This window comes from Pseudomonas sp. WAC2, assembly GCF_030403525.1.
GTDB lineage: Bacteria > Pseudomonadota > Gammaproteobacteria > Pseudomonadales > Pseudomonadaceae > Chryseomonas > Chryseomonas luteola.
On sequence record NZ_JAUEPD010000004.1, the window covers coordinates 286,989 to 402,331 of the forward strand.

Below are 115,343 nucleotides of genomic sequence, written 5' to 3' on the forward strand. Positions count from 1 at the left end.
ACTTCGCACCCCCCTCTCCCGGCTCGACTTCGGCCTGGCCCTGGCGTTGTCCGAAGATATTCCAGAAGCCTCTCGTACCCGCCTGCTGGACATGACCCGTCACGTTCGCGAGCTGGACGAACTGGTACTGGAGCTGTTGTCTTACAGTCGGCTGCACAGCGTGGCCGCTCAGTTGGAGCGGGTCGAACTCAATCTGGGGGAGTTTATCGATAGCATCGTGGGAGGGTTCGCTGAAGAACTGGAGCAGCGCGGAATCCTCTTGGAGGTGGACATGGCGATGGAGAAACAGCGGGTAAGTCTGGAGCCTCGTCTGACAGCCAGAGCATTACAGAACCTGATCCGAAATGCCATTCGCTACTGTAACCACCGCATCCGCCTGAGCGTAAGTGCTTTGGATCAGGATCATTATCAGATCACAGTTGAAGATGACGGCATTGGCATCCCGGAGGCAGAGCATGAAAAGATCTTCGAGCCCTTTTACCGGCTCGACCGCAGCCGCGACCGCACAACAGGCGGCTTCGGGCTTGGCCTTGCCATCAGCCGCAGAGCGATCGAGACTCAAAACGGGACATTAGCTGCAGACACCTCACCCTTGGGCGGCGCACGTTTCCGCCTGAACATGTCATTTCATACGTAGCAACCGAGAGACTCTATGTTCTTTTCTCTACTGGCCGCCACCTTTGTCGTTGCATTCATCACTTCCGCTATAGTCGTCGCCTTGTTCAACCATTCGACCAAGGCTGTCCTGGCCCGAATTATCAAGGATGACGTCAGTAGCGCCTGGCATCGATACATCACGTTCGCCAGCTTTGTGGTAGGTATTTCAGGTGGCGTGCGAATCTACGACCTTGAGCGCTATATCAGCGCGCCGACTACGGATGTTCAGGTACTGGTGCTTAATTCAGAACGCTGGACGCTCGAGATCTATCGCTCGTTGATTGAAACATTACAAAGCATCGCCTGGATGTATCTTGTCGTGTTTGTCGTTGCGTTGATTGCCTTTGTGATTGTTCGCGGAATCGAGGCCCGACATTCAAGATCCTGATGATGCCAATTCCACAACTAGCGTTTTGGAGGCATGCAAAGGTTATTAGGCTTATTTTGCTTGCGGATAGATGGCTACATTCGCCCACCGAGCATGCTCACGACAACCAAACCAAGTGGATATAAAGTCCATACAAGGGCCGCGCATGCCCAGTGACAACAGTAAGAGTCCGTGGAAGGTCTGAACCGGATATGCGGCTCGGGTAGACCAGATCCTTTAACCAACAATGGATACCTTTACCTGGGTCCTACGGTAAGAAACCGAGCCAAGCGTGGCGATAACGATAGAGGTCATGGTGCTACTCCTGCTCATTTACCGAATGTAAGGCTAACTCACGAACCAACGCGTCACGCTTGGCATGATGAAAGGCGCCGATGCAAAGGTAATCAGCAGGTTACTCCCAATAAAGCCACCCAATATGCGAACCTCAAAATAAGGTGGCATAGATGTGGAATGTTCATGACTAACGTACGGTTTAAGGGATCAATCAGGCCGTTTCCGGGGCAGCAATGGCGGTTGGCATGGTAGCTCTCCAGCTGCAATAAATGTACGACAACTTTTGTCGAAGTGCGCCGCGGGAGCTTGAACGGTTGTGCTGTGTTTGGAACGTATGTGCTATTGATTGCGCTTTTTAGGCCGTTCCTCTGCTTTCGAGTGCCTATCACTGCACACTGATTAACCGAGGTCAGGCAGCTTTAACCAACACGCAGGCTCTCGAGCGTTATTGTCCACCACAATGTTACTATTTTTCATTTTTCGCCTAGTTACTCATTTAATCAGGCGACATTAAGCTTTCTTCCATACCGCTTTGGTACCTCGGCGAAGCCCTTGAACCCCTTAATGGAAGAACTGAACATGACTACTCTGAACGCCTCCCAAGCCTATACCGCCACTGTTGGACGCCTGTTGCTAGGTACACTGTTTTTGTTCAGCGGTATTGGCAAGCTGGCCGCGCCTGCTGCAACCATGGGTTACATCGGGTCCGTCGGCATGCCGTTTCCACTTCTGGCCTATTTGGGGGCGATTGGCGTTGAGGTAGGGTTGGCCAGCCTGTTGCTTATGGGCTACAAGACCCGCTGGGTAGCAGCCATCATGGCAGGCTTTACCCTCATGACTGCGGTGGTCTTCCACAATAACCTTGCTGATCAGAACCAGCTGATCCACTTTCTGAAGAACATCGCCATTACCGGTGGCCTGTTGCAGGTCGTAGCCTTCGGTAGCGGCGCCTTCAGCTTGGACGGCGCTCTTAGCAAACGTCGTCTCGCTCTCGCCTGACTTGATACCGCACGGTACGCCGCCTAAAAGGCGTACCGCCCTGCCCCGCACGTCAAAGAGACCCGCCGCCATGCCGTCCGTAATGAGCGCCTTGCTGACTGGAAATGCCGTGTTGCTGTTCGTGAATGTCTTCGCCGAGCAGTTGGGCGCGCCGTTACCTTCCTATCCGCTTCTGGTCGCTTCTGGCGCCTCTGCCGACGCTCCCATGAGGCTGGTCGAGTTTCTGTTTCTCGCTTCGCTGGCTTGTGTTCTGGCAGATCTCGCCTGGTACTGGGCAGGGCGCCATCATGGCGAGCGCATTCTCACATGGTTAACAAAACTACCCTTCTCTCACCGCAAGAACGCCGGTACCTGCTCGGCTCGCTTCACCGAACGGGGCGCACGGTGGTTGCTGGTGTCCAAATTCGTACCCGGCATGGGAGCAGTCGCCACATTGACGGCAGGCGCACAACGAATGTCGCTGGCTCAATTTCTCGTGTACGACATTCTGGGTTCAATGTTGTGGGCTGGTTCAGCGCTGGCGTTAGGGCATGCCTTTCAGGCCCCGGTGCTCCTGGCGCTGGACATGGTTCAGGAATACTTACTCCCCGGGCTGGCTGCTGCCGGGCTGATGCTTGCCGCAGCCCTGCTGGCGGCACATCACCTGAAACACCGTGCCACAGACACCTTAATCAGCAAGCCGTCACCCATCCTCGATAACCGGCGAATCCGTCCTTTACAGAATCTTCGGTCGAAGCGTCTTTAATCCGCACGTTCAGCGTCACGGCATTGCCGGCTTTTCAACAGGTCAATCGGTTCCCCGTCTACATAGTGATAATGCCGAGGTCCTGCATGAGTCGCGCTGGCAGGTGGGGGCATTACCTTATTGGCCGGCTGGCTGGTGCAAACCGATATCGAAAGCGGTCGACTGACTCGGCTATTTCCGGATCATGACATCAATCTGAATCAGGCCAGTGCCGCCGTTTCGGCGCTGTATATGCCAATCGGCGCGGCTCAAGGCGGGGCAGCGCCTTTATCGAGTTTTGCGAGGGACGCCTCTTTACTCTGCGCACCCGCTAGGCATTGCGCCTGACGCAACGCTGCATTGTTCTGCAGTCCAACTCTCTCGCGCTGCCCCCCCTCTTTAAGGTGTGCCTCATCAAAGGCAGAATGAAGCACCCGCTATGCACCCGACTGATCGTAACATTATCCGGGCTGTTTTCTGCTCTAGGTGTGGGGCCGGTAGTAGTTGTGCAGATACAGAAGATAGAGTAGCACTTCGCCTGGAGCCCATCGGGAGTAAAGGCACCTCCGCACCTGAGGCGAAGAGATAAGAAAAGATGAGAGTCAAACCTTCTGACTTTATTGCCTTTCTGGTTACCTGAAACGCGACCTGACGGAGCATTACCCGTACAGGCAGACCACCAATAGACGTGTTCTCACACGCTTATATTGAACAAGCGGGCCTTGCTCCATTCTGTTTGTCGATTTTCTTGAAAAGACCTTGAACCGACTTGAATAACCGTTGCCTTGCCAAGAGACTTTAATGAGTACCGCATCGATGATCGAACATGAGCATTCTACTACTACACTATCAAAAGGGCTGGTATTACTTTTTGCCTTTTGCTGTGGCGCTATTGTGGCCAATCTCTATTACTCACAGCCCATCATCGAGCTGATCGCTCCCGCCGTCGGGCTTAGCGAGCACGATGCCAGCCTGATCGTCTCGCTGACTCAGATCGGATATGCCCTGGGGCTGCTTCTGCTGGTTCCGCTGGCCGATCTCCTGGAAAATCGTCGTCTGATGGTTATCACAGTCCTCGCCTCGGCCGTCATGCTGATGGCGGCAGGCCTTTCGACTCAACCCAGCGTCTTTTTAGTGGTCTCGCTATTAATCGGTATCAGCTCGGTGGCCGTACAGATACTGATTCCGTTGGCCGCCCATCTTGCTCCCGAACAGTCACGTGGACGCATCGTTGGCACCATCATGAGTGGACTGCTGCTGGGTATCTTGCTGGCCCGCCCGACCTCTAGCCTGATAGCCGATCACTTCGGCTGGCGTACCGTGTTTTTTACCAGCGCCCTGATTATGCTGGCGATTGCAGGCGTGGTCTTGAAAGTGATTCCCGCACGCCAACCGTCTCATCAAGCACACTACGGCCAGCTCCTGTTGTCACTGGTTCACCTCTTCACCCGTGAACCCGTACTACGCCAGCGCTCGCTGTATCAGGGGTTAATGTTTGCCGCATTCAGCCTGTTCTGGACGGCTGCTCCCCTTGAGCTGATCCGCCATTACGGTCTGTCGCAGACCCAGATTGCCATCTTTGCTCTGGTAGGTGCTGTCGGTGCGGTGTCTGCACCGATTGCAGGCCGCCTTGCCGATGCAGGCCATACTCATCATGCATCGGCAGTTGCGATGCTGCTTGCCGTTCTGAGCTTTTTGCCAGCGCTGGTTCACTCGCCCTATGGGGTCGTCAGCCTGGCAATAACCGGCATTCTGCTCGACTTTGCCGTGCAGATGAACATGGTTCTGGGTCAGCGTGCCGTCTATATGCTCGATGCCAAGAGCCGCGCCCGTTTGAACGGCCTGTACATGACCAGCATCTTTATTGGAGGTGCCACAGGGTCGGCGATAGCCAGCACTGTTTATGAACGAGGCGGCTGGTCAGCCATTGTTCTTGTGGGCAGTAGCCTACCGCTGCTGGCCCTGTTGTTCTTTGGCATCCGCCGTCTACGAGACGCCAACGTATGATTGGGCTTTGATCACCGAGGCGGTCTTTTCGAGCCGCCTTTTTTCGTATCGCGTCGGCTTATTAGCTACGAGGGGCTGCCACAAAATTCACCATCCACTGCGCGATCAGGGCACCCTGATGAGGCTGCTCCAACGAACTTACAGCCGTCTCGTACTGTTCGACGGAAAAGACTGATTGGCGCCTTACCAATAGCCGGTTCGCATACTCGGCTACAAACTCCGGATGCCCCTGAAAGCACAACACCTGATCGCCCATGACGAACGCTGCATTCGGGCAGTAATTGCTACTGGCCAGGCACTGCGCGGCAGGAGGCAGCGCCGTGACCTGGTCCTGGTGCGAGACGATCAGCGTGACATTCTCCAGCGGAGGCTGCTGCCAGGAAAAGCCCTGCGCGACCTCGAAACGCTGTACCCCAATTCCCCACCCTCCCTTGGCGCGTTCGGCCACCCCTCCTAGCGCCAGGGCCAGCAACTGATGACCAAAGCAGATGCCCAAGAGCTTGTCACCCTGCTCATAACGCTGTTGTACATAGGTCTTGAGACGCTGAATCCAGGGCTCTTCACCAAAGGAATCCGCTTTGCTGCCGGTAACCAGATATGCATCAAAGCGGGCGCCATCCGGTGGGTAGTGGCCTTCGACGACGTTATATACCGTGCATTCAACCTGCTCCGGCACCTGCTCGAACAGACGAACAAACATGGCGCCATAGCCGTCGTACAGCTCGGCCAATTCAGGGACAAGAATATCGGTTTCGAGAACACAGATCCGAACAGACATGGGACTCCGAGGCATTAGCAAGGGGAATGAAAGCCGCTGCGCGACAGCGCAGGCAGCAGAAATATGGTACGTCAGCTCAGGAGTGCGGTTCTACCTGGAGCCATCCTTCCCTGCGAATCCAACATTCCGAAGCGTCTTTCTTGGGCCTTGCAACGAACTTATGGACAACAATGCCATCAGTAAACTTTACAAAATGTGTATTCAGCGATAGCACTTTCGAGGCCAGGTGCACTCCACGTTTCATATAAATAGAAAAACACTATTTCACTCAAAGCACTCTTTTGGCCTACCACATCCGCTGTACATTTTATTCAATCAAAAGGAGCAGTACGTTCACGGAAGTCATGAGCAACTTTGACAGGATCAAGGAGAAAAAGGCGCATGGCTATAGTTTCGCACAAGCATCAGGATGAAGAGCTTTACTGTCCAGACCATACCCGAACGTTCGATTACTTCGAAGAATTGCTCGATCTTGCCGGAATCAAGGTCAACGGTTCCAACCCTTGGGACATCCGGCTACATAACAAGGGCGTTCCAGAGCAGGCATTAGCCCGAGGCAACCTGGGCTTGGGCGAGACGTACGTCAATGGAGATTGGGATGTCGACCGGGTGGATGAATTCATCTATCGCATCCTGAAGGCAGACTTGCCCTCGCGCATACAGCCGTCACGGCTGGTTCTCCACTACCTGAGAAGTCAACTGTTCAACCTTCAGACTCAGAGCCGAGCCTGGCAGGTTGGACAAGCGCATTATGATTTGGGCAATGACTTCTACGCCGCCATGCTGGATCCGCGGATGACGTATACCTGCGGTTACTGGAAAAATGCAACGGACCTTGCTTCTGCCCAGGAGGCCAAACTTGACCTCATCTGCCGAAAGCTCAGCCTGCGTCCTGGCATGAAAGTGCTGGATATCGGCTGCGGCTGGGGCAGCTTCATGGGCTACGCAGCCGAGCATTATGGTGTCACGTGTGTAGGGGTAACGATTTCAAGAGAGCAGGCCGAATTTGCCAAACGCAAATATGCGGGCCTGCCGCTCGAATTCAGGTTGCAGGATTATCGTGACCTGGACGATACCTTCGACCATATTGTCAGCATTGGTATGTTCGAGCACGTCGGGCGCAAGAATCACAGGACGTTTATGGAGGTCGCTCATCGCTGCCTGAAGGATGACGGGCTCTTTCTGCTTCACACTATTGGCAAGAATCAGCGGCATTCCGCTCCGGATCCCTGGATCGACAAATATATTTTCCCTAACGGAGACCTCCCCTCGATTGGTCAGATAGGCGATGCCCTTGATGAATTATTTGTGGCTGAAGACCTGCATAACTTCGGAGCGGATTACGACAAGACGCTAATGGCCTGGTTTAAGCACTTTGATGCTGCCTGGCCAAGCTTTGAGAAAAAACTCGGCACACGCTTCTATCGCATGTGGACGTATTACCTGCAGTCTTGCGCTGCCGCCTTTCGCGCCCGGAATATCCAGTTGTGGCAGTGGGTCTTATCCAAGCGGGGCGTGCCGGGCGGCTATAACCGGCTGAGCTGAGCCTTGTGCAATCGACCCAGGCACAAGAACCATGCCTGGGTCGTTTTACCTTCAGGGCTGCGAATGCGCGCCATGATTTTGAGACCCAGTGGGATCCTTGATTTGGATGATCCTTCCCTTTTGCCAGGCATCGGCACCGGGATCGATGGCCGGAGCGACGATGTCGGCCCGGGCAGCTTTTTTCGCCTTGCTGTCGATGCCCATACGACGATCACGCGCTTCGACCATCTGTGGATTAGCTTGGCCGTCGGTGGTAAATCCCATCATCAACTGTGGGACACCCAGCGGTAAGGTCTTGTCCTGGTCGGTGTGCCAGGTATGCCAGGTTTTTCCATAGGTATGAACAAGCTTTTCCATCAGCTTATGCTCCGCCGGTTCGGGTATCCCGGGTGCTACCAGCTGCCCCGATTTCACCTCGTGGACATGGCTGTGCCACAGGGCTTTCTCCGTGGCAGGCAGCTGCTTAAAGAGCGCCTCATCAATGATGTACTCCACGCCCATGATCTTGGCATCCCTGGTATTGCCGTCATAAATGACACACTGGATAACCTGTTCGTTAAGGACCGAGCAGTAGTGATGAGCCTCCATCTGCCCATGCGGGTGTCCGTTGTAGAAATGGAAACCGTCCAGGTAGGCATTGAGGGCGTCGATAGGCGGCTTGCTCTGCAACACGTTGGCACCGGTTTCCAGGGTCTTGGTCATCGCCTGCTTGGGCGCACCGAGCGCAGTGACATAGGACTCCGTATTACCGCCGTTGGAGCAGGCGGCCAATAGGCACACCAGGGAAAGGGGAATCGCTCTTGCATTGACGCTCATGAAACACCTGTAATGATTACGCGAAATCATTTTCAGCGTAATAGAGATCTCCAGGAGCGCAACGAAACGCTTTCATCCCTAAGCAGGGCACACACCTTGTAATTTATGCAACGTAACTGCCATACGTAGGTGTAACAATCCTGTTACGCCGTGGTGACAGTGCTGGGTCAATGCGTAACGAAATCAGGAACAGCATCGGAACACCAAAACAGGCCAAACCTTCAAGCCACTGATTAATAACGATTTTTTAAAGTTGGCACGGCACCTGCTTTATCCTTGGTATAACAAGAACAACAAATAAAACAGATCACTTCAAAACAACAAAAACAAGATTGAAAGTGGCGAAGCGAACTGATCATTTTAGAACTTGTGAAGTGTCTAAAGTAATCCGTTCACTTAAAGACAACATAATGCATCCGAAGCATCCAGGGGTTGCTTAGGGCCATACAAGAAAAACAAAAGGCATCGTGCAGCATGGTTGAAAGGGAGCTTAGGCTCCCTTTGTGCTATTTGCAGTATCGTTCAGTCAATGAATAGTTCCGAGCACGTTGCCGGTTATCCAGCGCTGGGCAACCTGATGGAACGAAATCAATCCAGGCGGGTATAGATGTAAAGTGCGGAAATTGTTAACGCAAAAAGCATCGTTACAACGCTGAGGGTGCCAGACAGTGTAAGCGCCGAAACCCTGCTTATCAGTCCCAGCCAGTCTGCTACTATCAATCCTGTGGCCATGCACACCAAAAGAGCAACTACTCGCGCCAGCATCACATCACCTGCGTTTTGCTATTTGACCATTAAGGAGCATTGCGAGATGGCACGCAATGCTGGCATATAAGTGTCAAATTGCCTTCACAAGTTCACCAAGTCACAGACCGCTTGTCGACCTGATTGCAGTTAAGTGCACACACCTGTGACGGACTTCTCTTTTGTTGAACAGGCTTATCGCTGATGCCGTCCTCGACGCCATGACTCACCCATCAGGATGACCAGATAAATCGCCCATGCACTCAGCAGGACGAATACGTCTCGAGAGGACCACTGAAGGGGATTGAAACCTTCTCGTACACCTTGAACCCCATAGAGAATCAACGCGACGACAACCGCGCTACGACAAAGCCGCGCAAACGTCATGACTGGCTCCTTAAAAATCCCTGAACACTGTGACTATAAAGTTTTCATCAGACCCCATACAGTACACGAGACGTTGAAAGCAGCGACTGGCCCTGTCACCCAGTCCCAGCCAGAGTACGCTACCCACACATTCAGGTAACCATTTTTGATTTAACGCCTGTCAATCCCTCCAGCGCCGTTTCGTCCTTACTTGCGAATCACTTGACGACCCACTGAAAAGGCGTACGGCTTGGGGTAAAATGACTACGTAATGTAAAAGCAGATCCTGATAATGATCACGGAGGATAACCGCAATGCTGTTTGCTCTGGGTACATTACTCTGCCTGAGCGGTGCAGGTTGCCTGGCATTCGACCCGCTGGACCCTATGCTTCAGCTTGAAGGATTAGCCTTGATAGGGTTGGCGCTATTGATTGCTCGTGAGGGCATACTCGAACTTAACTGAGGTATCGCCTGTAGTTGTCACGATACCTTGCCCGCCTCGCTCCGGCACATCTGATCCACCAGCTCCCGTGGATACTCGTTGAGTTCCAACTCATCACAAATGTAAGCCAATACGCTGAGACCATCATGCTCCAGCAATCGGACCGCTGGGAGTTCACCGCATCGATAGTCATAACAGGCCCAGCTGTCTGGGTGTTTCTGACAAAGCAGAAAAGCTCGCGAGCCATTTATCCCCTGCGAAACCAGCAGAGCCTGCAGCGCGGCAGTATCAACCTCACCTGCGGATTCAGGCGCTTCTGAGCCGGAACTGCGCACGACCATAATAGTGTCTTGCTCAAACCTGAAGACTTCGATGTCTGACTGAGTGGTTCGGCCGTAAAGCGTCGGCCGGTCCGGATTCTCGGACTTCAATGGCGCAGGCTGGATACTCATGGGTGGGCTCATATAAGGGATAGGCGTGTCATTACAGCGCTTTGGTCAAATGCACCTGGGTAGCCGCGTGGAAAAGGCTGATCCATATCAACGAACCCAGGCATTTCCGTATCCAGACTGTACGCCGTGCTTTGCAGCCAGCCAATAATATATTTACATTTTTTTCACGAAATTTTCACGATGTGATCATGTCTAGCGATAAGGTCTGCCTGTTGTATCAGGGAGCAGTTTGGGTTCGGGTGGTGAAGTGAACTGAAAGGGAGCAAACAAGGTATGAGTCACTTTATTAGCAATACGTACGAGCTTTTAAAGGAGCCGGCCGGCCGGCTGATACTGGAGTGCCTGCAAAGCGTTGAAAGCTATGGTCGCTCCTGGCGCCTCGATAAGGGCTCGGTGTATGGAAATCGCCTGTCGACCCTGTTTTCTGCAAGCAAACCAGACGGCCAGGGCCGTGATCGGTTGATGGTCGTTGCCGTGGAGACCCCGACGTGCGACTGGACGGTTAGCTACCAGCTCTTTTAACGCTATTTTGCCCGAACGTAGGCCGATTCCCTGATACGCGACGCGTACCACGCTTTTGGTCGCCTGTCTTGCCCTGTTTATTACCCAATAGGTGGCTGAAAAGGAAAGCTCTTTTATGGGCTGGTATTATTTAATAAATTACAATAAGGCTTGGAGATGTGTTTGCGTAGGAGGCCTAACGGCGACGTTTATTAAACGGCTTGCAGCTAACTAGATGGTGCCTGGCGTCTGAGCGGTTCTCCCAGCGCCTTTTGAAGGAACGGGCCGTAAGCCCCACGGGTGCGCGATATACGCATCGATTCGTCAGGACGATCCGTCTGCTGCGCTCTAGCCGTACACGCATGATGTACCTGCAGATACTCCCCCGCCCCCCTTTCGCCTGATCAAACCCGTATGGCTCAGCGTAAGCTATGCCTGCTTGGTATGGCGGCTCGGCAGTAAGACGCAAAACGGTACGTCACGCTGCGCATTAGTAGATGAGCCTACTGCACAACATCAGGCCGTTGCGGACGATTTGGACGCTGCTAATGTGGGTCGGCAGCGAGGATCAAGTCCCATGGCAGCCAGGAACAATTCTTGCCGCCCGAACGCTGCATTAATAGAGGCATGAGCCTGCTAGCGTGGCTCAACCGGTCACTTTTATCTTCGTTCGTCCAGGCAGTCCCATGATTACAATAGAAACGCCTACCTATTACACCGCTACCAAGAAATACAATCTGAGCTTCCCAACGCTTGATGCGGACATCGAAGCCGACGTCGTTGTGATCGGGGGCGGCTTTTCAGGAATCAATACCGCTCTTGAGCTAGCCGAGAAAGGCATCACCAATATCGTGGTGCTCGAAGGTCGTTACCTGGGCTTTGGCGGCACGGGCCGTAATGGCGGACAGATCATGGCGGGTATTGGTCATGACCTGGACAAGATCAAGAACCAGGTAGGTGAAGACGGCCTCAAGACTATTTTCGAGATCAGTGACAAAGGCGCTGACATCATCAAGGGCCGGATTCAGAAATACAATATCGATGCGGACTTCCATCATGGCTACGGCTACATGGGCTTTAACGCACGCCAGGAAAAGACACTACGCACCTGGGAGAAAGAGTTCAAATCACTGAACTCCGGCCATGAGATTGCCTTGCTGACAGGCTCGGAAGTCCGCCGCATCATTGGATCGGAAGCCTACACCAGCGCCCTGTTGCACATGGGCGGCGGTCATGTTCATTCACTTAACCTGCTATTGGGCGAGGCCAAGGCGCTAGCCAGCTATGGCGTCAAGATCTTCGAGCACAGCCCTGCCCTTGCCGTTGAGTATGGTGAGCGGATCACTGTGCGCACCGGGCAGGGCTCTGTCAGGGCAAGCAAGCTGCTTTGGGCATGCGACAGCTTCCTCAACAAGCTGGAGCCGGAACTCCATACCAAAACGATCAACACCTATGCGTTCCAGATCATGACCGAGCCGCTCTCGGATGAATTGATCGAACGCATCAGCCCGATCCGTGGGGCCTACAGCGATATCCGCCCGGTCATTGACTATTACCGCGTTACGGCCGAGAACCGGTTGCTATTTGGCGCTGCTACGCCTTATCTCGACTATATCCCCAAAGACCTGAAGGCCTGGAACCGCAACCTGATGCTCAAGATCTTCCCATACCTCAAGGACGTGAAGATCGATCTGGCCTGGGGTGGCCCGATGGCATGCGGTGCCAACTTGTTTCCACAGATCGGCACCTTGTCCGGCCGACCCAATGCGTTCTACGTACAGGGCTATTCAGGCTTCGGCGTAACGCCAAGCCACATTATCTGCAAGGTTCTGGCTGAGGGCATGAGCGAAGGCTCTGCCCGCTACGACCTGATCAGCTCGGTTCGCCATAGCAACATCATAGGCAAGGACCATTTCCGCCCGGTTATCTGCAGCCTGGGCAAGATCATGCATCAGAGCGCCGGCTACATGACAGGCCGCCGCTGATATTTTCCCTTAACAAGAGGACCGTTTCATGTCGTTATTCACTGTTAAACAAGGCACCGCACTGGCCGATCTTGAAGCCTGGGGCACCGTGGCGGATCTGGGTTCGGAAATCCTGGAAGGCGACGGCAAGTGCTTTGGCAAGATGACCTTTGGTGCGCCGACCGATCCGGTCAGCTCTGCTTATTTTGGTACCACTAAAAGCAAGTTCCGAATGGTGTACCCGTTCAATGAGCAGGCAACGGTTGTTTATGGTGAGGTCATCCTAACTGACGAATCCACAGGCAAAAGTACCCATTACAAGACCGGAGATAGCTGGTCTGTCACCAAGGGCACACCTGTCCTGTGGGAAGTCGTCAGTGATGGGTTTGTCAAACACTACCTCGCGGCTGCATAAATCAGAGCCCAGGCAGACCTTCGTCATGATGCCAGCCACTGAAGGCAAACAGCGATGCCTACAGGCGGTAACGCGAATCGTACCGGCTTCCTCTGCCGTGCTCTATCAGGTAAATCAGCAGCTTGAGGCTCACCACTACGAGCTGCTGACTATGACGCCTCAGGTACATCAGTGCTACCTGGACGTCTACCGCGAATTTGATCCGTTGCGGCCCATCTGCTGTCACGAACTGGGATTGGCAGTCGTTCCCCTCAGCGTGGCAGCGACTCGGCAAGAAGCACATCGCTCGCGCCGATACGCCACCTTTCTCGATACCTACTCCATTTGCGATGTCATCGAAATCCTGACCTATCAGGCCGGACGGCCGGCATTTGGTATCTCGCTTCTGCGCACACGGGCACTAGGCGCATTTACAGCCGAAGAGATAGAACGGCTGACAGGCCTGCAAAGTCTGCTGGAGCTTACGCTGCCGTGGGCCTTCATCCATGAACCTTGCGAGACAGCCCGCCTGACCGGCCTGACGCCTCGAGAGCAGGACATTGCGTTGGCACTCAAAGACGGCCTGAGCAACAAGGCGCTTGCGCGGCATCTGGATATGGGACTGCCGACCGTTAAAACGCACCTGAATAACCTGTATCGCAAGTTCAACGTCACGAACCGCACTGAATTGATCCGGCACCTGTTTCTGTGAGCTTTCTCCTGGCGACCTCAACCATCTGGTTGATACCGGGCGCCAGGCCGCTGGTAGATGATGACCTCAACTATCAAACGGAGTGTATGACATGACCCAACAACAGGACTGGATCACCGTAGGCGCACTGGCCGATGGCTTCAACCTCGATAACTACACGTTGCCTGTCTCGAACGACCTCAACGGCAGGACGCTAGTGCTCGACGGCCCGTCCGGCGAATCCATTACCTACCGCTTCAGCCAAAATGCGGTTGGCTGGTCCTCTGCAGACCACTCGACATCTCACGAGGCGGCCTCTCGTGTCACTTCCATCCGGGAAGGGATCTACCTGATCGACTTTCTTCAGCAGACCGACACGTCCACTGCCTCGATCAGCCTCGTGCTGGACGTGAAGCAAGGCGTTTTCACGCGGGTCTACGGGCAGCTCCCAACGCAGGATGATCAGCGCAGCGATCTGTTCAGGTGTGCCTTGTCGGGCCAGGATCTAACGCCAGTCTCGGCGCAGTTCACTCATGGGACGATACAGGGCCTTTATTCAGGTACATCACCGTCGGAAGCGAATCACCCACATCAGCCGACCCACGAACTGGTCGGCATCCGCAACTGCTACGCCTACAGTCCTCATGAGGTTTATGAACACATCTATCTCAACGAAAACCTCTACAGCTGGCATTGCCTGAGTGGCGTTGAACGTGGGCTGGCCGATACGGACCGCTGCCATTATTTCAAGCTGGAGAACGAGCTCTATCTGTTCGTATGGCGGGAAAAGATCATTCCTACGCTCGGGCTGGTGCTGATCGACCTGAAGCAACACCGCAGCGACGGAAAGATCTGCGGCCATACGGGTGATGATCTAGGGCAGTGGTCGAACTTCCCGGTTGGCTCATTCAGCAGAATCCTCAACACAACCGAGTACCCAGGCCATGAATGAGGTGAAAACCTACGTAATCACCGGGGCCGGTAGCGGTATCGGTGAGGCGTGCGCCTATCGCCTTGCCGATGAAGGCGCCCAGCTTGTACTCATTGGTCGCCGTCGGGAACCGCTGGAGGAGGTAGCCGCTCGTACAGATGGGCTGGTACTGACGGGTAATGCGGCCAGCAGTGCGGATTGGGAGACGTTCATCCCTCGGATCATCGAGCGCTTCGGCAGAATCGATGGCCTTGTGGCGTCAGCGGGCGGTCTGGGCCAGGGCACTGCACTCGAGACCAGCGATACCCGATGGCAGCAAGCAATGCAAAGCAATCTGGACACCGCTTTCTACAGCGTCAGGGCGTGCCTGCCCTCATTGATCGAGCAGCGGGGTGCAGTCGTGCTGCTAGGCTCAATCGCCTCGCTGGCTGCTGGGGCGGGAGTCTGCAGCTATACCACAGCCAAACATGCTTTGATCGGCCTGACCCGTTCGCTCGCCAAGGATTATGGCCCTGCCGGCGTCCGCGTGAATGCGGTCTGTCCAGGCTGGGTGAAAACGCCGATGGCCGATGAAGAGATGCAGCCACTGATGCAGCATTACGGCGAAAGCCTCGAGGCTGCCTATGACCGGGTAACCCGCGATGTCCCCCTTCGCCGTCCCGCCACAGCAGTGGAAATCGCTGAAGTCTGCCGATTTCTGCTTTCTTCTGAAGCCTCGATCATTACAGGAGCATCAATCGTGGCGGACGGCGGCTCCAGCATCGTCGATGTGCCCACGCTCGCCTACGAGCATTTGTAAAGACAGATAAGACGTCAGCAATAGGCGCAGTACAAGGCAGCGATCGGCCCGTACTGCGCTTCTATCTTCATTCGACATAACCGCAGGAGCAGGATGATGCAGGATCAGACATCAGCAGGATCGATACACGATTTTACCGGCAAGGTCGTTCTCGTCACCGGGGGCGGCCAAGGCATCGGGCGAGGAATTGTCGAGCACTTTGCCGGAGCTGGCGCACAGGTCGTCATTGCCGACCTCAATGCGGAGAACGCAGCAGCGGTCGCGCGGGGATTGCAAAAGGAGGGAAGACACGTGACCGCCCATCCGGTAGACCTGGCCGAGCGCGATCAGATCAGGACACTCATGGAAACCGTCAAACAAACCTGCGGCCGGCTGGATGTCCTGGTACATAACGCCGGCTACTTCCCACTAACTCCGTTTGCTGGTATTACACCTGAAGTGCTGGAACGTACCCTGGCCGTCAATCTGTCATCCCTGTTCTGGCTGACGCAGCAAGCATTGCCACTGTTCCGGCTACAGGGCAAGGGCTGCGTGCTGGTTACGTCCTCAGTGACAGGACCTCGAGTCGCTTATCCCGGGCTCTGCCATTACGCGGCGGCCAAGGCTGGCGTGAACGGATTCATTCGTAATGCCGCCCTGGAACTGGCACCTCATAACGTTCGGGTGAATGGCGTCGAGCCGGGGATGATCCAGACACCTGCCATGGACAACTTGGGCGACAGCGACGTCACCCGACAGATCAGGGCAGGCATCCCGCTCGGGCGGCTTGGTCAACCGTCCGACATTGCCAGTGCGATGCTGTTTCTGGCCTCAGAGGCCGCCTCGTTCATTACAGGGCAGACGCTGGTCGTTGACGGTGGCATGACGCTGCCTGAATCCAAGATGGCCCTGGTGTGAACGCGCTACCAAATAGCCATTTTTGGCACATCTACATCTGAATGGTACGTTGAGGAACAGAACTTGCCTCAGTACGCAGGAAAGGCCTTTAACGAGCAGAAAGGTTTCCAAAATGCACCAAGACATCAAGGCTGCGTTACCGGTAAAGGCTCGAATGCATCACACCCATACTCAGGACGTATCGGAGCACTCCCACGCCATGACAGGCTGGGCATTGCATTATGACCAGGTCTCGTCTGGACGCTTCGAGGGAGAACTGATCGATATCCAGCTGGACTGGATGCATCTGACCCGCGATCGGTGCAATCAGGCATTGCGCAAGAACGGCTCGGCATGGCCAGGTGCGATTGCATTCAGCCTGCCCCTCAACGAAGCGTGCGAGCTTCATTGCGCCGGACACTCGTTGAGAGAAGCCAGCCTGTTGGTCGCCCGCGGCGCTCACCTGCCAGAGTTGCAGACGCCTGCCAATCTCGACCTGCTATGCATCACCGTTGCAGAGGCCGAGCTGCTTCCCATACTAGAGCAGCAACAGAGCCCGTTCACACTTGACGACTTGCCGAAGTGTTACCGTCTCCGCCCCCATCAGCGCTACAGCGAGTTCGTCAGGTTGCTTGACGACATCGCAAATACGCAAAGCCAGAGTCAAGGCCTCTTGAAGCACGAGGCTATCCGAAACGGTATCCGGGAAACCGTTCTGTTGCACCTTCTGGATCTGCTCGATGCTGGCGAAGAGGTTCCGGCACTGACTCCCACAGCCCGCAAGCGGATGGTAGACCGAGCCCGCGAGTATGCGCTTTCGTGTCAGGAAACGCCGCCTTCGATTTTGGAACTCTGTAACCGCATCGGCGCCAGCCGACGCAAACTGCAGTACTGTTTTCAGGAGGCGTTGGGCGTCAACCCGACCACTTATCTGCGTACGCTGCGCCTGAATGCGGCGCACCGTGCGCTTTGTCACAGTGACGGCACGGTTTCAGTGCAGGACGTAGCAGCCCAATGGGGCTTTTGGCACCTGAGCCGCTTTGCCAACGACTACGCTAAATTGTTTGGCGAAAAACCATCCGCCACTTTACGCCGTGTTCGTGAAGACTATATGACCAGTTTTGCCAAATCCGGATAACAACCCTCGCTTGACCTCCCCCACCCTAAGAAAAAACAAAGGGAGAGGTTTCGATGTACGAAGCATACAAGATCACAACAATTAGCTCCGTATTTTTAGCCACTTTATTCCTGACTCATCCCGCCCAGGCGACTGAGGGCGGAGCCCCTACAACAGCCTTTGGTGTCTATGATTTTGGCGCCGGGTTCACACCGCCACCGTCGCCAACAGGCACCGTTGGCCTGCGTACCAACTACTACTGGGCCAATACTGTCAAAGACCGCCACGGCCGAGACAACGGGACTGATTTTTCCCTTGGCGTCCTCTCACTCGGCCTGGCTTATATCCGCATGACCGATACCGAACTGCTGGGTGCAAAATACGGGTTTGGTGTGATCGCGCCTTTTTTCGACATGGACGCTGATCTCAAGGTCAAGGTGGGCGGCACCACCGTCTTTTCGGACAGCACTCACGTATTCCGGCAGGCGGACCTGCAGGTGTTGCCACTGATTCTACAATGGACGCCCTCACGTAACCTTGGTATCAACGCGCAGTTCCAGATTCAGGCACCCACCGGCGATTACGACAAGAACCGTCTGGTCAGCCCCGGCCTCAACCACTGGACGTTTTCACCTATCGTCAACGCCACCTATATCAGTGATTCAGGATTCGAGGTGTCATCCAGCTTCGAGCTGGACGTGAACACCCGTAACCATTCTACGGATTACAAGAGCGGAACTGAGTACCGCCACGAGTTCGCAGTGGGCCAGCATTTCGGGCCTTGGACAGCCGGTATTGGCGGTTACTACTACCGCCAGCTCAGCGACGATGACGCACCCAACCTTACCTACGGTAACCGCGCCCGGGTACTGGCCATCGGACCTGCAGTGAGCTTTTTCCAGCCGGGGCTGCCACCTGTCTGGGTGCATGCTTACAAGGAATTCGACGCCCGTAACCGTACCGAGGGTTATGCCGTCGCCGTGCGTTTTTCCCACAGTTTCTGAGGAATTACCATGTCCCAGTCCTATCTAGAAGGCCGGCATACCGCTGGTCGCGCGCAGGGCGCTGTCCTCATGCTTGGTAGCAGCCTGACAATCATGGGCTCCGTGATGGTCGCGCCGGTTCTACCCAAGATTGCCGCAGAATTCGGGCCGGTAGAGCCCCAGACGAGCGTTCTCATACCACTGGCCATTACGGGGCCGGCACTGGCCATTGCGCTTTGCGCACCGCTGGCCGGTTGGCTGGCCGACCGGCTCGGACGCAAACGTCTGCTGATTCTGGCGACACTGGTCTATGCACTTTGCGGCGCCACACCTGCATTTTTGGACAGCCTGAAAGGAATTGTTGGTCTGCGACTGCTCTTTGGCTGTGCCGAGGCGGCAGTCATGACTTGCTGCGTCACGCTCATCGCCGATTACTGGCATGGCGAACAACGCATGCGCTACGTAAACGGGCAAGTCATCACGATTGGTCTGGTAGGCTCGATCTTCTTTGCCATCGGTGGCGCACTGGGGGAACACTCCTGGCGAACACCGTTTCTGCTGTACATGCTTCCCCTCCTGCTTGTCCCGGCCATGCTCAAGCTGCTCTGGGAGCCCGAGGTTCATCATGCCCGGGCAATGCATTCAACCGAGCCTGGGCAGTCCTCCCTTCCGCCGCTAATCATCAACTATCTATTGGTGTTCTTTGGCATGGTGCTGAGTTTCATCGTCCCAGTCCAAAGCCCCACCCTGCTGGTCGGGCTGGGGGTTACGTCCAGTACGCTGATCGGGCTGTGCGCAGGGCTGGGGCTTCTCACTTCACTGGGAGGCTCGCTGCTCTGGCCCTTCGTTCGTCGAAGTGTAGGGCTCGCGGGGTGCAATGTGCTACTGCTACTGCTCATGGCCAGCGGACTGTGGCTACTCATTACCGCCCACACCTATTACCAAGTTCTGCTCGCCGTGACGATTCACGGTCTGGGCGCCGGCATGCTGGTTCCCAATTCCATGGCACCGGTGATGAATGCCTTGAGCGCGACCGCCCGTGGCCGGGGACTCGGTATCTTCACCGCCTGCCTGTACCTGGGCCAGTTCTCAAGTCCACTGATCGTCATTGCTCTGCTTGGCCAAACCGGTGATCTGCACCATGCCATTGGCCTGCTTGCCGTCGCCAGCGCCATCACCGCGCTTGTGTGGGCGCTGCTCAGCTTCCTGCGCCGTGGAATCACCAGCCCGGCCCGCTCCACCCATCCCTGAATTCAGTTACAAGGAGCTCCATTTATGAATGACATCGACCACCTGCTGGACACCCTGGATGCCACAGCCCTGAGCCTGCTCGTACGGCAAGGTGAAGTGACGCCCACCGAATTGCTCGACGCGGCGATCCAGCGGCTCGACCGGGTGAACCCGCAACTCAACGCCATCAGCGAGCGGTGCTATGACGTGGCCCGGCAGATGGCACAACGACCGGAAGCCCGACAAGGCGTACTGGCCGGTGTTCCGACCCTCATCAAGGACCTCTTCTCCCCTGTCCAGGGCGCCCGCATGACACAGGGCTCGCGCGTCATGGGTGAGGCACGCGCTGATCTTGATTGTGAAGTGGTTGCCCGTCTGCGTCGCGCGGGCTGTGTGTTTGCAGGCACGACCACGTCACCGGAATTCGGAACCTCCTACACCACCGAGTCGACCCGTTTCGGCGCCACCCGAAATCCCTGGAATACGGAACGCAGTGCCGGCGGGTCCAGCGGTGGTGCTGCCGCCCTGGTCGCTGCCCGTGCCATCCCGTTTGCTCATGGTAACGATGGGGGCGGCTCACTGCGTGTCCCGGCATCCTGTTGCGGGGTCTTCGGTCTGAAACCCACCCGAGGCCGACTGCCTTCCGGTCCGCTGGTAGGCGAAGGGTGGGCCGGAATGGGGACGCCCCATGCCATTACGTTATCCGTACGCGACAGTGCCCTTCTGCTGGACGCCACCGCTGGGGCGGACCTGGGTGCGCCCTACGCAGCGCCGGCTCAAGCGATGCCGTTCGCCCAGGCCGTCTCGGCTGATCCTGCACCGCTTCGTATCGCGGTGATCGAGCAACTGGGGCCGTGGCCAACAAGTCCGGAGGCGTTGAAGGCGGTACGTCATACTGCACGGCTGTGCGAGCAGCTCGGCCATCATGTGGAGCTTGCCACGCTACCCGTCAATCTGCCGGGACTTCTGGACCACCTCTTCAATATCATTGGCCCAAGCACTCGAAACTTTCTGGATATGGTCGGCCAGCTGAGAGGGCAGCCCGTAGCAGACGAAGAGTTGGACCCCCGTACGCGCATCATTCTACGCGAGCGGGGTGATATTCCGGCCGCACGTTATGCCGCCGCGGTAGAAAGCATCCATGCGCTGGGCAGGCAGCTGGCCTACTTCCTGATTGACCATGATCTGATCCTGACGCCAACCCTGACTCGGGAACCACCCCTGATCGGTGACCTGGACGCCTTTGACCCCAGCCTCAGCCTGGCCGAAGTAATCGAAGCCTTCCATAGCTATTCACCCTTCACGGCGCTGTTCAATGCGTCCGGCCAACCGGCCATGTCCGTTCCGCTCTACTGGACAGAGAATGGGCTGCCACTCGGCTCGCATTTTGCGGCACGCTTTGGTGAAGAGCACACCCTGCTTGCGCTGGCGGCACAACTCGAACGCGTCCAACCTTGGGCGAACCGCAAGCCACTGGTCTGTGCATAAAGGTACGAGGCACAGGACGGAGCAGACTGTGTGCCTTATTTCCGTACTAACGTGCCTCAACCTACCAGGGTAGCGACTCGCCCTGGTAGCTGACAAAATCACACTGGCAGCGACCCGCCTGCTGCTCGATGACGGCAATCAGACCCTTAGCGCTTTCGGTTGTGGTCAGTGGTGCCGAGTGGCCGCCCATGTCGGTCTGAACCCACCCCGGGTGTAACGCCAGCACACTGAACGACAACGGGGTATGCGAGGATGCCCAGCTCCTGAGCAGGCTGTTCAGGGCCGCCTTGCTGGCTCCATACAACGGCATATCCGCGGCACGATCAAGCGTGACACTTCCCATCTGGGAACTCATACACGCCACCACTCCGCCGTCTGCGATGCAATGGCTTAACCCTTCGACAACACGCAGCGGCGCAACTGTATTTGTCGAGAACAACTCTGCAATCTCTTCGGTATTGATTGCCATGACATCCTGGTGATCAGGTCCATAAATCCCTGCGTTGACGATCAGACGATCCAGCGTTGTGTTCTGCAATTGCTTCTTGAGAGAAGGAATTAGTGTCGGGTCCGTCATATCGCCGGATAGCAGCACCAGCCGATCGCCGTAAGTCGCGCTCAATTGTTGCAAGGCTTCGTTATCAGACCGACGAACCAGCGCAAAGACTTGCGCACCGCGTTCCAGGTACTGCGTAACCAGCGCCAATCCGATACCCCGTGACGCACCCACGATCAATACATTCATTTCGTTCAGCTCCCCTGGCGAGATTCATCAGCCCGAAATGGCTGATGAAATCGCTCCATGAAAAGTACAAGCGGTTGTCTGGAAAAGCCATTCTTCCGCCGCGGCGGCAGGCTCATGATCTCTTCCAAGCGTTACGCATTACCTGCATAAGAACAATGATACGGAGACATGTCCTCATGATGCCCGAAGATTATCGTGCCGAGAAAAACCGTCCACTGACGGGCGAAGAATACTTGGCCAGCCTGCGTGATGATCGTGAAATCTACATCTATGGCGATCGCGTCAAGGATGTCACTACCCATCCGGCCTTCCGTAATGCCGCGGCCTCCATGGCCAAGCTGTACGACGCCCTCCATGATCCCGAAACCAGAGAAACGCTCTGCTGGGAAACCGACACGGGCAACGGCGGCTATACACACAAGTTCTTTCGCTTCGCCCGTAACGCTGATGAACTGCGCGAACAGCGTGATGCCATCGCCGAGTGGTCGCGTCTGACCTATGGCTGGATGGGCCGCACACCTGACTATAAGGCCGCCTTTGGCAGCGCACTGGGCGCCAACGCCGAGTTCTATGGCAAATTCGAGCAGAATGCCCGCACCTGGTACAAGCGTATCCAGGAAGCGTGCCTCTACCTCAACCATGCTATCGTCAACCCGCCCATCGATCGCGACAAGCCGGTCGATCAGGTAAAGGACGTATTCATCTCCGTGGATGAAGAAGTTGACGGTGGCATCATCGTCAGCGGCGCGAAAGTCGTGGCGACCAACTCGGCCCTGACACACTATAACTTCGTGGGGCAAGGCTCTGCGCAGCTGCTCGGAGACAACACAGATTTCGCCTTGATGTTTATCGCCCCGATGAATACCAAGGGCATGAAGCTGATCTGCCGTCCCTCCTATGAGCTGGTGGCCGGGATGACGGGTTCTCCATTTGACTATCCGTTGTCGAGCCGCTTCGACGAGAACGACGCCATCCTCATCATGGACCGGGTGTTCATCCCATGGGAAAACATTCTGATCTATCGAGATTTCGATCGCTGTAAGCAATGGTTTCCACAAGGCGGCTTTGGTCGACTGTTCCCCATGCAAGGCTGTACCCGTCTGGCCGTCAAACTGGACTTCATCACCGGTGCACTGTTCAAGGCATTGCAATGCACCGGCTCGCTGGAGTTCCGTGGCGTGCAGGCACAAATGGGCGAAGTGGTTGCATGGCGTAACCTTTTTTGGTCACTTACCGACGCCATGTACGGTAATGCTTCCGAGTGGAAAAACGGCGCCTGGCTACCCAGCGCTCAAGCCTTGCAAGCCTACCGTGTGCTGGCGCCACAAGCCTATCCGGAGATCAAGAAGATCATTGAGCAGGTCGTGGCCAGCGGCTTGATCTACCTGCCCACCGGATCGCGTGATCTCAAGGATCCGACGCTGAACAAATACCTGAGTACCTATTGTCGCGGGTCCGGCGGTATGGGCCATGAGGAACGTATCAAGATCCTGAAGCTACTTTGGGATGCCATCGGCACGGAATTTGGCGGACGCCATGAGCTGTACGAAATCAACTATGCCGGGAGCCAGGACGAGATCCGCATGCAGGCGCTGCGCCATGCACAAGGAACCGGTGCGATGAAGAGCATGACTGATATGGTAGAGCAGTGCCTGTCGGACTACGACCTAAACGGTTGGACCGTTCCGCACCTGACCAACCCGGACGATATCAACATGCTGGACCGTATTCGCCAGTAATCCTGCAATGCTGTCGCCGGATCGCTGATCCGGCGCCCCGTGGAGGTAAAGGTCATGACCCAACTCAGCCCAACCCAACAAGCCTTTCGCAATGCTATGGCGTCGCTGTCCGCCGCCGTGAATGTCCTGACCACCAATGGTCCTGGTGGACGCTGTGGCATTACGGCCACTGCCGTCTGCTCGGTCACGGACACGCCGCCCACCGTTATGGTGTGCATCAACCGCAACAGTGCCATGAATGGTGTCTTCAAGCAGAACGGGCGGCTGTGCGTGAATGTCCTGGCGGGCGAACATGAAGAAGTGGCCCGTCATTTTGCCGGGATGACCGGTATCGACATGGATGAGCGCTTCAAGCGTCACGCCTGGAAGGAGGGCCGCGAGGGCGTTCCGATTCTTGACGATGCCCTAGCCAGCCTGCAGGGAAGGATTACCGATACCCAGGAAGTCGGCACCCACTCGGTGCTTCTCGTAGAGCTCGATGAAATCTGTACCCGCGAGCGATGCGACAGCCTGGTGTATTTCAGCCGTAATTTTCATCGACTGCAACGCGAGCACAGCGCTGCCTGACCGGTCGCCCCTTTGTCGCGTCATACGTGGCGCGGCTTTTTTAGGGGTTACGACTCGGTTGCCAAAGTGCTGGCGCGACGGCTGAGCCGATAGTCGCTGGGCGTAATACCTGCCTGGCGCGTAAAGAAGCGACTGAAGTAGGCAGGATCCTTGAAGCCCAGGCGAAAGCATATTTCGTTGGCTGAGCTCCCTGTGAACACCAACAGCCGCTTGGCCTCTTGCATAAGGCGGTCATGGACGAGCCGTTTCGAGGGAATGTCTGCGGTACGTCGGCAGATGTCGTTCAGCCGCGATTCCGTCAGGCCCAACTGATCAGCGTATCGGGACAATGGCCAATGCTCGGTGTAGTGCGCTTCGATGAGTTCATTGAAGCGCCGAAACAACTGCAGGTCATCCTGCCGCGCAGGCTGTGCCGCGATTGATTTTGGAGAGAGACGAAGCATGCTGATAAAGATCAGGCGAGTCAGGGCTATCAGGCCACAGGCCTGGCCAGGACGAGATGTACCCGCCTCCAGCCTTAGCAACTCAAACAACGAGGCCAGCCGCTCGGCCTCTTCGCGAAACTCAGCCTCCAGGCTGGCCAGGCCTACACAGATCGGCAGGAATCCCGACGCGGTCCAGAGATCAGGCACCTCCTGCAATAGCGACCATACCAGCTGTTGGCGAATCGTCAGGACATGTCCGTCGCTGCCCTCCTCCGTCACAAAGGCATGGGGGACCGGAGGCGGTGTGATGAAGAACATAGGGCCCTGCTCCTGGTACTGCCGGTCATCCAGGTACACCCGAACCTTGCCGGTCTTCACGTAATGCACCTGAAAGAACCGGTCATGCCGGTGGGCACGCATGTTACGCCCGAAGAACTCCGCCAGTCTGCCTAGCGCATCGTAATGCACCTCGGCATCGGCATAACGCTGGTCGTAGACCTGACCGATGTTGATGTTGGGGATCGGCTGGATAGACACGGACGCAGGACTTTTCATGAACATCATTCTTTTTGTTGTTGAACCAAGCATACGCGAACTCAGGTAACACTTGACCTTAGTTAACATATTAAATATAAAGTTAACACATTAACTAATTACTCCCAAACAGGCATGCCCTGTTTCCACACCAATAACAAGGGAGAGCGCCATGTCGCGATCACTTAGCGAATCTGCCAATGGAACACTGTTCGGCGTCGCCCTGAATTTCCAAGGCCTTTTGCGCAGCCGACTTGAAGAGTTTCACGAACCGCCTTACCAACAGCCCCCACTGAAACCGGTCCTGTTCATCAAGACGCCCAACACCCGTAACGGGCACCAGCAGCCCGTCATCATGCCCCAGGGTGAGCGTCTGCAGGCAGGCCCAGCCCTGGGAGTAGTGATTGGCAAACGGGCCAGCCGGGTAACTGAAGACCAGGCCATGGCCTACGTGGCGGGGTATACCGTCATCAATGAATTCAGCCTGCCGGAAGAGAGCTACTATCGGCCTGCCGTGAAGGCCAAATGCCGGGACGGATTCTGTTCCATAGGTCCTGAGCTGGTGCCGGCAGAGGCCGTGAGCGACCCGAATCTGCTCACCCTCAAGCTCTATGTAAACGGCACGCTGCGCCAGGAAAACACGACGGCTAACTGGGTACGCACCCTCCCTCAGCTAATCGCCGAGCTGAGCGAGTTCATGACGTTGAACGAAGGCGACGTGCTGATCACCGGTACGCCTGAGGGCCGCGTCGATGTCACGCCGGGTGATCGCGTAGAGGTCGAGATCGACCGCATCGGCCGCCTCATCAATACCGTAGTTGCGGAATAAGGAGCACCCCATGAAACATGCACGTATTCGCTATCAGGGTGAGATCCATACCGTTACCGTCGACGATGACCATGCAGTACGTCTGCCCAGTGGCGAACGGCTATTGGAAGACCAGGTGGAATGGCTGCCGCCCGCCACAGGCAGCATGTTTGCCCTGGGCCTCAATTATGCGGACCACGCGGCAGAGCTGGCTTTCAAAGCACCCACCGAGCCACTGGCCTTTATCAAATCGCCCAACACCTATACCGGACACAGGCAGATCACCTGGCGGCCTGACAACGTCAAGTACATGCACTACGAGTGTGAGCTGGTGGCTGTCATTGGCAAACCGGCACGTCATGTAAAGCGCGCGGACGCTCTGGACTATCTGGCTGGCTATACCGTGTGCAATGACTACGCGATCCGCGACTACCTCGAGAACTACTACCGCCCCAACCTGCGGGTGAAAAACCGCGACTGCACCACACCGATCGGTCCCTGGATCGTCGACACCGCCGATGTGCCAGACCCGTCCAACCTGCGCCTACGCACCTGGATCAACGGTGAGCTGAAGCAGGAAGGCACCACGGCGGACATGATCTTCGATATCCCCTACCTGATCGAATACTTTTCCAGTTTCATGACCCTGCAGCCCGGCGACATGATCGCCACCGGAACGCCGGAAGGCCTTGCCGATGTGGTGCCTGGAGATGAAGTCGTTGTGGAAGTGGAAGGCGTCGGTCGCCTCGTCAATACCATCGTCAGCGAAGAAGCTTTCTTCGCCGCAGCTGCCAAAGAGGTCTGAAATGATCAAGCACTGGATCAACGGCCGTGAGGTCGAGAGCAAGGAAACGTTCACCAATTACAACCCGGCGACCGGCGAGGCACTGGGCGAAGTGGCCAGCGGCGGCGCCGAGGAAGTCGCCCAAGCCGTGGCGGCTGCCAAGGAAGCTTTCCCCAAGTGGGCCAACACCCCAGCCAAGGAACGGGCCAAGCTGATGCGCAAGCTGGGCGAGCTGATCGACAAGAACGTGCCAAATCTGGCCGAGCTGGAAACCCTGGATACGGGGCTTCCAATTCATCAGACCAAGAACGTACTCATACCCCGAGCCTCCCATAACTTCGACTTCTTTGCAGAAGTCTGCACACGGATGGATGGGCATACCTATCCGGTCGATGACCAGATGCTGAACTATACCCTGCACCAGCCGGTAGGGGTCTGCGGCCTGGTTTCACCCTGGAACGTACCGTTCATGACAGCGACATGGAAAACGGCGCCGTGTCTGGCACTGGGCAATACCGCCGTGTTGAAAATGTCTGAGCTGTCGCCCCTTACGGCCAACGAACTAGGCCGTCTGGCCTTGGAAGCAGGCATTCCGCCAGGCGTATTGAACGTCGTGCAGGGCTATGGCGCCACAGCTGGAGACGCCCTGGTTCGTCACCCGGACGTGCGGGCCATCTCATTCACTGGCGGCACCGCTACCGGCCGAAAAATCATGGAAACGGCGGGACTCAAGAAGTATTCCATGGAGTTGGGCGGCAAATCGCCTGTGCTCATCTTTGATGATGCCGATCTAGGCCGTGCGCTGGACGCCGCTCTCTTCACCATCTTCTCGCTCAACGGTGAGCGTTGCACGGCGGGCAGCCGTATCTTCATCCAGGAAACGGTTTACGACCAGTTTGTCGAGGAGTTCGCTGCACGCGCCAAGCGCCTGATCGTGGGTGATCCGCAAGATCCAAAGACCCAGGTCGGCTCGATGATTACCCAGGCTCATTACAACAAGGTCACAGGCTACATCAAGATCGGCCTGGAAGAAGGCGCCACGCTCATGGCAGGTGGTCTGGAGCGTCCAGCGAACCTGCCCGCCCATCTGACAAAGGGGCAGTTCATCCAGCCCACCGTATTTGCCAACGTCGACAACAGGATGCGTATCGCTCAGGAAGAGATTTTCGGTCCTGTCGTCTGCCTCATCAAATTCAAGGATGAGGCCGAAGCCCTGCGCCTGGCCAATGATACCGAATACGGCCTTGCGTCCTATATCTGGACCCAGGACATCGGCAAGGCGCACCGTCTGGCCCGAGGCATCGAGGCCGGCATGGTGTTCATCAACAGCCAGAACGTACGGGACCTGCGCCAGCCATTCGGTGGTGTGAAAGGTTCTGGTACTGGACGTGAAGGAGGCGAGTACAGCTTCGAGGTGTTCACAGAGGTGAAGAACGTGTGCATCTCCATGGGCAGTCACCACATCCCGCGCTGGGGTGTGTAACCACTCCCGTCCCCAGGGCCAGCGCCTGCTAGCGGTATCGGCAGGCAAGCACCCGGGTTTTCGGGCTTATCACGGCCAAGCAGTTACAACACAGCGCCCTGATCTTCTGTTCGGGGCTAACAAGGAGAACTGTCATGGGCGAAGTCGTCCTTGCAGCCAAGATTACACATGTTCCATCCATGTATCTGTCTGAACTGCCCGGAAAGCACCAGGGTTGCCGCGAGGCAGCCATCGCCGGACACAAGCTCATCGGTCAGCGCGCCCGCGACCTGGGCGCCGACACGGCCGTCGTGTTCGATGTTCACTGGATGGTCAACAGTGGTTACCACATCAATTGCGGGCAGCAGTTCGAAGGGATCTACACCAGTAACGAGCTGCCGCACTTCATCAAGGACATGGCGTATCAATATCCGGGCGATCCCGAGCTGGGAGCCCTGATCGGTGAGGAAGCCAATGCCGCAGGGATCCGCACCATGGCCCATAACATCCCTAGCCTGGAGCTTGAATACGGAACACTCGTTCCCATGCGCTACATGCACATGGGCGTACCGGACAGCCAAAAGCTCAAGGTCATTTCCATTGCCGCCTGGTGCGCCTGGCATCGGCTGGAAGACAGCTTTGCCTTTGGTGCTGCGGTTCGTCGCGCCATTGAAAAAAGCGACCGCAAGGTACTGGTACTGGCATCCGGATCACTCTCCCACCGGTTCTCGGACGATCGGGTCGCCGAGGCGAATATCCATAAGTGGACCCGCGAATTCGACAAGCAGGTCGACTTGCATGTGGTGGAGTTGTGGCGGCAAGGTCGCTTCAAAGAGTTCTGCGCCATGCTTCCAGACTACGCCGAGCACTGCTATGGCGAAGGCAAGATGCACGATACGGCCATGTTGCTGGGCCTGCTGGGCGGCCCTGAATACAGCAGGCCCGTCGAAATCGTGACCGAGCCGTTCGGAAGCTCGGGCACCGGTCAGATCAACGCCATCTTCCCCGTTTGACTAGCGTCAGCGGCTTTCAGGGGCTGATACAGGCCCTTGAAGGCTGCACGCCCCGCCGGAGTAAAACCATGCCCCACTTTATTGCCGAATATTCAGCCAATCTTGAGCACGACGCAGACCTGCCGGGTTTGTTTGAAAAAGTCCACGCCTGTCTCGGCAACAGTGGTGTTTTCCCCCTAGGCGGTATTCGTAGCCGCGCGATCCGCATGGATACGTTCCGCATGGCTGATGGAAAACATGACTATGCGTTCGTTCATATGACGCTGAAGGTAGGTGCTGGCCGTGACCTGGAGACACGGCGTCAGGTAGCCGATGCATTGTTCGAGGTGATCAAGCATCACTTCGCCGAACTTCAGAGCAGACGCCTGCTGGCACTGTCGTTCGAGATGACCGAACTCTCGGCCGAACTCAACTACAAGCACAACAATATCCATGCCTTCCTGAGCGAGCAGGCCGGTTAGGCAGCGTTCTGTTTGCGTCCTGACAACAACAATAAAAGGCACCCACCATGGCACAGGCAATCGATACGCTTTCGGTTTCGGGAAAAAATGATGCAACTTACCGGCACATCACCTGGCGACTGATGCCACTGCTGCTGGTCTGCTATGTCTTCGCTCATCTCGATCGCATCAATATCGGCTTCGCCAAGCTGCAAATGAGCAACGACCTGCACTTCAGCGATACCGTTTATGGATTTGGCGCAGGCCTGTTCTTTATTGCCTATGCCCTGTTTGGCGTACCCAGCAACCTGATGCTGGACCGTGTGGGGCCGCGCCGCTGGATTGCCACGCTAATGGTGGTATGGGGCGTCCTGTCCACCGGCATGATGTTTATCGAGTCCGCCACCGGCTTTTATACCCTGCGCTTTCTGTTAGGCGTGGCGGAAGCGGGCTTTTTCCCTGGCATCCTGGTTTATCTCAACCGCTGGTTTCCAGCCCATCGGCGGGCGTCGGTCACTGCACTGTTTGCCATTGCCGTCCCTATGGCAGGAGTCATCGGCGGCCCCCTGTCCGGCTGGATTCTGGAGCTGTTCAAGGACAGCGGCGGTCTGCGGGGGTGGCAGTGGATGTTCATGTTGGAAGGTCTGCCAGTGGTGTTGCTTGGGTTGGTCGTCCTCAAGGCCCTGCCGGACAGCTTCGAGAGCGTCAGCTGGCTTGAGCCTACCCAAAAGCGTCAACTCCGTGATGCGCTGGCGGGAGAGGAGCAGCGCAAAACGATTACTTCCTTTTTAGGCATTGTTCGCAACGGACAGGTGTGGTTGCTCGTGGCGATTTATTTTGCCGTCATGTTGGCCGTCAATACTCTTGCCTTCTGGATGCCAGCTCTCATTCACGGCGCTGGCATCGGTCAAGACAGCAACGTCGGCATGCTCAGTGCCATCCCTTATCTGGCAGGCTGCTTCTTCATGATCGCTGCAGGCCGCTCCTCCGATCGCCACCGCGAACGCCGCTGGCACCTTTGCGTCCCCCTCCTCATGGGTGCGGCCGGTATCGCCATCGCCGGGCTGGCACCTCAAAACACAACCCTCGTCATGCTGGGCCTGGTCATTGCAGGCATGGGCGCAAGCTCCGCGCTGCCCATGTTCTGGCAGTTGCCCCCGGCGTTTCTATCGTCAGGCACACAGGCGGCCGGCATTGCCATGATCAGCTCCTTTGGCAGCGTGGCGTCATTCCTCGCTCCCTACTTTATTGGCTGGATGCGCGATACCACGCAAAGCGCCAGCCTGGCGCTCTATGTTCTGGCGGCGCTCATCGCTGTCGGTGCCTTTTTGGTACTGCGCACCCCTGCCGCCATCGTCAATCCACAAGGAAACTAGCCATGCTCGACAACGCCTTTATCCGTGCGGCCGCTGAACGTCTTGACCAGGCCGAGCGCTCCCGGGAACAGATCGGTCAACTGTCCCTGGAGCAGCCAGGGATCACTATTGAAGATGCCTATGCCATCCAGCGCGCCTGGGTCGAAAAAAAGATCGCGGATGGTCGCAAACTGGTTGGCCACAAGATAGGCCTCACCTCCCGCGCCATGCAGGTGTCATCCAATATCACAGAGCCGGACTATGGCGCTCTGCTCGACGACATGTTTTTCGAAGAAGGAACCGACATTCCCTTTAATCGATTTATCGTACCACGCGTGGAAGTCGAGCTGGCCTTCGTCCTGGGCAAGCCACTGAAGGGTCCGAACTGCTCGATTTTCGATGTGCTCGATGCCACCGAGTATGTCATTCCGGCGCTTGAGATCATCGATGCGCGTATCCAACAGATCGATCCCCATACCAAGGCTACACGCAAGGTCTTCGACACCATCTCCGACAATGCCGCCAATGCCGGCGTCGTCATGGGCGGCAAGCCGATTCGCCCTCACGCTATCGATCTGCGGCGCGTACCGGCCATTCTTTACCGCAACGGGGTGATCGAGGAATCGGGTGTCTCCGCAGCGGTGCTTAATCACCCGGCCAAGGGCGTTGCCTGGCTGGCCAATAAACTGGCCGCCTATGACGTCACGCTGGAGGCGGGCCAGATCATCCTGGGCGGCTCATTTACACGACCCGTGCACGCAAGCCCGGGCGATACTTTTCATGTGGATTACGACCAGCTCGGCAGCATCGCCTGCCGCTTCGTCTAAGACCGGTTTGGCCTGCGGCAGCGCGCTCATGCCCAGGCCAACCTCCCGCCGTGAGGATTTACCATGCAGCTTCCTATCAACACCTTCAAACAGCGCCTCAAAGGCGGTGACCCGCTGATTGGCCTCTGGATTGGCCTCGCCAATGCCTACAGCGCTGAATTAGCCGCCAACGCCGGTTTCGACTGGCTGCTGCTTGATGGCGAGCATGCGCCCAATGATGTCCGCAGCCTACTCGCTCAACTACAGGCCGTTGCGCCGTATGCCACCCACCCGATTATACGGCCGCCCATTGGCGATCCTGTGCTTATCAAACAGCTTCTGGATATTGGCGCCCAGACACTGCTTGTGCCGATGGTCGAATCCGCTGATCAGGCCAGGGAATTGGTAAAGGCCATGCGCTATCCGCCGGAGGGTATTCGCGGTGTAGGCAGCGCCCTGGCACGCGCCTCACGCTGGAACACGATCCCCGGCTACCTGGATCATGCTGATGAACAGATGTGTCTTCTAGTCCAGATCGAGAACCGAACCGGCCTGGATAATCTGGATGCCATTCTGGAGGTCAATGGAGTGGACGGAGTGTTCATCGGTCCTGCTGACCTGTCTGCCGCACTGGGGCATCGTGGCAATCCAGGCCACCCAGACGTTCAAGCCGTAATTGAAGAGGCGATTGTTCGTATTGCTAAAGCCGGCAAGGCGGCAGGTATTCTTTCAGCCGATCAGAAGCTCGCCCAGCGTTATATCGAGCTGGGCGCAGTCTTTGTAGCGGTGGGGGTCGACACGACGGTGCTGATGAAAGGCCTTCAAACGCTGCTAGGCCATTTCAAGCACAACACTCCAAAGCCCACACATGGTGGCGGTGTCTATTAAGGTATGAGGCACCGAGCCTGAACTGAACCAGCGGCCCTTGGGCCGCTTTACCTGCCCAGCTGATCAACTGTCATCCCGATCGGGATAGACAAGGCGCTCTTCGTCGTCATCCTCCGAGCCAGGCCGCACCTGTTTGAGCTCTTCCAGCAAGGCGATTAGCGTCTTGAGCTTTTCCTCACCAAATTGCTCCTGGATGCGCTGGTAGTTGGTCTCCATACCCGTGGCCATGGATTCGAAGCACGCCCGGCCACGATCCGTCAGGCTCACGTAAACACGTCGCTGATCCTTGGGTGTTTTCCAGCGCTGCACGTACCCGTCACGCTCCATGCGAGACAATACACCGGTCATGCTGGGCTTGAGAATGCAGGCCTGCTTTGCCAGCTGATGGCTCTCCATCTCGCCCCGCTGCCAGAGTATCCGAATGATGCGCCATTGCTGTTCGGTAAGGCCGTGCTCATTCAACAACGGACGGAAAAACCCCATGGCCGCTTCGCGGGCCTGCAACAAGGTAAGCGTAAGAGAAGGACGCGGTTTCAGCATGACAATTAGTCACCAGGAGCCATGAAAGATATCGTTGCACGGGCCGGACGGCAGCCCAATGAATAGATTGGCAGATATACCGTCATTTACCAACGGAGCGGGACCATCGCATATAATTAACATATTAATCAACCATTCTGAATTCCTCTTCGTCCCTCACCCTATTCAAATCGATTGGTGCGTTCACGGCAGCGCAAGCCGCCTTGCCTCATCACACCGGGTGATGCCTTGCGGGTGGCAGAGAAGATCAAACCCTGCGGCAGCGACATGCAAGCTCTCTTGATTGACGACTCCTAAGCTCTGGACATGAAGCCTCACCGCTTGCCTTAGAGCCTTGAGAATAGCCAGGAATCCCTTATGTCTACTGCCGAACTCATTACGCCCCTCGAGACTGTTACCCGTTTTCTGTCACTTACGCATTCCAGCTTCGTGGATGGCCGGCCCAGCACCGCTTCTCGCGGCGATGTCATTGCGGTAAACGATCCCGCTTCGGCCCAAGCCATTTCACAGATAAGGCTGGCCGAGCGGGAGGAAGTAGACCGTATCGTCGAGTCCGCCCGCGCTGCGTTTGTCGCGGGCACCTGGAGCAAGGCTCGACCGGCTGATCGTGAGCGCATCCTCCTGCGCTTTGCTGATCTCGTCGAAGCCCACGGCGAGGAACTGGCGCAACTGGAAACGCTGGAACAAGGTAAATCGATCCACATTGCCCGCGCGATTGAAGTCGGCGGCGCAGTTGAATACATGCGTTACATGGCCGGGTGGGCCACCAAGCTCGAAGGGCAGACGCTCGACGTCTCGATACCTGTTCCAACCGGCGCCCGTTACAATGCCTATACGCGCCGTGAGGCAGTTGGCGTAGTGGCAGGCATCGTCCCCTGGAATTTCCCGCTCATGATCGCCCTGTGGAAGATCATGCCGGCTCTGGCCTGTGGCTGCTCCATAATCATCAAGCCCTCGGAAGAAACGCCTCTTACCGTGCTGCGGGTAGCCGAGCTGGCCATAGAAGCCGGCGTTCCGCCCGGTGTATTCAACGTACTGATCGGCCGCGGCTCGGTAGCGGGTGCCGCACTGGTGGCGCACCCCAACGTCAGCAAGGTGTCCTTTACCGGCTCTACGGCCATCGGCAAGCAGATCGGGACTGCCGCCCTGCAAAACATGACACGATTCTCCCTGGAGCTCGGTGGCAAGAACCCTATGGTGCTGCTACAAGACGCCGACCTTGAAAAAGCAGTTGCAGGCGCGCTCATGGGCGGCCTACTCAATCAGGGTCAGGTATGCGCTGCCGCTTCGCGCATCTACGTGCCGCAGGCGCTAAAAGCGGACTATGTCGAAGCGCTTAGCGCCGCGGTAAACGGCATGAAGATCGGGCCGGGGCTGGACCCAACCACACAAATCAACCCGGTCGTTTCACGCCGGCACCAGGGCAGTGTTCTTCAGCATCTAGAGCTGGCACGCCAGCAAGGGGCTACTGTCACGACGGGAGGCGATGCACCCGACCTGCCCGGCTATTACGTCCAGCCTACTGTGCTGGCCAACGTTGAGCACCACATGGCGGCGGCGCGCGAGGAGATTTTCGGACCGGTATTGTCCGTTATCGCTTACGACTCACTGGATAAAGCCATCCATATGGTCAACGACAGCCAATACGGCCTCACGGCCAGTCTCTGGACCAATGATCTGACCCGTGCCATGGACCTCATTCCCCGCATCGAGGCGGGCACGGTCTGGGTCAACAGCCACGTACCGGTCGACCCGAACCTGCCTTTTGGGGGCTACAAGCAATCCGGTATTGGGCGGGAGTTCGGCCGCGGCGCTGTCGAAGCCTTTACCGAACTCAAATCCGTGTGTATTGCCTACTGAGCCTGATGAACGCGGCCTGAGCATGCTCAGGCCGTCATCGACTGGCTACGATAGTCCCGCGGGGACCTTTCGAAGTGCTTCTTGAACGTCCGGCTGAAGTGAGCCGAGTCGGTAAAGCCCCATTTGAAAGCGATGTCTGTGATCGACTCGTTGACCAGACGCTGATCGAGCAGATCGGCAGCGCTGCGTGCAAGTCGGGCACGCTGGATATAACGGCAGACGCTATCGCCCTCTTCTTCGAATAGCCGATACAGCTGGCGGATGGAAATGCCTAGCTGCGCCGCCAGTTTGGCAGGACTCAAGGACGCATCGGCCAGCTGGTCGTGGATCAGCTGTTCTACTCCGCTTCGTAGTACGCCGCCCTTGGCCTGGAGCTCAACGGCCATTGTGGGCGCACTGGCTGTCAGGGCGGGTTTCAACAGGCTGATCAGCGAATCCTGGAGCGCCTCACCTTCATCATCCTGCCATTCCTGTGCCGGCATACCCTCGGCCAGCTGGGTACAGATCAGCCGAAGCAACCGGCCGCTGGCACTGCCTGAATTAAGCTTGCCAAAAATATGCTGTTGATCGGCCAGATGCCTGGACACCGCCTCGCGGGGAAGATGAATCGAGCAATGCTCCATCAAACCAAGCGGATTGATTTCGCAGGTACCTGCAGAATCAACCAGCGCCATCTCACCGGGCACCAGATCGATGGTATGCCCATGCTGCGTGATCTGTGCTCGCCCGGATCGCTGCATGACCAGAAAGCAGTATCGATCACCATCTTGATCATGCCCTCGTTTGCGAGCCAGACAGGCCGCGTTGGTCTTGACCATGGCCAGTTCAAGTCCGGCTATACGCCGCTGGGCAAGCTCGCCGATAAACAGCGAACCGGTCAACGAGGGCTGCGCGGTAAACCGGCGGCCACAAAAAGCGCGAATCGTTTCTAGCCAGATCGAAAACGCATCGAGACGTTGGACTTGCATGGCATTTCACCTCGGCTGTCATTCAGCCTGTTGTTCTTGTAGATAGTTAACATGTTACCAATTTACTACGAAACTACAGAGGTGCAAACCCTGATTCCATATGAGCTGATGACCGACCTCTCATTTCACTATGCCATGTTCCCTGCCACTCGCGGCAGTTTGCGCCCGTCAAAAAAGACTAAATGGCGATAACCCGTTAAACTACGCCTTTTTTTGTTTGGATTTTGAAAGTCGAGGGGTGATTTCGAAGGCGAAATACTACTCATGCCAATGAGCACACGCTGCCCTGAGGTCAACGCCCCGAGGCCGTCCTGAATCCACTGCAATACCTCGTCGCATTGCGAAGCGGCGACTGTTTTAGCTTGTACTGAAAGGAAGTAATACCATGGTAATGCACTACTCCACCGGCACTGATCAAGTCGCTTGCGGCCGCAGCAGTCCTAATGTCTCTACCCAGCCTGATCAGGTTACCTGCAAGACATGCCTGCGCTCGGCGGCTTATGCAGCGGCAACAGTAACCGACACTCAGGTTCAGGAGATTGCTGCTCCCGTACCGGCTGCCAAGACACAGCCTGTTGAGCAGTCCGTAACCTACCGTACCCGTAGCGTTGCGTTTGCCGAGTGGCAAAACAAGCTGGCCGATGGCAGCCGCCTGCCTCGCGGTCAGCATTTCAAGGGGCCGCAAAAGAAAACCGCGCTTTAATGCATTGCAGGGCGCCAGCGTAAGGCATGACCTTACCCTGGCGCCTGTATCAGGTGATCGATCCCGGATAACTACTGCCGCCGATAGGCCAAGCCTGCCTGGGTCGTTACACTTGCCATCCTATCCGTTACGAACAGAACACATGACCCATTGCCTCTTCGCTGGTTTTATGCTCATGGCAGTCCTGCTACTAAGTGGATGCCAGAGCCGCTCGCTGACACCCGTTGAAACCACCTTGCAGGCGCGTCCCCTCCCGCTTGACCAGGTCAGCCGCCAGTCGGAATGCCGCTCCCTTGCCGAGCTCTACTCCAGTTGCTACGTCGCCCTGGCAACCTGGACATACGCCAAGACCGAGCAGAAGGCCACCCCGGAGGAACTCGAAGCGGCCATGCACGCTGCCAAAGCCCGCGCATTGAAACTAAACTGCCCGACGTTCTGGGAAGAAGACTGACGCCCTGCCTAAAGGCGATTGATCGGAATTTTCAGGAAGGTCGCACCGGACTCATCTGCAGGTGGCATTTCACCCGCCCGGATATTGATCTGGATCGACGGCAGAATAAGCGTCGGCATCGATAGCGTTGCGTCCCGACGGCTGCGCATCTCGACAAAAGCATCTTCGGCAATACCGTCGTGCACGTGGATATTGCTGGACCTTTGCTCAGCGACCGTCGTCTTCCAGCATACCTCTCGTCCAGCGGGTGGATAGTCGTGGCACAGGTACAATATCGTCTCGGCTGGTAGCGCCAGTATCCGCTTGATGGAACGGTACAATTGACGGGCACTGCCACCGGGGAAATCGCACCGTGCGGTTCCTACGTCAGGCATGAACAATGTGTCGCCTACGAATACCGAATGCTCCGCTACCTGATAGGCCATATCCGCGGGTGTATGCCCTGGAACATGCAGTGCACGCGCCGCTAAACGGCCAATGTGAAACAGCTCGTCCGGCTCGAACAGATAATCGAATTGTGAGCCGTCCAACCGGAACTCAGGCTCCAGGTTGAAAACATCACGGAAAACGCCCTGAACCTGGCGGATGGGAGCGCCAATGGCAATCTTGCCTCCCAGCATACGTTTCAGGTAAGCCGATGCAGAAAGATGATCGGCGTGGGCATGGGTCTCAAGCAACCATTGCACCTTGAGACTATGCTCCTGAATAAATGCAATGATCCGGTCAGCCCCATGTGTGCTGGTTCGCCCGGCCTTGGCATCGTAATTCAATACCGAATCGATGATGGCGCATTCCGAACCATCCGCCTCGAATACCACATAGCTGATGGTAGCCGTGTCGGCATCGAAAAATGCCTGTACTAAAGGAGTCATGTCTATTACCTCTCCATCGATCTACCTTTTTACAATATATTGAATTATATATTGTATGAAAATAGACTGATTGGACGCATGACGAGGAAGGGACCAATGGCAACTCAGCTTTCTACCACCGAAGTCGCTCTGCTCAGGGCCTCTGCTTCAAAAGCCTGCACGCTGCTGAAAGCGCTGGCCAACGAAGACCGCCTCCTGCTGCTCTGTCAGCTGACCCAGGGTGAGCGCAATGTGGGCGAGCTGGAAGGCCTGACGGGTATCCGCCAACCGACGCTTTCTCAACAGCTGAGCGTCCTTCGGGAAGAAGGACTGGTCAATACACGTCGCGAAGGCAAGTACATCTATTACGCCCTTGCCAGTTTCGAGGTCGTTTCCGTCATGCAGACACTGTCCAGCCTGTACTGCGGTCAGGCCCTGAAAAGCGTGCAGTAAAGAGTCATCTCTACGTTCAACCTGTCTGCGCTAGCGCCATAGACTTTTTGTTGTTTCCTACGCTGTCTGGAGTTGCCCATGGACCACCCCATCAACCGACTCGATGAAACGTTCGCTACGTGCGGACAGCTACAGCTCGATGACTTGCCTGGCATCGCTCAGCAAGGCTACCGCAGCATCATCTGCAATCGACCGGATCATGAAGGTGGACCAGAACAGCCTCTTAGCGAACAACTTCGGCGCCATGCCGAAGCATTGGGCTTGAGCTTTGTCTATCTCCCTGTCATACCCAGCACCCTTCATGAGGGACAGGCCCAGCAGTTACAGGCGTTACTCAGCACGCTCCCCCATCCGATTCTGGCGTTCTGTCGCACAGGTAACCGCTCTACTCAGCTGTACCGAATGGCGTGCGAGAACGAAGCGGCAAGCAGCCAATACGACGTCGTCATCATGGGCGGTGGGTCAGCTGGTATCGGCGTCGCTGCAAGCCTGCTGCGCCGTGCCCCTGAGCTGAAACTCGCCGTGGTCGAGCCCAGCGATCATCATTACTATCAGCCCGCCTGGACGCTTGTAGGGGGTGGAGCCTACGACGCAGCGGACACGGTTCGCCCGATGGCCAGCGTCATGCCGCACGGTGTCACCTGGATTCAGGCATCGGTCAGCGCGTTCGCCCCGGAGCGCCAGAGCGTGCTGCTCAGCAACGGTAAGCAACTGGGTTATCAGCAACTGATCATCTGTCCCGGTCTGCAACTGGCGTGGGAGCGCATCACTGGGCTGGAAGACACGCTGGGCCAACATGGTGTGACGTCCAATTACCGGTATGACCTGGCCCCTTACACCTGGGAGCTGGTCCGAAACCTGAGGCATGGGAAGGCGCTATTCACTCAACCGGGGATGCCGATCAAATGTGCCGGTGCGCCCCAAAAAGCCATGTACCTGTCCTGCGATCACTGGCTGCGACAAGGGGTGCTGAAGAACATCCAGGTCGAATTCAACCTGGCAGGCGCAGCGCTGTTTGGCGTACCGGCCTTTGTCCCACCTCTGATGGCGTATGTAGAGAAATATCAGGCATCACTGGCTTTTCAGTCCAATCTGGTTGCTGTCGACGGCCCTGGCAAAACCGCCTGGTTCGAAGTTACCGCCGCTGACGGTAGCGTGAGCCGTCAAGCCAAAGCGTTCGACCTGCTGCATGTGGTGCCACCGCAACAGGCCCCTGATGTAGTTCGGCGTAGTACGCTGGCCGATGCGGCGGGCTGGCTTGAGGTCGATCCGGCCACCCTTCAGCATCCTCGTCATCCAGACATATTTGCCTTGGGTGATGTGTGCGGTACCAGCAACGCCAAGACGGCGGCAGCGGCACGCAAGCAGATCGTAGTCGTAGCAGAAAATCTGCTGGCCTTGCGCAAGGGGCTCCCGCTGCCAAGCCGATATGATGGTTACGGCTCCTGCCCACTTACCGTCGAAAAAGGCAAGGTGATCCTGGCCGAGTTTGGTTATGGTGGAAAGCTTTTGCCGACCTTTCCCTTTGATCCTAAGGTGCCGCGTAAATCCGCCTGGTTGCTGAAGGCCAGCGTACTGCCCCGCTTCTACTGGAACGGCATGCTCAAGGGCCGTGAGTGGCTTACCCGCTGCGCCCAGAATTAAGGGAACCCGCTTCGTGCTGCTAGCCTCTCTTCTCGGAATCGGTATTGGCCTTGTGTTAGGCCTGACAGGCGCAGGTGGAGGTATCCTGGCGATCCCGGCATTGACGCTTGGGCTGGGCTGGGCCCTCTCTCAGGCTGCGCCCGTTGCGCTGCTTGCAATCGGCACCGCGGCGACCCTGGGTGCGGTGGACGGGCTGCGCAAAGGTCTGGTGCGATATCGGGCAGCGCTACTCATGGCCGCGTTGGGACTGTGCTTTTCGCCCCTTGGAAGCCAGCTGGCGCATCACTTGCCCAATCGTACCCTCATGCTTTGCTTCTGCCTGATCATGTTGTTTGTTGCCATCCGCATGCTGCTTCAGAGCCGGGCTACGGTAGATCAAGCCTGTACGACTCACGGCCCGCTTCAAAAGAATTGCATGCTGGATCCAACGACCGGACGCCTGCATTGGAATGGCCGATGCCTGGCTACGCTTTCGATCATCGGAAGCCTGTCGGGCCTGTTGACCGGTATGCTCGGTGTGGGGGGCGGCTTTCTGATCGTCCCGGCCTTGCGCCAATGCAGCGATATCCGCATGCAGGGCATCGTGGCCACTTCGCTGATGATGGTGGCGCTGATTTCCCTGGGTACCGCAGCCGGTGCGCTTTATCGCGGCGTCACGCTTGGCTTGCAGGCAGAGCTTTTCATAGGTGCCACGCTTGTAGGCATGCTTGCCGGGCGCCTGCTGTGCAAGCATTTATCGGCCCACCTCTTGCAGCGGTCGTTTGCGGTGCTTTGCCTGGGTGTCTGCGTTTACCTGTTCATGACTGTTTTCTAATCAGCTCCGATTAATCTGATCCTTTAGCCGCAAGAGAGGATTCAATCGATCAAACTGATCTGGGTTTCAGACAGACCCTTACTACCGTAAGACCACGGGAGCGCTTAGTACAGCAGACGACTATCTTAGCCTGCACACTTCCACGCTTCACCCATCATTGATAGCAATAGTTGGCACCAGTAGGATCGATTTCACGCATAGTAGGTGCGTGCGATTCAATGACCTCATCGAAACCAACCACCCCATCGAAGAGGTCATTATCATGAAATACGCCATTGCTACTGCCCTGCTTGCCTCAGCTTTCGCTACCGGCGCGTTTGCTGCAGATTCCCGTTCGGCACAAGACAACCTTCCGGTGGAACAGTACCACTACGGCATGAAGATTGATGTCGCCAAAGTCATTTCGATCGAAAAGGCCGACACGAACGACCTCAACAATGCCGAACCTGCCACCATGGTGTATCAGGATCATCAAGGCAACGTGCATAAATTGCAGTACCTGGAAAGCGTTGAACGGCAAAATACGAATGGTTGATACGACTAGTACAAAGCCCCGGCCACGCGGGGCTTTGAGACTTGGCCTGCACCAGCAGCACTCCCTGCTCCCGACTAAGCGCAACGTCCCTATCACACCTCCAGAGCAGATTTCCAGGCGGCTCTGACCTCTCGATCCGGCCATCGGACATCCGATGCTCATCCGCATGGCCTAGCGCTGCGCCCCTTCTGAACACACCGCAGCACGATCAACTTGACAGGCCTCCCCACCACACCAAAGATTACACAGAACGTAATCGATTTACGATTTCGACTGATATTTTGATTGATCTCCAGAACTGCCTTTCTCTGACCGCTAGTTGATCCGCGCCCATTTTGCCTGCACAAATAAAAACAAAAGGTATTGGCAATGCAGAACCAAATAACCAGCTTTCGCGATGCTCTCGATTCACATCCCGTATCACGCTATCAATGGCAGATACTGGCACTGCTGGCGCTCTTGCTCATCAGTGACGGTTATGACGCTCAGCTACTGGGCTACGTAGTGCCATCTATCGCCCAGGAGTGGGGACTAGAGAAATCGGCCTTTGGACCGGTCTTCAGTGCAAACCTGATCGGCCTGACCGTTGGCTCTCTGCTCGTTACACCACTTGCGGACCGCGTAGGTATCCGGCGAGTGCTCATGAGCTGCGTTCTGCTGTATGCCTGTCTTACCTTCGTCACCGTCTATATCGACTCGTTGCAGGGCCTGGCGATACTGCGCTTTTTTTGTGGCCTGGGGATGGGCGGCGCTATGCCCAGCGCAATGGCACTGATGTCGGACTACTCACCACCCAGGTTGCGTACCCTAATGGTCACATTGGCCGCCTGTGGGTTCTCGTTTGGCGGCGCAGCGGGCGGCTTCGTAGCAGTGGCGTTCATGGATCGTTTCGGCTGGCATGCCGTATTCGTCATAGGAAGTGTAGCCCCGCTGCTGCTCTTACCTTTCCTGCTCATGCTGCTACCTGAGTCTCTGCCACGTCTGCTAGGGATGCCCCGCCCTACGCCCGGCTGACCGCTGTCACGTCCCGCATGGTTGCCGGCTGGCAGCCGCCAGCACCAACCGTTGACAGTCAACAGGAGCCTGCCTCTGCCATAGCCGTGGTGGATCTCTTTCGCAACGGATACGCGAGACCTACCCTGTTTCTCTGGGCGACGTTTTTTGTCAGCCTGATCCTGCTGTATTTCATGATCAGCTGGTTGCCCTCTCTCCTTCAGGAAAGCGGTATGCAGCGAAACTCGGCAAACCTTGCCACGTCGATGTTTTTGTTTGCCGGTACATTGGGTGCCATGCTCCTGGCATACTTCATGGACCGGGTGGCCAGCAAGGTTCGCTTGCTGAGCTGTATACTGGCGGGCGCAGCCGCATTTACCGTGCTGCTTGGGCTGACACATCAGTATCAGGCCCTGCTGTTGGTATTCGTATTTGCCGCAGGCTTTTGCACCATAGGCGGTCAACTGACCTTGAATGCCTTCGCAAGCAATTTCTACCCCGCGCAGGTACGCGCAACTGGCGCAGGTTGGGCGCTGGGCATTGGCCGCTTTGGCTCGATTCTCGGGCCTCTCCTGGGTAGTCTGCTGCTCGGCCTGCATTTGCCAGCCCAAACCATCATTGTGCTGGCTGCTATTCCGGCTATCCTGGCCGCCCTGCTGATTCTCAACGTTAAAACTCCCTCACACAACGCGACGCCCATTAGGCAACATGACCATGGTTCCTCACACGGGCCCATCCAGCGCTCCAGTGATCAACCGCCGGCGCTCAAAGGCGAGGCGCCTCTGTAATCGATCACCTCAAGGTTCCGCTGGGGCAGACGACCAACGTCCTGCCCCGCCGGACTTCAGAAAGGCCTTCTCCCCTCAATCCTTGAGTAAAAATCAAAAGTATTCTGAGAATTAAGGGCTTATTCAGATGATATCAACCGATCACACTGAGCTCCGAACCTTTTGCCTGGGACGCAGCCGTGTTCCTCTAATCCTTTCGGAGAGCCCGTTATGAGTATTCCTTCCTTTGGCCTTGGTACCTTCCGTCTCACAGGACAGACCGTCATCAACTCGGTACGCCACGCTCTTGACTTGGGCTATCGTGCAATCGATACCGCACAGATCTACAACAACGAAGCAGACATTGGGCAAGCGATTGCCGAAAGCGGTATCGCACGCGACCAACTCTTTATCACGACGAAAATCTGGGTAGACCACTACGCCAAGGACAAACTGATTCCCAGCCTGCAGGAAAGCCTGAAAAAACTCCGGACCGACTTCGTGGATCTGACGTTGATCCACTGGCCCGCACCGGGTAATGGTGTGGGGCTACCCGAATTTATGGAAGCATTGGCCCAGGCGCAGCACCAGGGCCTGACACGCCAGATCGGTATCTCCAACTTCAACATCGAACTGACCCGACAAGCCATCGACATTGTTGGTACGGATGCCATTGCGACCAACCAGATTGAGCTTAGCCCTTATCTGCAGAACCGTAAGCTTGTTCAATATTTGCAGGAGCAGAATATTCCAGTGACCTCCTATATGACTCTGGCCTACGGGAAGGTACTCAAGGACCCTGTCATTAATGCCATTGCCCATAAGCATCAGGCAACCCCAGCGCAGGTTACCCTCGCTTGGGCATTACAGCTGGGATATGCAGTCATCCCTTCCTCGACCAAGTTAGAGAATTTGGCCAGCAATCTGTTAGCCCAAGAGCTGCGTCTGGATCAGGAGGACATGGCAAAAATCGCCTTACTTGAGCGAAACGCTCGTGAGGTCAGCCCTGAAGGGCTCGCACCCGCTTGGGATTAATCACCTGTATGACCGTAACGTACGGTACTCTTCGAATGCCGTTCTATTGTCTTCAGGCCGTATGCTGGCCTGCCCTGTTTCTTTCATGCAAGGAGAATCGCTGTGACCAACGCCTATGCTTCGATCGAGATCGATGTGGATGCTGATCAGATATGGCAACTTATGGGAGGCTTCGGCTCCCTGCCTGACTGGCTGCCGTTTGTACTCGAAAGTCAGCTGAGTGAAGGGGGTCGGGTCCGACATCTGAAGGATATCGAAGGTAACGTCATCATTGAGCGGCTGTTAAGCTTTAACGAGGCCGAAAAAAGCTACCGCTACACCATCATCGAAGGACCTGCCCCGATCAAGGACTACGACTCTACGCTGCGTGTACTCACGGATGTATCAGGAAAGAGCGCCAAGGTTGAATGGTTCTGTACCTTTACAGCGACCCATATCAGCCAGGCGGAGGCTGAAAGTCTATTCACGCAGTTCTACCAAGATGGGCTGACGGCGCTCAAGCAGGCAGTCGAGGCTCGGTAGCCGCTTGAAAACATAAAAGCAACGATACGCCTGCTTTTGCAACCTCACGGCGGCCCTTCGAGGCCTGCCGTGATAAACCTGAACGGCCCGCTACTCCGCTTCGCTGAACTGCATTTCCGGCGGCGGAGTACGAAACCCGTGCGTGAGTTTGCCTAGGTAGATAACTCCGAGTGCGAGCCAGCTCAACCCTAATAGAATGGCCATCGAGTCCAGGCTGATCATGAGGTAGAGATCTGCGCTGAGCCCCAGCAACGGGCAGATGAGAAACAACAGGATTTGACGTATACCACGCTGAGTCGCACCAAGATAAAAGTGAAAGATTACTGCAAGGTTCACCAGGCTGAACGCTAGAAATGCGCCGAAGTTGATGAACGAGGTCGATGTCGCTACATCCAGCTTCAATGCCAGTAACGCAACAACGCCACACAGGGCGAGATTGTTGACTGGCGTACCGAAGCGCCTTGAAAGCTGACCGAAAAACGACTGGGGAAGCACACCGTCACGGCCCATGGCAAACAGTAGCCGTGAGACGCTGGCCTGCGCAGCCATACCAGACGTGAACTGCCCCACAATCAGCCCCATCAGAAACAGCGAAACAAAGATATCGCCGCCAATGTTACGGGCAATCTCATAAGCTGCAGAGTCGACATTGGCGAACGCCATGCCTGGGTGTACCCGCTGGACCCAATAAGATGCCAGGATAAACACCAGTCCGCCGACTAGAGTAACCAGCAGGATTGCCTTGGGTATCGTACGCTCCGCATTCCGGGTTTCCTCCGTCAGGGTACTTACGGCATCGAATCCAAGAAACGAATAGCAGGCTATTGCCGCGCCGCTCATGACCAGCGGCCACTGCAAATGACCGTCCGTAAACGGTGCCAGCGTGAACAACGGCTCGCCAGAGCCCTGTACATAATGGATGCACAGCACCACAAAGGCAGCCAGTACCAGGAATTGAACCAGCATCAAGGCTGTATTAATCGTACTGGCGAGCTTGAGCCCCACTACGTTGATCACCGTAGTAAGTGCGATGAAGCCCAATACCCAAACCGCTTGAGGGATAGCGGGAAATGCGGAACTCAGGTAAGCAGCCCCAATCAGCCAGATCGCCATAGGCAGAAACAGGTAGTCCAGAAGAACCGCCCAGCCGGCGATAAAGCCCAGCTTGGGGCTTATAGCCTTGCGTACATAGGTATACGCGGAACCTGAAACTGGAAACGCCGCCGCCATGCGACCATAACTGATGGCGGTAAACAACATGGCAACCAGCGCTACCAGGTAGGCGGAAGGCACATGCCCACCTGTGCTCTGGGCAAGAATTCCAAACGTGCCGAGCACAATGATGGGCGTCATGTAGGCGATGCCGAACAGCATCACCGCCCCTAACGAAAGGGTGCGTTGCAGATGGGCCATGAACAACTCCGTATAGTGATTGTTGGTACCGCGCTTACGCGGTCGGGTGTTGTGGCAGTGCTGAATCAGCAAAAAAGATAATTGTTGTTATACGTTTATTGGCCTAGATAATAAGTTCGCGAATCCCTCCCGGTTGCTCGATCAGCTCCCCCGGCAAACTCAGGCGACGGTCATCGAGATACCGATAATCCTTGCGCACCGCCTGAAGCTGGCTCAGGTCCAGCGATGCGCTCAAGTGCGCCTCTTCCCGACCGGCCTCGACCAGCATGTTTCCAAAGGGATCGACTACCGCACTGCCTCCTGCAAAGGTCAGGTCGCCATCGCCTTCACCCACGCGGTTCACCATCACGGCAAACGCCTGATTTTCGATTGCGCGGGCCATGATCGCGGCTCGGTGTACAGGCCCATAAGGGTCCATGTTGCCGTTGGTTACGATAATGAGCTGTGCACCCAGTTGCGCCAGCGCGCGGGCGGTTTCGGGAAACTCGATGTCATAGCAGATCAGCAGACCGACCCGAACACCGTTCCACAGACAGGTCGCAAAGCGGTCACCAGGCGATAGCACTCCCTGATCCGACGACCACAAGTGCGTCTTCCGGTAACGCAGCGCAATCTCATCCGGGGTAATCAGAAGCGTGGTGTTGTAATAACGCCCGCCATCCGCTTCAGCAAAGCCGATGGCGACCGAGACCTGTCTGGCATGCGCAGCCTGACGAACCCGACTAATCGATGGGCCATTAATGGGCTCGGCGACATCTGCCACGTTTTCATGGGTTGGAAAACCGCTGAGGTGCGTTTCTGGAAACACAATAAGCTGTGTATCCGGTGCACAGGCTTCGATAGCCGCCAATGCTGTTTGCAGGTTGTAAGCCTTGTCGCCATCACGGCCAGCCACCTGGGCCAGTTCAATCTTCATGAATGCTCCTTGATACATCAGCCGTACCGAACACATTGGTTTGGCAGTATGGTGCCCGCGGTTTGGCATGATAATCACGCCGGTGGGTTAACCCTTTTGAGGTAGGCATGGGTATGGAACTAAAGGATATCGCCTGGCATCAGTCGGTTGGTCAACTGATTGATGCGCTCGATGCGCCCAACTTCTGGATCAGGCTGGTACGATTACTGGCGCGCTATCTGCCCTTCGACAGCTGGGTAGCACTGCTTTTCAGTGCTGGCAGGCCCGTTGTACTGGCAGAAAGTCCGACCAGTGATGGCGGACCTGATCCGCTGTTTCAGGACTACATCAACGGCCTGTATCTTCTGGACCCATTCTACATCGCCTCTCGTGAGCGAGCCCACAATGGCCTGGTTCGGCTTGACGACGTCGCACCCGAATGTTTTGAGCAAACCGATTATTATCGCCTCTACTTCCGACTGAACGTGGTCGCTGACGAAATCCAGATCAACTGCCAGATCGATGCTGATCAGACGCTTTGCCTGTCCCTTGGCTCGCGCCAGCGTTTCAAACCTGACCAGATAGCCCTGCTCGGTCTGATTCAACCCTGGATAATGGGTCTCATGCGTCAGCGCCTACGCTTCGAACAAGGCGCCACTACGCCATCTGTTCCAGCGTGGCAACACCGGCTGGAGACAACCAGCCAACGCAGCGAAATGCCGTTGACCACCCGTGAGATGGACGTTGCACGTCTAGTACTGAGTGGCTGCTCCGGCAAGGAAATTGCGCGGAAGCTGGATATTTCTGTCGAGACCGTCAAGGTCCATCGAAAACACATCTATACCAAGCTCAACATCAAATCCCAATCCGAGCTGTTCGCGGTGTTCTTTCAAATCAACTGATGTATACCGGCTGGGTAGCTACCGTGCTGGTAATGCTGAGCCTCATTAACAACCGACAGGAATTACGACAGACGTCGTAATTCTGGAGACCTGTACGTATTCTCCACCCAAGGTTACTCCCAGGCAGAATTGCTAATGATATATGCCCTCGGCGCTTTTAACCGCCGAAGTCGTATCAGCCTGAATAGAGTTTTTGCAGAGGGTATTAGGGGTCAATAAACGTAAGCAGGAGGATTGATTGTACTCAGCCGAGCACGTGACCGGCTCGTTTCGCCCTGCTCCGGTCTGCTTCAATCAACGGTGTGCCAAAGGGCTCTGGCATGCCTCAGACAGCTCACTCTTTTTTCTATTTATTTTCCTCAAGAAAACCAACGCTATACCGATAGCCTTCTAATGAAAGCCTCCAACTGGCAAACCATGAGGCGCCAGGAAGGCACTGCACCCGGGTTGAAGTTTCCGGGCGCACATTCTCATTAGAGGCATTCAGGTCTTGGAAAGGCCTGCTCGAACAGAAGGTATAACGACACATGTCCACCTCAGCACTGGCGCTGATGTTTGTCAGCTGCATTCTTTTATTTTTATTCATGGCCTATGTGGACCAGGTTGCAGACCGTTATCAATTGGATAAGGCTCGTCTGCGGGCAGACCTGAATGACCGGATTTACCGTATCGGCACCTTGTCGGAAACCTTTCCAGCCCAGTTCATGACACCTGAACTCAAACAGCTTCTGGTCAGACTAGAACTCAACCTTATTCAGCGCATCGGCCGCTTGGAAAAATCTACCGAAGCCCTGACGGAGCGCGAGTCCCTCCTGCAGGAGCAGGAAAAACTCGGCCTGGACATTTCGATCGAGAATCAACCATGCCCTTTGTCGAGCGAGGCGGCCTTCAAAGAGGTGAGCTTTCAGCTGGAAACCCTTAATAGTCAGATTCACCGCGCCGTACAGGATGGTCTGCTTACCAAGGCGGATGCTTCCGGCTGGTTCAAGTCAGTCAGATATTGGCTTGCGCTCAGCAATATCGAAATGTTCGATAACATGGCCACCCAAGCGCTTGAGTCAGACCAGCCCCGCCTGGCAAAGCGCGCTTATGAACGTGGCCTTCAATATATCCGCAACCAATCTGATCAAATGGCGTTTCAAGCCCAGCGCGAAGCTTTTGAGAGCGGTATAGAGACCGCTGAGAATGCCATCGAGAAACAGACCCAGGCCGAACAGCAACTCAAGGCGCCTCCTGTTGAAGAAAAGGCACCTGAGCCTGAAGAGGGCAGCGAATGGAAAAAGAAGCCACTCTACGACAAGAGCGAGGTGTGAGCGTTAGGCCAGATACTCGACGCAGTCCGCCTCGCTCGGCAGCGGTACTTCCCACCGGTAGAGCATCCGCTGGATATCCTGATTTCGCAGTGACGTGTTTCGCCTGGCGTTACGCTGAAGAATGACCCGCTCCGGCTGCTCAAGATAAACGATTCGTATTGAGGCGTTGTATTGGTAGAGCAAATCCAGGGTCTTCTTGCGCATTTGGCCGGACAGATGCGTTGCGTTCCAGACAAAAGCTTCTTTTTTGCGTAACAGCGCCTTGGCGGTATCCACCGCATAATGAGCGACGGCCCCTTCGTTCTTGCCATGGGCAAGCCCCAGTGCGTCCCGTGCATCATCGTAAGAAACGACCGGCAGCCCTGGCAGGTTTTCTGCGACCCATGTGTTCTTGCCACTGGCAGGCAGACCCGCCATGACTACCACATCGGAGCCCTCCTGCTCCCGATAATGACTGAACGCCGGATGAATACGGGCTCCGCGAAAATAGCTCATCCGCGTGTAATCATCAGGAAAAGCCTTGGCTGAATACAGGCAGCTTTCTTCCTCCGCCAGCTGTTGAAACAACACGATATCATCCAGTACGTGCTGCTTGTTCGGGTAGATACGCCCTTCCATATCCGCGATAGCCATAGCGATCAACATCCAGAGTGGTAGCTCCCAGGACAGGCGATGCGCCAGAAACTCTGGAGAATGTCCTGAGCGATCACCGCTCAACGCCCAGAACGGCACCTGATGCACACTGATGATTCGGCAAATGGTTTCTCGTAATAAAAACGGAACGCCGGCCCTCCAAAGCAGTAGACGAACATCTATCGATCCGCGTCGTGAATGTCCTGGCTGCCCAATGCGACCCGTGGTGGGATCAATGACGGTAGTATCCGGCTTGGCAATATCGTGCAGAAGCGCCGCATAAAAGAGTACGAAGCGCTCCTCAGCAGAAGCACGTTTGTACGCACCTCCGTTTACCATGGCCTCGACTACCATGCACGTGTGGGTCCAGACATCACCCTCCCCATGGTAGGCGGGCTCCTGCGGTGTACTAGCCAATCGAGCCAGTACCGGTATCGCGTCTATGCACCCAGTAAAATCCGGCTGCTGGCCCGGTGCAACGACCAGGTGTTCAAGTGTTTGAAAATCCATATCCTGTTTCTCCTTGTTATTGTCTGTTCAGACTTTCCCACGTTACAGCAGGTACTGGCGCGTAGAGATCAACGTCAGGCGCAAGCTCATTGGGAACATAGGGCTGACGTAGATGATGCTCATTGGCATCCAGAATCGTTTGTACAAAATCCGGACGTACCCATTTCATCCGTGCAACGGTTTCAGAGGCTGTCTCGACCTTGATGTAAAGGCCTTCCATCAGGTCGGAGTCATCACATTGAGACCAGGCCTTGCTCACATCCAGCCCTTCGCGCCGCACCGTATGCTCAAAACGCTCTTTCCACTGATCAGTTCGTGCCCAGGACTTTCCAACCAGTGCCAGTAGGTCCTTGAGCCTTACCGGGGCAATCCCTTCATACAACACAGGCACCGAAAGAACAGGCCCACCAAGTAACAACCTACGACGTTCAGCGGTGGACAGGAAAAGTTGCCTGCGGCGATCCCAGATATCGAATTCGAAAAAGACTCCGGGCAGTCGGTCATAGAACACCGAATGTTTTTTGCTCATCACCTCGCCGAACATCACATAGCGATCCTCGAGGCGTTCGAGCAGGAACAATTCATGGACGCGTGCCCATTGCTTGAACAGATTGAACTGTTTTTCACGTGAGCCGCCGATGAGGTAATGCCCACGCGACTGAAGCAAAAGCTCTGCTCTGGAGGAAAAGCTGATAGCCGCGTTAGCACCGTCGAGCTTTTCCTCCACGACGATGAATTGATCCTTTAAAGTGCAAAGCTTTACCTGATCATGGCCGCTATCACCTTCTTGTAGGCGCGACGACTCCAGGTGGGGTGTTCTCGGGTACTTGAATAATTCATGTAATTGCGCATAGACGCGCGGGTCGAGAGTCATGGTCTTCTCCAATCAAACAGGGAAAACCGACAACGCTCAGGAACGATAGATGACAGCTACGCGCAGACCAACCGCTTACCGGGACCGTTGTCGGATCAGATGTAAAGGTTGATGCAGGGCACTGGCTTCACCACTTTAGAAAGGAGGGTTAAACGAAGGGCGCGAATTAAGCCTTACTCCCGCCCGTGCTGTCAAACCGGAATCGATCATTCGCGACGTACATCAAACCTCATAAAAAGCCGCCCGAAGGCGGCTTTTCCGTCATGGCGTTACTTAGCGGGTCCTACTGCCGTACAGCTGTTAGAACTCTGTACATACTTTTGCAGCGTGGCCCACTGAGGACGATCCTGGCCATTCAAGGGTTCTACTGAAAGCTTGTAGCTACCCCAGCCCGGACCAGCCGCCCAGTACGTGGCAGGAATACAGTTCTGCTGGAGGTATGAGAGCAGATTATCCATCAGTGGCAGCCAGCGAGCATCGTCACCTGGCACGCCAAATTCAGCGATATAGCCCTTCTTCCCGTTCTTTTTCAGCCAATCCACGAAAGGCTTTGCACGATTGACGCCCAGCATCGCGTTGAGCTGGCTGGTATCTTCCGGGCTATAAGTACCGCTGCCGTCCTTGTCCAGATAGACGTGCGCTGCAAAGATGATGTTATTGGCCGAGTCCTTGAGGCTGAGCAGACTGTCATTGTAATAGGGCCATAGCGATGCATTGGACCAGGCATTGCCTTCAATGATGACCGGATGGATATGATCGACCGTTCGTACACCGTCAATTCCAGACTGGGCAGCCTTTAGCCAGTAATTATCCATGCCATAGGGTTTGGCCATGATGTCATACCCATATAAGGCAGGATGACTGGCCCAACGGTAGGCGACTCGGTACATCAGGTCCCAGAAGTGCGTATAGGTGACTTGCCCTGCCCCAATGATGTTCCCGTTGTACCGACCGTTATTATGAACATCCAGGATAACCTTGATGTTGTATTTCTGAGCCAAGTTCATGGTCGTCTGAATCAGGCCAACCTGCTTAGGATCCAGCATGTTACTGAGCTTGGGCTGCAAACGCTCCCACAGGATCGGAAAGCGGATCAGCCGGATACCTTTCTGACTCCATTGCTTGAAGTCAGCCTCCGTAGGGTAGACATAATTCACCCCGTTCGTACCCGGCACTACATTGGGCGCGAACGCTGCGCCCGACAGGTTAAGCCCGACCAGATCGACTGCATTGCGAGGCGTAACCGGCGTGACGGCTCCAGCTGAGCCGCCTGTACCGGTGGCGGGCTTCGAGGCTGAACTACCGCTACCGGAAGAGCCTGTAGAAGGCGTTGCAGAACCAGCGGTGCCTGTTGCCGGCTTGGCAGTGTTGGCTGTACCGTTGGCTGGGCCAGGTGTAGTACCCGTAGCGGTTCCAGCATTGCTACCCGTCGAGCCGGACGCATTGCCTGAGCCTGTAGAACTGCCAGAAGCTGCCGAGCCTGAGGAGGAGCCTGTAGAACCACCCGCCGTAGCGGAGCCAGTGCCATTACCTGACGTCCCACCCGTACCGGTAGAGGGTGTTGAAGCGCTGGAGCCGGAAGATGCCGTGTTGCCAGGAGAGGTTGTAGTGCCCGATCCGGTATTGCTTGCACCGCCGGAGGCAGGATTCGAGGCGCTGACAGGACCTATAGTGGTACAACTGGTATTGTTGATGTACTTCTTGAGTGTCGGCCATTGTGGGCGGTCTTTGCCATTGACCGGCTCAACCGACATGAAATAATTGCCCCAGCCCGGGCCAGCGGCCCAATAGGTCGCGGGCATGCAGTTCTGCTTCAGGTAGGCCAGCATGTTGTCCATCATGGCATACCAGCGCGGGTCGTTATCGGGCACACCAAACTCGCCGATATATCCTTTCTTGCCGTTCTTCTTCAGCCACTCAACAAACGGCTTGACCCGCTCAACGCCATACATGGGATCGAGTTTACTGACGTCAATGGATTCGTAACTACCGCCTGCATTGTTATCAAAGTAGGTGTGCGCAGAAAAGATAATGTTATTTGATGGATCCTTGAGGTCGAGTAACGCTTCGTTCCACTGCTCCCAACGAGTAGCCTCAGCCCACCCGTTGCCTTCGACGATAATGGGCCGAACCGTATCCACTGAACGTACGCCATTAATGCCGTATTGGGCGGCTGTGTTCCAATAGTTTAGCGCGCCATTTGGCTCGTTCATGATGTCATAGGCGTAAAGCGACTTCTGGCTGCTCCAACGTTGAGCGATCTTTGCCATAATTTCCTGGTAACGCACGTAAGGCACACCGCTCGTGCCGATGACCTGTCCGCGGTAGCGTGCGTAGTTGTGCAGGTCCAGGATGATTTTTACACCGTGCTTTTCGGCATAACCGAATGTACGGTCGATCAGCTCCACATAGGTGGTGTCCAGCGCTCCACCAAGTGTTGGCTGCAGACGCTCCCAGATGATTGGGAAGCGCACCAGCTTGATTCCCCTCGCGCTCCATTGCTCGAAGTACGATTCTGTCGGAAAGATATAGTTGGTTCCGTTGATGCCTGGCAGAACCTGCGCTGCAAAACCGGCTCCAGACAAATTCAGCCCCACCAGATCGACCGAGGCAACGGCAGTTGATGATGCCAGCAGTGCGGCCAAGGGAAGTGCGCACTGTTTCATTACTTTTAACGCCAGACTACGGGAACGCCTGCTTGAGCTTTTCATGAATTCCCCAATAAAACCAAAAGTGTCTTTTCTGAAATGCGCACTTAACGGCCGAGCGTTAAAGCCCGATCAAGACTGTTATCGTTTTAGTGTCCAGGCAGAACCAACTACCTTGCTTGGCGACCGTGGGTGGCTGTATGGCTGGGGAATTGAGAAAAGCATGCCACTGAGAAACTGGCACGATCAATATCAAAATGACATTATTGTCTTTTGTTTTGATTATATAAATTGTTTAAAAACAAAGACTTATATTTATTCTTAAGCCCCACCGCTATTTTCTTTGTGAAACAGTCGTTTTAAATAGCCTGGTAGTAGCACTTATTATTTTTAATCGAGTTCACATAATTTATGGCTGAAGAGAGCATTTCTAAAAATTCATAAAAATTTGCTTTTATACCGAGCATGAAACAGTTGACAAAATTCCAATAAACAAGCGTAACGGTTTGTGACCAGCAGTGACGTTTTTTGTCACGCCATCACTCTGGCAATAATTAATCTCCCGGATGAGGTTAATCGCCCGAAACTGAAGCTCATGTTGCGCTAGATCAACTCTACAAGCACGCCCGTACCAGACATTATCAACTTGGCATCTGATCCGCTTTTTTATCGATAATCTGAATCTGTTTAGTATTGATCTTACGCTCTACTGTAGCCACATGAGCACGATGGCGTACTGCCGAGACAGAAACATCTATTCGCTACCCTGCTCGAGATCCATTCCACTCTTTCCTGCTATTCCGAGAGGTTCAACCATGGGCGATGTATTCTTCATGTCACTGTTCGGTTTCCTGGCCTTCATTCTGTTGGGATGGGGATTTTACGCAGGCGTGCAGCTGAACAAGGCCCGCGAGGACGTACAGAAGAATGACCGCTAAGGTGTATAGGCTGCTTTTTGAACCTGGCGCTACATGTACAACGCCGCCCTGAATGTCAATTGAGCATGAGCGACTGTCTCTGCGATTACAGTACGGGTATCGACGACCAGCGCCATAGCGGAAAATATGAAACGTTACGAGCGACTTGCAGACGAGATTGCACACCTGATTCGAACCGGCGTATTGAAGTCTGGTGAGAAGGTCCCCTCAGTACGCCATGCCAGTCGCACCTATGCTGTCAGCCCATCGACTGTATTTCAGGCTTATTATCTGCTTGAAGACCGAGGACTGATCATTGCTCGCGCCCGCTCCGGCTATTATGTGCGCGAGCATGTCAAACGCTACCTCAACGAGCCTGAAATCACCGGCCACAAGGCCGAAACCACGGATGTGGATGTTAGCGAGCTGGTGTTTTCTATCCTGAACTCCATCAAGGATCCGGCAACCATTCCGTTTGGATCTGCCTTTCCCAGCCCACAGCTATTCCCCCTTCCCCGCCTTGCTCGCAGCATGGCACATGCACTAAAGCAGTTTTCAACCCAGGCAGCCATTGCAGACATGTCAGAAGGCAGTGCTGATCTGCGTCGTCAAATAGCCCTGCGCTACATGGTCAGTGGTGTCCGTCTTCCTCTTGAGGAGCTGGTTATTACCAACGGCGCCATGGAGGCCTTGAATCTGTGCCTGCAAAGCACGACGAGGCCGGGCGATCTGGTTGCCATAGAGGCGCCCGCTTTTTATGCAACGCTTCAGGTCTTGGAGCGGCTCCAGTTGAAGGCTGTCGAAATTCCGGTCCACCCCCGCGAAGGCGTTGATCTTGATGTCCTGAAGCACAGCCTCACCCATCTCCCCATCAAGGCGTGCTGGCTGATGAGCAGCTTGCAAAACCCTCTGGGCGCCAGCATGAGTCTTGAGAAAAAGCAGGCGTTGTATGCCCTCATCAAACATCATCAGGTTCCCTTGATAGAAGATGATGTCTACGCCGAACTCAGCTTTTCCAACCAGCCGTCACGCGCGGTCAAAAGCTTTGATGACGAAGGCCTGGTCATGCATTGCGGCTCATTCTCAAAATGCCTAGCGCCGGGTTATCGTGTGGGCTGGGTCGCCGCTGGACGCTTCGCGGAGACGATTGATCGTCTCAAGCTCATGACCACGATTTCTCCTTCAGTACCTGCAGTGGCGGCAATCGCCGATTATCTACAACATGGCGGATATGACAGGCACCTGCGCAAGCTGCGCCACACGCTGGAAACCCAACAAAATGCAATGCTGGCCTCCGCTGCCCGTCATTTTCCGAACGAAACCCGGGTAACTCGCCCTACCGGCGGATATTTTTTATGGTTTGAGTTTCCAGAACAGGTCGACACACTTCAACTGTTCCACATGGCTATTGCACAAGGCATTAGCCTTGCCCCTGGCCCTATTTTCTCGGCCAGCCGACGGTTTGGAAATTGTGCACGATTGAACTATGGTCACCCCTGGACGCTTAAAAGTGAAAAGGCAATGGAATTGCTAGGCCGCATGATGGGTACGTTCTGAAGCATTAACGCCCAGAACGTCCCCAGGCCTCATCGAGCAGCAGCTGTCTCTGACCAGCTCAGATTCCCTTCGATGGTTTGATTACCGATCCGTACATTCTCGAACTTCATGCCGCTTACGTTTTCGAGTACCAAAGGCGTCTTGGCCGAAGCGATATGCACGTTCCGCAACGTAACATTGCGCAAGGGCTGCTCTTTGCTGGCATGAGCCTCAAAAGCAGTCCCCACCTGATTGGCTTCGATGTTTTCAAACACAATATCGCGGTAGGCAGATGGATGCCCCCCAAGCCCACCCGGATAATTCAGCAGAAACCAGAACAGATTATCGAACGACTCCACCGTCATATCACACCCAGCCTGCTGCAACTGAAAGCCCAACTGCAGCAGGCTGGACAAGTCGTGCGTCAATAAGGTAACTGGCCAGGCGCTAATTCCATTTCAGGACAGCCTTAACCGTCAGACCCTGTTTTGAGTCTTCAAACGCTTGGTTAATGTCCTTGAAATCATAAAACCTGACTAGCCTGTCGAACGGAAAGCGCCCCGCCTTGTAGTACTCGATCAGCTTGGGAATAAAGAGGCGTGGCACGGCATCACCTTCAATCACACCCATCATGGTCTTTCCTTCCGCCATGATCTCGTTATGAACATCAATGGTCATTTCGGGGGTTACGCCTACAATCGCCGCTTGCCCTAATGGCCGCAGCGCCTGCAGGCATTGGCGAACAACCGGCGGAACCCCTGTAGTTTCAACCGCGTGGTGCGTACCACCCAAAGAGGCAGCCTTGATTTCCCTGACCACATCAACCTGACTACCGTTGAACACATGCGTAGCACCAAGCTCCTTGGCTAGCTGAAGACGGCTATCATGCACATCGACCGCAAAAATCTGAGCACACCCTGCAATCTTTGCTGCCATGATCGCGCTCAACCCCACAGCACCACAGCCGTAAACGGCAAGGCTATCCCCAAACCCAGGGCGAAGGCGGTTAAATACCGTTCCGCTCCCCGTCTGAATACCGCAACCCAGCGGCCCTAATAACGCGAGGTCTACTTCCTTATCGACCTTGACGACATTACGTGCGCTGGCAATCACGTAGGTGCCAAAGGATGATTGACCAAAAAAGGAAGAGAGCTCGGTATCTCCCTGGCGAAGCCGACAGGTATGGTCCTCCATGCGGCCGCCAAAATTGAGATCGTTAAAGACCCTGCACACCGTAGGATGCCCGGTCAGGCAATTTTCGCATTTACCACAGTGCGCAAACGACAGAACCACATGATCGCCTATCTCCAGATCACTAACATTACGGCCTACCTGCTCGACAATGCCCGCGCCCTCATGACCAAGCACTACGGGATAGGGCGAAAGCCCTAAGTCACGGGCAACCGCATCAGTATGGCAAACACCTGTCGCAACAATCCGAATCAACACTTCGTTAGCAGCCGGCTCAGACAGGGTAACCCTCTCAAGGCTAAAGGGCTGTCCTTTGGAATGAGTAACCGCGGCCATTATTTCCATTGTAAGGCTCCTGATAAAGTCGCTGCGCAAGAATGCGCGTGAGGGATGAGAAACATACTCGCAGGTGACAGCTTATGCCTCCTATCGATGAAACTTAATCAGCATAACTATCAGACTTTTCAGGGCCTGTCTTGCTTGGCTTAGGTCCTTCCACAAGCGCAACACCAAGGCAGCTTAAGCCTTAACTAGAAACCTATAAGAACTGGTTCGTATTTTTAAACAACACCTACCGTTCTCATACCTACTGCGCAAGATTCTGCCAGCGTCTTTCGTTTAGCCTGCCGGTAAATCCCCACCGCCTATACCGTGTATGGGGAGCCACTTATGCATCTCCAGAAAAGCGACACGCTGCCCGCCTGGACATGCCTTGTATACCGAGCAGGAAGCAGAGGAACGAGGATGTTCTCCCCAGCCAATGAGACCCAGTTCACGCTTGAGATTCCGGGTATTTCCCATGATTTTCAGGTGCTGGAATTTGCAGGGCGTGAAGGATTGAATAGCGGCTTTCGGTTCGATATTGAACTGATCAGCGAAAAGCCTGACTTTGATCTTGAATCGCTGCTTAATCAGCCTGCCTTCCTAGCCCTGGAGCAGACCGGTACAGGGTTCAATGGCCTGATTCACAGTGCCGAACAAGGCGAGTCCGGCAAGCGTATGACGCGCTACCGTGTCACGCTCGTGCCGCGTGTCCACTATCTTTGCCATCGGCATAACCAGCGTATCTTCCAGCACCTTAACGTGCCCGATATCATCGCCACCGTTCTGAAAGAACATGGCGTTCTTTCCAATGCCTTTCGCTTTCAGTTGGGCTCAGCCTATCCCGAGCGTGAATACTGTGTTCAGTACGATGAGACTGATCTGCATTTCATCAATCGGCTTTGTGAAGAAGAAGGTATTCATTACCACTTTGAGCATACCCAGACTGAACACATTATGGTCTTTGGTGATGATCAGACTTGCTTCCCCAAGCTGAACCCTGCGCTCTTCCAACAGGACACGGGGCTGGTTGCGGATCACCAGGTCATACGGAAATTTGCAGTTCAGGTTGAAACACGGGCATCCAAGGTTAGCCGCCGGGACTACAACTTTGAAAAGCCCAAGCTCACCATGGAAGCGTCTCACACTGGCGAGGCTGTGCCAGAGCTGGAAGATTATGACTACCCTGGCGCCTTCATGGACCGCGCCCGTGGCAAGCAGCTAAGTCAGCGCACCCTGGAACGTCATCGCTCGGATTACCAGATCGCTCGCGGTAAAAGTGACCTGCCAACACTTGTTTCCGGCCACTTCATGCCCTTGACCGAGCACCCACGCAGTGAGTGGAATGACTTGTGGCTACTCACCGGGCTGACACACGAAGGCAAACAACCCCAAGTATTAGAAGAATCCATATCCTCGCATGTAGATGACAAGGATGGCTTCCAGCAGGGCTATCGCAACTTCTTTACGGCAGTGCCCTGGGACACGATCTTCAGACCAGCCCTGAAGCACCCTAAGTCAAAAATCCTGGGTAGCCAGACCGCAATTGTCACCGGCCCGGCTGGAGAAGAAATCTACTGCGATCAATACGGTCGCGTCCGCGTGGAATTCCATTGGGATCGATTGGACCAGATGAACGAGCACAGCAGTTGCTGGCTGCGTGTTGCCAGCAACTGGGCCCATGAAGGCTATGGGGCCGTCACGATTCCCCGAATCGGAATGGAAGTACTGGTGACCTTTCTAGAAGGTGACCCAGACCAGCCGCTCATTACAGGCTGCCTGCATCACGCCGCAAATCTGGTGCCGTACAACCTGCCCGCCAACAAGAGCCGGACAGTCTTCAAGACCAGAAGCACTCCTGGCGGCAACGGTTTCAATGAGCTGCGAATCGAAGATAAAGCCGGTGCGGAGCAGATCTACGTACACGGTCAGCGCGACATGGACATTGAAGTGGGCAATTGTGAAACCCACTCCGTAGGGGTTGACCGCACCAAAACCATTGGTCAGGACGAAACGGCAGTCATTGGTCAGAACCGCATGCGTATCGTCAAGGTAGATGACCAGCTGCTGGTAGGCGGTTCGAAGGTGGATAGCGTCAGCTCAACGTATCTCATTGAGGCAGGTGAAGGTATTCGCCTTGTTTGTGGCGAAAGCGTCATTGAGCTTCGTGCAGACGGTCAGGTCAACCTGTCCTGCGTTGAGTTCAATATTACTGCCAGCGGCAACGGGCAAATCAATACTACCGGCGGAAAGCTCGACATCAACATGCCAGACGGCAAATCAGCAACCGAGCCTTTTGGCGAAGGCGTCAAGAAAACCATAGATGCCAATGTTGACGCCGTGTTCAACACCTCTGGCCAGCCCTCTTAAAGGTAGAAAGGATTCAATACATGAAATATCAGATTCAGGAAGGCCGCTTCCTTGTGCCCGATGGCTTCGCAGACCGGACTGTCAATATATTTGCTTTGGGAGGGGTACCAAGCTCCTTCACGTTCAGTATCTCCCGAGATGCCTTACACCCAGGCGAGACGCTACCTGAATACATTGACCGGCAAGTAGGAATGCTGTCGGCACGGCTACGCAAGTTCAAGCTTGTGCATAGGCAAGAGGCCGTACTGTCAGAGACCCAACCCGTGAACGGTATACAAATCGACTCACATTATCAGAACGATGGGCGCCTTATTTATCAACGACAGGCAGCCTTTTTGATGAAAGACGAGCGAATTCTTGTGATTTCTGCCACCAGCCAGTCCGCGTTTGACACCTACCACAATAATACCTGGAGTTCGATCCTTTCGACGTTTGAGTTGGCGTCGGAGGATCTTTCCTAATCGCATCATTGATGCATTAACGCAGGCAAGCGTTCCGTTGCTAAACAGACAGGGAATAGTTGATGTACGAAGCAGCCAGGCTGCACGACAGCATTGTCCATACCGAGGCGTTGACAGGCTTTCTGATAGGCGCAGCCATTGGTACCGCTTTTGTAATAGGCGGCGCCTTTGCAGCATGCACATTTGGCTTGGGCGGCTTTGTATTAGGTTTGGCCTTGAGCACAATAGGTACGCTTCTGCCCGAGTGGGGCGAAGAGATAAAGCAGAAAGACCAGACAGTAACAGGCAGCATCCTTAGTGGGTCTCCCAATGTATTCATCAATGGGCGCAATGCCGCGTATGCCGAACAAAGTGAAGTCATTTGCGACAAGCATAGCGATGAGCCGCTTGTAGCGGAGGGCTCTGAAAAAGTCTTGCTCAATGGCTTGGGCGCTGCGCGCAAGGGGGACCGTACGACGTGTGGGGCCACTATTGAAAGTGGCTCACACAACGTGTTTATCGGGGCAGAAAGTCGCGCCTACTTGGAAGTTGAGGAGGAAGTATCCACAGCGCTCAGAATCGGCGTTGGCGTTGGGATGTTCCTGGCTGGACTGGGTCGCGGAGGCCTAAGCTTTGCATCGCTTAAAAACGTAAGGGCACTTAAGCCCTGCCTCATGAAGTTTGCTGCTGTCTTTGCTGGAGGCTATGCGCTTAACATGGCCTTGAGCGCTGGTGCCAACTCTCTTTTTCATGCTGCAAGCGGCTTATTTGGTAACCCGGTAGACGCTATTAATGGGCGTAAGGTTCTACTCGATGAGTCTGAAACAGATTTCACCTTACCCGGCCTTTTACCTATTACATGGTCGCGCTTCTATGCGAGCGACATTGAGCAAATAGGTCTACTGGGTCGCGGTTGGGTGTTGCCTTGGGAACAAACACTGCAACTCGAAGGTGATGCTGTCCTACTGAAAGACAGTCAGGGGCGAGACGTCAGGCTCGATGCTTTGAAGCCCGGCGAGAGCATCTACTACCCTGATGAAAAAATCACCTTGGTCTGTACGGAAGGCGGCCACTACTTATTAAAAACACTGGACGATGTTTACCTATATTTCGGTGAACTTCATAGGAATGCTGAGCCGGCCCGCTTACAGCGTATTGAAGATGCATTAGGTCATTACATCGCCCTGCTCTACCGAGATAGCCTGCTGACCGATCTCTATGCCTCAGGTGAATTACACCTGCACTTGAGCTATAACGAGGCACGTGATCGTCTAGTACGCATTGAGCGTATCGTAAACAAGCGCCCCGTCGAAACCCTGGTTCGTTATGGCTACGACACCTTGGGCCAGTTGGTCTCTGTAACCAACCGGAACGGCGATATCATTCGGCGCTTCGCCTATGATCAAGGGCGTATGAGCCTGCACGAAAGTGCGCTAGGGCTGCACTGCCACTACCGCTATGCAGAGTTTCCAGACAGCACTTACCGCGTCATCGAACATTGGACAAACGATGGTGAGCACTACCAGTTCAACTATGACCTTAAGCAACAGGTTACTTATGTATCAGATGGTCTAGGTCGTAGTGCCAAGGTCCGCTATAACGAAGCCAAACGAGTCGTGGCCTGCCAGTACTTCGGTGGCGAATTGTATGCCTTTGATATAGACGATGCAGGCAACACAACGGGCATTACCCTGCCAAACGGCAGCAGCATGCAGTTTGAATACGACGAGTTCAGCCGATTGGTTGCTGAAACCGACCTCCTCGGCCGTACAACCCGCTATGAGTACAATCGCTATACCGAACAACTCGTTCGCCTTGAGCACGCAGATGGCAGCACTCATGAATGGCAGTACGACCGTAACGGCATACTTCTAAAAGAAACCGACACGCTTGGTAACCAAACCCATTACATAAGCGATGAAGACGGCCGAATCCATACCATACGTGACCCTTTGGGCAACCAGACCCACATGTGGTGGAACGAGCTAGGGCAGGTGCTTCAGTCCCAGGACTGTTCAGGCAACCGCACCCACTATACTTATGACGAACACCAGCACCTGTGTGCCATCACCAATGCCCTAGGGCAGACCACCCGCCTGCACCGTAAACCCGATGGCGAAATCCTGCGGGTGGAGCATCCAGATGCCACGACAGATCACTACAGCTATAACGCACTAGGCCATCTACTCAGCCATGCGGATGCTGACGGCCATACAACTTACCTAAGCCGAAACATTCGGGGCTTGCCGGTAGAGCGCAAGGACGCCAAAGGCCAGCGGGTTCGTTACCACTATGATCAGGCGCTGCGTCTGGCTGCCCTAGTAAACGAGAACGGGGCGGCCTATCGCTTCGCCTATGACTCAGCTGACCGCCTAATTGAAGAAGTTCGTATAGACGGACTAAGCCGCCGCTTCCACTACAACGTATCCGGCGCACTGGTCCGCATGGATGAGCATACCGCTGACCAGACGGGACTAGGCCAGACACGCTCCAGCGAATTGGAGCGCGACGCCATAGGTCGTTTACTCAGCAAAATGACCCAGGATGCTCGCCTGGATTACACCTATGACGAAATGGATCGGGTTGTAGCCATCGCAAGGCAGCCCAGCGAGCACGGTAAAGCGCTGGGCATACGGCCCGATGCTCTCCGCTTCAGCTACGACAAGGCTGGCCGCTTGGTAGAAGAGCAGTCAGCCTTGGGCGCACTGGCTTACACTTACGATGCGCTAGGTAATCTTACTCAGCTCAGCCTGCCGGATGGTCGTACGCTCAATCATCTGTATTACGGCAGCGGGCATCTGCACCAACTAAACCTCGACGGCTTGCTGATCAGCGATTTCGAGCGTGACGCCCTACACAGGGAGACCTTGCGTACCCAAGGCAGCCTAACCAGCCGCTTTGGATACGACAGCTTTGGCCGTAAGCGCTGGCAAGCGGCCATTGAGTTGCCGCATGAACAGCTCTCGCAACTCAACGAGCAAAAGAACAGCCTGCTCGGCCATCCTGAACATCCCGCCACGCTCATCCATCGTCGCTATGAGTACAGCAAGGCAGGCGAGCTCCTGCGGCAGATCGATAAGCACCGTGGTGCTACGGATTACAAATACGATGCCATTGGTCAACTGCGTAGCCGCGAACCGCACCACCCTCAGCTCGGTAATGAGGACTTCGGTTACGACCCTACCGGCAACCTGACCGGCTCCCAAGCCTTGAGCCCGGACAACCGCCTCAAGGCCTGGAAAGACCTGCGCCTCACCTATGACGCCTGGGGTAACGTGAGCGAGCGGCACGGTCCTAATGGCTATCAGCGCTTTACCTACGACTGCGAGAACCGCCTGGTTAAAGCCGAAACCTATCGCGGCCATGACTCGCTCAGCCAAGCCAGCTACGAATATGACTGCCTTGGCCGCCGTATCGCCAAGCATGTTCTAACAGAGGACAAAACCGAAACCACCCGCTTCCTCTGGCAAGGCCTGCGCATGCTGCAGGAGCAAAAGGCGGATCTGCACAGCCTGTATACCTACGAAACCGGCAGCTACGCCCCGCTCGCCCGGTTAGATACTGATCCAGGCCAGACAGATAGTGAGCCCAAACGCTACTACTTTCATACCGACCAGATTGGTACGCCGTTGGAGGTCACGGACGATACCGGCGGTATGGTATGGCGCGCTTACTACAAGACATGGGGTGCGTTGGAAGCGCTGGCTCCCAGAGAGATTGAGCAAAACCTGCGTTTTCAAGGACAGTACTACGACGCTGAAACAGGGCTGCACTACAATACGTTTCGTTATTACGATCCGGTCGTGGGACGATTTATGACGCAGGATCCTATAGGACTATTGGGTGGAATTAACCTACATCAATATGCAATCAACTCTATTACAAGGCTAGATCCATTGGGTTTAAGTAGCTTCGACCCATTTGAGTTCGGTGAAATTACCTCTTTCCCTAAAGATGTCTATTTCGGACAAGATAGAATTTCACCAAATTTTAGTACTATAGCCTCCCAAGCCCATGATGTAATTGTAGGACGCTCTATTTTAGATGTTGCACAGGATATTAGGTCAGGAAAAATCGATCCGAATATTTTCACCATCTCTTATACAATAGATCCGGCCAGTGGAAAGGCTGTGACTCTAAACAACCGTGGTCTTGCGGCTCTAGTTGAAGCCGGAAAGTTCCCAGATCATGCAATTTTGATACCATACGATAAAGTTCCGAAACATCTTGTTTCAGACATTAGAAATAGGTCTCCCATAAAAACCATATCGGTAACCAAAAACAAAGACGGGTCTGGCTTAATCAGAAAGATTGGAAGCTGCAAATAGGAGAATTACCCAATGGAATTAATCCCAGAAAAGGTCTCTTTTAAAATATCCACAACAGGCGTTGAGCTATCTCTAAGTGAATTAGAGGGCCTTTCTATACGCCTTGGGGTAAAAGTCATAGAACAAAACAAAATTTTGCTCAGGTCAGCGAAAATACACTTTAGCCTAGTGGCAGAAATGAAGTGCATCTCATTAAACTTTTATGAATTTAAATATGGAGAATTTAAAATACTAGAAGACCTAGGCGCAGATGATATAGAAAAATATTGGGCAACACATAAAACACATCCCGACCCTGGGTTTTACATGGTATATAAGTCAGAAAAACTACACAAACTCAACTCGACCTATGACCCTTTAAAAAGGCTAAATCTAAAGCATTTTTTAGTCACCGGCCATGATAGCTATTATGAAATAATAGCTCCAGAGTACAACTACGAAATATACTAAAAAATCTTACACTCACTAATTACGATCCATATGATATAGTTATAGCATTATCATATTTAAATATAAATCATTACAGCCAGATAGATTCCACATAAATAAACATGACAGAAACATCATATAATTCCGATGAAATTTTAAACTTTAGGGATGTCGGGCTTTTTGTTAACCTAATTGCTTCAAAGCCAATTATGCTGGAAAACAAAATATTACGAGGAGGCAAAATAAAATTTACAGAAGAGGCTGCATTAGCAGCCCTAACTTACCCTCCCACAATAATTAATCTAAGAAACAGTAAAGATCCTGATGTACCTGGTGTGAAAAATTTTCACTTTCCCACATCAAAGAATTTGGATAAATATAACACAGCCGATCGAAATGTAAGAAGGTGGCTAAATAGAGTTCTAGCAACTCTTTGTTTATCTACAACTCGCTATCCAATATTAGTACACTGTAACTCTGGAAAGGACAGGACAGGAGTGGTAATAGCTTCTTTGTTAAAAATTCTTGATATTCCTAATGAAATAATAATAGATGAATATTTGCTTAGCGATGGGCATATCAATAAAGACTGGATTAAGCATTCATTAGAAATGATAGGAAATCCTAAAGATTATTTTGACCAAGTAGATTTTGAAAATATTTTTAAATCCTTTTCTCTCCCAAACTAAGCTATTTTTAAAATCATTTATAATCGTATTTCTAGAACACGATATTGGCTTATAGACCAGCGACTTCGAGCGTGACGCCCTACACAGGGAGACCTTGCGTATCCAAGGCAGCCTAACAAGCCGCTTTGGATACGACAGCTTTGGCCGTAAGCGCTGGCAAGCGGCCATTGAGTTGCCGCATGAACAGCTCTCGCAACTCAACGCGCAAAAGAACAGCCTGCTCGGCCATCCTGAACATCCCGCCACGCTCATCCATCGTCGCTATGAGTACAGCAAGGCAGGCGAGCTCCTGCGGCAGATCGATAAGCACCGTGGTGCTACGGATTACAAATACGATGCCATTGGTCAACTGCGTAGCCGCGAACCGCACCACCCTCAGCTCGGTAATGAGGACTTCGGCTACGACCCTGCCGGCAACCTGAGCGCCTCCCAAGCCTTGAGCCCAGACAACCGCCTCAAGGCCTGGAAAGACCTGCGCCTCACCTACGATGCCTGGGGTAACGTGAGCGAGCGGCACAGTTCAAATGGTTATCAGCGTTTTACCTACGACTGCGAGAACCGCCTGGTTAAAGCCGAAACCTATCGCGGCCATAACTCGCTCAGCCAGGCCACTTACGAATACGACGGCCTGGGCCGCCGTATTGCCAAGCATGTTCTAACAGAGGACAAAACCGAAACGACCCGCTTCCTCTGGCAAGGCCTGCGCATGCTGCAGGAGCAAAAAGCGGATCTGCACAGCCTGTATATCTACGAAGCAGGCAGCTACGCCCCGCTCGCTCGTGTAGATACTGATCCGAGCCAGCCTGATCAAAAGCCTAAGCGCTACTATTTTCATACCGACCAGATTGGTACGCCGCTTGAGGTCACGGACGATACCGGCGGTATGGTATGGCACGCTTACTACAACACATGGGGTGCGCTGGAAGCGCTGGTCCCGAGAGAGTTCGAGCAGAACCTGCAATTTCAGGGACAGTACTACGATGCCGAAACGGGTCTGCACTACAATACGTTTCGCTATTACGATCCGGTTGTGGGCAGATTTACAACTCAGGATCCGATAGGCTTGCTTAGAGGAAAAAGCCTATACCAATATGGCATCAACCCAATTCTATGGTCTGATCCATGGGGTTGGAGCGGTAAGCCAGCAAACTCACCCTCACTCGAAAAGTGGATAGAAAAAAAGGGGGGGAACTGCACATACAGAAATAGAAACAAGAACCTGGGTGTTTAGCGACTGGGAGGATAACACAGTGCGCTATTCAAACGGATATCCGGATTTCAAACCTTATGAGATTCAGAGTGTTAATATAGAGGGTTTAAAAGGCAATCACGGTAAGGGGCTTTCAGGAGATTTTGGTAGAGCTGATATGGCAACACCACAGGGAAAAGCTAACTATGCCTTGAACACATGGCACCATCATGAAAATGGTACCACCATGCAGGAAGTTACTAAAAGCGTACATAATAGATTCATCCATCGAGGTGGCGTCTCTAAAACTCTTAAAGGCTGCGCAGGTTAAAAATGAGTATAAATCACAGAAAAGGCGTGACAGATATTGAAATTAGTGCCTTAGAGAAAGACCTTAAGATCTCATTGCCTTCCGATTATAAGGATTTTTTAAAAACGACCAATGGACTTAGCGTCACTGACCCTGCTTATTTTGATATTTCTTTTAAAAGAATTGACTGTGGACATATAGCGTTTGGTAGCTTATTTCCTACTAATGACCGATCAGAAGTATACGATATCGAATCTTTCAATCATGAATTTATTGATGAATTGGACTTTATTGAATCAGACAAAATTGCCATTGGCGAAGACGGGGGCGGAAACCCTTACGTGTTATTGATTAAGAAAGATATTGCAGGAGTATATTACTGGGACAGGACCCATTTACATGCAGAAAACAGTACTGAAGCCGACATAAAAGAAGTAGGAGAAAGCGGTGATCTTTACCGAATAGCGACTAGTTTCGATGAGTTCCTCACGATTTTAGCCCCCTACATTAATAAAACAAAAAATAGTTAAAGACCAATCAAATGAATTATATGTTACAAAAGGTATTTTTATTTGAAAACATCGACTAGAGATTCTCCCCTCATATTTTATTATATCCGTATAATAAAATTAATATTAACTGGTCATTAATAGTAAAAACTTTCTCCTGAGTGGACTTCCTTGCGCCGAAAGAAATAGAGCAGTTAGCGGGCGGCACAGCTATTAGCGTTTCATTTACGACTGCTTGGGCCGCCGCGTTACTAAGTACGTCTTAACAGAGGGCAAAACCGAAACGACCCGCTTCCTCTGGCAAGGCCTACGCATGCTGCAGGAGCAAAAAGCGGATCTATACAGCCTGTACATCTACGAAGCAGGCAGTTACGCCCCGCTCGCTCGTGTAGATACAGAGCCAAACCAAGCAGATGCTAAGCCCAAGCGTTACTACTTTCATACCGGCTAGATTGGTACACCGCTTGAGGTCACGAACGATACCGGTCGCATGGTATGTTATCCCTACTACAAGACCTGGTACGCTAGAAACGCTCGCACCAGAGAAATTGAGCAGGACCTGCGCTTCTAGGGGCAGCACTACGATACTAAATATCGGCTTGTTAGGCGGTAACTATCCGTTAAATTTACTCTTCAATATGTTAAATTAGGCAGATATAGTTCCGCTTAAATTTGAGAGTTTTAATGCAAAAAATTGACCTATTAATTTCCCATAGACAAATACAGTTATGGGCTCGCGAGTTTAACTATACTCTGTGTCAATGGGGTAAGAAAAACTTAGAGCAAGGAGCAGTAATTCATAAAGACATTGCCGTCTTTGATCCAATTATTGACGAGCCATTTGGAGCAAATGTCATCTTAGAAGCTTCAAAAATTTTTACTCCTGATCCGACTGCTGAGCGCATTATCGTTTTCCCTTTTTTCATTCAAAATAGAGATAAGGTCGAAATTTCTTCTGTGAGCGAGGCATTTAAAATAGATGTAGACCTAGAGGAAGGACTTTACAGAGTATACTATGAGATTTGCGAAGGACTGGAGGGCGAAGAAATATATTATAAATTCACATTCGTGCCTGGCTCTTGTGAATTTATTCCACATTATACTATAAGTGATAGCTGGGGTGGGCAAGAAAACAAACTACTTTCGATAGGGTATTGTTAGCCCATTCCCCATTGATCATAAAGAGCTATTTATGAGGCAATCTATAAAATAAATATCCTCTGGTTGATTTATAATATACAATAGCTAAAGTCTCAGCTAGAAAATGTATATAATTAAATAGTTAATCCTTCGCTTTTTTATAAAATACTTATAGACTGCAAATGAGTAAAATCAAGATAGTAAAGAGAATTGTCCCAACTTCAGACTTAAATAAACATTGTGGTATCACGTTTGGTGGTAGCCAAGCGAAAGTAGAGGCCTGGCCAAAAAATCCTGATCACTTACCGCTTACATTGGTTATGAGTATAAATTGCTCTCTAGCTAGACTTTATTTCTTACCGGGCACTATTCCAAATAATGGAATAATCTATATTTTCTCAACCTATCACCCAAGCGAATACTTTCTAGATTTGATAAGCACCTCTGGCAGCGTTGAAGATTTACAGTTTATTAGCAGTGGATACACCCAAGTAATATATAGCGAAGACCTAGAAACAGAACTTATAAAATCGGAGACATATACTATACCTGAGACATACACCAAAATTGTTGACGAGCATTTTGAGGTGGATGATTTTGTAGTTTGCTCCATGATAACAAGCGAAACCCCAAAACAACTTTCCCTAGAAAAAGACATTGTCAAAAATTACAATATTGCGTTACAAATTTACTCCTCTGACTTTCCAAATCCTTATAAAGATATATTCTATCTTACCGACGCAAATGCTTACCTACTAATTCCTAAAACACAGTCACCAACCACTCTCAAAGGGGTATTTTTTATATCTCCATCTTAATTTTTATTAATAAACTTCAGTATTATAGATATGGGAAAAATAATACCTTTCAAAATTGGCTAAAATAAATGACCGGCTTTAGAGAACCGGCCATTAAGTATTCATCATGTTAACGTTTGGAATCCTGCTATTCTCCAGCCTCCAGCACAATCTTGCCTCGCGTATGGCCTGCCAGACTTCTCTGTAGCGCATCAGCTGCCCTGGACAAGGGCATGGCTTCTACTTTGACGTTAAGTGCTCCCCGGTCAAATAGGTCGGCAATCTGTGCCAGTTGCTTGCCATCTGAGCGGGTAGCGAAGCGTTTGCCTGTTGCCCCTATGCTACGAGCAGCGTCTTCACTCGGCGCGCTGACAGGTGATACCAGCACACCGCCCTTTTTTAACACTGACCAGGAGCGGGCTTGAGTTTCGCCGCCTACAAGGTCGATTACGATATCTACATCCGAAACGACTTTCTCAAAGGCTTCATGGCGGTAATCAATGAGTTGCGTAGCGCCTAGTGTATGTAGGTAATCATGATTATGGGCAGATGCCGTCGCGATGACTTCAGCGCCAGCTATACGAGCCAACTGTACGGCCATGCTGCCAACCCCGCCCGCCGCTCCCTGGATCAGGACACGTTGGCCTGTCTGAATGGCAGCATGCTCATGCAAGGCTTGCCAAGCCGTCAAGGCTGCCGCCGGCACACCGCTTGCCTCTAGCAATGAAAGGCTGTTGGGCTTTAAGACCAACCTGTCGGCATCCGCTACTGCCTGGGTGGCGTACCCACCTGTAATACCGATGAAGCCAAAAACCTCGTCGCCCAGGCTGAATGTGTCTACGCCCTCACCTAATGCGATAACCGTTCCTGCGACTTCAACCCCTGGCGTATAGGGTAACGGTAAGGGGATAAACTGCTTCATGGCACCGGAGAGGACTTTCCAGTCGATTGGATTTATTCCGCTGCTGGCCACCTGGATCAATACTTGCCCTTTACCCGGCGTCAGATCGGCTACTTCTTCAAGGCGGAGTACGTCGGGGTTCCCATATTGCTGTGCACGTATGGCTTTCATGATGATTTCTCTAGCGAAGGGTTTGCAAGTTATGCCAGGCCGCTAGCCTGGCATCTGCTATCAGCTACGACGGGCGTCCAGGCTGTGCTGGCCAGCCCCAAGAACCACTACTTGAAGAAGCCCACCGGCCATGGCGATATTCTTGAAGAAATGAATGAACTGATTTTGATCAGCCAGATTGCTATGAAAGGCCAGTGCGGTCACTACGCTAAACAAGGCCAGGAACGCAGCCACTGCTCGTGTCTGATAGCCGAGGACCAACGCAATACCGCCTACTACTTCAACCAACACGGCAACTCCGAGGGCGACGGCAGGAAACGGCAAACCGACCGACTCGATATAACCCATGATCATGGCGGGCGCAGTAATTTTGGAAATGCCTGAAAGGATGAAGATTGCACTGATCAGTATCCGGCCCAGTAATGCAGTTGTAGCTGCTGAAGCATTGGAAACGGATGTATGCGGAGCAGTTTGAACAAGGTTGGCTGACTGTGACATGAGTAGATCCTCATTTAGGACGCATCACCATGATGTGTCTCGATGGGGAGAAGTCTGCCTGTGGTTTACTATTCGCAATAGCCGAATAATTTAGACCATTAGATTCGATTTAATCGAACATAATCTGTAGGCTTAACTCCTGAGCTTCAAGGTGTGAAGCTCAGGAACTAGCGGTGGCTAGTAGTCTCTGGGTAGGCGCAGAAAAGACAATGCCCGCTCCGAATGGCATCCGGGCGGGCATCAGGATAACGCGATGATGTTTACACAGTGGCTTTTAAACGGATTCGTGTTTCCGGTAACGGGATGAACTCATGCTCTCCAGGTACGCCTGGAAAACGCTGTAAACGCCAGTCTTCAGCAGCCTGCTCAATGCGCTCACGGCGGCTCGATACAAAATTCCAGAAGATATGTCTCTTTTCAGGAAGCGGCTCCCCTCCCAGCAAGATCAACCGAGTCAGTCCCGTTGCACTCAGTACAATCTCGGTTTCTGGTTTGAAGACAACCAGCTGGTCCCGGCCGAAGCGACCATCCTGCCCACTCACCGTAACCTCACCGCTTACGACGTAGATGGCCCTTTCGACATGCTCTTTATGGATGCGATAGCGCGCTCCGACCTCCAGTACCACGTCGGCGTAGAACAGATCAGAAAACGTGCGTGTAGGTGCCTGTTTATCATGCAACGCGCCAGCTAGTACCCTGACGGTAACCCCCTCGTCCTCTATTACAGGAATCTCTGCTGCACTGACATGTTGAAAGCCTGGGTCAGCCTCTTCATGGGCAACCGGTAGCGCTAGCCATGACTGAAAGCCAAATACCGTACTGCCTGTTTGACGGACCACGTCGGAGCTGCGCTCTGAGTGGACGATCCCTTTACCTGCCGTCATCAGGTTGATTTCGCCCGGCCGTATGGTCTGGACATAGTGCTCGCTGTCGCGATGCAGCATCTCGCCGTCCAGCAGGTAAGTCATGGTCGACAAACCAATATGCGGATGGGGCCGTGTATCAAGCCCCTCGCCTGCCTTGAAAACGGTTGGCCCAAAGCTGTCCAGAAAAATGAAGGGACCTACGGTACGTCGCTGTGCAGAAGGTAAGGCGCGGCGTACTTTAAAGCCATCACCCAAATCTCTTACGGCTGGCAGGATAAGATGCTCAATAGCGGATGCAGAATTCGATAACGTCATGGTTGCGGGCCTCGCAGGGCATAGGTGCAATCGGCGGATTGCAGGCAAAAGACTTCACTCGGAAGTGACTACCAGGCCAGACTAAAACAGATGGGCGTTCAGCAAAATCCAGATAATATGCATTAAAACGTTCGAGGAATTCGAAATGATGTCTGATCCCGGTACGCCTACGCTGGACCAGTTGCGTGTCTTTCTTACTGTTGTTGAGGTAGGTAGTTTTGCCGGGGCTGCTCGTAAGCTACACCGGGCTACGTCTGTTATCAGCTATACCATTGCTAACCTTGAGATGCAGTTGGGCGTGACCCTTTTTGATCGCAAAACTACTCGTAAACCTCAGCTGACAGACGCGGGGCGAACGGTATTAGCCGAAGCGCGCATGGTGTACAGCGGCATCAACGGACTGCGTGCCAAGGTAAAAGGACTTCTGCAAGGTCTTGAAGCCGAGATTCATCTGGTGCTGGATGTCATGTTGCCCAGTGCGCGGGTAGTGGATGCCTTGAAGGTATTTCGAGAAACCTTTCCCACTGTTTCCCTCCACCTTCATATAGAAGCATTAGGTGCCGTCACGCAACGGGTACTGAATCGAGGCGCTGCGCTGGGCGTCAGCGGTCCTTTGATCACTAACCTTGACGGTCTGGAGCGGATTGCAGTGGGCAGCGTTGATCTGGTACCGGTTGCAGCACCCAGCCATCCGTTGGCTTCAGCCAGCGCCAACGCTCCTGGCGCTACCCGTGAGCATGTGCAACTGGTCCTGACGGACCGCTCCACACTGACCGAGGGACAGGAATACGCCGTTATGAGCACCCGCACCTGGCGTCTGGCTGACCTGGGTTCCAAACACATGCTACTCAAGGAAGGTATTGGCTGGGGAAACATGCCGCAGCCCATGGTAGAGAATGATATTGTTGAAAACAGGCTGGTATTACTGGATTTGCCAGATTGCCCTGGTGGCACGTATGACTTTACCGCGATTTATCGTACCGATTCACCGCCTGGCCCTGCTGCCACATGGTTAATAGATCGCTTCAAGGCACAGGCCGCACAAAATCTCTGATCGCTACTATTCGATTTTATCGAACGAACCGGTCGATATTAACCGGCTATTTTCGAGTCTTGAGCCATGCGAAAGTTTCTCCACTGCGGCACTGGCCGCTTATTCTACTCAGGAGACGTCACATGGCTAAGGTTCTGGTTCTGTATTACTCCTCTTACGGTCATATCGAGACCATGGCTGAAGCTGTAGCAGAAGGCGCGCGGGCGGCAGGGGCTGACGTAGATATCAAACGTGTCCCTGAAACGGTACCGGAAGAGATCGCCAGGAGCGCCCATTTCAAGCTTGGCCAAGCAGCACCGGTAGCAACCATTGCCGATCTTGAGCATTACGATGCGATCATTGTGGGCACAGGGACCCGCTTTGGCCGGATGAGCAGCCAGATGGCCGCGTTTCTGGATCAGGCAGGCGGCTTATGGGCACGCGGTGTATTAAATGGCAAAGTGGGCGGTGCCTTTACGGCCTCAGCTACACAACACGGCGGCCAGGAAACGACCCTTTTCTCCATCATCACCAACTTGTTGCACTTCGGCATGACGATTGTGGGACTCCCCTACAGCCATCAAGGGCAAATGGGTGTTACAGAGGTGGTAGGTGGCGCACCATATGGCGCTACTACCATCACAGCGGGAGACGGCTCACGTCTGCCGAGCGAAACAGAGCTTGAGGGTGCGCGGCACCAGGGTGAATTAACGGCGAGAACCGCTATCAAGCTGTTCGGCTGAGCAGCGCTTTTGTTCTTCACTTACATAATCAGGAGACCGCAATGCGCACTGCAACCGAACTGCTGCAACAACACTTCGACACATTCGTAGCCAATCAGCCCCAATGGCAAACCTTAATTGCGGATCATCTTTTATGGGAGCTTCCCTTTGCCCCTTCGCTGGGTCACCCGGCACAACTGGCGGGGCGTGAAGCGGTGCTTCATCACGTAGGCTGGTTCGTGGGTGCGGTAGAGCAGTTCCGCTTTTATGACCTTAGAATTCATGCCTCGGATAGTCCCGATGAAGCGAGTGCGGAAGTAAAGGCGGAAGGTATTATTACGGCAACGGGTAGGACGTATCGTCAGGACTATGTGCTGTTCGTTCGCGTAAAAGACGGAAAAATTGCATTCATTCGCGAGTACTTTGATCCGGTCAGAGCTGCACTTGCACTTGAGGCTCCCATACCGGGTTTTGAGGTGATCAGTGCTGATTAAAGAGCCTTTGCGTTCATAATGCCTCCGTACGCTGTGCTTTTCAGGCAGACCTACCAGACAGGATGCTTACCATGCGTGGTCAGAATTATGCGGAACTCCAGGCATTCGTGGCGATTGCTGAACGTGGCAGTTTCGTTCGGGCTGCTGAAGAGTTGCAGGTATCCCCTTCTGCACTTAGCCAGACGATACGTAGTTTGGAAGAGCGCATGGGGGTGCGCCTCTTCAATCGCACGACACGCAGCGTAAGTCTGACCATTGCCGGCGAGCACCTGCTTGAGCGGCTTAGACCGGCGTTGCAGGAGGTGGCCGACGCGGTAGAGCACGCGTGCTTGTTTGGCGAAAGGCCTGCCGGCCGCTTGCGTATTCATGCGTTACGGCTGGCCTCGCGTGTATTCCTCGAGCCTATCTTCCAACCTTTCTCGGAGGCCTATCCCGAGATTGAACTGGATGTCGTGCTGGACGATCGACCCGTGGACATCGTCGCAGAGGGATTCGATGCTACCTTGCGCCTGGGCGAGCTGATCGAGCAGGACATGGTGGGGATCAAGTTGGGGCCAGAACTCCGGCAGATTCCAGCCGCCTCGCCGAGTTATCTTGAGCGGTACGGGTGTCCGGAAACGCCGTATGACCTGGAAAATCACCGCTGTATCAACTGGCGCTGGCCGGGCCAGATTCATCCTTATCGCTGGGAGTTCAAGCGTAATACTGAGTGGTTCGCGATAGCCGTCAAAGGCCCGCTCATCGTCAATGATCAGCGTGTAGCCATTGAGGCTGCAGTCAACGGCGTGGGCATTGCCTTTTGGTTGGAAGACCAGATGGAGCCCTTTATCCAAGCTGGAACATTAGTCCCGCTACTGCAGGAATGGTGCGCGCCGTTTGATGGTTTTTATCTGAGCTACCCTCGTCAGCGCCAACAGCTGGCCTCGCTACGGGCATTTATCGATTTTCTGAAAAAAGACTCCGCGCGCAGGCGTTGACGAGCCAACACATATAATTCGCGGCCAGTAAAGCCCTTATCAGCATTTGGATTTAGCTAACCGACACTAAACTTGTTATGTCTGCCGTAGAAGCGGCCGTCCTATGCGTCCCTTTCATCCCTGCCCTATCTACCTCTCGATTATTTAGCCCTCCTTCATAAGGCATGAAGAAGCGCGGCGATTATCATGCCGGGCAAACTCGATATCGTGATCTCGACTTCAACAACAGCCGCCTGCGGCATTTGAGGAGAGACATGATGACTACCACTTCCATTCAAGAACTTGAAGGTAAAGTTGCCATTGTGACCGGTGCAGCCGGTGGGATTGGCGAAGCTGTGGCCACACTGTTTGCCGAGCGTGGCGCGTATGTCGTCGCTGAAGATATCAAGCCATCCGTCGTCGAGCTTGAGCAGCGATCAGAGCGCATCGCTGCCCTGGTAGGCGACGTAGCCGAAGAATCCACCGCGCAGCGTGCGGTTGCCCTTGCCATAGAGCGCTTTGGCAGGGTTGATATTCTGGTCAACAATGCTGCGGTCATTCTCAATGTAAATGTGACCGATATGTCCATCGAGCAATGGGACAAGGTCATGAATATCAACGCGCGAGGCATGTTCCTGCATTCCCGTGAGGCGATGCGCGTTATGGTCGATAACAAGCGCGGCGCCATCGTCAATGTAGGCTCTTATGCCTGCCAGGTAGCGTTTCCCACTATCGGCGCCTATGCCGCATCGAAAGGGGCTGTCGCCCAGCTGACCAAGGTTCTGGCGCTTGAAGGCGCGCCGCATAATATTCGCGCGAATGTCGTCGCGCCTGGCGATGTAGAGACCGGCATTCTGGATGACATCATGCCCGACGGTCGCGCCTTTCTGCGTGAACATGCCACCCGTGCTCCGATTGGGCGAGTCGCCCAGCCCAGGGAGATTGCCGAAGTGATTGCGTTTGTCGCTTCCGATCGCGCCAGCTTCATGACCGGCTCGGTTGTCATGGCAGACGGTGGCTATACCACCGTTTGAGTCCTTTCGTACACCTGCTGCTCTATCAGGGCAGCAGGCCCTGAATGACTACGGAGACCTCCCTATGTCTCAGTTTACTAATATCGCTTTCATTCGCGCCCGGTCGGGTAAGACAGAGGTGCTGGGCCAGCAGCTGATGTCATTAATAGCACCCTCACGCAATGAGCCGGGTTGCCTCGCCTATACGGTTCATCAAGGTCGCGACGAGCCGAACGAGTGGTTTATCCACGAGGTCTGGCGCTCTCCAGAAGACCTCGACGCTCACCTTGAGCGGCCTTATGTAAAAGCCTTTCTGGCGCAGCTCCCAGCACTTATGGACGGTGAGATTGACATGCGGGCTTTTCAGTTGATCGATCTGGAGCCTGCATAACCCCGTTATCAACATGACAGGAGAGATCCTATGAATCAGACAGCACACTCCCCCGTATGGTTTGTAACAGGCTGCTCCACTGGGTTTGGCCGTCACATTGCGGAATATGTACTGGCGCAGGGTTACCGCGTAGTGGTAACGGCACGCAAGCCCGAGCAGTTAAAGGACCTTCAGAATAAAGGTGAGGCGCTGGTACTGCCGCTGGATGTTACAGACCCGCGTCAGGCAAAGATCGCCATCGAGTCAGCCGAAGCTGCTTTCGGCGCTGTAGATGTGCTGGTGAACAATGCCGGCGTTGGGTATTTCGCCTCAGTGGAGGAAAGCGATCTCAACCAGGTACGCCAGATGATGGATGTTAACTTTTATGGGGTTGCGAATATGCTTCAAGCCGTTTTGCCTGGTATGCGCCAACGGCGGCAGGGCATCATCGTCAATCTGACCTCCATCGGCGGGCTCTGCGGCTTTCCTGCGGTAGGGTACTACTGCGCCAGCAAATTCGCCGTTGAGGGATTATCAGAAACACTCCGCCAGGAAGTGGCGCCGTTAGGCATTCATGTCATGACGGTAGAGCCCAGTGCGTTTCGTACGGAGTGGGCAGGGTCAGCGCATGAAACGCCGCACACCCATGAAGACTATGCACCGACAGCCGGTGCAGCTATCGAAGCCTATCACCAGTCGATTGGCAGGCAACCGGGCGATCCCGCCCGAGCCGCCGCAGCCATTTTTAACGCAGTTGAAAGCCAGGAAAAACCGGCACGCCTACTGCTGGGCAATAGCGCATTCGAGTGCGCCTTAGGCAAGTTAGATGAACTCGCGCGAGATTTTGGAGACTGGGAAGCCGTTTCGCGCGGTGCCGACTATCCCGGCTGATAGATGACCTTTTGTTTGTTCACCTTGCGAGGAATGAACCATGAATCGATTTGACAAAAAAGTCATTGTTATTACAGGCGGAGGCTCTGGCATCGGCGAAGCAGCGGCCCGCCGCTTTCTTTCAGAGGGCGCTTCGGTTGTTCTCTCTGGACGAAACGCTGAACGCCTTGAAGCAGTAGCCGATGGATTTTCTTCTGACCGGGTAATGACCGAGGTGGCAGATGTGTCGCAACGCGAAGCGTGCGACCGGCTGGTCGATCATGCTGTTGAACGGTTTGGTCAGTTAGACGCAGTTATTAATGCGGCAGGTATGAATCTGGTCGGCAGCATCAGCGAAACCAGTGATCATCATTGGCGAGCCTGTATGGGCACGGATCTGGATAGCGTGTTTTATATCAGCCGTCGTGCAGTGCCACATCTGGCTCGCGCAAAGGGAGTCATAATCAATGTTGGGTCCGTTTCTTCACTGGGTGGCGGCTGGTCGCACGCTGCTTATTGTGCAGCCAAAGCAGCCGTAGCCAACCTGACACGCTCCATCGCCTGTGATTATGGCAAATATGGAGTCCGGGCTAACACGATATGTCCCGGTCTTACCCTTACCGGCATGGTAGAAAAGATCATGGATGACGAGGCCTTGCTTGAAAAGGCGTGGGAGCGTATTCCCTTACGCCGTGCAGCGAAACCGGAAGAAATTGCCGCCGCCATTGCCTTCCTGGTCAGCGAAGAGGCCGCTTACATTACAGGCGTAACGCTACCTGTGGATGGAGGACAAACCGCCACCGATGGTGGGCCTGAATGGGGCAAGTAAGCACTATTAAAAAGGCATCATGCTCTGAAGTCATTAACCTCCTTCAGAGCATGATGCCAAAATATTTAACTGGCTTTCCAGACCTAAAAGTCCCTAGTCGGGATAGCATCATATTGATACCAAAGCGGATTATGCCTTTCGCCTGAATTGCCCAATGTGCTTGGCCGGCGATACGCCAAAAAAGCGGCTGTATTCCCGGCTGAACTGCGAGGGACTCTCATAGCCCACTCTGTAACAGGTGCTGGTCACATCCAGACCTTCGGACATCATCAGCCGATGCGCCTCGTTCAAGCGTAACTGCTTCTGATACTGCAAGGGACTCATGGCGGTAACCGCCTTGAAACGATGGTGAAACGCAGATGTACTAAGGTTTACGTGCTTGGCTAAGGCATCAATACTGAGCGGCTCGCAAAAGTGGTTATTCAACCAGTCAATCGCACGCGCCACCCGTTGGGCCTGGCCATCCCCAAACGCCACTTCATACAGACGATGCCCGTGCTTACCTTTAAGCAATCGATAGTAGACTTCCTTTATCGCCATGGGCGCAAGCATGGGAATGTCATCTGGAGACTCCAGCAACCGCAACAGGCGCAGCATGGTGTCCAGAATAGACGGATCAATCTGGTCCAGAAACAACCCGCGCTCCGCCGGGCGATCAGGGACGCCGATCGGACTGGCATCTGAAACCAGCTGAGCGATTTCGCAAGGGTCGAGATCGAGACGAAGACACAGATACGGTTTATCACTGGTCGCTTCGATCACCTTGCCTGCCAGCGGCAGGGTAACGGAAACCACTAGATAGTGAAGCGGATCGTAGCGGTAGCATTCTTCCGCCAGCTGAACTTCTTTTGCTCCTTGCACAATGATGCAAAGACCCGGCTTATGAACAGTATGGATGGTTTGTGTCGGCTGATCGCTACGAATCAGATGCAGTGGCTGAATGGCAGTTGGATGGACACCAAAGTCAGGAGCAAAGCGCTCAACGATACGGACCAGCTCAACGCGACGGGACGTCATAGAGTCCAACGTTTCAGCGTACTCGCTTGCAAGGTTCGTCATCTCGCGGTTCTCCTGCGCAATAGCCAGTCAGGGATTTAGCCGAAATCAGGTATGTATGTTTTAGCAGCCTGGGCATCGCGAGGAAAGTAATCATTGCTCAGCGTTCGGTATGAGCCTCATCAGCACTTAGTTACACGCCTCAAATCGTTACGCTCAGGTTAACGATCTGACGGTGAGGTTGATTGAAGATCCGCCTGAGGAGGTCTAGCGTGAGACCACGACAGCGGACTTCGTGGAGTCATCATGACAATAACCTCTCCTCCACCTCAATGGTCGCGGCGGCGCACCGAAAAGCAGCGGCGAGTCGCCAAGGCAAGTGCCTATGCCGAAGGCGCGGTCATCCGAACCGATCGGATCGTTGAAGCCCTTGAAGCGCTGATTGCTCCTGGTGATCGCGTGGTGCTGGAAGGCAACAATCAGAAACAGGCTGACTTTCTGTCTCGCTCATTGGTAAAGGCCGATCCTGGCAAGCTCCATGATCTGCACATGATCATGCCAAGCGTAGGGCGCGCCGAACACCTGGATCTGTTTGAGCGCGGTATCGCCCATAAACTGGACTTTTCCTTTGCCGGCACACAGAGTCTGCGTATCAGTCAGCTGCTCGAAGACGGACTGTTGGAAGTTGGCGCTATCCATACCTATATCGAGCTCTACTCACGGCTGTTGGTGGACTTGATTCCCAACGTTGTGTTGTCCGCTGGCTTCAAGGCAGATCGCCACGGGAATATTTATACCGGCGCCAGCACCGAGGACACACCCGCCCTTATCGAGGCAGGTGCCTTTAGCGATGGCATCGTCATCGTTCAGGTCAACGAATTGGTGGACGACACAAGTGATCTGCCCCGCGTGGATATCCCTGCCTCGTGGGTCGACTTTGTAGTGGTGGCGGACAAGCCCTTTTACATCGAACCTCTGTTTACCCGAGACCCTCGCCATATCAAGCCCGTCCATGTGCTCATGGCAATGATGGCAATCCGTGGAATCTACGAGAAGCACAACGTGCAATCGCTCAATCACGGGATTGGCTTCAATACGGCTGCGATTGAACTGATCCTGCCTACATACGGTGAGCGCCTGGGTCTCAAGGGTAAGATCTGTCGTAACTGGACGCTCAATCCGCATCCCACGCTGATTCCGGCGATTGAAAGCGGCTGGGTAGAAAGCGTGCATTGCTTCGGCACCGAACTGGGCATGGAAAACTACATCGCAGCCCGACCGGACGTGTTTTTCACCGGACGTGACGGCTCCATGCGCTCTAATCGAATGATGTGCCAGCTGGCAGGGCAATACGCCGTTGACCTGTTCATTGGCGCAACGCTACAAGTGGATGGCGATGGAAATTCATCCACCGTAACACGTGGGCGCCTGGCTGGGTTTGGGGGCGCACCCAACATGGGACATGATCCTCATGGCCGCCGCCACAGCACACCCGCATGGCTCGATATGCGGGTGGAAGAAGGTCCGACCGCCATGCTTGAGCGTGGCCGTAAGCTGGTGGTGCAGATGGTCGAGACCTTCCAGGAGGGTGGCAAACCCACGTTCGTCGATACGCTCGATGCCGTCGATGTTGCCAAAAAAAGCGGCATGCCGCTGGCACCGGTGATGATCTACGGTGACGACGTTACTCACCTGTTGACGGAGGAAGGTATTGCCTACCTCTACAAGGCCCGCTCTCAAGAGGAGCGTCGAGCATTGATTGCGGCGGTTGCAGGTGTGACTGATATCGGTTTACGCCACGATCCTAAACGAACCGAGCAGATGCGCCGTGACGGCCTGCTGGCTCTGCCGGAAGACTTGGGTATTCGCCGTACCGACGCTACACGTGAACTCCTGGCAGCCAAGAGTATTGCCGATCTTGTCGAGTGGTCAGGCGGCCTCTACAACCCTCCAGCCAAATTCAGGAGTTGGTAATGCGAGCCTTGACCACGGTACCCCTTCCCTCTTCCATCGCCGGGCAGCTGGCGGATCTGGCTGTGCAGGTTCTGATTGACGAATCAGACCTCTCGCCCAAGCCCGGTCTGGTTGATCGGCGCAGCAATGGTGCCCATACAGACCTGAACCTGGGGTTGATGCACAGTTCGGCCTATGCACTGCGGCAAACCTTTCAAGACATGGCGGAAGCCGCCAGTGCTGCGAAGGACTTGGACCAGTCCTTGCGCGAGACGCTGGGTCAGCTGGGCCGCAAAGGCGAAAGTGTCATGCTGGAAAACACTGGCGGAGTCAATACGCACCGCGGCGCGATCTGGGCCCTGGGCCTGCTGACTGCTGCTGCGGCGTTTAAGCCGGAACACTGTTCTCCTGCTGAGGTGGCTCACCGCGCCGCCCTGCTGGCGCGGCTGCCTGATCGGTTTGCGCCTAAGGCACAGAACAGTCATGGTCTCAGAGCCTGCGCCCGATACGGTCTTCCCGGCGCCCGTGAACAGGCGCAAGCGGGCTTTCCCGCTGTGGTAAGGCACGGCTTGCCACAGCTGTTGAAAAGCCGGACGGAAGGCTCCGGAGAGCAAAATGCGCGGCTGGATGCCCTTATCGCCATCATGGCCGTTTTACCGGACACCTGCGTCTTGCATCGGGCGGGCCTTGAGGGCTTGGATGCGCTTCAACAAGGCGCGCAGGTAGTCCTCGTGCAAGGTGGCAGCGCAACCCTGGCTGGGAGACGCGCGTTGCGCCAGCTGGACGACGCGTTACTACGCCTGAATGCGTCCCCAGGTGGCGCGGCCGATCTGCTGGCCGCCACACTATTTCTTGATCGCCTGGAATTCCGCCTGCACAGGAGCGCTATCTTATGGAAACCTTAAAGTTTGAATTTCCGGCCGGCCAGCCCTCTCAGGGTAAAGCCCTGGTGGGCTGTGTTGGCTCGGGAGACCTGGAGGTGCTGCTGGAGCCCGGTGAGGCTGGCACGCTCACGTTGAATGTCGTGACATCGGTAAATGGCAGTGCGGCACGTTGGCAAAACCTGTTCGAGCGGATGTTTCGTGAGCAGACGCCACCGGCGTTAAATATCGAAATCCACGACTTTGGCGCTACGCCCGGCGTCGTGCGCTTGCGTCTTGAGCAGGGATTGGAAGAACTACAGCTGGAAGGAGCGCGCCATGACTGATACCGCACGCCTACTCCAACCTCGTAGTTTCATTGAATTAGGTGCCCGGCAGCGGGCTCGCGCCCTACTCGATGAGAGCAGCTTTCGGGAGTTGATCGGCCCGTTTGAACGCATGATGTCGCCTTGGTTACCCAAGCAGGGCATCGTGACCCAAGCGGATGATGGCGTAGTCATTGCCAAGGGTACGATTGACGGCCAGCCTGCTGTGATTGCTGCGATTGAAGGCGCTTTCCAGGGTGGAAGCATGGGTGAAGTGGGCGGAGCCAAGATTGCCGGCGCTCTGGACCTGGCGGCTGAAGACAACCGTAACGGTATCCCAACCCGCGCCGTGCTTTTGCTGGAGACCGGTGGCGTACGTCTGCAGGAAGCCAACCTGGGACTGGCCGCTATTGCTGAAATCCAGGCGGCTATCGTCGATCTCCGAGAGTATCAACCGGTCGTGGCCGTTATCGCCGGCCCCGTTGGTTGTTTTGGTGGTATGTCCATCGCTGCCGGACTGTGCAGCTACCTGATCGTGACGCAAGAGGCACGGCTGGGCCTTAATGGTCCTCAAGTCATCGAGCAGGAAGCGGGAATCGAAGAATATGACTCTCGGGATCGCCCCTTCATCTGGAGCCTGACGGGGGGTGAGCAGCGCCACGTGACGGGTCTTGTCGACGCCTATGTGCCCGATGATACCGAGACGATTCATGCGCAGATTCGTACCTGTTTCAGACAGGGTAAGCCTGCGCTCGAACGCAGCCGACGGTACGCCTGGTTTCTTGACCGCCTACACCGTCTTGAACCCGAACAACCCATCGAGGCGGTAACCGTCCGCGACCTATATGCCGCGGGCGATGAAGGAGGTGTGAAATGAACCTCTCTACACGTGGACTGATCTGGTTCAACGCACTTTCACCTAATGCGAAATCCTTTGAGGGTTTGCCCGCCTCGTTGAAGGTTGGCGATACAACACTGGGTAATATGCCCGCTCGCGTGATTGCAGTGGTCCCGGATCAGCACAACCCCTTTCCCCGGGCCCGCCGCGGTGAAGTCGGACTGCTCGAAGGCTGGGGCCTGGGTCAGATCATTGATGAAGTTATAGAGGCCGATCGCGATCACGTCACCAAACGCGCACTGGTCGCCATCATTGACGTACCAAGCCAGGCGTATGGCCGCCGTGAGGAAGCACTGGGTATCCACCAGGCCCTAGCAGGTGCAGTGGATGCGTATGCACGCGCTCGGCTCGCAGGCCATCCGGTGGTGGGTCTGATTGTGGGCAAGGCAATGTCCGGTGCGTTTCTTGCCCATGGCTATCAGGCCAACCGTCTTATTGCGCTGCGCGATCCCGGTGTTGAGGTGCATGCAATGGGCAAGGCATCAGCAGCACGCATCACCCTGCGCAGCGTCGACGAGCTGGAAGCGTTGGCGGCAAACATTCCACCCATGGCATACGACCTCGATAATTATGCCTCGCTGGGTCTCCTATGGGAAACGCTGTCGGTCGAGCGCATCGAACGTCCTACCGAAGGCGATATCAATCGGGTAAGCGAATGCCTGCAACAGGCCGTGGCCGATATTGCGACAGGATCACATGATTTGCGTGGCCGCCTGGACGCCCCCAATCGCAGCGCATCACGACAGGTGCGGGAAAAATTGCTGGAACAATGGTGACTCTAATTGATTACGGAGGCTTTATGAAGCCAGGCCCTCGCCCACATGATCTGCTATGGGGATTCACCCCGGAACAGCTGCCTGCCACAGCACCGCAATGGGCCTTCACAGCAGTCGCGGCTGGGGAGCCGGTCGTTGTCCGGCGTGCCGAGGGCAAACCCGGCGTTGCAGCTGTAGGCATACGAGGCCGCGGGCGCGAAGAACGCTTCGGTACCTGGATGGCTTTGGACCGTATCGTTCGTAGCCGGTCACCCGAACAACTGGTTGCGGCCGTCAGCAGCCACCCGATTGATCTACCTGCCATGACAGCCCTGGTATGGGCCAAACCCTGCCTGGATGCTACCGGTCTGGCCTGGGGGGTTACTGGCAGTGCGGGTTTCCAGCTTGCGACGGGTATCCGCACGTTACACACCGAAAGCGATCTCGATCTGCTCATACGTGCACCCGCACCTCTTTCCCGGTCACAGACATTGGCCCTGCTGAATAAGCTGGACAAGGCACCGTGCCGCCTGGACATTCAACTCGAAACCCCACAGGGAGGTATTGCCCTGCGCGAGTGGGCACAGTCAAGCCACCGCGTCCTGCTCAAGCGAGCCAGCGGAGCCTGTCTGGTCACTGATCCCTGGCACTTGGCGGAGATCGCTGCGTGAGCAGCCTTTTCCTGTTCCCTGGCCAAGGCGCGCAGCAGCCAGGCATGCTACACGCCTTGCCAGACGAGCCGGTTGTGCGAGACGCCTTGCAGGAAGCTGAAGCCATCCTCAATGTATCGCTCGACACGCTGGATGCCGTTGAAGCCTTACAATCGACACATGCTGTTCAGCTCTGCCTGTTGATTGCAGGCGTTGCCAGTGCACGTCTGCTGTTGGAACTGGCCCCTGCCCCAGACTATGTCGCCGGTCTTTCCATTGGTGCCTACCCAGCCGCCGTTATAGCTAACGTGCTCGACTATACCGATGCGTTAAGGCTGGTGGATCTGCGCGGCAAGCTGATGCAAGAGGCATTTCCCAACGGGTATGGAATGCTGGCGATGCTGGGGCTACAGCGTCACGAGGCTGAATGCCTGATAGAGGCTACCTCGACCGCAGATGCGCCTGTCTTTCTGGCTAACAGCAATGCCGAACAACAGTTCATCGCGTCCGGCTCTGACGTTGCGCTGGTAGCCCTGGCCAAAAAGGTTCGCTCAGGCGGTACCGGCGTTACACGCCGCCTGGCCGTCAGCGTACCCTCCCATTGCGCCCTATTGACCGAGCCGGCCAATCGGCTCGCTGCCGCCTTCCAGCCGATAACCTTGCGTCGTCCCCGGATACGCTACCTGAGCGGTAGCTCCGCCCGGCTCATCATGGACCCAGCGCGGCTTGCCGATGATCTGGCCTTCAATATGTGCCGCACCGTGGAATGGCATGCGACCTTGCAGAATGCTCAGGAACGCGGCGTTCGCCTGACCGTTGAGTTGGCGCCCGGCACGGTGCTGACCACGCTTGCCAAACGCGTCATCAACCCCGGAACCGCAGTAACGTTTCAAGGTACACGGACCGACACCATTACTGCGCTGCTGCGCGAGGAGGCCAATCGCGACCGATAGAGAGATCGCCTAGCGTTTCGAAGCACAAGAACAAGAACTTCGACCCAGAGGACAATAACAATGATTATCTACGGTGTGGCTCTACTCTCCATCTGCACGCTGACCGGCATCTTTATCGGTGAAGTGCTCGGCAAACTGATCGGTGTCCCTGCAAACGTGGGCGGTGTTGGCATCGCCATGCTGATGCTCATCTTTCTGAGTAGCTGGATCGGCAAGCATGGCAAGTTTCATCCCAAGACCGAACAAGGCGTAGAGTTCTGGAGCGCGATTTACATTCCCATCGTTGTGGCCATGGCAGCCCAGCAAAATGTGGCTGGTGCACTCAAGGGCGGTCCGGCGGCTATTCTTGCCGGCTTTCTGGCCATTGCAATCGCGTTTGCCCTGGTGCCAGTACTGAACAAGGTAGGCCGAAAAAAAACGGTGGCACCTGCCCTTGATCAGCTGGCCAGCGTACAACGGTGACTGACATGATTATCGAATCACTGACCAAGGTCACCCAAGCTTACGGCATGATCAGCGCCTTTGCCCTGATCGGCGTTACCATGTGGGTCTCTTACTGGCTCAGCGCCAAGCTGACCAAAGGACGTTTGCACGGCTCCGCCATTGCGATCTTTTTTGGACTGCTATTGGCTTATATCGGCGGGGTCACGACGGGCGGCCAGAAGGGACTGGTAGATATTCCGCTGCTCTCCGGCCTGGGCATACTGGGCGGCGCCATGCTCAGGGATTTTGCTATTGCTGCTACTGCTTTCGGCGTAAATATGGACGAACTCAAAGAGGCAGGTCTTGCTGGTGTGCTATCACTGTTCGTAGGGGTGGGAACGTCGTTCATCACTGGGGTTTCAATAGCACTCGCATTCGGTTATACCGACGCCGTAAGCCTGACCACAATTGGCGCCGGTGCCGTCACCTATATCGTTGGCCCTGTCACCGGAGCCGCGATTGGTGCCAGTTCGGAAGTCATGGCGCTTTCCATTGCGGCAGGCTTGGTCAAGGCCATCATGGCCATGGTCGCGACCCCGTTTGTGGCGCGCTATATTGGGTTGGACAACCCACGCACGGCTGTCATCTTTGGTGGGCTTGTCGGAACGTCTAGCGGTGTGGCTGGGGGACTGGCTGCAACCGACCCGAAACTTGTGCCTTATGGCTGTCTGACGGCCGCATTTTATACAGCGATCGGTTGCCTGCTCGGACCTTCGCTACTCTTTCTCGTCACACGTGCAATCTTTGGCTGAGCGGATGCGGAGCCTTATGGCTCCGCATTCATCTTGCGTGCATACATCCGGCATTCGGCAAGAAATGCCAGCAGGTTTGGGTCACGCTCCTTGCTACGCAAGAACACTACGCCAATTCGTTGCTGCAAGCGATACTGAGGGGCTAGCGGCACCAGACGAATGCGGTTTTCATAAACTGCCTCGACCCGCCCCGGCAGTAACGCGTAGCCCACGCCCGAACTGACCATACTCATGAGCGAGAAGATATCGTTGACCTGCATGATGACCTCCGGCTCGAACCCGGCCTGGTGAAACACCTGGCGTCCATCCCTGAAGGTGGCAAAGCCTTCGGTCAACGTCACGAACGGCACTCCATGCAAATCACGCAGGTCGACCATATCCTGATGAGTGAACGGTGAGTCTGCAGGCGCGGCCAGGTAGATGTCATCGCGAAAGAGTTCAACACTCTCGCAATCGGGATCAGCCATTCCGTCATCCAGCGCGATGAGCATCGCATCCAGCTTCATGTTCCTGAGCTGGTAGGTCAGATCGGCATTGGAGCCCAGAATCAGGTCAATATTGAGTTCGCTACGTCGAAGCTTGAGCCCCATGATCAACTGGGGTACGGTCTTGACTGTAAGTGAATACAGCGCGCCCAGGCGGAAACGGTCGGATGAGAAACCGGCTGCCAGACGCGTCAGCCGTATGGTCTCGGTCAGATCCTGCATGAGCTGTTGTGCCCGTGCTTCCAGAACGAAGGCCCCATCCAGTGGCGTGAGGTTGCGTCCTTCATGCTTGAACAGTGGGCAGCGCAGCGCACTCTCCAGCGAGTGGATAGCCCGGTGGACACTGACATTGCTCGTTCCGAGCTCGGCTGCGGCCCGCCCCAAGTTGCCGCTGCGCATGAATGCCAGAAAGATCTCCAGCTTCTTCAGAGTCAGTTCTTCATCGATCGCCATGAAACGCCTTATCGTTCGTTGACAGGGATGGTCCCATTGTTTCACGTCGCAACCGGGCTACGCTGGCACTTGTTTCCTTCCAGGCTATTGCCCTGAATCCACCTCGACTTTTACGCATTGGGGTGCCATTGGATAACGCTCGCAATCAGCCGTTACGGCATTTTCCTTATGCGGAGTGCCGGATGGGGCCCAGTCGTAGTTTACCGCCCCTGCCCGGTACACGCGGTTGGTCACATAGCGATCCGTTGGGGCCGACTTGCCAGTGTACGGGCTGATATATTCCCAGACGATCTCCCCCGTGGGCGTGATCTGGAAGAGACGGCCATTCTGACCTTCATTGATAAGAGTGTTGCCGTTAGGCAGGCGGCGGGCATTACTAATGAATGCACTGAAAAAGGTCCAGGGTGCGCGGCCAGACTGTACGGCTGTATATTGCCATATGATTTTGCGGGTCACGGGGTCGATCTCGAGAATACGGGACGCTGAAAAAATGCCCTTGCGTGCAGGAGGAAAACCGGCACTGCCTTGATTATCGAACAGCAGGAGGTTGCCAGCACCCGGCAAACCTTCAGGAATGAGGTGGGTGTCGTGCTGGCCTACGATCTGGTCTACAGGTCGTGGCACCGGACCGGCCAGCTTTACCTCAGGATAATCAGGCCCAAGCCGCCATACGACCTTGCCGGTCTTGCGCTCTACGATAAAGACCACATTGGCGTTGCGAGCGCTAACCATGATGTTGTCAGGCGCAAAGCGAGAATCGCCCTGCTGGTGCCAATGGTTAGCGCCAAGGGGTGCTGCCGTATTGAGATGCAGAAAATCCGGATCATCTGACTCACGAATCAGCGAGAGCTGCTCGGGTGTAAATCCCAGCTCATCCAGGTGATCCGATACCCGCCATTGCCAAACCTCTTTTCCATTTTGATCAATTTGTCGAATCAGATTATCAATCACTTGCGGGGCCGAAAAACCGGCCAATGGGGTCAGTTCACTGGTCAGCATCAGGGTATCGCCATTCGCCAGACGGCGTATGTCATGATGTTGATAGGCTGGCGCTTCACGGCTTCCCCACTGCCAGCGCACCTGTCCATCCCAGCTCACTTCTCCTACTACCTGGTTGTAGAGTCCGTTCCCTGATGATGCCAGGGAAACCGGTTTGTCCAGGTTTCCCAACTGCACAAGTAGGTGCCCTTTTTCTCCACCAGCCTGCTCCGGCATCAGCGCAACCGACGGAAAGCCAGGATAACGCCACTGTTTTACCTCATTGCCATTCATATCGATCAAGTGGGTACGCTGGTCGCTACCATCAAACAGCACAAAGCTGCCATACGCCTTTTCAGGATCATAAAACGTCGTGCCGGTTGGTACCGAACTGGACATGGCTGATGCAGAGCCGCAAGCCAGCAGGCCAGCTAGAAGCAGAAACGATATCTTCGAGCGTATAGTCATTGAACCCTCATCCCCTTAACGTTCGCCATTAAATGGCTCGCCTGTGGATGCATTAGAGAGCAACGCAAGGGTAAGTGCACTGCACGCGCAAGGATGATCCGGAGATAGGTACCTGTGTTGAAGAGGTGAGACCGACTACTGACTCAGCACACGACCAATCACATGGGATAGCCACGCCCGGGCTATGGTATCGTTCACCTTTGAAAGACAGCGCTGTGGAGCTGCAATGAAATTCGTACACCAGCGCGAGCACCTTAACGAAGGTGATATGGTCGTTATCGACTGCTCGCAGACCTGCAATATTCGCCTCATGAACGACGCCAACTTTCGCAGTTTCAAAAACGGCGGTCGGCATACCTATCACGGCGGCGCGTTTGACCGGTTCCCCGCCAAGATCAAGGTTCCAAGCACAGGCTTCTGGAACATTACGCTTGATGTCGTGACGCGGCGCCCAATCAGCGTAACCCGCAAGCCGACGTTTACCCACTCCATTAAGATCGTCCGGAAATCCCCTTCCGACTTTCGTTAGGCAATGACCCTTCGCCTGCTCTGTAGCACGAGCAGGCGATTCGTGGGCTTTTGGGCCCGCCAGCAGGTGACTGACACTGGCTGACGTGCCCCGAGCTCAACGATCAAACAGACTTTGAAACCAGTCCCAGATACCAAAGGAAAAGTCCGGGAAAAAGTCGATATTCAGAGCTGACTTGAGAATGTACAAGCAGAAAGTCAGCAGAATGGAGGCGACGGTGAACCAGATCAGCATCAACGAGCCTTTGACAAAGGCCTTGGCAAATAACGAAAGCTCTGATGTTCTTTTCTGCTCGTCTGCATGGCCTTTGCCAGCCACCATTACAAAATAGTAACGGCTACGAAAGAACTTGAACGTAGTCCGGACATCGACCGGGTGTTTGCTCCAGGGGCGAGTACCGAAGGCCAGTTTTAATGAGGCCAGTTGCTCGGCGGTAAAGGTATCTCGCGTCTCGGCGGGTAGCCGCTCTTTAAGTCCCCGGATAAAGGCGTCTTGATGAATGGTCTTCTGGGTATTGACTGCGTCTTCTTTGCTGACGTAATCACTTAATCCCTGAACAAATGACTCAGGTTGTACGATTGTTTCCTGCATCGCCTTAATCCTTTTAAGTTGCGTATGCCTATCCCACGCTGCATTCCAGCGACTTCTTTAACTGCCAGATTTCTTCCTTACCATGCAGGTACTACTGCTGGGCTTTACGTTGAGCCTCCTCTTATCCAGATATGACCCTTCTCCATGGGGTTGATGAAGCATCTTGTAACGGCACGCCTGCGTTAGCAGATGCAATACCTCGTTACGAAGAGCTACTTCACGAAATAGCATCAATGTGCCATGTAGACAAATCAATGCTATTTAGTTCATGCCAGAAACTTTATTTAGCCCATGTGCAGGCAGTCACAGGCGCCATGTGCGGAACGTTTTGGAAGAAATGAGACGAGGTGCCTTTTTTCAAGGCGGTTCGCAGTCTAACCTTTCTCATGAGGTCATCAGGGCTAGCCCTTCCAAGGCTTCAGGAATTCCAGCAATAGCTCATTAACGCGCTCGGGTCTCTCCTCATGGGGTAAATGACCACACTGGTCGATGGCAACGGTCTTTAGGTCTGTGGCCAGCTCTGCCCATACGGACGGCATATCGAACAACTTGCCTACTGCTTCGAAATTAGCGCCCCAGAGTGACAATGTCGGACAGCTGATTTTCACGTCCGCATCTTCATTATCCTGCGCCAGGTCTTCAGCATTAGCCCGGTAATCGGCCATGGCACCTCGGACCGCACCTGGCATTTGATAAGCGCGGACATAATGGTCAAAGGCTTCGCCCGTAATCGTCGTGGGGTCGTAGCACCAATCGGAAAAGAAATGTCGAAGCCATATGTCCTCCTTGCCTGAAATGAGACGTTCTGGAAGATCAGGCACCAGATGAAACATGAAGAACCAATAGTGCTTTGCAATGATTGCATTCATCTGGGTGGAAACCGTTCGTGTTGGAACATTGTCCATAACGACCAGACGTTCGAGCCGCTGCGGATGATCCTTGGCAAAGCGCGTAGCAACACGTGCACCGCGGTCATGGCCTACCAGAGCTATACGCTCTATCCCAAGACTATCCAACAGGGCACACAGGTCATTGGCCATGGTGCGCTTGTCATAGCCTGTCGACGGCTTTTCAGTCTCACCATAACCTCTTAGATCAGGAGCAATAACGCGATAGTGCTGCGCCAGCACCGGGATCTGCTGGCGCCAAGCGTAGGAAGTTTCAGGAAAGCCGTGCAGCAGCACGACAGGCGCCCCGCTACCGGCATCCACATAATGCTGGAGAATGCCATTTGCACGCCTCTTGTGATGAGTGACTGCAACCTCTTGCATAGTGAACGCTCCAGCAGTGTTCAAAGGTATGACGTTAAGAACTGCTTTGCCCTGACATCGTTCCGATAGCATCGTCCATTGGATCAAAGGACGGCATCCAGCCTTGATAGCCATGTCGCAAGGGTTGAAATGAGCAAACTAGACCATCGCCTGTGGCGTTACTTGTAAAGTACCCGCCCTCACCCTAGAGCCCTTCCCTCTTCGTTTTCTCCTTCAGCGGCACAAAACTCCATGCATCCAGGTGACTTGTCAGTCAAAAGCAGGATGCCCCTTCACCCTAAAAGGTGCATGAACGCTGGGTTGTAGCCGCATCGTCTGATCACTACTACTTTTGTAGTACAAATATATTTTCACTACAAAAAAGCATTGACGACCCTTTTAGAGTCATGCAATCTGACTCTGCTTTCGCTAGAAAGAGGCCGAAAAGGCCTTCTGGCTGCGCTCCGGGTAACCCTCGGGCCATCCTTTGTAGTAACTGCCCATAAAGCACTACATAGAGTTGTAACTGTACGGAAACGGTTAGATGACCCCAGCGGTTCGGTCAGTATCAGGTGAACGACCTGATCCAAGGTATTCGTCTTTAGCGGTATCCCTGCAGGGTGTATCACTAGAGATGTCTTGTCTGCTGTTTCGCTTCCTTCAGTCGCACTCGACGTTGAGCCCAGTGCTGTGCTTATACGCGGCACGCAGGTCACGGTAGGAAAAACTGTTCGAAAGTCATTTTCAGCCGAGAAGGATTGACCCCATGTCCGTTTATCAAGATGAAATCAATGCCATCGCAGCCTTGAGAGAAACAGCAGGCAAGAGTTGGAACGCTATCAACCCTGAATATGCCGCCCGGATGCGGATACAAAACCGCTTCAGGACCGGACTGGATATTGCGCGCTATACCGCGGCCATCATGCGCAAAGACATGGCTGAGTACGATGCCGACTCCTCGGCATATACCCAGTCCCTGGGCTGCTGGCACGGCTTTATCGGCCAGCAGAAGCTTATCTCCATCAAGAAGCATCTGAAGACCACCAACAAGCGCTACCTGTACCTGTCAGGCTGGATGATTGCGGCGTTGCGCTCGGAGTTCGGCCCACTACCGGACCAGTCCATGCACGAGAAGACGGCTGTTCCGGCTTTGATCGAGGAGCTGTATACCTTTTTGCGTCAGGCAGATGCACGCGAGCTGGGTGGCCTTTTCCGTGAGCTGGATGCTGCCCGTATAGCCGATGAAAACGCCAAGGCTGCAGCAATCCAGCAACAGATCGACAGCTATGAAACCCATATCGTACCGATCATTGCCGATATCGATGCGGGCTTTGGTAATGCGGAAGCCACCTATTTGCTGGCCAAAAAGATGATCGAGGCCGGAGCCTGCTGTATCCAGCTGGAAAACCAGGTCTCGGATGAAAAGCAGTGTGGTCACCAGGATGGAAAGGTCACGGTACCCCACGAAGATTTTCTGGCCAAGATCAATGCGGTTCGCTACGCATTCCTCGAGCTGGGAGTAGATGACGGCGTTATCGTCGCTCGCACAGACTCCCTGGGCGCCGGGCTGACCAAGCAGATTGCCGTCAGCAAGCAACCGGGCGACCTAGGCGATCAATACAACAGTTTTCTCGATTGTGAAGAGATCAGCCCTGCCGAACTAAAGAACGGAGACGTCATTCTCAACCGTGATGGAAAGCTGCTGCGTCCCAAACGTCTGGCAAGCGGCCTGTTCCAGTTCCGTCAGGGCAGCGGGCAGGATCGCGTTGTACTGGACTGCATCACATCGCTGCAAAATGGGGCAGACCTGCTATGGATTGAAACGGAAAAGCCCCACGTTGGCCAGATCAAAAGCATGGTTGACCGCATCCGCGAGGTCGTTCCAAACGCCAAGCTGGTCTACAACAACAGTCCTTCCTTCAACTGGACGCTGAACTTCAGACAGCAGGTCTTTGACAGTCTGCAAGCCGAAGGCAAGGACGTATCGGCTTATGACCGTACCAAGTTGATGAGCGCAGAGTATGACGAGACCGAACTAGCCCGTATCGCCGATGAGAAAATTCGGACCTTCCAGCGGGACGGCTCCCGGGAAGCAGGGATATTCCATCACCTCATTACCTTGCCAACCTACCACACGGCGGCGCTGTCGACGGATAACCTGGCGAAGGGTTACTTCGCTGATGAAGGCATGCTGGCCTATGTAAAAGGCGTTCAGCGCCAGGAGATTCGCCAGGGAATCGCCTGTGTGAAGCACCAGAACATGGCCGGCTCCGATATCGGGGATGATCACAAGGAATATTTCGCAGGCGAGGCAGCCCTCAAGGCGAGCGGCAAGGACAACACCATGAATCAGTTCCATTGACGAGTAACGTTATTCCGGCCCACCCGGGCCGGTTTTACCGTAAGTGACTTGTTTACCGTTTCCTTCCGAGTGCCACCGGAAGCTGTCTCACGAGGAGCCCTATCATGGATCTCAACAACCCAACCCTTGATGACTTGAAACAACTTTATGCCTCCTGCAAGGACAAAAATGATCACCACATCCTGTGGATTTGCTCATCCGGCAAGGTGCATATCGACCGGCTTCCGGCAAACGTCGACCCGGAAGCCTTCGAGAAGGAAAAACCGAACATGAAGGTTCGCTTCAAGACCTATCATCGTGGTAAAGGCTATGTTGGCAAGACCGCTGCAGCTGACGAGACGTTCATGTCACGTACGTACCGCACGCTTCTCGAACAATGGTCGAAGGCTCAAAGCAGCCCGCGTGTTCAATACATAGAAAAATACTTCTAAGACTATTCGGGCAGCCCTTGCGGCTGCTCTTCTGACATAAAAAAACCAGGGCATGCCCTGGTTTTTTTATGCTGTGGTCCGATCGCAAAAAAGCGATCTCCCACAAGGCCGCGTAGCGACTAACAATTCATCAAGGAGGCGGTGCCAATGCTTCAATGCCTTGCTTGGGCTTGAGGATAAATGGCTTTTCAATCATAAGAAACGTGATCGTCGAAATACCGCAAACCAGCAACAGGATAAAAGGTAAAAACGCAAGGTAGCTGGTAACGCTTCCGCCGGTTACGGCAAAGCCATTGCACAGCGTAAAGACAACGTACAGAACGATGCCATGTAGCAGATAGATGCTGTAGCTGATCTCGCCCAAGGTTTTAAGGCCGCGCCGACTGAGTAGGCCAAACAGATCATTTCCTAACGCCATGATCAGAAAGGCTATGCCCAACATGCTTACCTGCAACAGCGAAAAGTAGTCATCCAATCCCATGCTGATACCAATCATTGCCACGGCAAGCAGCGTCGCAGGTTTGCTCCTGAGCTTGGGAATCCAATGGGGACGGTGGTTTTTAACAAGCACCGGTAGGAAACCGGCCAGAAACAGAATGCCTAATGACGCATCAATAAAGTGAAAATAATGTGCAGGTATTACAGCAAGGGCGACAAGCAGAGAACCAGCCAGATACCAACCATAGCCTTGGCGATTCAACAGGGCAGCTAAGACCGGTAAAAGTAGATAGAAAAACCATTCGTACTTTAGCGTCCATTGAACACCTGCCGTTATCAGCCAGCTGTCTTCAAACCCGTTAAAAGAGGATCCTTTGAATACTCCCCACCGCGCTATTTCCTTGGCCAGCTGAGGCAGGCTGACCAATTGAAGCTGAGTCTGATAAAAGCTGACAGCCGCTACCACTAGAACAGCAAAGATATATAAAGGCATAATTCTTTTAACTCTAGAACTAAAAAGCCTTTTCCAGTCAATACTACTTTTGTTATATATCTTTCCAAAAAAAAGAAACCCCGTAATCATAAAGAACATGGATACTGGAACAGCACCCATGTTATTCATGATGGTATTAGCAGATTTTCCCCACTCTCCTGTCATTTTCCAATTATAAGTGACAAAAAAGTGAGAACATACGACTGATGTTGCCAGCAGGCCTCTAAGCGCATCCAGCGGAGAGGAACGTGAAAGCGCTTGATTTGAAAGGATGGTCGTCCTGCCAAAGACGTGGTCAAGTACAAGGAGCGAAATTATATACAGAAATATAATCCCAAAGGTCATCGTCATTTGGTTGAGTTCTCTTCCAATAATTCCATTTATGATCAGTCAGACAAACACGTTGATAGACACTACGGTTTATCCGACTTCAGCCATAGCCAGACACACGCCAAGAAAGCGCTGTGATAGAGAGCCTCATCGTAAAGAAACCCACCCTGATTAAACAATGATAGCCATTTGACCAATGCGCTTTGCAGACCCTAATCGTGAAGTGATCTATTGGTTATTACATACTAGACTTTCTTTTTTGCCTGTCACGCTAAAAATTAGCTAAAAGCTGATACCGCCCCACTTGATATTAAATTGATATCTCAGTTAATTCCGTGACATCACATTGATATCACATATCATAAGAATAAAGAGCGCTCATTACTTCTATTTTATTTAATAAATTAACTACACAGTACACACCGGATAATTGATCTAATTCACAAAAAAACTTATACCATTTTTTTGATATGAACTAACTTAGCAGCGGTGAAAGTTCTCATCTCATCGGAGCATGTTTATTTATGGAAAGGGATTACAGAAGTGACATAGATGGTTTAAGAGCAATAGCTGTGCTGCTTGTATTACTTAACCACATAGGATTGTCGAGTTTTGCTGGCGGCTTTATCGGAGTAGATGTGTTTTTTGTAATCTCAGGCTTTTTGATTACGCAAAACATAGCCACCCAAGCAGAACGAGGCAGTTTCAGCTTTATCCGTTTTTATTTAAACCGCATCAAGCGCTTGATGCCTGCGCTGACAGTAGTCATTTTCTGCACAAGCATTGCCGCTTTTTTTGTTTTATTACCAAATGATTTAATTGGTTTTAGCCGAAGTGCACTGTTTTCCTACTTCGGACTTTCGAATTTTTACTTCTGGAAAGATACGGATGGCTACTTTTCATCCAGCAGTCACGAGGTTCCCCTGCTGCATACCTGGTCACTGGCAGTTGAAGAGCAGTACTATTTTGTCTGGCCGTTGCTATTTCTGCTCGGCTATCGCCTGTTAGGTAAACAACTGTTCAACTGGGCGATCCTTGCCGTACTGGTCGTTGCCATTGTCATCTCCGAGCTAGGCGCGCTATACAAGCCATTGTCCGCCTACTATCTTTTGCCGACACGGGCCTTTGAGTTACTGATTGGAAGCGCTTTGGCCATGCACTGGAGAACGCTGGGCAATCCTGGCAAACACTTGTCTACCCTTGCAGGTCTGGCAGGTCTTGCTCTGATCCTGATACCGGCGTTGGTACTGGACAAGGCAAGCCCTTTCCCAGGGCTGAATGCACTCTGGCCGTGCCTTGGAGCAGCATTGCTTATCTGGTCCGGCGGTCATCATCGTACCGTAGCGTCTCAGTTGTTGTCGTTGCGGCCGCTGGTGTTCATTGGCCTGATTTCTTATTCCTTGTATCTATGGCACTGGCCGCTGATCGCTTTTCATAACTATGTTCATGGAAAGATTACGGCGACAGATCAGATCATGCTGGTCAGCGTTTCCCTTGCGCTGGCATACCTCAGCTGGCGCTTCGTGGAGCAGCCTTTCCGTACTCAGATCAAATTCAAGCCGCAAAACACCTTCGCGTTTCTTTATCTCTTGCCGGTCCTGATGACAACGTCATTTCTAGTGGTAGCTGCCAAGCTGGAAGGCTTTGCGTCCAGGTACGACAGTACGCTGCTGACAATGGATAAAAACGTCAAGGAAGTCTTCCCCAAGCTAAGGGCAGGATGTTTCAACGGCGCGGACCTGTTGAATCCGTTATCTGCAGATCAGTGCAAACTCGGTGTTCAGGACAAGAAAGAAGTAGATGTTCTGCTGGTAGGTGATTCGCACGCCGGGGCAATTACCGGCATGATCGATGTCATGCTCAAGGAGGCTAATCTTCGCGGATACGACATCACCCGCTCCAATACTATCTACCTGCCAGGTGTGGCGGGTGTTCATGTGAACCCACGTCGCAATCACGTCGACAAGTCGATTGAGCTGACCTCCCCGGTCATCAGTAACCTGATTGAAAAGAGTCAGTTCAAGTATGTGATTCTGTCCGGGCGTTGGGCCATGTATCTGTATGGCTTGAACGAGCCGGGGATGACGGATTTCTACCGTATCAGCCCCGACGCGCCTAGTGACGACTTTATCGCCATGAATACGCTGCAGACCGGTCTTCAAAACGCGGTGGCCAAGATTGTGGCGTCTGGTGCTACGCCTGTCATTATTGAGGACGTTCCAGAAATGGGCGAAGACCTGCACCGCTGCGATATCAAGAAGCTGGCCTTCGAGCTGGATGGCGACTGTTCTATTCCAGTCGTTGCGGTAAATGAGCGGCAAAAAGACTTCGACACGATTATCGATAACCTGAGCAAGGTACATCCAGGCATTGTTGTGATCGACCCGAAAAGGGTGATCTGTGATACCGAACGCTGCTACTCGTCGCTCGAGAATGTACCGCTCTATATGGATGGGGACCACTTGAACACGGTCGGCTCCTCACTCATTGGGCGCAAATACATCACGGCTTATGGCAATCCGTTCAAGGTGCCTCAAGGTCTGCTGCAGACATCCAACGCTGCGAGCAGTCAATCCAGTACCGTTATACGTTAGAAAGAGAATGGCCCGCCCAAACGGCGGGCCATCGACCTTTACCTTGATGCCCCTACTCCTGAGCGGTCATACGATATCGATCAATAACGTTTTCCAATAGGCTGGTATTATCGGATGAACAAAGCTGACTGAATAGGTGTTACCCGCAGCTTAGCGCTGCATTCCCCACCGCTTGACCGTAAGACGCTCAAGACTTGCGAACACCAGCCCTTCTACCAAAAGCCCTATAATGATCACAGCTGCCAATCCTGCAAATACGCGGTCGGTGTACAGCTCGTTCCGGTTTTGAAAGATGAACCACCCTAAACCACCCTTCCCGCTCGACGCGCCAAATACCAACTCAGCGGCAATCAATGTACGCCAGGCGAACGCCCAACCGATTTTCAAGCCAGACAAGATCGAAGGAAGTGCGGCGGGAATAAGAATATGCCAGACATACCGCAGGCCGGTGAGGCCATAGTTTCGTCCAGCCATGCGGAGTGTGTCGGATACGCCGAGAAACCCGGAATAGGTATTAAGCGCCATTGGCCAAAGCACAGAGTGCACTAATACAAATATCAGACTCCCCTCACCCAACCCGAACCACAAGAGCGCCAGCGGTAAAAGAGCGATGGCAGGCAGTGGATTGAACATAGAGGTCAGCGTCGAGAGCACATCTCGCCCCACTCGTGTTGAAACCGCCAGGGCACTTACGGCCAATGCCAGAGCGATACCCATCACATAGCCTTTGAGCAACGTGCCAAGGGAGATCGCCACTTTCGCTGGCAATTCTCCGGTTACCAGCCCATCCCAGAAGGCGGCTGCCGTCTGCAGGAAGCTGGGTAGCAACAGATCGTTCTGCTGCCAGCGGGCAGCCAGTTCCCAAGTCATAATCAATACGACCAAAATCAACCCTTTTCGAAGCCATGTCTGGTTTAACAAGCGGCTCGTCAACGGCAAGGGCTGCGCCAGTGGAAGGTCGGTCAGGGGGGTGAGGTGACGTAAATATTCGGCACGGACAGGAGGATGCTCGTTCATAACGAATCTCTAATGGAGAATGGAAATCGTCAAGCACCCGTTAGGTAACGGTGCCCGGCCCGGAAAACAGAAGCTGATGGATACGCTGAGCGGTTTGCTAGAAAGCGGGACTACCGAAATCATCCATGCCAAACTGATGACTGTTGATCTCTGCTCTGACACGACCAGGATGAGGCGACAGCAGCAGGATTCGATTGCCTACCACAAGCGCCTCTTCAATAGAGTGCGTCACGAAAAGCAACGTAAACCGTACCTCCTCCCACAAGGTGAGCAACTCCTCCTGCATCTTCCGGCGGGTCAGTGCATCAAGTGCTGCAAAGGGCTCGTCCATCAGCAATATGCGCGGTTGCATGGCCAGGGCGCGGGCAATCGCCACGCGCTGTTTCATGCCTCCCGACAGCGTATGGGGATAAGCTTCTGCAAAACCTGCCAGCCCCACTTTATCCAGGTAGTACAAGGCGCGTTCTCGCGCTTCACTTCGCTTTAGCAGGCCGCTTGCTACCAGTGGGAAAAGAGTGTTTTCAAGCACAGTTTTCCAGGGAGGAAGCTGGTCGAACTCCTGAAAGACCACAATCCGATCGGGCCCAGGTCCCTTTATGCGTTTTCCATCCAACCGAATCTGTCCGCTGACGGAGGGCAAAAATCCCGCAACCGATTTGAGAAGACTGGACTTACCACACCCTGACGGCCCAAGCAGCACAAACCGGTCGGCAGGAAAAACATCAAAACTGACATCGTGCGTTGCACGGACGCGCCGCGTCGGCGTGCTGTATTCAAGGCCCAGCGCTTCGACATTGAGAAGCGGCTGCCCCAGGTCCGTCGGCAATGGGGTTACCTCGGCAGGTTTTATGGCATGGGCGGCGGTCATGGGACTCTCCCGTCAACAATAGGGGAAGGCACTCTCGCCAAGTCAGGCGTCGAGAGCTTAAACACGATCAGAACGGTGCATCGCCCTGAATCGTGGTCCGGTAAAGTTTGCGCCGTAAATGATTCGGGCAGCCGGTGGCCAGGTGGATCAGCGAACGGTTATCCCAGAAGACCAGATCGTGGGACTGCCACTGGTGGCGGTAAAGATGTTCGGGTAAGACGCTATGGGCATAGAGCTGAGCCAGGATGTCTCTGCTTTCGTCCTCAGGAAGCCCTTCGATTCGAGTGGTAAAGCCTTCGCTGACAAATAATGCCTTTCTACGCGTTTCCGGATGTGTTCTAACGACGGGATGAACCACCTCCTTGACCTCGGCCAACTGCTCTGCAGTCAGGGCAGGTCGCCAATTACCCTCAAATTTAGGTTTGCTGTAGGTGGCGGTATAGGAATGTGCCGCTTTACGGTGCTCTACTGCTTTTTGCAGGCTTGCAGGCAGGGTGTCCCACGCTAAGTGCATGTTGGCAAAAAGCGTATCTCCGCCCTCCGCTGGTAACTCCTGCGCATGCAACATCGATCCAAGACTCGGTAGCTCCTTGTAGGAAAGGTCCGAATGCCAGAACTTGCCCGCATCGCCCAAACCAATCGGCTGACCGTTTTCGATGATGTTGGATACGATCAGGATTTCAGGATGGCTGGCCAACAGGAACTGTTTGAGCACATGGATTTGCAGTACACCAAAGCGGCGACTAAACGCGATTTGCTCTTTAGGTGTGATGTGCTGATTGCGAAAGACCACAACGTGATGGTCCAGATGAGCACGATGTACCCGGATGAAGTCTTCCGCGCTCAAGGGCAGGGATAGATCGATGCCGATGATCTCAGCGCCCAGATTACCAAAAGGCCTGACCTGGAAAGACTGGTGACTGACAGCTACGTGATGGGTCGAAGGTACAGCGGACATGACGGTATCCTCTTTATATCAGCGACAACGTAAGGGAGCGGATAAAACAGTCGGGCGAAAATCAGCTACCCGACAAATCGTGAGCCTCGGGAAAAAAGTAGTCTTTCCAGCAGCCGGCCCGGTTTTTCAGTACGCCGAGTTCATGTAGCTGTTCGGCATAGATAAAGGTGCGCTCGGGTGTGATCGTGAAGTCAATCTCAGGATCCAGGACGATTTGCTGAACAAGAGGTAACGGCAGCTTGGAGTTCTCGACTCGAATGTAGGTCTGCGCAGCAGCGGCTTTGTCTGCATTGATAATGCGCGCCGCTTCGCCGATAGCTTGGTAGAAAGCGCGGTAGGTCTTGGGGTTGCTATCGTGGAATTTTTCGGTGGTGTACAACACATTAAACGTGGCGGGGCCGCCCAGCACGTCATAAGAGCTCAGCACTTTGTGAATATTTGCATGCTCCAGGGCCTGGTATTGAAAAGGCGGACTGGAAAAATGTGCGGTAATCTGCGCACCTCCGGCAATCAAGGCTGCGCTCGCATCCGGATGGGGAAGACTTACAGAAAGGGTATCGAATTTCTTAAACTGATCCTTGCCAAACACCTTGGCAGTCTCGATCTGCAAAGTGCGAGACTGAAAGCCGACGCCTGCGGCAGGTACAGCGATACGGTCTTTGCCGCTAAAGTCCTTGATGGACTTGATCGCAGGATTATTGGTCAGAAGATAATTGGGCATTGAGCCCAACGCCGCGATGGCCTTGACGTTTTGCCGGCCACGGGTACGGTCCCAGACGGTCAGCATAGGGGGAACCCCTGCAGAAACCACGTCCAATGAGCCAGCTAGCAAGGCTTCGTTCATGGCGGTAGCGCCAGAAATGCTTCGCCAGTCCACCTCAATGTCCAATCCTTCTTCCTTACCGTATTTTTCGATAAGTTTCTGGTCGCGAACGACATCAAGTATGAGATAACCAATCCCGAATTGCTGAGCGATGCTGATTTTACCTTCGGCCTGCGCCTGGGTATTGCCAAGTAGTACGCCGGTAGCCAATGCCAGGGTAAATAGCAGTTTAAAGGCCGGACGGTAAGACGCGCTTTTCATCTATTGCTCTCTGCGTGGAGTCGACGAGCCTCTGGAATCAGCCAGATGGCAATCAATAGGTGGTCCAATGCGGTCCGGTTGTCCGGTGGTATATAGCTTAGTGATATTGGAATCTTTATATAAATTCTATTTTTGCATAAGCATATGAACCTTCCGTTCATACAGCTCATCTTTCCCCTTACTGTTCGCCCTGAAATTCATCCAGCTGTATCTGTAGTTACAAGGTGTTACCACCTAAGGTACAAACCAAGGGGCCAGTCAGGGATGCCAGACCGGCTTTTTTGCAGCCTCCGGCTGCCTCATCTGGATAACGAGTTGCACATGTCCCCTAAGGATCTGCTTCTGGCCCTTGTCGTCATTGTGGCGTGGGGGCTTAATTTCGTGGTGATCAAGATCGGACTGCATGGCGTACCTCCCATGCTACTTGGCGCGCTGCGCTTTACCCTGGCGGCCCTACCGGCAGTATTCTTCATCAAGCGGCCCGCCATTCCATGGAAATGGTTGTTGGCCTACGGCGCTACTATTTCATTGGGCCAGTTTTCCTTCTTGTTTTCGGCCATGTATGTGGGTATGCCGGCAGGCCTTGCCTCGCTGGTACTTCAAGCTCAGGCATTCTTTACCCTGCTGATGGCCGTTCTGTTTCTGGGCGAGCGCTTCCGCCCCCAAAACTTAATCGGACTGCTCATCGCCGCAGGTGGGCTGATTTTCATCGGACTGGAGAGTGGCGGAAACCTGCGTGTATTGGGATTTGTCCTCACCCTTTGTGCGGCTGCCATGTGGGGGATGGGAAATATCGTCACCAAACGCATTGGTCAGGTCGACATGCTGGGGCTTGTTGTATGGGGCAGCATTGTTCCACCGATCCCCTTTTACCTACTGTCGTACTGGCTTGAAGGTCCTGACCGGATAGTAAGCGCCCTACAAGGGATCAGCACATCATCGATTCTGGCCGTCATTTATCTGGCCTTCATTGCAACCTTGCTGGGCTACTGCCTGTGGAGCCGTCTGCTCTCGCGTTATCCGGCAAGCCAGGTTGCACCGTTTTCGTTGCTGGTGCCCATTATCGGTATCGCTTCGGCAGCTGTATTTCTGGATGAGCAGCTCACGTCGTTCCAACTGGTCGGTGCTCTGCTCGTCATGGGGGGATTGGCGGTCAATGTATTTGGTGGCCGTCTGTTTGCACCGCGGCAACGTGTATTGAACTGACACGCCTGTTCCTGCTGTTTTCTTTAGCGAGCCGTCCTCCAGCGGTTCGCTTTTTTTTTTTTGTAAAAACCCGTAAATCCGGCAACAGTTAAACACACCTTCCGCCGATACCTTTTCATCAAACTGCCACTTATGGCATTGCTGGAAAGGTTTCATGTACAAACGTTCGAAAGCCACCAGCCAACGTACTCATCGAGTCGTATGGCCCTTCATCTTCATCGTCTGCCTGCAGGCGCTGGTGGCTGTTACCAGTCTGAATCTGCTGTCGACTGTCAGAGGCTATGTGACGGCTGAGAGCTTATGGAGCAAAAGCCTGGGCAACGCCATGCTGGCGTTGAACACTTACATCGATACGGGCGAGCCGAGCCACTACCAGATTTTTCTCGACTACTTTAAGGTCAATCAGCTCGATCGGCAGGCGCGTGACCTGCTAGCGGCACGTGGCGACCCTGAAGAGGCGTATAAACTGCTGGTTGCGGCGGGCAATCACCCTGCTGACATGCCGGGTATGATCCGCCTGTTTCGCTGGGCTCATACTGTCAATCCACTTCGGCAAGTTATCAATCACTGGCATGTGACCGACCCCCATATGGATGAGCTTCAGGCTTTGGCTCAAACGGTATATGCCCGCTCAGCGGATGCGTCGCTGCGAGACCGTGAGCACTGGAAGCAACAATTGCTCATGCTGCATAACCGTATGCTGCCGGAAACCATTGCCTTTTCTCGTGTGCTAGGGGAAGCCTCACGTCACTTCATTCACGTCCTGCTTCTCATCAATTTGGGAACTGCTCTGCTGCTGGTGGGCCTGACGACCTGGCGGATGCATACGCTGGTCATGCAGCGCCGCGCGTTCGAGCGGGCACTTCAAAAGGAGAAAGAACGGGCACAGATTATCCTCGCCTCTATCGTCGATGCCGTTATGGCAGTCAATGCCAATGGGCGTTTGGAGTATCTCAATCCAGCTGCGGCGCGCCTGATTGGTCATACAGCGGAAGCGGCTGTCGGAAAACCTGTCGATGCGCTACTGGATATCCAGACTGAAGACAGTGGCACCTCGACCCCAGTACCTGTCAGCACTCGGCTATTTGCAGGTGAATGGCAATCCAGCGACGTAACCACGCACTACACCTTGCGCTGCAGTAACGGCAAGTCACTTCCCGTTGCCCTTGCCAGCGCTCCATTGGGACAGGTGAATGGACAGGCGGGCGCTGTCCTGGTGTTGCATGATCGGACTCGCGAACGGGAGTACCTTGATCAGCTGGCATGGCAGGCCGCTCACGACCCTTTGACAGGGTTGCTTAACCGACGCGAGTTCGAGCGGCGGCTAACACTGCTGCTGGAAAACACACAGGTCAAGCACGCGTCTCTGCTTTTCTTCGATCTGGACCAGTTCAAGATCGTCAATGACACCACCGGCCACTTTCAGGGCGACCGCCTGCTGCTGCAGCTCTGCACCTCCCTTCAAAGCCTCTTGGATGCCAACGACACGTTGGCAAGACTGGGGGGCGATGAGTTTGGTGTACTGCTTGAAAACTGCACCCCTGAGGCTGCCGAGTCCCTTGCCGAGCGCTTGCGGCTGCTGGCCCGCAGTCAGGACTTCCAGGCAGCAGGCCAATCCTTCAAGGTGGGCCTGAGCATCGGTATCATCCATCTGGGTGGCCGGGAACTCAGTAGTGAAGATGCCCTGCGCATGGCGGATCTTGCCTGCTATGCTGCCAAGGACAAAGGCCGCAACCGGATCCAGGTCTACACCTATGATGATAAGGAAATGACCCAGCGTCAGGGCGAAATGACCTGGGTGCAGCGAATTCACAAGGCGCTGGACGAGGATCGCTTCTGTCTGTACGCCCAGCCTATCTATGGAGTTGGCCCACAGACTGCACATGATCGCCATGTCGAGGTCCTGCTCCGGCTTCACGACGAACAAGGCACGCTGATAGGCCCGTTCGCGTTCATTCCTGCTGCCGAACGCTACGGCCTCATGGGACTACTGGATCGCTGGGTCATCAACGAGGCTTTTGCTATCTGCGCCACCTTGCCACCGGAGCTGTTAAGCGTATGCGCCATTAACCTGTCAGGCTCGTCATTGGGCGATATGTCCCTGATCGATTACATCCAGGATCGTTTGGCCCTGCACGCAGTTGCGCCCAACCGGATCTGCTTTGAGATTACCGAAACCCACGCCATAGCCAACCTCAATGCCGCACGTACGTTTATCGAGACCCTAAGAGAGTTGGGTTTTCGCTTCTCTCTGGATGATTTTGGCGCAGGGATGTCTTCGTTCACATACCTCAAACATTTACCGGTGGACTATCTCAAGATTGATGGCAGCTTTGTGAAAAACCTGCTGGAAGATCCGGTCGATCGAGCCACTGTTGATGTGATCAATCGTTTGGGTCATCTCACCGGCAAACGCACCATTGCCGAATTTGCAGAGACTTCCGCCATTATCGAGGCCTTGAAAGTGCTCGGCGTAGATTATGTACAGGGTTATGCCGTCTCCCACCCTCAGCCATTCACCCGTCAGATATGCGCTCAATGGGCTACCGAACTATGGGCGCCTGAGGAGCCTCAAGCAGACATAAAGCCTGTTCATTTCAACTGAATCTCTCACTGCCCCAACGGATCGGTTGGGGCACGTTGACTTTTAATCCCCTTCAGATGCGTGGTTACACTTATAGACTGGCTGCGTAGCTCGGCCTAACTGATCTCGCTACCGTAAAAGGCACAGCTGGAGAGGCATTGATTCGTCCTAAACGATCCTGTATTGTTATGTTATAACATTTATAGGTTATTTCTTATGAACGAGCATGAGCTCATGGCACAACCTGTAGAAGCCTATATGAGTGAAGCCCAACAGGCTTTTTTCAAACAGCTGCTGGAGACCGAACGGAAAGAGTTGTCTCGCCAGATCGATGCTGAATTCCAGGCACTAAGAACGCTTGAGTATTCTGCAGATGCCGCAGACATCGCCACTCGGGAAGAGCAGCAGCAGTGGCAGCTACGCCAACTGGAGCGCCAGAAAAAGCTGATCGACAAGATTGACGCCACTCTCGATCGCTTGGCTCAAGGTACCTACGGCTGGTGCGAGGAAACGGGTGAGCCTATAGGCCTTGGCCGGCTACTGCTACGCCCGACAGCCACCCTTTGTATCGAAGCCAAGCAACGACAGGAACAACGTGAACGCCATGTCCGCCAGGATTGATCCCTCCCCTTCTCTTTCTTCATTGCCTGTAACGGTACTGTCCGGCTTTCTGGGTGCCGGCAAGAGCACCTTGCTGAACCATATCCTTAAAAACCGTGAAAACCGGCGGGTTGCGGTCATCGTTAACGACATGAGCGAAGTCAATATCGACGGAAGCGAAGTGCAACGTGACGTCAGCCTCAATCGCGCAGAAGAAAAACTGATCGAAATGAGCAACGGCTGCATCTGTTGCACGTTGCGTGAAGACCTGCTTGAAGAGGTCAGCCGCTTGGCACGCGAAGGCCGCTTCGACTACCTGCTCATCGAGTCGACTGGCATTTCCGAGCCGCTTCCGGTTGCCGAGACGTTTACCTTTCGAGACGAACAGGGTACCAGTCTTGCCGATCTCGCACGGCTCGACACATTGGTCACCGTTGTAGATGGTGTCAACTTTCTGCAGGATTACCAGAATGCCGATAGCCTGGCTTCGCGCGGTGAGACGTTAGGTGACGATGATGAGCGCTCCATTGCCGACTTGCTGATTGAGCAGGTAGAGTTTGCAGACGTCATTCTGATCAGCAAGATAGACCTGATCAGCCAGGCCGAACGCGAAGAGCTCGTTGCGATTCTGAAGCGACTCAATACGCATGCCTGTATTTATCCAATGGTAATGGGTGACGTCCCGCTGGACATGATTCTCAACACCGGCCTTTTCGATTTTGAACGCGCCGCACATGCGCCGGGCTGGCTCAAGGAAATGCGTGGCGAGCATATTCCTGAAACGCAGGAGTATGGCATTGCCTCTACGTCCTATAAGGCACGCCGCCCCTTTCATCCCCAACGTTTCTTCGACTTTCTGAATCAGGATTGGCATAACGGGCAACTGCTTCGCTCAAAAGGATACTTCTGGCTGGCCTCCAAGCCAGAAGAAGCCGGTAGTTGGTCTCAGGCGGGAGGGCTCATGCGCCATGGCCCGGCGGGCCAATGGTGGCGCTTCGTCCCTAAGACGTCCTGGCCTCAGGACGACGAAAGCCTGGAGAGCATCATGGCGTGCTGGAACCCGGAGGTAGGCGACTGCCGCCAGGAACTCGTGTTTATCGGTCAGAATGTGGACTTCGAGCTATTGAAGAATGAGCTGGACCGTTGCCTGCTAACCAATCAGGAGTTTGCACTAGGGTCGCACGTCTGGCGTACTTGGCCCGATCCTTTTGGGGACTGGACAGACGATCAGGCAACCAACTGATCGGACACCACAGTAGATTGTAGAAGCGTGCTTCGCTCTTTCATGCCGAGCATTACTTGGTCGCACCGTTGTGCCTGAGTGTAGAACCTGCCTAAAACCCCTCTCGCTATTCAGGCTCAAGCATGGATAGCGGCTTGAGGGTTATCATGGGCGTTTAATGGGACGTGTCATCCCTTACAAGGAATATCATGCGGTTTGCTTGCGTTAAATCGGCGATGCCTGCTCGTCGAATCATTCCACTGCTGGGATTATTTCTGGTATCAGTCACCTCATTTACCAGCGTTGCCTTGGCTGAAAACCATACGACCTATCCGCTTACCGTGACAAATTGCAGACATACACTGACCTTTGCGGATTCGCCCAAGCGAGCCGTTACGCTGGGACAGGCCAGTACAGAGTTGTTGCTCTCGCTGGGCCTGGCTGATCGAATGGTGGGAACAGGCATCTGGTTCGGTCCGATTCAGCCCACCCTCAAGGCCGATAACGATAAGATTCCTCGGCTTGCTGATAACGCACCCAGCTTTGAAGCGGTCGCCAACACATCGCCGGATTTCGTCGCTGCGCAATACACCTACCATGTTGGTCCGAATGGCGAAGTGGCCACGTTCGAACAGCTGGCGTCACTGGGTATCCCTGCCTATATAGCGCCGAGCGATTGCGAGGGGAAAGAGGTAACGGCTACGTCCAATGCCGACGGTAGCCGCACCAAACCGTTCACGCTCGATCTGATAACCCAGGAAATCCATGAGCTTGCACGTATTTTTGATGTCCAGGCGCGCGGGGATGCCCTGGCCCATCAGTTGGATGAGCGCTTGAAGCAAGCTATTGCCCAAGCCGGGCAACACAAGCATATGCCTCAGTCGGTCGTGTACTGGTTTTCCAGCTCACGCCTGGAAGGTGATCCATGGGTAGCCGGTCAGCAGGGTGTCCCGGCGTATATTTCAGAGGTGCTCGGCCTGAATAACGTTATCCAGAGCAACGATGAATGGCCCAGCGTCAGCTGGGAGCAGATTGCCGCCCAGGATCCGGATCTGCTTGTCATCACGCGGATGGAAAGACGCCTCTATCCGGCAGACGATGTGGAGAAAAAACTTGCCTTTCTTCGCAGCGATCCCGTAACACGTCAGCTCAAGGCCGTCCGGAATAATCAGATTATCGTTGTGGATGCGCAGTCACTTAATCCTTCGATGCGCGTTCTGGACGGTATCGAGGCGATTTCCAGTGCTCTGGAAACGTCTCACTCCAGGCCAGCCCAATGATACAACCGCTGTCCAATGATCGCGGCAGGCCCTGGCGCCTGCTGTTTGCGTTGCTGTCACTGGTTTCGCTGGGCGTTTCGATATTAATGGCGGCATCGCTGGGAGAAATGCAGATTCCCTTCGATATTACGTTGAAGGCCATCCTCAATGGGCTGGGCTGGGGAGACTATGCACTTAACCCGATCCAACAGGGCATTGTCTGGGAATATCGACTGAGCCGCGCTCTGGTCGCTGCATCCTGCGGTGCCGGGTTGGCATTATGCGGTGCGATTCTGCAAGCTCTCCTACGCAATGCGCTGGCCGAACCCTACGTGCTGGGCATTTCGGCGGGTGCGTCTACCGGAGCGGTTGTCGTTATGTTGCTGGGCATAGGTGCCGGCACCCTAAGCCTTTCAGTTGGTGCATTCCTAGGTGCAGTGCTGGCCTTCGTACTGGTTCTGCTTCTGGCAGCAAAGCTCAACAGTGGGCCGACCCGCATTTTGCTGGCAGGCGTGGCAGGCTCCCAGCTTTTCAACGCCCTGACGGCGTATATCGTGTCAACGTCCGCCAACGCCGAGCAGGCTCGAAGCGTGATGTTCTGGCTCCTGGGGAGTCTGGGCGGTATCCGCTGGCCGGACGTCACCCTGGCCGTGGGTGCGGTCGGCATTGGCCTCGTGGCCTGCCTGTTTTTCGCCCGTACGCTGGATGCGTTTTCGTTTGGTGAAGAAACCGCAGCCTCTCTGGGTGTTCCGGTAATCGCCGTACGCCTGATTCTTTTTGCGCTGACAGCACTGATTACCGCTACGATGGTCAGCCTTGTAGGCGCGGTAGGGTTTGTAGGCCTGGTCATTCCCCATGCCGCACGCTTTCTGGTAGGTCCGTCGCACACTCGACTTCTGCCCGCATCCATTCTGCTGGGTGCCAATTTTCTCGTGCTGGCGGATATCGTCTCTCGCATACTGGTTCCCCATCAGGTCCTGCCTATCGGGGTCGTGACCGCGCTGGTAGGCGCGCCGGCCTTTGCGCTGATCCTGTATCGTACGAGGACGTCACCATGACCCTGGCTGCACATCGCGTCTCCTGGTCGGTGAGTCGTCGCCTGCTGGTGGATGGCGTAACGCTGGAAATTCCCAAGGGAGGCGTCATAGGTCTGATCGGCCCTAATGGGTCGGGAAAATCTTCGCTGCTCCGGTTGCTGGCAGGCTTGCGCACCCCTACGGACGGCAGCGTCACGCTGGATAACGACCCGGTAAGCCGCCTGCCTCGGCGTACGGTGGCGCGGCGAATCGCTATGGTCGAGCAGCACGCTTCGACCGAGGCTGACCTATCGGTCCTGGAAACGGTACGCCTGGGCAGAACGCCTCACCGCACGGTACTCGCGCCCTGGACAGCCAGGGATGACCAAGTGGTGGAGCAAGCGCTACAGCATGTTGGCATGCACAACAGCCGGCATCAGCGTTGGCACACGCTTTCCGGTGGTGAGCGCCAGCGGGTACAGATTGCGCGCGCCCTGGCCCAGGAGCCAACCGAACTGTTGCTGGACGAGCCGACCAACCATCTGGATATCCAGCATCAGCTCGAGCTGCTTTCACTGATTCACCGCCTTCCACTGACCTGCGTCCTGGCCATCCATGATCTGAACCTGGCGGCTATGTTTTGCGATACGCTGGCCGTTCTACACAAAGGCCGCTGCATTGCCTCGGGACGGCCGCAAGAGGTGCTTACGGCAGAGCTTATCCATTCGGTGTATGGCGTCAGAGCAGAGGTAGCCCCCTCCGCCTATCACGGAAGACTGCATATTCAATACCTGATATGAGTCGCGCCACGTCTCAAGTATCGAGGGTCCGGAATAACGCCTGCCTGTCAGCCCGAACCATAGCCAGTTTCAACAGCCATCTCACCCTGTGTATGTCTTCTTTATCCGATTAATACAGCCAGTACCGTCACCATCGCCAACCCAATCGGCAATGCTGCATTACAAGATCGCTTGTAAAAATTACGTGAAAAAAATGTCTAATCTTTGTGGACGACTCTGAAAACGGGATCTTTTTGAGTGAAAGGAATCACACTCTCAAAAGCTTATTGGCTTTAAAAGGAACTAACCCCATTTTTGCCCCCCAATGCAATTCATGTTTGGGCAACTGCCTGCTGTGTTTGCATTGCAGGGCTAGCAGTGTCCAGCTTTAACTCAGTTACCGCTATGCAGTAAGGACACCTAATGGAATGGTTCCACGTATTAATCCTTTCACTCATTCAAGGGATTACCGAGTTTCTACCTGTCTCCTCCTCCGCACACCTGATTCTACCCTCCCAGCTCTTTGGCTGGCCGGACCAGGGGCTCGCCTTTGATGTGGCCGTACATGTAGGAACCCTTCTTGCGGTGGTTCTGGCCTTTCGTCATGAGGTTCTGGCGACAGCCATGGGCTGGACCCGCCAAGTTGTAACGCGCCAGTCGAGCCCGGAAAGCCGGCTTGGCTGGGCGATCATTATCGGTACTATTCCAGCAGCACTGGCAGGCCTCATGCTGGAGCATTACATCGAAAGCTATGCCCGTGCAGCCTTGGTAATCGCGACCTCCACCATCGTTTTCGGCTTGATCCTGTGGTGGGCGGACGCCAAAGGCAGCCGTACCCGGGACATGGATAGCCTGAGTTGGCAATCAGCCCTGGTGATTGGTCTGGCGCAAGCACTAGCGCTGATCCCCGGCACATCACGCTCCGGTATCACCATGACCGCAGCGCTACTGCTTGGTTTTACGCGTCAGGCAGCAGCCCGTTTTTCCTTCCTACTGTCGATTCCGCTCATCCTGGCTGCCGGGGGACTCAAGACCGTTGAACTGATCCAGACGGGCACCGATGCACAATGGGTCGATATTGCCTGGGGTGTCGGACTGTCGTTCATCTCAGCATTGCTGTGCATCAAGCTGTTCCTGAAGGCCCTCGACAAAATCGGCATGCTTCCATTTGTGATCTATCGCCTCGTGCTTGGCGCAGTGCTGTTCGCCTTGTTTATCTAAATCACTCACACAGGGCGGTCTGCTACAGGCGGCCTGCCCTGGTGAAAACTAGATGTTTTCAGCGCAAAAACAAAAACCCCGCCGAAGCGGGGTTTTTTACTCACTCTCTCTGCATCCTGCAGAGCAGCCATCCTGGCTAATCAATCATCCGTGATCTGATGCAGCACATCCTGTGCTCAAGTGATGCGCATAGAATACAGAGCAATACAGGAACGCCATAGCGCCAACCCTGCACACAGCGTGTAAGCCTTTTGCTATACCGAGCGGGAAATAGGCTGACACGGTTCTAAAACCCCTAGTCTCAGCATTGGCAGATGGCAGAGCTCAGTTGCCGCTGGGAGCCTGACTTCCCTTTAGCCAGCAGAAGGATTCAGGGCGAAGCATGAGTACCTGCCCTTGCGGAATCAGCAGGTGTGGCGCCTGTTCGTATGGAATACACCCATATAGCGCCATCAACGTTCGGATAATGCCTGCATGGGCAACCAGCACGGTGTCTTGCTTCAGATCTTCTCGGAAATAAGCCAGTCGAAGCAGGGCCTGGGCATAACTTTCGCCCTCTTCGAACTGGAAGTTAAAGGCGTCCTTTCTCCAGTGGGTAAAGGCCTCAGGATAGCAGCCCTCAATCTCATCCCAACGAAGCCCCTCCCATGTACCAAACGAAATCTCAGCAAGGCGTTCGTCGGCACGATACTGCTCGGGTGGCAACGTGAGCTGGGCCCGAACGATCTCCATTGTTTCACGGGCGCGAATCAGAGGACTTGAAGCGAAGTCCAGCGCACCAGGACTGGGTAACAGCCAATCGAGCAGAACCCCCACCGCCTGTGCCTGCTCTCGACCCTTGGCGTTGAGCGGTATGTCTCGGCGGCCCTGCATGCGACTCTCAACGTTCCAGTCGGTCTCTCCATGCCGGATCACATAGAGCGTTGGTGCCTGAGCAGTCATCACATGCTTCCTTATCGGATCAGTTAAGCGGCGGGACCACAAGCCTATCACTTCACCTCTTCATATAAACACCTTATGGCCTCTTGCCGTATCGGTAGCCTGAAAGAGCGCTTGATGGATGCGTCTACTATCAAAAGAGATCCAGCTGAACATCGATCAACCTGGCGAACCGGTCATTCACGAAAGGCAGGATAGCGTCAGCGATGGGCTTGAGCTGGCGCTCGATGTAATGGTCATAATCCACCGGCGATCGACGCGCTTCGAGCGGTTCCGGGCCGGCTTTCGTCATCAGGTAACTGATCCATCCGCCGTTCTGGTACTGCCTCGGTCGACCTTTTTCGTCGTTGTAAGCATCTGCCATGCGGGCCGCTCGTACATGCGGTGGCACATTGCGCTGGTAGTCATCCAGGCGACGGCGCAGGCGCTTACGATAGACCAGCAGCTCGTCCAGTTCGCCTGAGAGGGTCTGGCTGACATAGCGCTGGACGTAATCCTGGTAGGGCTCGGCATTGAAGATGCGTAGATAAAGCTCCCGCTGAAAGCGCTGGGCCAATGGCGACCAGTCGGTGCGCACCGTTTCGAGCCCTTTAAAGACCATCTCGTCCGTACCGTCAGCGCCTTTTACCAACCCCGCATAGCGTTTTTTACTGCCCTCTTCAGCACCGCGAATGGTGGGCATGAGAAACCGATGGAAGTGCGACTCGAACTGCAGCTCAAGGGCGCTGGCCAGGCCGTAGGTCTCCTGTAGATGCTCGCGCCACCAACGATTGATGAGTTGGACAAGAGACCGACCTATCTGCTGAGCCTCGGCCTCGGCATGGGGACGACCGAGCCAGACAAAGGTCGAATCGGTATCGCCGTAGATGACGGTATACCCCTGGGCCTCGATCAGCTCGCGCGTCTGGTGCATGATTTCATGCCCGCGCATCGTGATTGATGACGCAAGGCGGGTATCGAAGAATCGACAGCCGCTTGATCCCAATACACCGTAAAACGCATTCATGATGATCTTTAGCGCTTGGGAAAGCGCCTTGTTCTGTTCCCGCTTGGCCGCCTCACGCCCTTCCCACACACGCTCCACCATCGCGGGCAGACAATGCCGGGTGCGGGAAAAGTGCGCACCCTTGAAACCAGGAACAGCGTAATCATCGCCGGGTTGGCGCAGCCCCTCGATCAGCCCCACCGGGTCAATCAGAAAGGTCCGAATAATCGACGGATACAGGCTTTTATAATCCAGTACGAGCACAGAATCATACAGCCCGGGCCGCGAGTTCATGACGAACCCTCCCGGGCTCG

The 115,343-nt window shown here is 54.4% G+C and carries 110 protein-coding genes and 2 pseudogenes (2 of these 112 cut by a window edge); 81 read left to right on the forward strand and 31 right to left on the reverse strand.

What is annotated here, in order from left to right; all coding sequences use genetic code 11:
- The 5 genes from QWJ10_RS10860 to QWJ10_RS10880 all read left to right on the forward strand — a co-directional run.
- On the forward strand, positions 1-637 hold the 3' end of the coding sequence (locus QWJ10_RS10860) for an ATP-binding protein (protein ID WP_289926255.1). Its footprint begins 668 nt before the window's first position; the window shows 637 of its 1,305 coding nt (coding positions 669-1,305); its start codon lies beyond the left edge, outside the window; its stop codon occupies positions 635-637.
- Between the two features lie 15 nt (positions 638-652).
- Positions 653-1,045 carry a hypothetical protein gene (locus tag QWJ10_RS10865; protein WP_125889508.1) on the forward strand — a complete coding sequence of 131 codons (393 nt, stop codon included), beginning with the start codon at positions 653-655 and terminating at the stop codon, positions 1,043-1,045.
- 855 nt (positions 1,046-1,900) lie between these two features.
- Positions 1,901-2,320: a DoxX family protein gene (locus QWJ10_RS10870; protein ID WP_026004010.1), complete on the forward strand. Its 420-nt coding sequence runs from the start codon at positions 1,901-1,903 to the stop codon at positions 2,318-2,320.
- 70 nt (positions 2,321-2,390) lie between these two features.
- Positions 2,391-3,065 carry a DedA family protein gene (locus QWJ10_RS10875; protein ID WP_125889509.1) on the forward strand — a complete coding sequence of 225 codons (675 nt, stop codon included), beginning with the start codon at positions 2,391-2,393 and terminating at the stop codon, positions 3,063-3,065.
- Positions 3,066-3,845: 780 nt separating this feature from the next.
- Positions 3,846-5,051, forward strand: a complete 1,206-nt coding sequence (locus tag QWJ10_RS10880; protein WP_289926256.1) for an MFS transporter — start codon at positions 3,846-3,848, stop codon at positions 5,049-5,051.
- A 61-nt stretch (positions 5,052-5,112) separates the two neighbouring features.
- On the opposite strand, the gene QWJ10_RS10885 is transcribed toward QWJ10_RS10880, so the two are convergent.
- Complete coding sequence (locus QWJ10_RS10885; RefSeq protein ID WP_019366262.1) at positions 5,113-5,829, reverse strand: amidotransferase; 717 nt, start codon at positions 5,827-5,829, stop codon at positions 5,113-5,115.
- A gap of 381 nt (positions 5,830-6,210) precedes the next feature.
- On the opposite strand from QWJ10_RS10885, the gene cfa reads away from it, so the two are divergent.
- Complete coding sequence (cfa, locus tag QWJ10_RS10890) at positions 6,211-7,374, forward strand: cyclopropane fatty acyl phospholipid synthase (protein WP_019366261.1); 1,164 nt, start codon at positions 6,211-6,213, stop codon at positions 7,372-7,374.
- 51 nt (positions 7,375-7,425) lie between these two features.
- Here the strand turns inward: cfa and QWJ10_RS10895 are convergent, their stop codons facing one another.
- Positions 7,426-8,190, reverse strand: coding sequence for an OBAP family protein (locus QWJ10_RS10895; protein WP_019366260.1), 765 nt, complete (start codon positions 8,188-8,190; stop codon positions 7,426-7,428).
- A gap of 939 nt (positions 8,191-9,129) precedes the next feature.
- Positions 9,130-9,321, reverse strand: a complete 192-nt coding sequence (locus tag QWJ10_RS10900; protein WP_019366259.1) for a hypothetical protein — start codon at positions 9,319-9,321, stop codon at positions 9,130-9,132.
- 293 nt (positions 9,322-9,614) lie between these two features.
- Here QWJ10_RS10900 and QWJ10_RS10905 point away from each other — a divergent pair, with 293 nt between their 5' ends.
- The gene (locus QWJ10_RS10905; RefSeq protein ID WP_289926257.1) at positions 9,615-9,764 is read left to right on the forward strand and encodes a hypothetical protein; all 150 of its coding nucleotides are present in this window, start codon (positions 9,615-9,617) and stop codon (positions 9,762-9,764) included.
- A gap of 17 nt (positions 9,765-9,781) precedes the next feature.
- Here the strand turns inward: QWJ10_RS10905 and QWJ10_RS10910 are convergent, their stop codons facing one another.
- On the reverse strand, positions 9,782-10,195 hold the full coding sequence (locus QWJ10_RS10910) for a hypothetical protein (protein WP_289926258.1): 414 nt from the start codon (positions 10,193-10,195) through the stop codon (positions 9,782-9,784).
- Positions 10,196-10,468: 273 nt separating this feature from the next.
- On the opposite strand from QWJ10_RS10910, the gene QWJ10_RS10915 reads away from it, so the two are divergent.
- The 11 genes from QWJ10_RS10915 to QWJ10_RS10965 all read left to right on the forward strand — a co-directional run bounded on the left by QWJ10_RS10915 (position 10,469) and on the right by QWJ10_RS10965 (position 21,169).
- The gene (locus tag QWJ10_RS10915; RefSeq protein WP_010799045.1) at positions 10,469-10,717 is read left to right on the forward strand and encodes a hypothetical protein; all 249 of its coding nucleotides are present in this window, start codon (positions 10,469-10,471) and stop codon (positions 10,715-10,717) included.
- Between the two features lie 665 nt (positions 10,718-11,382).
- Positions 11,383-12,681 (forward strand): FAD-binding oxidoreductase, encoded by a 1,299-nt coding sequence (locus QWJ10_RS10920; protein WP_019366256.1) that lies wholly within the window; start codon positions 11,383-11,385, stop codon positions 12,679-12,681.
- 28 nt (positions 12,682-12,709) lie between these two features.
- Positions 12,710-13,075, forward strand: coding sequence for a cupin domain-containing protein (locus QWJ10_RS10925; protein WP_019366255.1), 366 nt, complete (start codon positions 12,710-12,712; stop codon positions 13,073-13,075).
- Positions 13,076-13,100: 25 nt separating this feature from the next.
- On the forward strand, positions 13,101-13,766 hold the full coding sequence (locus tag QWJ10_RS10930) for a LuxR C-terminal-related transcriptional regulator (protein ID WP_289926259.1): 666 nt from the start codon (positions 13,101-13,103) through the stop codon (positions 13,764-13,766).
- 91 nt (positions 13,767-13,857) lie between these two features.
- Positions 13,858-14,697 (forward strand): MoaF C-terminal domain-containing protein, encoded by an 840-nt coding sequence (locus tag QWJ10_RS10935; RefSeq protein ID WP_288657639.1) that lies wholly within the window; start codon positions 13,858-13,860, stop codon positions 14,695-14,697.
- Positions 14,690-15,475: an SDR family oxidoreductase gene (locus QWJ10_RS10940; RefSeq protein ID WP_289926260.1), complete on the forward strand. Its 786-nt coding sequence runs from the start codon at positions 14,690-14,692 to the stop codon at positions 15,473-15,475. Before QWJ10_RS10935 ends, QWJ10_RS10940 begins: the two co-directional genes overlap by 8 nt.
- Positions 15,476-15,571: 96 nt before the next feature.
- Positions 15,572-16,372 (forward strand): SDR family oxidoreductase, encoded by an 801-nt coding sequence (locus QWJ10_RS10945; protein ID WP_289926261.1) that lies wholly within the window; start codon positions 15,572-15,574, stop codon positions 16,370-16,372.
- Between the two features lie 112 nt (positions 16,373-16,484).
- A complete protein-coding gene (locus QWJ10_RS10950) occupies positions 16,485-17,489 on the forward strand; it encodes a helix-turn-helix domain-containing protein (protein ID WP_019366250.1) in 1,005 nt (334 codons plus the stop codon).
- A gap of 53 nt (positions 17,490-17,542) precedes the next feature.
- The gene (locus QWJ10_RS10955; protein WP_289926262.1) at positions 17,543-18,472 is read left to right on the forward strand and encodes a transporter; all 930 of its coding nucleotides are present in this window, start codon (positions 17,543-17,545) and stop codon (positions 18,470-18,472) included.
- Positions 18,473-18,481: 9 nt separating this feature from the next.
- Positions 18,482-19,702, forward strand: a complete 1,221-nt coding sequence (locus QWJ10_RS10960; RefSeq protein ID WP_289926263.1) for an MFS transporter — start codon at positions 18,482-18,484, stop codon at positions 19,700-19,702.
- Between the two features lie 24 nt (positions 19,703-19,726).
- Positions 19,727-21,169, forward strand: coding sequence for an amidase family protein (locus QWJ10_RS10965; RefSeq protein ID WP_289926264.1), 1,443 nt, complete (start codon positions 19,727-19,729; stop codon positions 21,167-21,169).
- 61 nt (positions 21,170-21,230) lie between these two features.
- Here the strand turns inward: QWJ10_RS10965 and QWJ10_RS10970 are convergent, their stop codons facing one another.
- Positions 21,231-21,914: an SDR family oxidoreductase gene (locus QWJ10_RS10970; RefSeq protein ID WP_289926265.1), complete on the reverse strand. Its 684-nt coding sequence runs from the start codon at positions 21,912-21,914 to the stop codon at positions 21,231-21,233.
- 176 nt (positions 21,915-22,090) lie between these two features.
- Here QWJ10_RS10970 and hpaB point away from each other — a divergent pair, with 176 nt between their 5' ends.
- Positions 22,091-23,653: a 4-hydroxyphenylacetate 3-monooxygenase, oxygenase component gene (gene hpaB, locus QWJ10_RS10975; RefSeq protein ID WP_019366245.1), complete on the forward strand. Its 1,563-nt coding sequence runs from the start codon at positions 22,091-22,093 to the stop codon at positions 23,651-23,653.
- A gap of 54 nt (positions 23,654-23,707) precedes the next feature.
- Positions 23,708-24,220, forward strand: a complete 513-nt coding sequence (gene hpaC / locus QWJ10_RS10980) for a 4-hydroxyphenylacetate 3-monooxygenase, reductase component (RefSeq protein WP_010799031.1) — start codon at positions 23,708-23,710, stop codon at positions 24,218-24,220.
- A 47-nt stretch (positions 24,221-24,267) separates the two neighbouring features.
- On the opposite strand, the gene hpaA is transcribed toward hpaC, so the two are convergent.
- Positions 24,268-25,200, reverse strand: coding sequence for a 4-hydroxyphenylacetate catabolism regulatory protein HpaA (gene hpaA, locus QWJ10_RS10985; RefSeq protein ID WP_289926266.1), 933 nt, complete (start codon positions 25,198-25,200; stop codon positions 24,268-24,270).
- A gap of 151 nt (positions 25,201-25,351) precedes the next feature.
- Between hpaA and QWJ10_RS10990 the strand changes: the two genes are divergently transcribed.
- From QWJ10_RS10990 to hpaI, 8 genes are all read left to right on the forward strand, one after another.
- Complete coding sequence (locus QWJ10_RS10990; protein WP_289926267.1) at positions 25,352-26,008, forward strand: fumarylacetoacetate hydrolase family protein; 657 nt, start codon at positions 25,352-25,354, stop codon at positions 26,006-26,008.
- 10 nt (positions 26,009-26,018) lie between these two features.
- Entirely contained in the window at positions 26,019-26,792 is a 774-nt protein-coding gene (locus QWJ10_RS10995) for a fumarylacetoacetate hydrolase family protein (protein ID WP_010799028.1), read from the forward strand.
- Position 26,793: 1 nt separating this feature from the next.
- Positions 26,794-28,254, forward strand: coding sequence for a 5-carboxymethyl-2-hydroxymuconate semialdehyde dehydrogenase (gene hpaE, locus QWJ10_RS11000; RefSeq protein WP_019366241.1), 1,461 nt, complete (start codon positions 26,794-26,796; stop codon positions 28,252-28,254).
- A gap of 134 nt (positions 28,255-28,388) precedes the next feature.
- Positions 28,389-29,246 carry a 3,4-dihydroxyphenylacetate 2,3-dioxygenase gene (hpaD, locus tag QWJ10_RS11005; protein WP_197871683.1) on the forward strand — a complete coding sequence of 286 codons (858 nt, stop codon included), beginning with the start codon at positions 28,389-28,391 and terminating at the stop codon, positions 29,244-29,246.
- A 68-nt stretch (positions 29,247-29,314) separates the two neighbouring features.
- Positions 29,315-29,707, forward strand: coding sequence for a 5-carboxymethyl-2-hydroxymuconate Delta-isomerase (locus QWJ10_RS11010; RefSeq protein ID WP_010799025.1), 393 nt, complete (start codon positions 29,315-29,317; stop codon positions 29,705-29,707).
- Positions 29,708-29,754: 47 nt separating this feature from the next.
- The gene (locus QWJ10_RS11015; protein ID WP_289926270.1) at positions 29,755-31,062 is read left to right on the forward strand and encodes an MFS transporter; all 1,308 of its coding nucleotides are present in this window, start codon (positions 29,755-29,757) and stop codon (positions 31,060-31,062) included.
- 2 nt (positions 31,063-31,064) lie between these two features.
- Positions 31,065-31,868: a 2-oxo-hept-4-ene-1,7-dioate hydratase gene (hpaH, locus tag QWJ10_RS11020; RefSeq protein ID WP_122043778.1), complete on the forward strand. Its 804-nt coding sequence runs from the start codon at positions 31,065-31,067 to the stop codon at positions 31,866-31,868.
- 63 nt (positions 31,869-31,931) lie between these two features.
- Positions 31,932-32,735, forward strand: a complete 804-nt coding sequence (hpaI, locus tag QWJ10_RS11025; protein ID WP_122043780.1) for a 4-hydroxy-2-oxoheptanedioate aldolase — start codon at positions 31,932-31,934, stop codon at positions 32,733-32,735.
- Positions 32,736-32,798: 63 nt separating this feature from the next.
- Here the strand turns inward: hpaI and hpaR are convergent, their stop codons facing one another.
- Positions 32,799-33,275, reverse strand: coding sequence for a homoprotocatechuate degradation operon regulator HpaR (gene hpaR, locus QWJ10_RS11030; protein ID WP_010799021.1), 477 nt, complete (start codon positions 33,273-33,275; stop codon positions 32,799-32,801).
- Between the two features lie 357 nt (positions 33,276-33,632).
- On the opposite strand from hpaR, the gene QWJ10_RS11035 reads away from it, so the two are divergent.
- Entirely contained in the window at positions 33,633-35,135 is a 1,503-nt protein-coding gene (locus tag QWJ10_RS11035) for an aldehyde dehydrogenase family protein (protein ID WP_289926272.1), read from the forward strand.
- A 26-nt stretch (positions 35,136-35,161) separates the two neighbouring features.
- Here the strand turns inward: QWJ10_RS11035 and feaR are convergent, their stop codons facing one another.
- A complete protein-coding gene (gene feaR, locus QWJ10_RS11040; RefSeq protein ID WP_197871674.1) occupies positions 35,162-36,103 on the reverse strand; it encodes a transcriptional regulator FeaR in 942 nt (313 codons plus the stop codon).
- A gap of 385 nt (positions 36,104-36,488) precedes the next feature.
- Here feaR and QWJ10_RS11045 point away from each other — a divergent pair, with 385 nt between their 5' ends.
- Both QWJ10_RS11045 and QWJ10_RS11050 read left to right on the forward strand, forming a co-directional pair.
- On the forward strand, positions 36,489-36,806 hold the full coding sequence (locus tag QWJ10_RS11045) for a hypothetical protein (protein WP_150346141.1): 318 nt from the start codon (positions 36,489-36,491) through the stop codon (positions 36,804-36,806).
- 175 nt (positions 36,807-36,981) lie between these two features.
- The gene (locus QWJ10_RS11050; RefSeq protein ID WP_157782910.1) at positions 36,982-37,257 is read left to right on the forward strand and encodes a hypothetical protein; all 276 of its coding nucleotides are present in this window, start codon (positions 36,982-36,984) and stop codon (positions 37,255-37,257) included.
- Positions 37,258-37,265: 8 nt separating this feature from the next.
- Here the strand turns inward: QWJ10_RS11050 and QWJ10_RS11055 are convergent, their stop codons facing one another.
- Positions 37,266-38,129, reverse strand: a complete 864-nt coding sequence (locus tag QWJ10_RS11055) for an MBL fold metallo-hydrolase (RefSeq protein WP_122043787.1) — start codon at positions 38,127-38,129, stop codon at positions 37,266-37,268.
- 96 nt (positions 38,130-38,225) lie between these two features.
- Between QWJ10_RS11055 and QWJ10_RS11060 the strand changes: the two genes are divergently transcribed.
- The 7 genes and pseudogenes from QWJ10_RS11060 to QWJ10_RS11090 all read left to right on the forward strand — a co-directional run bounded on the left by QWJ10_RS11060 (position 38,226) and on the right by QWJ10_RS11090 (position 44,871).
- Positions 38,226-38,561, forward strand: a complete 336-nt coding sequence (locus QWJ10_RS11060) for a metalloregulator ArsR/SmtB family transcription factor (protein ID WP_197871670.1) — start codon at positions 38,226-38,228, stop codon at positions 38,559-38,561.
- Between the two features lie 78 nt (positions 38,562-38,639).
- Positions 38,640-40,205, forward strand: coding sequence for a bifunctional protein tyrosine phosphatase family protein/NAD(P)/FAD-dependent oxidoreductase (locus tag QWJ10_RS11065; protein WP_289926275.1), 1,566 nt, complete (start codon positions 38,640-38,642; stop codon positions 40,203-40,205).
- Positions 40,206-40,218: 13 nt separating this feature from the next.
- Positions 40,219-41,019, forward strand: a complete 801-nt coding sequence (locus QWJ10_RS11070; RefSeq protein ID WP_289926277.1) for a sulfite exporter TauE/SafE family protein — start codon at positions 40,219-40,221, stop codon at positions 41,017-41,019.
- 262 nt (positions 41,020-41,281) lie between these two features.
- Positions 41,282-41,554, forward strand: coding sequence for a DUF2790 domain-containing protein (locus QWJ10_RS11075; RefSeq protein ID WP_125889528.1), 273 nt, complete (start codon positions 41,282-41,284; stop codon positions 41,552-41,554).
- Between the two features lie 369 nt (positions 41,555-41,923).
- Positions 41,924-43,335, forward strand: a pseudogene (locus QWJ10_RS11080) (aromatic acid/H+ symport family MFS transporter).
- A 210-nt stretch (positions 43,336-43,545) separates the two neighbouring features.
- Positions 43,546-44,349, forward strand: a complete 804-nt coding sequence (gene dkgB / locus QWJ10_RS11085; RefSeq protein ID WP_150346146.1) for a 2,5-didehydrogluconate reductase DkgB — start codon at positions 43,546-43,548, stop codon at positions 44,347-44,349.
- 102 nt (positions 44,350-44,451) lie between these two features.
- Positions 44,452-44,871, forward strand: a complete 420-nt coding sequence (locus tag QWJ10_RS11090; protein WP_289926281.1) for an SRPBCC family protein — start codon at positions 44,452-44,454, stop codon at positions 44,869-44,871.
- A gap of 90 nt (positions 44,872-44,961) precedes the next feature.
- On the opposite strand, the gene QWJ10_RS11095 is transcribed toward QWJ10_RS11090, so the two are convergent.
- Both QWJ10_RS11095 and QWJ10_RS11100 read right to left on the reverse strand, forming a co-directional pair.
- Entirely contained in the window at positions 44,962-46,284 is a 1,323-nt protein-coding gene (locus QWJ10_RS11095) for an APC family permease (RefSeq protein ID WP_289926282.1), read from the reverse strand.
- Between the two features lie 103 nt (positions 46,285-46,387).
- On the reverse strand, positions 46,388-47,200 hold the full coding sequence (locus QWJ10_RS11100; RefSeq protein ID WP_289926284.1) for a carbon-nitrogen hydrolase family protein: 813 nt from the start codon (positions 47,198-47,200) through the stop codon (positions 46,388-46,390).
- Between the two features lie 107 nt (positions 47,201-47,307).
- Here QWJ10_RS11100 and QWJ10_RS11105 point away from each other — a divergent pair, with 107 nt between their 5' ends.
- Both QWJ10_RS11105 and QWJ10_RS11110 read left to right on the forward strand, forming a co-directional pair.
- A complete protein-coding gene (locus tag QWJ10_RS11105) occupies positions 47,308-48,081 on the forward strand; it encodes a LuxR C-terminal-related transcriptional regulator (protein ID WP_289926286.1) in 774 nt (257 codons plus the stop codon).
- Positions 48,082-48,608: 527 nt separating this feature from the next.
- The gene (locus tag QWJ10_RS11110) at positions 48,609-49,394 is read left to right on the forward strand and encodes a hypothetical protein (protein ID WP_289926287.1); all 786 of its coding nucleotides are present in this window, start codon (positions 48,609-48,611) and stop codon (positions 49,392-49,394) included.
- Positions 49,395-49,397: 3 nt separating this feature from the next.
- Here the strand turns inward: QWJ10_RS11110 and QWJ10_RS11115 are convergent, their stop codons facing one another.
- The 3 genes from QWJ10_RS11115 to QWJ10_RS11125 all read right to left on the reverse strand — a co-directional run bounded on the left by QWJ10_RS11115 (position 49,398) and on the right by QWJ10_RS11125 (position 54,077).
- Positions 49,398-50,537 (reverse strand): AAA family ATPase, encoded by a 1,140-nt coding sequence (locus QWJ10_RS11115; protein WP_289926289.1) that lies wholly within the window; start codon positions 50,535-50,537, stop codon positions 49,398-49,400.
- A 16-nt stretch (positions 50,538-50,553) separates the two neighbouring features.
- Complete coding sequence (locus QWJ10_RS11120; RefSeq protein ID WP_289926292.1) at positions 50,554-51,411, reverse strand: RNA ligase family protein; 858 nt, start codon at positions 51,409-51,411, stop codon at positions 50,554-50,556.
- Between the two features lie 269 nt (positions 51,412-51,680).
- Positions 51,681-54,077 (reverse strand): glycoside hydrolase family 5 protein, encoded by a 2,397-nt coding sequence (locus QWJ10_RS11125; protein WP_289926293.1) that lies wholly within the window; start codon positions 54,075-54,077, stop codon positions 51,681-51,683.
- A 797-nt stretch (positions 54,078-54,874) separates the two neighbouring features.
- Here QWJ10_RS11125 and QWJ10_RS11130 point away from each other — a divergent pair.
- Complete coding sequence (locus tag QWJ10_RS11130) at positions 54,875-54,997, forward strand: hypothetical protein (protein ID WP_019366217.1); 123 nt, start codon at positions 54,875-54,877, stop codon at positions 54,995-54,997.
- A gap of 126 nt (positions 54,998-55,123) precedes the next feature.
- Positions 55,124-56,533 carry a GntR family transcriptional regulator MpaR gene (gene mapR, locus QWJ10_RS11135; RefSeq protein ID WP_289926298.1) on the forward strand — a complete coding sequence of 470 codons (1,410 nt, stop codon included), beginning with the start codon at positions 55,124-55,126 and terminating at the stop codon, positions 56,531-56,533.
- A 29-nt stretch (positions 56,534-56,562) separates the two neighbouring features.
- Here the strand turns inward: mapR and QWJ10_RS11140 are convergent, their stop codons facing one another.
- Together QWJ10_RS11140 and QWJ10_RS11145 are read right to left on the reverse strand one after the other, a co-directional pair.
- Positions 56,563-56,928 (reverse strand): hypothetical protein, encoded by a 366-nt coding sequence (locus tag QWJ10_RS11140; protein WP_289926299.1) that lies wholly within the window; start codon positions 56,926-56,928, stop codon positions 56,563-56,565.
- A gap of 31 nt (positions 56,929-56,959) precedes the next feature.
- Complete coding sequence (locus tag QWJ10_RS11145; RefSeq protein ID WP_289926301.1) at positions 56,960-58,048, reverse strand: NAD(P)-dependent alcohol dehydrogenase; 1,089 nt, start codon at positions 58,046-58,048, stop codon at positions 56,960-56,962.
- 399 nt (positions 58,049-58,447) lie between these two features.
- Between QWJ10_RS11145 and QWJ10_RS11150 the strand changes: the two genes are divergently transcribed.
- From QWJ10_RS11150 to QWJ10_RS11195, 10 genes are all read left to right on the forward strand, one after another.
- A complete protein-coding gene (locus tag QWJ10_RS11150) occupies positions 58,448-60,394 on the forward strand; it encodes a type VI secretion system tip protein VgrG (RefSeq protein ID WP_197871648.1) in 1,947 nt (648 codons plus the stop codon).
- Between the two features lie 20 nt (positions 60,395-60,414).
- A complete protein-coding gene (locus tag QWJ10_RS11155; protein WP_289926304.1) occupies positions 60,415-60,855 on the forward strand; it encodes a DUF1795 domain-containing protein in 441 nt (146 codons plus the stop codon).
- Positions 60,856-60,917: 62 nt separating this feature from the next.
- On the forward strand, positions 60,918-65,162 hold the full coding sequence (locus QWJ10_RS11160) for an RHS repeat-associated core domain-containing protein (RefSeq protein WP_289926305.1): 4,245 nt from the start codon (positions 60,918-60,920) through the stop codon (positions 65,160-65,162).
- Between the two features lie 12 nt (positions 65,163-65,174).
- Positions 65,175-65,612, forward strand: a complete 438-nt coding sequence (locus QWJ10_RS11165; RefSeq protein WP_197871642.1) for a hypothetical protein — start codon at positions 65,175-65,177, stop codon at positions 65,610-65,612.
- 101 nt (positions 65,613-65,713) lie between these two features.
- Positions 65,714-66,280 carry a tyrosine-protein phosphatase gene (locus QWJ10_RS11170; RefSeq protein WP_197871640.1) on the forward strand — a complete coding sequence of 189 codons (567 nt, stop codon included), beginning with the start codon at positions 65,714-65,716 and terminating at the stop codon, positions 66,278-66,280.
- A gap of 94 nt (positions 66,281-66,374) precedes the next feature.
- Positions 66,375-67,511 (forward strand): RHS repeat-associated core domain-containing protein, encoded by a 1,137-nt coding sequence (locus QWJ10_RS11175; protein WP_289926309.1) that lies wholly within the window; start codon positions 66,375-66,377, stop codon positions 67,509-67,511.
- A 19-nt stretch (positions 67,512-67,530) separates the two neighbouring features.
- Complete coding sequence (locus QWJ10_RS11180; RefSeq protein ID WP_289926312.1) at positions 67,531-67,800, forward strand: HNH endonuclease; 270 nt, start codon at positions 67,531-67,533, stop codon at positions 67,798-67,800.
- Between the two features lie 26 nt (positions 67,801-67,826).
- A complete protein-coding gene (locus QWJ10_RS11185) occupies positions 67,827-68,309 on the forward strand; it encodes an SMI1/KNR4 family protein (RefSeq protein WP_289926315.1) in 483 nt (160 codons plus the stop codon).
- A gap of 663 nt (positions 68,310-68,972) precedes the next feature.
- A complete protein-coding gene (gene comJ / locus QWJ10_RS11190) occupies positions 68,973-69,449 on the forward strand; it encodes a competence protein ComJ (protein ID WP_197871632.1) in 477 nt (158 codons plus the stop codon).
- Between the two features lie 161 nt (positions 69,450-69,610).
- Positions 69,611-70,246 (forward strand): DUF1963 domain-containing protein, encoded by a 636-nt coding sequence (locus tag QWJ10_RS11195; RefSeq protein ID WP_289926318.1) that lies wholly within the window; start codon positions 69,611-69,613, stop codon positions 70,244-70,246.
- Positions 70,247-70,373: 127 nt separating this feature from the next.
- On the opposite strand, the gene QWJ10_RS11200 is transcribed toward QWJ10_RS11195, so the two are convergent.
- The 3 genes from QWJ10_RS11200 to QWJ10_RS11210 all read right to left on the reverse strand — a co-directional run bounded on the left by QWJ10_RS11200 (position 70,374) and on the right by QWJ10_RS11210 (position 72,976).
- Entirely contained in the window at positions 70,374-71,297 is a 924-nt protein-coding gene (locus tag QWJ10_RS11200; RefSeq protein ID WP_289926320.1) for an NADP-dependent oxidoreductase, read from the reverse strand.
- A 60-nt stretch (positions 71,298-71,357) separates the two neighbouring features.
- Positions 71,358-71,795: a DoxX family protein gene (locus QWJ10_RS11205; protein WP_289926322.1), complete on the reverse strand. Its 438-nt coding sequence runs from the start codon at positions 71,793-71,795 to the stop codon at positions 71,358-71,360.
- A gap of 260 nt (positions 71,796-72,055) precedes the next feature.
- On the reverse strand, positions 72,056-72,976 hold the full coding sequence (locus tag QWJ10_RS11210) for a pirin family protein (RefSeq protein ID WP_289926324.1): 921 nt from the start codon (positions 72,974-72,976) through the stop codon (positions 72,056-72,058).
- Between the two features lie 145 nt (positions 72,977-73,121).
- Here QWJ10_RS11210 and QWJ10_RS11215 point away from each other — a divergent pair, with 145 nt between their 5' ends.
- The 8 genes from QWJ10_RS11215 (at position 73,122) to QWJ10_RS11250 (ending at position 79,263) form a co-directional block, all read left to right on the forward strand.
- Complete coding sequence (locus QWJ10_RS11215) at positions 73,122-74,030, forward strand: LysR family transcriptional regulator (RefSeq protein WP_289926326.1); 909 nt, start codon at positions 73,122-73,124, stop codon at positions 74,028-74,030.
- 122 nt (positions 74,031-74,152) lie between these two features.
- A complete protein-coding gene (gene wrbA, locus QWJ10_RS11220) occupies positions 74,153-74,752 on the forward strand; it encodes an NAD(P)H:quinone oxidoreductase (RefSeq protein WP_074828235.1) in 600 nt (199 codons plus the stop codon).
- A 41-nt stretch (positions 74,753-74,793) separates the two neighbouring features.
- Positions 74,794-75,225: a nuclear transport factor 2 family protein gene (locus QWJ10_RS11225; protein WP_289926331.1), complete on the forward strand. Its 432-nt coding sequence runs from the start codon at positions 74,794-74,796 to the stop codon at positions 75,223-75,225.
- A gap of 71 nt (positions 75,226-75,296) precedes the next feature.
- Positions 75,297-76,202 (forward strand): LysR family transcriptional regulator, encoded by a 906-nt coding sequence (locus QWJ10_RS11230; RefSeq protein WP_019364149.1) that lies wholly within the window; start codon positions 75,297-75,299, stop codon positions 76,200-76,202.
- A 257-nt stretch (positions 76,203-76,459) separates the two neighbouring features.
- Positions 76,460-77,215, forward strand: a complete 756-nt coding sequence (locus QWJ10_RS11235) for an SDR family oxidoreductase (RefSeq protein ID WP_019364148.1) — start codon at positions 76,460-76,462, stop codon at positions 77,213-77,215.
- Positions 77,216-77,279: 64 nt separating this feature from the next.
- Positions 77,280-77,585 (forward strand): putative quinol monooxygenase, encoded by a 306-nt coding sequence (locus QWJ10_RS11240; protein WP_019364147.1) that lies wholly within the window; start codon positions 77,280-77,282, stop codon positions 77,583-77,585.
- A 30-nt stretch (positions 77,586-77,615) separates the two neighbouring features.
- Positions 77,616-78,455 carry an oxidoreductase gene (locus QWJ10_RS11245; protein ID WP_289926339.1) on the forward strand — a complete coding sequence of 280 codons (840 nt, stop codon included), beginning with the start codon at positions 77,616-77,618 and terminating at the stop codon, positions 78,453-78,455.
- Positions 78,456-78,495: 40 nt separating this feature from the next.
- Entirely contained in the window at positions 78,496-79,263 is a 768-nt protein-coding gene (locus tag QWJ10_RS11250; protein ID WP_289926341.1) for an SDR family oxidoreductase, read from the forward strand.
- A gap of 129 nt (positions 79,264-79,392) precedes the next feature.
- Here QWJ10_RS11250 and QWJ10_RS11255 read toward each other — a convergent pair whose 3' ends face one another.
- Positions 79,393-80,322: an AraC family transcriptional regulator gene (locus QWJ10_RS11255; protein WP_289926342.1), complete on the reverse strand. Its 930-nt coding sequence runs from the start codon at positions 80,320-80,322 to the stop codon at positions 79,393-79,395.
- Positions 80,323-80,562: 240 nt separating this feature from the next.
- Between QWJ10_RS11255 and mdcA the strand changes: the two genes are divergently transcribed.
- The 9 genes from mdcA to madM are packed head-to-tail and all read left to right on the forward strand — an operon-like array spanning position 80,563 to position 87,889.
- Positions 80,563-82,233 (forward strand): malonate decarboxylase subunit alpha, encoded by a 1,671-nt coding sequence (gene mdcA / locus QWJ10_RS11260; protein WP_289926521.1) that lies wholly within the window; start codon positions 80,563-80,565, stop codon positions 82,231-82,233.
- The gene (locus QWJ10_RS11265; RefSeq protein WP_289926343.1) at positions 82,233-83,117 is read left to right on the forward strand and encodes a triphosphoribosyl-dephospho-CoA synthase; all 885 of its coding nucleotides are present in this window, start codon (positions 82,233-82,235) and stop codon (positions 83,115-83,117) included. The genes mdcA and QWJ10_RS11265 overlap by 1 nt, the downstream gene beginning before the upstream one ends.
- Positions 83,105-83,419, forward strand: coding sequence for a malonate decarboxylase subunit delta (locus QWJ10_RS11270; protein ID WP_074828268.1), 315 nt, complete (start codon positions 83,105-83,107; stop codon positions 83,417-83,419). The genes QWJ10_RS11265 and QWJ10_RS11270 overlap by 13 nt, the downstream gene beginning before the upstream one ends.
- Positions 83,412-84,275: a biotin-independent malonate decarboxylase subunit beta gene (locus QWJ10_RS11275; RefSeq protein WP_289926346.1), complete on the forward strand. Its 864-nt coding sequence runs from the start codon at positions 83,412-83,414 to the stop codon at positions 84,273-84,275. Before QWJ10_RS11270 ends, QWJ10_RS11275 begins: the two co-directional genes overlap by 8 nt.
- Positions 84,272-85,072, forward strand: a complete 801-nt coding sequence (gene mdcE / locus QWJ10_RS11280; RefSeq protein ID WP_289926349.1) for a biotin-independent malonate decarboxylase subunit gamma — start codon at positions 84,272-84,274, stop codon at positions 85,070-85,072. The genes QWJ10_RS11275 and mdcE overlap by 4 nt, the downstream gene beginning before the upstream one ends.
- Positions 85,073-85,095: 23 nt before the next feature.
- A complete protein-coding gene (locus tag QWJ10_RS11285) occupies positions 85,096-85,722 on the forward strand; it encodes a malonate decarboxylase holo-ACP synthase (protein WP_019364138.1) in 627 nt (208 codons plus the stop codon).
- Complete coding sequence (mdcH, locus tag QWJ10_RS11290) at positions 85,719-86,654, forward strand: malonate decarboxylase subunit epsilon (RefSeq protein ID WP_289926364.1); 936 nt, start codon at positions 85,719-85,721, stop codon at positions 86,652-86,654. Before QWJ10_RS11285 ends, mdcH begins: the two co-directional genes overlap by 4 nt.
- 60 nt (positions 86,655-86,714) lie before the next feature.
- Entirely contained in the window at positions 86,715-87,116 is a 402-nt protein-coding gene (madL, locus tag QWJ10_RS11295) for a malonate transporter subunit MadL (RefSeq protein WP_010798972.1), read from the forward strand.
- Between the two features lie 8 nt (positions 87,117-87,124).
- Positions 87,125-87,889, forward strand: coding sequence for a malonate transporter subunit MadM (gene madM, locus QWJ10_RS11300; protein WP_289926523.1), 765 nt, complete (start codon positions 87,125-87,127; stop codon positions 87,887-87,889).
- A gap of 14 nt (positions 87,890-87,903) precedes the next feature.
- Here madM and QWJ10_RS11305 read toward each other — a convergent pair whose 3' ends face one another.
- Positions 87,904-88,827 (reverse strand): LysR substrate-binding domain-containing protein, encoded by a 924-nt coding sequence (locus QWJ10_RS11305; RefSeq protein ID WP_019363847.1) that lies wholly within the window; start codon positions 88,825-88,827, stop codon positions 87,904-87,906.
- A gap of 84 nt (positions 88,828-88,911) precedes the next feature.
- A complete protein-coding gene (locus QWJ10_RS11310; protein ID WP_289926367.1) occupies positions 88,912-90,273 on the reverse strand; it encodes an aryl-sulfate sulfotransferase in 1,362 nt (453 codons plus the stop codon).
- A 184-nt stretch (positions 90,274-90,457) separates the two neighbouring features.
- On the opposite strand from QWJ10_RS11310, the gene QWJ10_RS11315 reads away from it, so the two are divergent.
- Positions 90,458-90,802 (forward strand): DUF1883 domain-containing protein, encoded by a 345-nt coding sequence (locus QWJ10_RS11315; protein ID WP_173869118.1) that lies wholly within the window; start codon positions 90,458-90,460, stop codon positions 90,800-90,802.
- A gap of 96 nt (positions 90,803-90,898) precedes the next feature.
- Here the strand turns inward: QWJ10_RS11315 and QWJ10_RS11320 are convergent, their stop codons facing one another.
- A complete protein-coding gene (locus QWJ10_RS11320) occupies positions 90,899-91,393 on the reverse strand; it encodes a hypothetical protein (RefSeq protein ID WP_010798967.1) in 495 nt (164 codons plus the stop codon).
- A gap of 401 nt (positions 91,394-91,794) precedes the next feature.
- Positions 91,795-92,664 (reverse strand): alpha/beta hydrolase, encoded by an 870-nt coding sequence (locus QWJ10_RS11325; RefSeq protein WP_125888829.1) that lies wholly within the window; start codon positions 92,662-92,664, stop codon positions 91,795-91,797.
- Between the two features lie 745 nt (positions 92,665-93,409).
- Between QWJ10_RS11325 and QWJ10_RS11330 the strand changes: the two genes are divergently transcribed.
- Positions 93,410-95,005, forward strand: coding sequence for an isocitrate lyase (locus QWJ10_RS11330; RefSeq protein WP_125888830.1), 1,596 nt, complete (start codon positions 93,410-93,412; stop codon positions 95,003-95,005).
- 104 nt (positions 95,006-95,109) lie between these two features.
- Positions 95,110-95,436: a hypothetical protein gene (locus QWJ10_RS11335; protein WP_289926375.1), complete on the forward strand. Its 327-nt coding sequence runs from the start codon at positions 95,110-95,112 to the stop codon at positions 95,434-95,436.
- A 130-nt stretch (positions 95,437-95,566) separates the two neighbouring features.
- On the opposite strand, the gene QWJ10_RS11340 is transcribed toward QWJ10_RS11335, so the two are convergent.
- Complete coding sequence (locus QWJ10_RS11340; RefSeq protein ID WP_289926376.1) at positions 95,567-96,718, reverse strand: acyltransferase; 1,152 nt, start codon at positions 96,716-96,718, stop codon at positions 95,567-95,569.
- 503 nt (positions 96,719-97,221) lie between these two features.
- Between QWJ10_RS11340 and QWJ10_RS11345 the strand changes: the two genes are divergently transcribed.
- The gene (locus tag QWJ10_RS11345; RefSeq protein WP_289926378.1) at positions 97,222-99,291 is read left to right on the forward strand and encodes an acyltransferase family protein; all 2,070 of its coding nucleotides are present in this window, start codon (positions 97,222-97,224) and stop codon (positions 99,289-99,291) included.
- Between the two features lie 150 nt (positions 99,292-99,441).
- Here QWJ10_RS11345 and QWJ10_RS11350 read toward each other — a convergent pair whose 3' ends face one another.
- From QWJ10_RS11350 to QWJ10_RS11365, 4 genes and pseudogenes are all read right to left on the reverse strand, one after another.
- Complete coding sequence (locus tag QWJ10_RS11350) at positions 99,442-100,308, reverse strand: ABC transporter permease (protein ID WP_019366064.1); 867 nt, start codon at positions 100,306-100,308, stop codon at positions 99,442-99,444.
- A gap of 100 nt (positions 100,309-100,408) precedes the next feature.
- A pseudogene (locus QWJ10_RS11355) lies at positions 100,409-101,176 on the reverse strand (ABC transporter ATP-binding protein); the annotation flags it as partial.
- A gap of 67 nt (positions 101,177-101,243) precedes the next feature.
- Positions 101,244-102,134, reverse strand: a complete 891-nt coding sequence (locus QWJ10_RS11360; RefSeq protein ID WP_289926381.1) for a TauD/TfdA family dioxygenase — start codon at positions 102,132-102,134, stop codon at positions 101,244-101,246.
- A gap of 61 nt (positions 102,135-102,195) precedes the next feature.
- On the reverse strand, positions 102,196-103,218 hold the full coding sequence (locus tag QWJ10_RS11365; RefSeq protein WP_289926383.1) for an ABC transporter substrate-binding protein: 1,023 nt from the start codon (positions 103,216-103,218) through the stop codon (positions 102,196-102,198).
- 321 nt (positions 103,219-103,539) lie between these two features.
- Between QWJ10_RS11365 and QWJ10_RS11370 the strand changes: the two genes are divergently transcribed.
- From QWJ10_RS11370 to QWJ10_RS11405, 8 genes are all read left to right on the forward strand, one after another.
- A complete protein-coding gene (locus QWJ10_RS11370; RefSeq protein ID WP_125888836.1) occupies positions 103,540-104,424 on the forward strand; it encodes an EamA family transporter in 885 nt (294 codons plus the stop codon).
- 154 nt (positions 104,425-104,578) lie between these two features.
- A complete protein-coding gene (locus tag QWJ10_RS11375; protein ID WP_289926385.1) occupies positions 104,579-107,029 on the forward strand; it encodes an EAL domain-containing protein in 2,451 nt (816 codons plus the stop codon).
- 195 nt (positions 107,030-107,224) lie between these two features.
- Positions 107,225-107,629: an RNA polymerase-binding protein DksA gene (dksA, locus tag QWJ10_RS11380; RefSeq protein ID WP_289926388.1), complete on the forward strand. Its 405-nt coding sequence runs from the start codon at positions 107,225-107,227 to the stop codon at positions 107,627-107,629.
- Positions 107,613-108,851, forward strand: a complete 1,239-nt coding sequence (zigA, locus tag QWJ10_RS11385) for a zinc metallochaperone GTPase ZigA (protein ID WP_289926390.1) — start codon at positions 107,613-107,615, stop codon at positions 108,849-108,851. Before dksA ends, zigA begins: the two co-directional genes overlap by 17 nt.
- A gap of 215 nt (positions 108,852-109,066) precedes the next feature.
- Positions 109,067-110,110, forward strand: a complete 1,044-nt coding sequence (locus QWJ10_RS11390; RefSeq protein ID WP_289926525.1) for an ABC transporter substrate-binding protein — start codon at positions 109,067-109,069, stop codon at positions 110,108-110,110.
- Positions 110,107-111,147: an iron chelate uptake ABC transporter family permease subunit gene (locus QWJ10_RS11395; RefSeq protein ID WP_010798954.1), complete on the forward strand. Its 1,041-nt coding sequence runs from the start codon at positions 110,107-110,109 to the stop codon at positions 111,145-111,147. Before QWJ10_RS11390 ends, QWJ10_RS11395 begins: the two co-directional genes overlap by 4 nt.
- A complete protein-coding gene (locus QWJ10_RS11400) occupies positions 111,144-111,905 on the forward strand; it encodes an ABC transporter ATP-binding protein (RefSeq protein ID WP_019366073.1) in 762 nt (253 codons plus the stop codon). Before QWJ10_RS11395 ends, QWJ10_RS11400 begins: the two co-directional genes overlap by 4 nt.
- A gap of 402 nt (positions 111,906-112,307) precedes the next feature.
- Positions 112,308-113,105: an undecaprenyl-diphosphate phosphatase gene (locus QWJ10_RS11405; RefSeq protein ID WP_074828313.1), complete on the forward strand. Its 798-nt coding sequence runs from the start codon at positions 112,308-112,310 to the stop codon at positions 113,103-113,105.
- Positions 113,106-113,429: 324 nt separating this feature from the next.
- On the opposite strand, the gene QWJ10_RS11410 is transcribed toward QWJ10_RS11405, so the two are convergent.
- Positions 113,430-114,047: a histidine phosphatase family protein gene (locus tag QWJ10_RS11410; RefSeq protein ID WP_289926393.1), complete on the reverse strand. Its 618-nt coding sequence runs from the start codon at positions 114,045-114,047 to the stop codon at positions 113,430-113,432.
- Between the two features lie 130 nt (positions 114,048-114,177).
- Positions 114,178-115,343, reverse strand: partial view of a DNA polymerase II gene (locus QWJ10_RS11415; RefSeq protein ID WP_219653163.1) — the final stretch only. It continues 1,198 nt past the right edge of the window; the window shows 1,166 of its 2,364 coding nt (coding positions 1,199-2,364); the start codon falls outside the window, past its right edge — the gene reads right to left on this strand; the stop codon is at positions 114,178-114,180.

Coding starts and splice junctions, on each gene's coding strand:
- QWJ10_RS10920 (WP_019366256.1), top strand. CDS start 11,383: ATGATTACAATAGAAACGCCTACCTATTACACCGCTACCAAGAAATAC.
- QWJ10_RS11410 (WP_289926393.1), bottom strand. CDS start 114,047: ATGACTGCTCAGGCACCAACGCTCTATGTGATCCGGCATGGAGAGACC.
- QWJ10_RS11050 (WP_157782910.1), top strand. CDS start 36,982: ATGGCAGTCCTGCTACTAAGTGGATGCCAGAGCCGCTCGCTGACACCC.
- QWJ10_RS11125 (WP_289926293.1), bottom strand. CDS start 54,077: ATGAAACAGTGCGCACTTCCCTTGGCCGCACTGCTGGCATCATCAACT.
- QWJ10_RS11045 (WP_150346141.1), top strand. CDS start 36,489: ATGGTAATGCACTACTCCACCGGCACTGATCAAGTCGCTTGCGGCCGC.
- QWJ10_RS10905 (WP_289926257.1), top strand. CDS start 9,615: ATGCTGTTTGCTCTGGGTACATTACTCTGCCTGAGCGGTGCAGGTTGC.
- QWJ10_RS11395 (WP_010798954.1), top strand. CDS start 110,107: ATGATACAACCGCTGTCCAATGATCGCGGCAGGCCCTGGCGCCTGCTG.
- hpaD (WP_197871683.1), top strand. CDS start 28,389: ATGGGCGAAGTCGTCCTTGCAGCCAAGATTACACATGTTCCATCCATG.
- feaR (WP_197871674.1), bottom strand. CDS start 36,103: ATGCAAGTCCAACGTCTCGATGCGTTTTCGATCTGGCTAGAAACGATT.
- QWJ10_RS11065 (WP_289926275.1), top strand. CDS start 38,640: ATGGACCACCCCATCAACCGACTCGATGAAACGTTCGCTACGTGCGGA.
- QWJ10_RS11400 (WP_019366073.1), top strand. CDS start 111,144: ATGACCCTGGCTGCACATCGCGTCTCCTGGTCGGTGAGTCGTCGCCTG.
- QWJ10_RS11115 (WP_289926289.1), bottom strand. CDS start 50,537: ATGGATTTTCAAACACTTGAACACCTGGTCGTTGCACCGGGCCAGCAG.
- QWJ10_RS11305 (WP_019363847.1), bottom strand. CDS start 88,827: ATGGCGATCGATGAAGAACTGACTCTGAAGAAGCTGGAGATCTTTCTG.
- QWJ10_RS10940 (WP_289926260.1), top strand. CDS start 14,690: ATGAATGAGGTGAAAACCTACGTAATCACCGGGGCCGGTAGCGGTATC.
- hpaE (WP_019366241.1), top strand. CDS start 26,794: ATGATCAAGCACTGGATCAACGGCCGTGAGGTCGAGAGCAAGGAAACG.
- QWJ10_RS10955 (WP_289926262.1), top strand. CDS start 17,543: ATGTACGAAGCATACAAGATCACAACAATTAGCTCCGTATTTTTAGCC.
- QWJ10_RS11015 (WP_289926270.1), top strand. CDS start 29,755: ATGGCACAGGCAATCGATACGCTTTCGGTTTCGGGAAAAAATGATGCA.
- QWJ10_RS11230 (WP_019364149.1), top strand. CDS start 75,297: ATGCGTGGTCAGAATTATGCGGAACTCCAGGCATTCGTGGCGATTGCT.
- QWJ10_RS11255 (WP_289926342.1), bottom strand. CDS start 80,322: ATGACGAACCTTGCAAGCGAGTACGCTGAAACGTTGGACTCTATGACG.
- QWJ10_RS10885 (WP_019366262.1), bottom strand. CDS start 5,829: ATGTCTGTTCGGATCTGTGTTCTCGAAACCGATATTCTTGTCCCTGAA.
- QWJ10_RS10950 (WP_019366250.1), top strand. CDS start 16,485: ATGCACCAAGACATCAAGGCTGCGTTACCGGTAAAGGCTCGAATGCAT.
- mapR (WP_289926298.1), top strand. CDS start 55,124: ATGAAACGTTACGAGCGACTTGCAGACGAGATTGCACACCTGATTCGA.
- QWJ10_RS11150 (WP_197871648.1), top strand. CDS start 58,448: ATGTTCTCCCCAGCCAATGAGACCCAGTTCACGCTTGAGATTCCGGGT.
- QWJ10_RS11405 (WP_074828313.1), top strand. CDS start 112,308: ATGGAATGGTTCCACGTATTAATCCTTTCACTCATTCAAGGGATTACC.
- QWJ10_RS11100 (WP_289926284.1), bottom strand. CDS start 47,200: ATGAAGATTGAACTGGCCCAGGTGGCTGGCCGTGATGGCGACAAGGCT.
- QWJ10_RS10970 (WP_289926265.1), bottom strand. CDS start 21,914: ATGAATGTATTGATCGTGGGTGCGTCACGGGGTATCGGATTGGCGCTG.
- QWJ10_RS11350 (WP_019366064.1), bottom strand. CDS start 100,308: ATGAACGAGCATCCTCCTGTCCGTGCCGAATATTTACGTCACCTCACC.
- QWJ10_RS11010 (WP_010799025.1), top strand. CDS start 29,315: ATGCCCCACTTTATTGCCGAATATTCAGCCAATCTTGAGCACGACGCA.
- QWJ10_RS11170 (WP_197871640.1), top strand. CDS start 65,714: ATGACAGAAACATCATATAATTCCGATGAAATTTTAAACTTTAGGGAT.
- dkgB (WP_150346146.1), top strand. CDS start 43,546: ATGAGTATTCCTTCCTTTGGCCTTGGTACCTTCCGTCTCACAGGACAG.
- QWJ10_RS10930 (WP_289926259.1), top strand. CDS start 13,101: ATGATGCCAGCCACTGAAGGCAAACAGCGATGCCTACAGGCGGTAACG.
- QWJ10_RS10900 (WP_019366259.1), bottom strand. CDS start 9,321: ATGACGTTTGCGCGGCTTTGTCGTAGCGCGGTTGTCGTCGCGTTGATT.
- QWJ10_RS10995 (WP_010799028.1), top strand. CDS start 26,019: ATGAAACATGCACGTATTCGCTATCAGGGTGAGATCCATACCGTTACC.
- QWJ10_RS11210 (WP_289926324.1), bottom strand. CDS start 72,976: ATGACGTTATCGAATTCTGCATCCGCTATTGAGCATCTTATCCTGCCA.
- QWJ10_RS10875 (WP_125889509.1), top strand. CDS start 2,391: ATGCCGTCCGTAATGAGCGCCTTGCTGACTGGAAATGCCGTGTTGCTG.
- QWJ10_RS10990 (WP_289926267.1), top strand. CDS start 25,352: ATGTCGCGATCACTTAGCGAATCTGCCAATGGAACACTGTTCGGCGTC.
- QWJ10_RS11265 (WP_289926343.1), top strand. CDS start 82,233: ATGCGAGCCTTGACCACGGTACCCCTTCCCTCTTCCATCGCCGGGCAG.
- QWJ10_RS10935 (WP_288657639.1), top strand. CDS start 13,858: ATGACCCAACAACAGGACTGGATCACCGTAGGCGCACTGGCCGATGGC.
- QWJ10_RS11235 (WP_019364148.1), top strand. CDS start 76,460: ATGACTACCACTTCCATTCAAGAACTTGAAGGTAAAGTTGCCATTGTG.
- QWJ10_RS11205 (WP_289926322.1), bottom strand. CDS start 71,795: ATGTCACAGTCAGCCAACCTTGTTCAAACTGCTCCGCATACATCCGTT.
- QWJ10_RS10865 (WP_125889508.1), top strand. CDS start 653: ATGTTCTTTTCTCTACTGGCCGCCACCTTTGTCGTTGCATTCATCACT.
- QWJ10_RS11130 (WP_019366217.1), top strand. CDS start 54,875: ATGGGCGATGTATTCTTCATGTCACTGTTCGGTTTCCTGGCCTTCATT.
- QWJ10_RS11240 (WP_019364147.1), top strand. CDS start 77,280: ATGTCTCAGTTTACTAATATCGCTTTCATTCGCGCCCGGTCGGGTAAG.
- madL (WP_010798972.1), top strand. CDS start 86,715: ATGATTATCTACGGTGTGGCTCTACTCTCCATCTGCACGCTGACCGGC.
- comJ (WP_197871632.1), top strand. CDS start 68,973: ATGCAAAAAATTGACCTATTAATTTCCCATAGACAAATACAGTTATGG.
- QWJ10_RS11165 (WP_197871642.1), top strand. CDS start 65,175: ATGGAATTAATCCCAGAAAAGGTCTCTTTTAAAATATCCACAACAGGC.
- cfa (WP_019366261.1), top strand. CDS start 6,211: ATGGCTATAGTTTCGCACAAGCATCAGGATGAAGAGCTTTACTGTCCA.
- QWJ10_RS11250 (WP_289926341.1), top strand. CDS start 78,496: ATGAATCGATTTGACAAAAAAGTCATTGTTATTACAGGCGGAGGCTCT.
- QWJ10_RS11340 (WP_289926376.1), bottom strand. CDS start 96,718: ATGACGATGACCTTTGGGATTATATTTCTGTATATAATTTCGCTCCTT.
- mdcE (WP_289926349.1), top strand. CDS start 84,272: ATGAACCTCTCTACACGTGGACTGATCTGGTTCAACGCACTTTCACCT.
- QWJ10_RS10965 (WP_289926264.1), top strand. CDS start 19,727: ATGAATGACATCGACCACCTGCTGGACACCCTGGATGCCACAGCCCTG.
- zigA (WP_289926390.1), top strand. CDS start 107,613: ATGTCCGCCAGGATTGATCCCTCCCCTTCTCTTTCTTCATTGCCTGTA.
- QWJ10_RS10915 (WP_010799045.1), top strand. CDS start 10,469: ATGAGTCACTTTATTAGCAATACGTACGAGCTTTTAAAGGAGCCGGCC.
- wrbA (WP_074828235.1), top strand. CDS start 74,153: ATGGCTAAGGTTCTGGTTCTGTATTACTCCTCTTACGGTCATATCGAG.
- QWJ10_RS10870 (WP_026004010.1), top strand. CDS start 1,901: ATGACTACTCTGAACGCCTCCCAAGCCTATACCGCCACTGTTGGACGC.
- hpaR (WP_010799021.1), bottom strand. CDS start 33,275: ATGCTGAAACCGCGTCCTTCTCTTACGCTTACCTTGTTGCAGGCCCGC.
- QWJ10_RS11330 (WP_125888830.1), top strand. CDS start 93,410: ATGTCCGTTTATCAAGATGAAATCAATGCCATCGCAGCCTTGAGAGAA.
- QWJ10_RS11055 (WP_122043787.1), bottom strand. CDS start 38,129: ATGACTCCTTTAGTACAGGCATTTTTCGATGCCGACACGGCTACCATC.
- QWJ10_RS11390 (WP_289926525.1), top strand. CDS start 109,067: ATGCCTGCTCGTCGAATCATTCCACTGCTGGGATTATTTCTGGTATCA.
- QWJ10_RS11195 (WP_289926318.1), top strand. CDS start 69,611: ATGAGTAAAATCAAGATAGTAAAGAGAATTGTCCCAACTTCAGACTTA.
- QWJ10_RS11370 (WP_125888836.1), top strand. CDS start 103,540: ATGTCCCCTAAGGATCTGCTTCTGGCCCTTGTCGTCATTGTGGCGTGG.
- QWJ10_RS10895 (WP_019366260.1), bottom strand. CDS start 8,190: ATGAGCGTCAATGCAAGAGCGATTCCCCTTTCCCTGGTGTGCCTATTG.
- QWJ10_RS11285 (WP_019364138.1), top strand. CDS start 85,096: ATGAAGCCAGGCCCTCGCCCACATGATCTGCTATGGGGATTCACCCCG.
- QWJ10_RS11225 (WP_289926331.1), top strand. CDS start 74,794: ATGCGCACTGCAACCGAACTGCTGCAACAACACTTCGACACATTCGTA.
- QWJ10_RS11200 (WP_289926320.1), bottom strand. CDS start 71,297: ATGAAAGCCATACGTGCACAGCAATATGGGAACCCCGACGTACTCCGC.
- QWJ10_RS11075 (WP_125889528.1), top strand. CDS start 41,282: ATGAAATACGCCATTGCTACTGCCCTGCTTGCCTCAGCTTTCGCTACC.
- QWJ10_RS11155 (WP_289926304.1), top strand. CDS start 60,415: ATGAAATATCAGATTCAGGAAGGCCGCTTCCTTGTGCCCGATGGCTTC.
- QWJ10_RS10880 (WP_289926256.1), top strand. CDS start 3,846: ATGAGTACCGCATCGATGATCGAACATGAGCATTCTACTACTACACTA.
- QWJ10_RS11320 (WP_010798967.1), bottom strand. CDS start 91,393: ATGCAGGAAACAATCGTACAACCTGAGTCATTTGTTCAGGGATTAAGT.
- QWJ10_RS10945 (WP_289926261.1), top strand. CDS start 15,572: ATGCAGGATCAGACATCAGCAGGATCGATACACGATTTTACCGGCAAG.
- QWJ10_RS11105 (WP_289926286.1), top strand. CDS start 47,308: ATGGGTATGGAACTAAAGGATATCGCCTGGCATCAGTCGGTTGGTCAA.
- QWJ10_RS11060 (WP_197871670.1), top strand. CDS start 38,226: ATGGCAACTCAGCTTTCTACCACCGAAGTCGCTCTGCTCAGGGCCTCT.
- QWJ10_RS10960 (WP_289926263.1), top strand. CDS start 18,482: ATGTCCCAGTCCTATCTAGAAGGCCGGCATACCGCTGGTCGCGCGCAG.
- QWJ10_RS11335 (WP_289926375.1), top strand. CDS start 95,110: ATGGATCTCAACAACCCAACCCTTGATGACTTGAAACAACTTTATGCC.
- QWJ10_RS11245 (WP_289926339.1), top strand. CDS start 77,616: ATGAATCAGACAGCACACTCCCCCGTATGGTTTGTAACAGGCTGCTCC.
- QWJ10_RS11120 (WP_289926292.1), bottom strand. CDS start 51,411: ATGACTCTCGACCCGCGCGTCTATGCGCAATTACATGAATTATTCAAG.
- QWJ10_RS11110 (WP_289926287.1), top strand. CDS start 48,609: ATGTCCACCTCAGCACTGGCGCTGATGTTTGTCAGCTGCATTCTTTTA.
- QWJ10_RS10925 (WP_019366255.1), top strand. CDS start 12,710: ATGTCGTTATTCACTGTTAAACAAGGCACCGCACTGGCCGATCTTGAA.
- hpaA (WP_289926266.1), bottom strand. CDS start 25,200: ATGAAAAGTCCTGCGTCCGTGTCTATCCAGCCGATCCCCAACATCAAC.
- hpaI (WP_122043780.1), top strand. CDS start 31,932: ATGCAGCTTCCTATCAACACCTTCAAACAGCGCCTCAAAGGCGGTGAC.
- QWJ10_RS11315 (WP_173869118.1), top strand. CDS start 90,458: ATGGTATCGTTCACCTTTGAAAGACAGCGCTGTGGAGCTGCAATGAAA.
- dksA (WP_289926388.1), top strand. CDS start 107,225: ATGAACGAGCATGAGCTCATGGCACAACCTGTAGAAGCCTATATGAGT.
- QWJ10_RS11270 (WP_074828268.1), top strand. CDS start 83,105: ATGGAAACCTTAAAGTTTGAATTTCCGGCCGGCCAGCCCTCTCAGGGT.
- QWJ10_RS11345 (WP_289926378.1), top strand. CDS start 97,222: ATGGAAAGGGATTACAGAAGTGACATAGATGGTTTAAGAGCAATAGCT.
- hpaB (WP_019366245.1), top strand. CDS start 22,091: ATGATGCCCGAAGATTATCGTGCCGAGAAAAACCGTCCACTGACGGGC.
- hpaC (WP_010799031.1), top strand. CDS start 23,708: ATGACCCAACTCAGCCCAACCCAACAAGCCTTTCGCAATGCTATGGCG.
- QWJ10_RS11360 (WP_289926381.1), bottom strand. CDS start 102,134: ATGTCCGCTGTACCTTCGACCCATCACGTAGCTGTCAGTCACCAGTCT.
- QWJ10_RS11035 (WP_289926272.1), top strand. CDS start 33,633: ATGTCTACTGCCGAACTCATTACGCCCCTCGAGACTGTTACCCGTTTT.
- QWJ10_RS11145 (WP_289926301.1), bottom strand. CDS start 58,048: ATGGAAATAATGGCCGCGGTTACTCATTCCAAAGGACAGCCCTTTAGC.
- QWJ10_RS11160 (WP_289926305.1), top strand. CDS start 60,918: ATGTACGAAGCAGCCAGGCTGCACGACAGCATTGTCCATACCGAGGCG.
- QWJ10_RS11375 (WP_289926385.1), top strand. CDS start 104,579: ATGTACAAACGTTCGAAAGCCACCAGCCAACGTACTCATCGAGTCGTA.
- QWJ10_RS11310 (WP_289926367.1), bottom strand. CDS start 90,273: ATGACTATACGCTCGAAGATATCGTTTCTGCTTCTAGCTGGCCTGCTG.
- QWJ10_RS11325 (WP_125888829.1), bottom strand. CDS start 92,664: ATGCAAGAGGTTGCAGTCACTCATCACAAGAGGCGTGCAAATGGCATT.
- hpaH (WP_122043778.1), top strand. CDS start 31,065: ATGCTCGACAACGCCTTTATCCGTGCGGCCGCTGAACGTCTTGACCAG.
- QWJ10_RS11275 (WP_289926346.1), top strand. CDS start 83,412: ATGACTGATACCGCACGCCTACTCCAACCTCGTAGTTTCATTGAATTA.
- QWJ10_RS11365 (WP_289926383.1), bottom strand. CDS start 103,218: ATGAAAAGCGCGTCTTACCGTCCGGCCTTTAAACTGCTATTTACCCTG.
- QWJ10_RS11095 (WP_289926282.1), bottom strand. CDS start 46,284: ATGGCCCATCTGCAACGCACCCTTTCGTTAGGGGCGGTGATGCTGTTC.
- QWJ10_RS10910 (WP_289926258.1), bottom strand. CDS start 10,195: ATGAGTATCCAGCCTGCGCCATTGAAGTCCGAGAATCCGGACCGGCCG.
- QWJ10_RS11215 (WP_289926326.1), top strand. CDS start 73,122: ATGATGTCTGATCCCGGTACGCCTACGCTGGACCAGTTGCGTGTCTTT.